Origin of the sequence: Microbacterium sp. NPDC091676 (genome assembly GCF_044756645.1) — a bacterium.
GTDB classification, from domain to species: Bacteria; Actinomycetota; Actinomycetes; order Actinomycetales; family Microbacteriaceae; genus Microbacterium; species Microbacterium paraoxydans_D.
In genome coordinates, this window is the sequence record NZ_JBIVTI010000001.1 from 558,482 (window position 1) to 669,681 (window position 111,200).

The following is a 111,200-nucleotide window of genomic DNA, read 5'->3' on the forward strand; positions in this document are numbered from 1 at the left end:
AACGACGCCGGCGAGGCCGCGACGGGAGCCGTCGGCGCCCTGCAGGCGGCCGGCGGCTACGACCTCGTGCATTCGGTCGATCCGGAGCTCTACTTCGACTACCAGTACACGCGACCGGCGACGCGGCTCGACGCCGAGGGACGTCGTCAGATGACCTGGCCGGAGGCCGGACTGTGGCGCCCGCGCGACCCGGGTTCCGGGCCGGAGTTCTGGCTCCTCACCGGGGCGGAGCCCGCGCGCACCTGGCAGGCGTTCGCGTCCGAGTTCATCGATGTCGCGCTGCGCGACGACATCACCGGCTTCGTCACCCTCGGCGCCATGCTCTCCGATGTCCCGCACACCCGCCCGATCTCGATCTTCGCGTCGAGCCAGAACGAGCAGGTCCGTGAGGCCCACGCCCTGGAGCGGTCGGTGTACGAAGGCCCCGTCGGCATCCTCACCGTGCTGGAGCACTTCGCCGAGAACGCCGGCATCCCCTCCGTGAGCCTGTGGGCGAGCGTCCCGCACTACGTCGCCTCGGCCGCCCCGTCGCCGAAGGTCACGCTCGCGCTCCTCGACCGTCTCGAGGAGCTGACCGGTGTGGATGTGGACCGCCGGCACCTCCGCACGGAGGCCGCGGCCTGGGAGGCGTCGATCGATGCCGCCGCGTCCGAGGACGAGGACATGGCGGAGTACATCCGGCAGCTGGAGCGCACGCGGGACACGTGGGACTCCCCCGACGCATCCGGGGACGCGATCGCCCAGGCCTTCGAGCGCTATCTGCGGCGCCGCGACGACGGCCGCGGCGACCGCAAGCGCTGAGCCGGGCCCGGCTCAGGCCGAGGCCGGGATGACACCCATCGCGAGCAGCACGAGCAGCACGCCGCCGAGCAGGATCCGGTAGATCACGAACGGCAGGAAGCTGCGCTTCGAGATCCAGTTCATGAAGAACGCGATCACGCCGAGTGCGACGACGAAGGCGACGCCCGTCGCGGCCACCGTGTCGCCGAGCGAGAAGAAGGACGGCTCGCCCCAGCTCTTGAACAGCTGGTAGAAACCGCTGCCGAACACCGCGGGGATCGCCAGCAGGAAGGCGTAGCGGGCGGCGGCGGCGCGCTCGTAGCCGAGGAACAGCCCCATGGTGATCGTGCCGCCGGATCGCGAGACGCCGGGGATGAGGGCCAGCGCCTGCGCGAGACCGAAGGCGATGCCGTGCGGGTAGGTCAGGTCGTCGAGCTTGCGGCGCTTGGCACCGACGTGGTCGGCGATGCCCAGGAGGATGCCGAACACGATGAGCATGATCGCCACGATCCAGAGCGACCGGAAGACGGTCTCGATCTGATCCTGGAACAGGAGTCCGAGCAGCACGATCGGGATGCTGCCGATGATGATGAGCCAGCCCATGCGCGCGTCCGGATCGTTCCGCGGCACCGCGCCGGTGAGGGACCGGAACCACTGCGAGACGATGCGGACGATGTCCCGCCAGAAGAACACGACGACCGCGGCCTCGGTGCCGATCTGCGTGATGGCGGTGAACGCCGCGCCCGGGTCCTCCCCGGACGGCAGGAACGTCCCGACGACACGCAGGTGGGCGCTGGAGGAGATCGGCAGGAACTCGGTGAGGCCCTGGACGATTCCCAGGATCAGTGCTTCGAGCAGGTGCATGGAGAGGCCTTCGTCTTTCGGGACGGCACGGAGCGCGTGGAGACCGCTCAGTACGTGCGCAGCAGATCGGCCAGCACCCGCTGACCGAAGACAAGTGAGTCTACGGGCACCCGCTCGTCGACTCCGTGGAACATCCCGGTGAAGTCGAGATCGGCCGGCAGGCGCAGCGGGGCGAAGCCGTAACCGGTGATGCCGAGAGCGGCCAGCGCCTTGTTGTCGGTCCCGGCTCCCAGGAGGTACGGGATGACCGGCACGCCGGGGTCGTGCCGACCCAGGGCTGCGACCATCGCGTCGACGAGCTCCCCCGCGAACGGCGTCTCCATGCCGATGTCGCGCACCACGGTCTCGATCCGGATGTCGTCGCCCACGATGCGCTGGAGCTCGGCGAGCACGTCGTCCTCGGTCCCGGGGATCACCCGGACGTCGATCAGCGCCTCGGCGCGCTCCGGGATGACGTTGTGCTTGTACCCGGCGGTGAGGGCCGTCGGGTTGGTCGTCGTGCGGAACGTCGACCGCAGGAAGGCCTCTGCCGGACCGGCCGCGGCGGCGAGGGCGTCGGGGTCGTCGGCGCTCCGGCCGCTCAACGCGCTCAGACCCTCGAGCAACGCCTCCGTCGTCGGCGTGAGCCGGACCGGCCACCGCGTGCGGCCGATGGCTGCGACGGCCTCGGCGAGCTTCGTGACGGCGTTGTCCTCGTGCAGGCGGCTGCCGTGTCCTGCCCGGCCGGTGGCGACGAGGCGGATCCAGATCAGGGCCTTCTCCCCCACCTGCAGCAGGTACGCCCGACGGTCGTCGACCGAGATCGAGTAGCCGCCGACCTCGCTGATCGCCGCCGTCGCCCCGGCGAACCACTCCGGCCGGTCCTTCACGACGAGCGCGGAGCCCTCGACCCCGCCGTTCTCCTCGTCGGCGAAGAACGCCAGGACGAGGTCGCGCTCCGGCTGCTCCCCCGCGCGCAGGATGTCGGCCACGGCGGTGAGGATCATCGCGTCCATGTTCTTCATGTCCACGGCGCCGCGGCCCCACAGCATGCCGTCCTGCACGGTGCCGGCGAACGGGTCCACCGTCCAGTCCTCGGCGACCGCGGGCACGACGTCCAGATGGCCGTGCACGACGAGGGCCGGCTTGGTGCCATCACGGCCGGGGACCCGCGCCATGACGTTCGTCCGCCGCGGGATGGGCTCGTAGTACTCGACCTCGAGCCCCAGCTTCTCCAGATAGGCACCGACGTACTCGGCGGCCTCCCGCTCCCCCTTCGCGTTGCCGCCGCCGTAGTTGGAGGTGTCGAAGCGGATGAGGTCGCTCGCGACGCGGGCGACCTCCGGGAGCGAGGATTCGGTCATGGACTCAGGCTATCGAAACCGCGTGCCACGCCCGGGCGTCACGCTCGGTTCGAGACGCCTCCGAGAACGTGCTAATCTCATTCTTCGGTCGGCAACGATCAAATCCAACACCTGCGCGGGTGGCGGAATGGTAGACGCGCTAGCTTGAGGTGCTAGTGCCCGATAGGGCGTGGGGGTTCAAGTCCCCCTCCGCGCACAGAGAGCGAAGGCCCCGGATCCACGGATCCGGGGCCTTCGTCGTTCCTGATGCGTTCACCGCGATCCGGTGCGGTCCCGCACGAGGCGGGACCGCAGGACCGTCACACCGCGCCGACGCCGAAGAGCAGACCCAGCGCGTAGGTCACCGCCGCCGCACCGAAGCCGATGGCGAGCTGCCGCAGGGCGCGACGCAGGGGCGGGCCGCCGGAGAGCACGCCGACCATCGCACCGGTGCTGAGCAGCGCGATGCCGACGAGCACGAGCGCGAGCACGATCGCCGCGGTGCCCTCCATGCCGAAGATCCAGGGCAGGACGGGGATGATCGCGCCGGAGGCGAAGAGGAGGAAGCTGGAGATGGCCGCCGTCCAGTCGCTGCCGACGACCTCGTGCGCGTCCCCGCCCTGGACGGCCACCGGCCCCGTAGCGGCCCGGCGGACGCCCTCCTGGGCGGCCTGGACGATGCGGCGGGCCCTGGCCAGGGATTCGCCCTGGTCCATGCCGCGGGCGCGGTACACGAGCGCGAGCTCGTTCTCGTCGATGTCGAGGTCGGCCGCGGCCGCCGCGGCGTCCTCGTTCGCCTCGGTGGCGGTGAGGAGCTCCCGCTGCGATCGCACCGACACGAACTCCCCCGCGCCCATGGACAGCGCGCCCGCGAGGAGACCAGCGATGCCGCTGAACAGCACGAAGCCCGAGCTCACGCCGGTGGCGCCGATCCCGAGGACCAGGGCCAGGTTGCTGACGAGGCCGTCGTTCGCCCCGAAGACGGCCGCGCGGAAGGAGCCCGACAGGCGCCGACGGCCCCGCGCGGCGAGGCCGCGGACGACCTCGTGGTGGACCTTCTCGTCGGCGCGCATGGCCGGGGTGGCCCAGCGCTCAGCGTCGTACGGGGAGCGGGCCTCGGCGCTCTGGGCGAGAGCGAGGACGAAGATCGAGCCGAAGCGCCCGGCCATCCACCCCAGGAGGCGGGAGCGGACCCCCGCCCGCGGCAGGCGCGTCGGTTCGCCGCCCAGCAGATCGAGCCAGTGCTTCTCGTGCCGGCGCTCGGCCTCGGCGAGCCCGAGCAGGATCGCCCGCTCCTCCCCCGACCGGCGAACGGCGAGTCGCTGATAGACGGCGCCCTCCGCTCGTTCCTCGACGAGATAGCGAGCCCAGCGCCGACGGTCGGCGGCCGTGGAATCGGCTGCGGCAGGGGCGGTCATGGAACCTCCAGGTGTCACCGTGCCCGGCGTCCGGGCAACCGTTCCACGCTATCCGCGGGGTGTCGCGCAGGCCGCGTCCTGGCCAGGATTGCCAGCATTTCGGGGATCCGAAGCGGCGTAGAGACCGCCGTCAGGAGCGGACGCGTTTGCGCAGCACCTCGATGCGCGACTGCAGCTGCGTCACGGTCGCCTGCGCCACCGCCGGGCCGCCGCAGATACGACGGAGCTCGGCGTGGACGGCACCGTGCGGCTGGCCCGACTGCCGCGCGTAGAGGCCCACCAGGCTGTTCAGGAGCTGGCGCTGCTCGCGCAGGGTTCGGTGCAGTGGTGCGGGCAGCGTCGTGGTCTGCGTCGGCTCGGCCTGGGCCTCCCGGACCTCGCGATGCCGGGACTGGCGGGCCTGCCGCTGCATGAGGAGCTCGTGCACGTGCTCGGGTTCGAGCAGGCCGGGGAAGCCGATGAACTCCTCCTCCTCGGGCGTGTTCGGCTCGGCGAGCTGACCGAACTCCTTACCGTCGAACACCATGCGGTCGAAGTGCGCGACGGAGGAGATCGCCTGGTAGCTGAACTCCTGGGTCAGTGCGTCGGAGGCCTCGTCTTCGCGGTTCGCGCTCTCCAGCAGCGAGTCGTCGAGGCCGTCGTCGTCCTTGGACTGCCGGTCGAGCGCGTGGTCGCGCTGCTTCTCCATCTCGTTCGCGAGCTTCATCAGCACGGGCACGTGCGGGAGGAAGACGCTCGCCGCCTCTCCGCGACGACGGGCGCGCACGAAGCGGCCGATCGCCTGGGCGAAGAACAGCGGGGTGGACGACGAGGTCGCGTAGACGCCGACCGCGAGCCGCGGCACGTCGACGCCCTCCGACACCATGCGCACCGCGACCATCCACCGGGCGGTGCCCTCGGAGAACTTCTCGATCCGCTCGGACGCGGTGGCGTCATCGGAGAGCACGATCGTCGGCTGCTCGCGCGTGATGCTGTGCAGGATCTTGGCGTAGGCCCTGGCGACGGTCTGATCCGTGGCCAGCACGAGTCCGCCGGCGTCGGGGATGTGGTGCCGGATTTCGGTCAGGCGGCGGTCGGCGGCCGAGAGCACGGCCGGCATCCAGTCGCCCTCGGGGTCGAGGGCCGTGCGCCAGGCCTGCGACGTGACGTCCTTCGTGTTGTCCTGCCCGAGGTGGGTCTCGAGCTCGTCTCCGGCGCTGGTGCGCCAGCGCATCTTCCCCGCGTACATGTGGAAGAGCACCGGACGGACGACGCCGTCCGCGAGAGCGCGACCGTACCCGTAGGCGTAGTCGGTGCTGGAGACCCGGGCCCCGGTCTCGTCCGGGAGGTACTCCACGAACGGGATCGGCGCCGTGTCGCTGCGGAACGGGGTCCCGGAGAGGAGCAGTCGGCGCTTCGCCGGCCCGTAGGCATCGCGGATCGCGTCGCCCCAGCTCAGGGCGTCACCGCCGTGGTGCACCTCATCGAGGATGACCAGGGTCTTCGCGTCCTCGGTGAGGTGGCGATGCACCGACGACTTCGCGGCGACCTGGGCATACGTCACCACGACCCCGTGATAGTGCCGTGCCGGAGCCCAGTCGCTGTTGCGGAAGCGCGGGTCGAGACGGATGTGCACGCGCGCGGCGGCATCGGCCCACTGCGTCTTCAGGTGCTCCGTGGGGGCCACGACGATGACGCGGTTGACCTCCCCCATGCGCATGAGCTCGACCGCGAGGGTGAGCGCGAACGTGGTCTTGCCGGCGCCCGGTGTGGCGGCCACGAGGAAGTCACGCTGGTCGGCCTGGAAGTACGCGTCCAGGGCCTCCTGCTGCCATGCCCGCAGCTTGTTCGCCGTTCCCCACGGGGCGCGCTGAGGGAAGGACGGAGAGAGCATCGACTCCACGATAATCGCTCCCACCGACACCGGGGCATCCGCCGCGACGCCGCGCGCGTCCCCCCTCCCGAGCAGCGGCACGGGTAGGCTCGGTCACTGCGCAGCGGTCACCATCGTGCGCGTACGCGTTCGTGAAGGAGAGCCGGATGAGCGATCAGGAATCGACCAGGACCCCGTACGTCGCGAACGAGACCCCGCACCCCTGGCGCCGGTTCGTCGCGATCGGCGACTCGTTCACCGAGGGCATCGGCGACCCGGACCCGGCGGCCCCCGGGGGCCACCGCGGCTGGGCCGATCGTGTCGCCGAGGTGCTCGCCCAGCAGGTCGACGACTTCGCCTACGCCAACCTCGCCGTCCGAGGGAAGCTCATCGCGCAGATCGTCGCCGACCAGGTGGAGCCCGCCGTCGCGCTGCGCCCCGACCTCATCTCGATCTGCGCCGGCGGCAACGACGTCATCCGGCCCGGCACCGACCCGGACGCCATCGCCGCCCAGCTCGAGGACGCGGTGGCGCGCCTGTCGTCCACCGGGGCCGCGGTGATCCTCTTCACCGGCATCGACACGGGGTTCACGCCGGTCTTCCGTCCCTTCCGCGGCAAGGTCGCGATCTACAACGAGAACGTCCGCGCGATCGCGGAGCGGCACGACTGCATCGTCGCGGACCAGTGGGCGCTGAAGGTCGTGCAGGACGCCCGCTTCTTCGACGACGACCGCCTCCACTACAACGCGCTGGGCCACCACGAGGTCGCGCGGATGGTGCTCCGCGCCCTCAACGTGCCGAACGACCTCGAGGCCATGCAGCCCGAGCCCCTGCCCCTGCGCACGTGGCGCGCAGCCCGCGGCGAGGATCTCGGCTGGGCGAGGGAGCACCTCGTGCCCTGGGTGCTCCGTCGTCTCCGTCACCAGTCCTCCGGTGACCACATCGCGGCGAAGCGTCCCGAGCCCTCCCCCGTCATCTTCCCCGGCAAGGAGTGACGCGCGCCCTCACTCCGCGGGAGCGAGGGCCCACAGTGCCACGGCGGCGGCCGAGGCGACGTTGAGCGAATCCACGCCGCCGGCCATCGGGATCGTCACCACCGTGTCCGCGCTGTCGAGGGCGGTCCGCGTGAGACCGTCTCCCTCCGCGCCGAAGAGCAGCGCCACCTTCTCCGGCCGCCGTGCCGCGTACAGCCGGAGGTCCACGGCCGCGTCGCTGAGCGCGAGGGCGGCGATGTCGAAGCCGTCCCCATGGAGAACGCCCACGGCCGCCTCCCAGTCGTCGATCCGGGTCCACGGCACCTGGAACACCGTGCCCATGCTCACCCGGACGCTGCGACGGTAGAGCGGATCGGCGCAGCGCGGCGACACCAGCACCGCATCCGCCCCCAACCCGGCGGCGGCACGGAAGGCCGCACCGACGTTGGTGTGATCGCCGAGGTCCTCCAGGACCAGCACCAGCCGTGCGTCGCGCACCACGTCCGCGATCGGCGCCAGGGCCGGGCGGTGCATCGCGGCGAGGGCCCCTCGGTGCACCTGGTAGCCGGTGACCTTTTCCGCGACCTCGTCCGGGACCACGAGCACCGGGACGGCGCGCTCGCCCAGAACGCGCCGCAGCTCCTCGACACGCCGGGTCGAGACCAGCACCGACCGGGCTTCGTGTCCGGCGGCCAGCGCGCGCTCGATCACCTTCGCGGTCTCCGCGATGTAGAGCCCCTCCGCGGGCTCTCGGACGGCCCGGAGCGCGCTGTCGGTGAGGCCGCGGTAGTCGTCCAGCCGCGGGTCGTCGATCTCGGTCACATGCTGGAGGTCCACCGCTCCACTCTGCCATCCCGGCTCTCGTTCTCCCCACGCCCCGTAGACTCGATCGAGGAGGTCCTGTGAGCGTGACGAACACCGCTGAGCCGTCGGCCGAGCTCTCCCACGCCGCCACCCTGCTGCGCGGCAAGCGGATCGCCCTCCTCACCGGAGCCGGCATCTCGACCGACTCGGGCATCCCCGCCTACCGCGGCGAGGGGGCGCGCACGCGCAGCAACCCCATGACGATCCAGACCTACCTCGGCGACGAGGCCGCGCGACGTCGCTACTGGGTCGGCGGGCACCTCGGCTGGCGGGCGTTCGCGCAGGCGGCGCCCAATCCCGGCCACCGCGCCCTGGCGGAGATGGAGTCCCGAGGCGTGGTCTCGGGCGTCATCACCCAGAACGTCGACGGCCTGCACCTCCGCGCGGGCAGCTCGCACGTCATCGAGGTGCACGGGACCATGCGCCGCGTGCTCTGCCTGCACTGCGGCCAGGTGTTCGACCGTCGCGACATCGCCGTGCAGATCGAGGAGCGCAATCCCTGGATCACCGTCCCGGAGAACGTGGCGCTGGCCCCGGACGGCGACGTCCTCCCGGAGAGCACCGAGGGCTTCCTCGTCCCGACCTGCACGGTCTGCGACGGCATGCTCAAGCCCGACGTGGTGTTCTTCGGAGAGTACGTGCCGCAGGACCGCTTCCGCGCCGCGGAATCGTTGCTGCGCTCCAGCGAGGCGCTCATCGTGGCCGGATCCTCTCTCGTCGTGAACTCCGGCGTGCGCCTCGTGAACCGTGCGCGTCGACGCGGCATCCCTCTGATCATCGTCAATCGCGAGCCGACCCGCGCGGACGCCTGGGCCGATGTCACCATCGCCGCCGGCACCAGCGACGTGCTCCCCGCCCTGCAGGAGATGCTCTCGTGACCTATCTCACCCTCATCCGCCACGGTCAGACCGACTGGAACCTCGCCCGCCGTATCCAGGGGTCCACCGACATTCCGCTGAACGAGACGGGCCGCGAGGACGCGCGGTGGGCAGCCGAGAAGCTCGCGGGCACGACGCACCATGCCGTCTACACGAGCCCCCTCGTGCGGGCGAGCGAGACCGCCGGGATCATCGCGGAGCGCCTGGGTCTGGAGATCGCCGGCGTGGTCCCCGACATCCGGGAGCGGGAGTTCGGCGACGGGGAGGGCATGCTCGTCCCCGACTACATCTCCACCTACGGCGACTGGCACGCGGAGGTGCCGGGAGCGGAATCGCTGCACGAGGTCGGCGTCCGCGCCATCGCCGCGCTGCACCGCATCGCGCGGGACGCCCGGCGGAGGTCGGCGCCGCAGGCGGAGTCGGTGCTCGTCGTGACCCACGGCGGCGTCATCCGCGCCGTCATCGACCACGTCTCCGGCGGCACGCTCCCCCGGGACGGCGAAGTGCTGCGCAACGGCTCCGCGCACCGGTTCGTCGCGGCGCCCGGCTACCTCCGGCTGCTCGAGGAGACGCCCGTCCTCTGACCGGACCTCAGCGGGCGCGGGAGACCACGGCGCGCGCGTGCCGCAGCACGGGCTCGTCCACCATCCGTCCCCGGAAGCGGAACACACCGCGCTCCTGCGCCGCAGCCGCGAGCACCTCGCGGGCCCACGCCACGGTCTCGGCGTCCGGCGCATACGCCGTCCGGATCACCGAGACCTGACTCGGATGGATGCACGCCGTCGCGCGGAACCCGGAGGCCGCCGCGTCCTTCGCCTCCCGGTCCAGCCCCGCGATGTCGCCGATGTCGACGTGCACGGCGTCGATCGCCGCCTTCCCGTGCGCACCGGCTTCCAGCAGCACCCGGGAACGGGCGTAGCGGGCGATGTCCCTGTAGCCGCCCTCGTCATTCCGGGATGACGTGCCGCCGAGCGAGGCCACCAGATCCTCCGCGCCCCACATCAGTCCGGCGACCGCCGGATGCGCGGCGATGTCGGGAGCCGCATGGATCCCGCGCGCCGTCTCGCACAGCGCCAGCAGGGTGAAGCCCGCGCCGAAGGCGTCCAGGCTCTCCGCGCTCTCCGTCTTCGCGACCATCACGGTCCGGAACGGTGACCGTGCCAGGGCCTCGAGGTCGTCCGCGAACGCCGCGGAGTCCGGGGCGTTCACGCGCACGATGACGCGCGCGGGGTCGAGGTCAGCGGCGACGACGTTCTCGCGGGCCTCGCTCTTCGCCTCCGGCAGCACGGCGTCCTCCAGATCGAGGATCACGGCATCCGCCCGTTCCTGGGCCTTCGCGAAGCGCTCCGGGCGGTCGGCCGGGCAGAACAGCAGAGCAGGGCCGAGGTCGAAGCTCATGCGGCGTCCTCCTCCGGCCGGCAGCGCACCAGCACCGTCCGGACGGCGGTCGCGACCACGGTGCCGTCCTGATTGCGTCCGGTGTGCGCGATCTGCACGACGCCCTGACCGGGGCGGGACGACGAGAGCCGCTTGTCGACGACGACGCTCTCGGTCGTGAGCGTGTCCCCGGCGAACAGCGGATGCGGGAAGGCGATGTCGCCGAGGCCGAGCTGCGCCACCAGCGTCCCCTGTGTCAGCTGGGCGACGGAGGAGCCCACCATCGTCGACAGCGTCCACATGGAGTTCATGAGGCGCGCGTGGAAGGGCTCCTGGGCATCGGCGAACGCGGCGTCCAGGTGCAGCGCCTGGGTGTTCATCGTCAGCGTCGTGAAGAGGACGTTGTCCGCTTCCGTAGCCGTGCGGCCGGGGCGGTGCACATACCGGACGTCGGTCTCGAACTCCTCGTAGTACAGGCCGCGCTGCACGATCTCGCGCATGGTCATGCCTCCACGCTACCGGGCGAGCCCGAGCGCCCTGGCGATCACGAGGAGCTGGACCTCCGTGGTCCCCTCGCCGATCTCGAGGATCTTGGAGTCACGGTAGTGGCGCGCCACCGGGAACTCGTTCATGAACCCGTTGCCGCCGAAGATCTGCGTCGCGTCACGGGCGTTGTCCATCGCCGCCTCGCCCGCGACGAGCTTGGCGATCGCCGCCTGCTCGGCGAACGCCTCTCCCGCGTCGCGGAGGCGCGCGGCATGGTGCCACGCGAGCCGCGCGGTGTGCACGCGCGCCCGCATCCGCGCCAGCGTGAACTGGGCGTTCTGCCGCGTGCTGAGGGCGCTGCCGAAGATGGTGCGGCTCTTGGCGTACTCGACCGCCGCCTCCAGGCATCCCTCCGCCGCGCCGGTCGACAGAGCGGCGATCGCGATGCGGCCCTCGTCAAGGATGCTGAGGAAGTTGCGGAACCCGCTCCCCCGTTCGCCGAGGAGGTTGCCCGCCGGCACCCGCGCTCCGTCGAACGTCAGCGGGTGGGTGTCCGACGCGTTCCACCCCACCTTGTCGTAAGGCGGTTCGACCGTGAATCCCGGGGTTCCGTTCGGGACGATGATCGTCGAGATCTCCTTGCGTCCCTCGTTCTGGCCGGTGACCGCGGTGACCGTCACGAACCGGGTGATCGGAGTGCCCGAGTTGGTGATGAACTGCTTGGAGCCGTCGATCACCCACTCGTCACCGTCGAGCCGCGCCGTCGTCCGCGTCGCCCCCGCATCGCTTCCCGCCTCGGGTTCCGTGAGCCCGAACCCGGCCAGGGCGCGACCGGCCAGGAGATCCGGCAGCAGCTCGCGCTTCTGCTCCTCGGTGCCGAAGCGGAAGACGGGCATGGCCCCGAGGCTCACCCCCGCCTCCAGTGTGATCGCGATCGACTGGTCGACGCGCCCCAGGGCTTCGATCGCGAGGCCCAGCGCCATGTAGTCGCCGCCCTGCCCGCCGTACTCCTCGGGGAAAGGCAGTCCGAAGAGGCCGAGCTCTCCCATCTGCCGCACGACGTCCATGGAGAGCGTGTGCGTGCGATCCGCCTCGTACGCCTGCGGCGCGACGACCGTGTCGGCGAACTCGCGTACCATCGCGGCGAGCTCGCGCTCCTCCTCGGTGAGATCGTGCATCATCGGTCCTCCTCCGTCATCGTCACGCGGGCGACCGGTTGGTCGCGCCGCACCTGGTCGCCGACCGCGACCAGCAGCCGCACCACGCCGTCGTGCGGCGCGAGCACGGGGTGCTCCATCTTCATCGCCTCGATCGCGACGAGAGGCGCTCCCGCCCGGACCGCCGCCCCGTCCTCGACGTGAACGGCCACGACGCCGCCGGGCATGGGCGCACGAGCCTCGGGTTCCGTGGCCCTGGCCTCGCGTTCCGCGGCGGCGAGGCGCCTGCGCATCCGGCCGCGGCGGTCCAGGGGACGCAGTCGGAGCGTCCGTCCTTCCTCGCTGAGCCATACGGCGCCTTCGGCGTCGCGGGCCGCGTGCACCCGGTCGGAGCGCATCAGGGGCGGCGTCGCGCGCACGATCTCGTCGTCGTCGGTGAGCAGGGCGACGGGTTCGGGGGCGTGCGGCGCGGCTCCGAGACGCCATCCCGGGAGGCTCTGCCACAGCGGGCCGGCTCCCGCGCGCGCGGTGACCGCCTCAGGGCCGCTCTGCACCACGCCGGCGGCCGCCGCGAGCTGCGCCGCCGACGGGGGCGTCGGTGCGAGCGGGAGCAGGGTCTCGATGAGGCCGGTGTCGAGGTCGCCCTCGCGCACCCGGCGGTCCTGGAGGAGCCGGCGCAGGAACGCGATGTTGGTCTCCACGCCGAGCACCACGGTGCGCGCGAGAGCGTCGTCCAGGCGCTGCAGCGCCGCCTGCCTGTCTTCCGCCCACGCGATGACCTTCGCGATCATCGGGTCGTAGAACCCGCTCACCACGCTCCCGGACTCGACGGCCGCATCCACCCGGACGCCCGGAGGCGCCTCGAAGAGCAGCACGGTCCCCGTCGAGGGCAGGAACCCGCGTTCCGGGGACTCGGCGTACACCCGCGCCTCCACGGCATGGCCGGTCGTCCGTGGCTCGACGTCGAGCGGCTGTCCATCGGCCATGCGGAGCTGCAGCGCGACGAGGTCGAGTCCGGTGACCTCCTCGGTCACCGGATGCTCCACCTGCAGCCGGGTGTTCATCTCGATGAAGAAGGCATCCTCAGGGGCGTCCGCGTCGACGAGGAACTCCACGGTGCCGGCTCCGACGTAGGCGACGCTCTCCGCGGCGCGCACGGCCGCCGCGAGCAGCCGGTCGCGGGTCGCGGGCGGGATCCCGGCGGACGGCGCCTCCTCGATCACCTTCTGGTGACGACGCTGGAGCGTGCACTCGCGCTCACCGAGCGCCACGACGGTGCCGTGCGCATCGCCGAACACCTGCACCTCGATGTGACGCGGTCGGCGGATGAGACGCTCCAGGATGAGCGCGTCGTCGCCGAAGGCGGATGCCGCGACGCGTCGAGCGGATCCGAGGGCGCCGGGAAGACCGGCGCTGTCGGCGACGACCTCCATGCCCTTCCCGCCCCCGCCTGCGCTCGGCTTCACGAGGAGGGGGAATCCGACCGCCTCCGCCTCCTCACGGATCTCCGCGTCGGACAGCCCGCGCGCGTCGAAGCCCGGCACCACGGGCACGCCGCTGCGGCTCACGTGCTCACGGGCTCGCGCCTTGTCGCCCATGATCTGCAGGGCCTCAACGGTGGGGCCGATGAAGACGATGCCGCTCTCCGCGCACGCCTGTGCGAGCCCGACGCTCTCGGAGAGGAATCCGTACCCGGGGTGGACGGCCTCCGCCCCCGAGGCGCGAGCCGCCGTGATGACGGCGTCGATGTCGAGGTAGGACTCCCCCGCCGGCGCCGGACCGATCCGCACGGCGGCATCCGCCTCGCGGACGTGCGGGGCGTCCGCGTCCGCGTCGCTGTAGACCGCGATGCTGCGGATTCCGAGGTCGCGGAGGGTCCGGATGATCCGGCGCGCGATCTCCCCGCGGTTCGCGACGAGGACCGAGGAGAACGAGAGGGAAGGCGAGTGCGACATGGGGCTCACATCCGGAAGACGCCGAAGCGCGGCTCGGGCAGGGGGCTGCGGGCGACGACGTCGAGAGCGAGGCCCAGGAGGTCGCGGGTCTGCTCCGGGTCGACGATGCCGTCGTCCCACAGCCGCGCGGTCGCGTAGTACGGCTCCCCCTGCTCCTCGTACTGCGCTCGGATCGGCTCCTCGAACGCCGCCCGCTCCTCCGCGGTCCAGGACTCGCCGCGCGCGGAGAGCTGGTCGTCCTTCACGGTGGCGAGCACGGAGGCGGCCTGTGCTCCGCCCATGACCGAGATCCGACTCGCGGGCCAGGTCCAGAGGAACCGCGGAGAGTAGGCACGTCCGCACATCGAGTAGTTGCCCGCTCCGAAGGAGCCGCCGATGATGACCGTCAGCTTCGGGACGCGGGTGGTCGCGACGGCCGTGACCATCTTCGCCCCGTCCTTCGCGATGCCACCGGCTTCCGCGTCGGACCCGACCATGAAGCCGGTGATGTTCTGCAGGAAGAGCAGCGGGATGCCGCGCTGATCGCAGAGTTCGATGAAATGCGCACCCTTGAGCGCCGACTCGCTGAACAGCACGCCGTTGTTCGCGACGATGCCGACGGGGTGGCCGTGCAGCCGCGCGAAACCCGTCACCAGTGTGGTGCCGTACTCGGCCTTGAACTCATGGAACGTGTCGCCGTCGACGAGGCGTGCGATCACCTCACGCACGTCGTACGCGGCGTTGACGTCCACGGGGACCACGTCGTACAGGGAGCCGATGTCCGCCGGGGCGCGGCTCTCCCCGACGTCCCAGGCCGGGGCGAGCGGCGGCGGCAGCGTCGCGACGATGTCGCGGAGGATCTCCAGGGCGTGCTCGTCGTCGTCGGCCAGGTGATCCACGACCCCGCTGCGACGGGCGTGCAGCTCCCCGCCACCGAGCTCCTCCGCCGTGACCACCTCGCCGATCGCCGCCTTCACCAGCGGCGGCCCGCCCAAGAAGATCGTGCCCTGTCCACGGACGATGACGGTCTCGTCGCTCATCGCCGGCACGTAGGCTCCCCCGGCCGTGCATGAGCCGAGGACCGCCGCGAGCTGCGGGATGCCCTGCGCGGACAGGCGGGCCTGGTTGAAGAAGATCCGTCCGAAGTGCTCCCGATCCGGGAACACCTCATCCTGGCGAGGAAGGAAGGCGCCACCCGAGTCGACGAGGTAGAGGCAGGGCAGGCGGTTCTCGAGGGCGATCTCCTGCGCCCGCAGATGCTTCTTCACGGTGAGCGGGTAGTAGGTCCCGCCCTTCACGGTGGCGTCGTTGCAGACCACCATCACGTGCCGGCCGTGGACCAGGCCGATGCCGGCGATGACACCGGCCCCGGGTGCCTCGCCGCCGTACAGGCCGTCGGCCGCGAGCGGCGCGACCTCGAGGAACGGACTGTCCTCGTCGAGGAGGCGCGCCACCCGGTCGCGCGGCAGCAGCTTGCCGCGGGCCACGTGGCGCTCACGGGAGGCGGACGGCCCGCCCTGCGCTGCCGCGGCGAGACGATCGCGGAGTTGCTGGGCGAGCGCTTCCTGGGTTGCCGGCATCGTGACGTCCTCCTCGACCCACGTCGCGCCGGGCGGGAACCTGGCGCGCTGCATGCATTCTCGGTTAGTGTTCACTAACCCGTTGATTCAGGTTAGCGAGGATTAACTGAGATGACAAGCCCCGCCACCGCCCGCGACCGCGCCAAGGCGGAACGCTCCGACGCGCTTCTACACGCCGCGGCACGGCTCTTCGCCGCGCGCGGGTACAGCGGCGTGAGCCTGGAGGACATCGGCGCCGCCGTCGGCGTGTCCGGCCCCGCGGTGTACCGCCACTTCGCCGGGAAGCAGGCCCTTCTCGGCGCGGTCCTGGTCAAGGTCAGTCAGGATCTCGTCGCGGGCGGACGACGCGTGTCCGAGGAGACGACGGCAGCCGACGAGCGGATGCGCGGACTCATCCGCTTCCATGTCGAGTTCGCGCTGGGCAACGCCGAGGTGATCCAGGTGCAGGACCGCGACCTCGCCTTCCTCGACGACGACGACCGCGCCGAGGTCCGCCGGCTGCAGCGCGCCTACATCGAGCTCTGGATGGATGCGCTCGCCGCCCTCGATCGTCCGGAGCCCCTCGACCGCGACGAGCTGCGGCTGCGCGTGCAGGCGTGCTTCGGTCTCATCAACTCGACCCCGCACAGCACCCGCGCCGCGACGAGACGGCACACGGCCACCGCGACCGTGCTGGTCGCGATGGCCGAGGCCGCGCTGCGCGCCGCTAGCTGAGCAGCATCGCCCGCCCCGGATCCTCGAGGATGTCCGCCACGTCCTTGAGGAACGTCGCGCCCTCAGCCCCGTCCACGAGGCGGTGGTCGAAGGACAGGCTCAGCGTCATGAGCTGACGCAGCGCGATCTCCCCGCGGTACTCCCACGGCTGCCGACGCACGGCACCGACCGCGAGGATGCCGGACTGCCCCGGCGGGAGGATCGGTGTGCCGGCGTCCACCCCGAACACCCCGATGTTCGACAGTGAGAACGTACCTCCGGCGAGTTCGGCCGGCGAGGTCTTCCCCGCACGCGCGGTCTCCGCGAGCGCACGGATCGCTGCGGACAGCTCCACCAGATTCATCCGCTCCGCATCCCGGATCATCGGCACGATGAGACCACGGTCGGTCGCGGCGGCGATGCCCAGGTCGACGAAGCCGTACTCGACGATCTCTCCGGACTCCTCATCCCACCGCGCGTTCAGGCCCGGAGCACGGCGCATGGCGAGGCAGACCGCCTTCGCGACGACGGCGAGCGGACCGATCCGGTGCTCCGCGAGCACTCGGTCCTCGCGGAGGCGTGCCAGCATCTCCATGGTCGCGGTCACATCGACCGTGTGGAACACCGTGACGTGCGGGGCGGTGAAGGCGCTCTGCACCATCGCCGCCGCCGTGTGCTTGCGGACCCCGCGGATCGGGATGCGCGTCTCCCGCGGCCTCCCCTCCGCGCGCGGAAGGGTTCCGGATGCCGCGGTGGTCTCGCGCTCAGGCGTGCCCGCGGGCCGTGATGGCTTCGCTCCGACGCGCTCGGCGTAGGCGTCCACATCCGCTCTCGTGATCACACGGTCTCCGACGGCGGCGGCGACGAGGACGAGGTCGACGCCCCGTCGTTTGGCGTAGGCGCGCACCGGAGGGGTGGACCGTGGTCGCTCCAGAACGGGCTCGACCGCGACCGATGGCGTCGCATCGTGCGGCGCCGCCTCGAGAACGGCCGTGTCGGCCACCGAAGCCCCGTCGGAAGCAGCGCCTCGGCGTCGCGCCCGACGCGCGGGGCGCCCGCTCGAGGTCGGGGCGGCGCCGTAGCCCACGAGATTGGGCTGCGCCTTCTCCGCGGGGGCCTCTTGCCCGCCACCGGACGGCGGCAGGGGCGGATCCTCCCCCTCGATGTCGAAGGCGATCAGCGGAGCTCCCACGGCGACGGTCTGCCCGGCGTCCGCGTGCAGGGTCGTGACCGTGCCTTCATAGGGCGACGGCAGCTCGACGACCGCCTTGGCGGTCTCGACCTCCGCGAGGGTCTGGTTCAGCGCGACGCTGTCGCCGGGCGCGACGAGCCAGTGCACGACCTCGGCCTCGGTGAGACCTTCGCCGAGGTCCGGAAGGCGGAATTCGGCGATCATGCGTCTGCTCCCGTCAGGCTGTGCGGGCGATCCATCACGCGGTCGACCGCATCGAGGATCCGGTCGAGGTCGGGCAGATGGTACTTCTCGAGCTTGGCCGGCGGGTACGGCACGTCGTGGCCGGTGACCCGTAGCGGGGCGGACTCCAGGTACTCGAAGCAGCGTTCGGTCACGCTCGCGATGACCTCCGCGGCGAGCCCGGCTTCCCGGGAGGCCTCATGCGCCACGACCACACGCCCGGTCTTCCGCACCGAGGCGGCGACGGAGTCGTAGTCCACCGGCGAGAGGGAACGCAGGTCGATGACCTCCAGGGCGACGCCCTCGTCTTCAGCGGCCTCCGCCGCCTGCAGGGCGGTGCTCACCATGGCCCCGTAGGTGAGGATCGTGACGTCCGTCCCGGAGCGCACGACCCGCGCGAGTCCCATCGGCGGCGCGTCCGCGAGCGGGGCTTCGAGGTCGACCTCGCCCTTGTGGTGATAGAGCCGCTTGGGCTCGAAGAACACGACAGGGTCGTCCGACGCGATCGCCTGCCGGAGGCTCCGATAGGCGTCCTCCGGGTTCGAGACGGCGACGACCCGCAGGCCGGCGGTGTGCGCGAAGTACGCCTCCGGAGACTCGGAGTGATGCTCCGCGGCACCGATGCCACCGGCCCAGGGGATCCGGATGGTGATCGGCATCTTCACGCGCCCCTGGGTGCGGTAGTGGAGCTTCGCGACCTGGGAGACGATCTGGTCGAAGGCCGGGTAGACGAAGCCGTCGAACTGGATCTCGACGACCGGGCGGTAGCCGCGGAAGGCGAGGCCGACGGCCGTGCCGACGATCCCCGACTCCGCGAGGGGCGTGTCGATGACTCTGGCCGCCCCGAACTCGTCGAGGAGGCCGTCCGTGATCCGGAAGACGCCGCCGAGCTTCCCGATGTCCTCCCCCAGGAGCACGACCTTCTCGTCTTCGCGCATCGCCTGGCGGAGACCGGCGCCGAGCGCCTTGCCGAGAGTGAGTTCCGTCATGGTCACGCCTCGCCCTCGAACGACGCGAGATAGGCGGCGTACTCGTCGCGCTGCCGCTCCAGCCCCGTGTGCGGCTCGGCGTAGACGCCGTCGAAGACCGCCAGGGGCGGACGGGTGACCATGCCCAGGCAGGTCGCCCGCATCTCCTTGGCGACGGCGTCCGCAGCCGCCTGCGTCTCGGCGACGTGCTCCGCGGTGAGGTCACCGGTGGCGCGGAGGTACGCCTCGAGGCGCGCGATGGGGTCGCGACGCCGCCACGACTCCAACTCGGCCTCGTCCCGGTACCGGGTGGGGTCGTCCGCGGTGGTGTGCGGACCCATCCGGTACGTCACCGCCTCGATGTACGCCGGACCCTTTCCGGAACGCGCGTGCTCCAGCGCCCAGCGCATCGCAGCCAGGCAGGCGAGGACGTCGTTCCCGTCCACGCGCAGGCTCGGGATCCCGAATCCGGGGGCACGCCCCGCGATCGGATACTGCGACTGCACCGTGACCGGCTCGGAGATGGCCCAGTGGTTGTTCTGACAGACGAACACGACCGGCGCCTGGTAGGACGCGGCGAAGATCATGGCCTCGTTGACGTCGCCCTGACTGGTCGCCCCGTCCCCGAAGTAGGTCACGGCGACCTCCGGCGCGTTCTCGTGCCGGATGCCGAGGGCGTAGCCGACCGCGTGCAGGGTCTGGGCGCCGATGATGATCTGCAGCGGAGCGACCCGCAGGGCTGCGGGATCGTAGGCTGCCCCCTCCTCGCCGCGCCACATGCGCACATAGTCGCCGGGCTCGGCGCCCCGGGCGTAGATCACGCCGGTCTCGCGGTAGCTCGGGAAGACGTAGTCCTGCGGGTCGAGGGCCCGGGCGGTGCCGATCTGCGTGGCCTCCTGGCCCTGGCAGGGCGCCCAGAGCCCGAGCTGGCCCTGGCGCTGCAGCGCGACGCCCTCGGCGTCGATGCGGCGGAGGATGACCATGTCGCGATGGAGGGCGCGCAGCTGCGCGGCGTCGACACCGGCGACGAACGGGTCGAGGCGGCCGTTCGAGACACGCGTCCCGTCCGGGGTGAGGATCCGCTCCGAGAGCTCCAGATCCTGGGCGGTGTCCGCGATGGGGGTGGTCTGCGGCGACATCATCGTCCTCCTCGTCCCTGGCGGCCCTCGTGGGGCGACGCGCAATGGAGCCGGCGTCATCACCGGCATGGTCTGAGGGTACGTCTGGTCAACACCTCGCTCAAGCAACTCCATACCGATTGAGCATGTTGCTCATTTTTCTCGGGTGCCGTGCTGCTAGGGTTTGGCACTATGCCTGGACTGGACCGGATCGACCTGGAGCTTCTCGCCGCCCTCGCCGACGACCCGCGCGTGACGATCGTCGCTCTCGCCGAGCGCATGAGCCTGTCGCGCAACACCATCCAGGCGCGGATGGCCCGGCTGGAGCAGAGCGGCGTCTTCCTCTCCTACGAGCGCGCCTTCTCCCCCGATGTCCTGGGGTTCCCGCTGCAGGCGTTCGTCAGCATCGGCGTCCGCCAGACCGAGCTCCCCCGCATCATCAACGAGCTGGCGCGCATCCCGGAGGTCGTCCAGGCGCACGGCCTGAGCGGATCCATCGACCTGCTGGCGCGCGTGGCGTGCCGCGACGCCCGTCATCTGTTCGACACGGACGCCCGGATCCTCTCCATCGAGGGTGTGGAGCGGACCGAGACCTCGCTCGCCATGGGTGAGGTGATCCCGTTCCGGGTGGCCGGGCTCATCGGCCTCGCGCGACGGGAATCCTGAGGAACCGACGGATCGCCCCGGCCGCTTCCGCCGGGGTCTCGTAGTGGATCAGGTGGCCCACCTGGGCGATCTCGACGAGAGACGCGTCAGGGAAGAGCGTCACCAGCTTCCGCTCCGCCTCGATCGGGGTGATGTCGTCCCGCTGGGCGGCGATGAGGAGTGTGGGCACGTCGATCGCGGAGGCGAACTCCCTGACGTCGTGCGAGACGCTCGCGACGAAGGCGTCGTGCAGCACGTCACGATCGGAGAATCGCGAGAAGTAGGTGTCGTGCTGGTCGTGGATGAAGCGGCGCAGCTCCGGATCCCGCGTCTTCGCCATGGTCATGCTCATCACGCGGACGATCACCCGGTTCCGCAGCAGCGCGGTCCCGATCCGCGGCGGAAGCTGGGCGCCGAGCGCGTAGTAGAGCACCGCCAGCCGGGTCATGATGCCCTTCGGCCCCTCGAGCGCCGGTGCGCCGATGGGGTTCACGAGGATCAGCCGCGGCGTCTCCAGTCCTCCGGCGACGGCGGCCGCGCTCACGATGGAGCCGAAGGAATGGCCGAGGATGACGGCACCCGGCGCGGTGGCCGCGGCGAAGTCGGTCAACCACCCCGCGTACTCCTGCAGGTCGTGGCGCCGACCGGGCAGCGGCGCGGACTCCCCGAATCCGGGCAGATCGGGCGCGAGCACGCGGAGCTCCGGAAGGAAGGCGAGGACCGACTCGAGTCCGTGATGCTCACCCCGGAAGCCGTGAACCGCGATGACGGTCGTCTCGGCGTCGTCCGGACCGTAGACCCAGTACGCCGTCGTTCCGCCGCGCACCTCCACCTCCTGGCGCTGCACCGGAATCCGGCTCAATCGCTCCGCATAGGGGGAAGGCACGCTCATGGTCCGAGTCTACGAGGCCTCGGCGCTCCCGCTTGCTCGGCGGATACCCCCGGGGCGTCCCCACCGTCTTGTCAGCGGCGTGGGTTACTGTCCAAGAAGCCCCGGCCGCCCGGACGAGGCGCAGCAAGGAGTGTCGGTGCAGTTCACATCCACGGACATCGAGCAGGTGGAGTCCACCTGGCAGCAGTTCGTGCCCTCGGCGACCCTCCAGGATGTGGACCCCCGCCGGTTCCGCTTCGACTGGCGTTCGGTGGAGGCGGCGTCCATGTCGCTCGTCCGCTATCAGCTCGCGGCCCAGGTGCACTCCCGCGCCGAGCCGGAGGATCAGTTGCTGGTGTGTCGCGTCGATGCCGCCGATGCCCGGATCTGGTCGGGCCGGCAAGGACTCGACGCCGGTCAGCCGTGGCTCACGGACGGCGTCCGGGTCGAGGCGAAGTGGAACCAGGTCGCCCGCGTCCGTGCTCTCGTGTTCGATCGCGCGGCGGCGCGCGACTCGGTCAGGCAGATCACCGGTGACGACCGCCTCGAGCTCCGCGCCACCGGGCTCGCTCCGCACACTCGCGAGGACGGGGCGCGGTGGGAGCGGATGTTCTCCTACATCGACGGCTCGTTCGGAGCGGACGGGACCGATCCGCTCATCGCCGCCGAGCTCGAACGCCATGCGCTCCTGCTGACGATGTCGGCGTTCCCCACCACCTTCAGCGAGTCGCTGCACCGTCCGGCTCAACGCTCCGCGGCGCCGGCCTCGGTGCGCCGCGCCCTCGCGTTCATCGAGGACAACGCACACCTGCCCATCACGGTGGACGACGTCGCGGCGGCGGCCTACATGTCCACCCGCGGCCTGCAGTATGCCTTCCGCCGCGCGCTCGACATGACCCCGAACGAGGCTCTGCGGCGCGCCCGGCTCGACGGCGCGCATCGGGATCTGCGACACGGCAAGGGCACCTCGGTGTCCGCGATCGCGCGCCGGTGGGGGTTCAGCAACGTCTCCCGCTTCGCCGTGGCCTATCGCGAGGCGTACGGGAATCCGCCCGTCCTGACCGCTCGATGACGGCCGACTGACACCGCGCGCATACTCTGTTCGCAGCAGACGGCGCGTCGCCCTGATGCGCACGATGTCGTGCGCAAATTGGCTAGAGTCCAAGTATCCCCGGGAGCGGTCTGCCGTCTTCCCCCCCAACGTTCCCAAGGAGCGCCATGAACATTCCCGCCGCCCCCGCCGCGAAGGTCGGCTGACGATGGGCAGCCTGTACTACGGCGACACCCAGACGCCGATCCAGATCGAAGACCGTGCGCTCGCGCACCTCAAGGTCGTCATCGCCACGAAGCTGCGGCGGAACGAGAGCTTCACGCTCTCCTGGCGTCACCCGGAGGGCGATGCTCCCGGCCGGTCCACGCTGTGGCTGCACCCGTCGATCCCGCTCCGGTTCGTCTTCGAGGAGACCGAGCCGCCCGAGCTGAGCCGACGCTGGATCGAGGAGCTCGCGCACTCCGCGAACTCGAGCGGGGGCATCACCCTCGTCGAGGAACATCTCGAAGGCGCGGACGTCGTCTGACGAGAAGGGCCGCGGGTTCTCCCGCGGCCCTTCTCCTTTCCGTCTGCGTCCGTTCAGAGCCCTTCGTCGGAACTCGAGCTGACGGACCGCCGCGTCGTGGGCTCCCCGGTCGCCGGGTCGACGTACGTCCGCGACACCGTCTCCGTGCGGCGCCGGCGGGCGAGCAGCACGATGCCGATGAGGAAGATGATCACGCCGGCACCCATGAGGATGTAGCCGACCATGTCCAGGTCGACCCACGGCACGTCGACGTTGATCGCGAACACGAGGATCGCTCCGATGACGAAGAGCGCGATTCCGCTGCCGATGCTCATAGTCTCTCCCGTTCCCGCGGCGCGGTGCCGCTCTCGGGGAGCATGCCAGTTCGCCGCAGCCTCGAGGAGGGGCTTGACACGGCCGCGCTCAGGCCTTTCGGCGCACGCTCACGCCGCGCCGGACTTCGGCTGACGAGCCCAGAGATCCGGACCGAAGACCTCGTACTCGATGCGCTCCGGCGCGATGCCGCGTGCCGTCAGAGCGCTTCGGATCGCCTGCATGAACGGCAGCGGCCCGCACAGGAACACGCGGGGCGCCTGCGGGAGGTCGATGTCGGCGAGATCCATCCGGCCGGAGCGCACCGCCGGTCCCTCCGTCCCGCCCGCGGTGTACCAGGTCAGGCTGCGGAGGTCGCTCATCCGCTGCGCACGGTCGCGAACGTCCGAGACGAGGGCGTGGGTGTCGGGCTCCCGGTCCACGTGGAACAGCCGCACCGGCCGGTCGGGACGCCGTCGCGCGAGGTCGTCCACCATCGCCGCGACGGGAGTGATGCCGATTCCCGCCGAGATCAGCACCAGCGCGTCGTCGGAGTCGTCGAGGAGCAGGTCACCGGCAGGCTGGGAGACGTCGAGCACCGTTCCGACGTGGGCGTTCTCGTGCAGCCAGGTCGACACCTGTCCGTCCGGGGCGCCATCCGCGCCGCGCACCCGCTTCACGGTGACGCGCAGTGCCGCCTCGGGCGTCGACGAGGAGATCGTGTACTGGCGGGGCTGGCGCGTGCCGTCAGGCAGGTCGACGGCGACGGCCACGTATTGCCCGGTGCGATGGGGTGCTCGGCGCCCGTCCGCCGGCTCCAGGATGAGGGAGATGACGTCGCGGGCTTCCTCCACGCGCTCGACGACCCGGTGCGGTCGCCACGGGTGGTCCGGGTCGGTGCCGGCGTCCGCGTAGAGCCGCGCCTCCTCGGCGATGAGGGAGCAGCCGAAGAGCCAGTACACCTCGTCCCATGCCGCATGCACTGCCGGAGTGACCGCGTCGCCGAGCACGTCATCGACCGCGGCCAGGAGATAGCGGCCGACGATCGTGTACTGGCGCGCCGAGATACCGAGGGAGACGTGACGGTGGGCGATGCGCCGCATCACCGGGGAGAAGTCCGGCGCGTCCGGATCGATGAGGTGCACCGCGAACGCCACGACGGACGCCGCCAGCGCCTTGGGCTGATCCCCCTGGACCTGATGCGCGCGGTTGAAGACGTTCAACAACTCGGGATGCGCCTCGAACATGCGCCGGTAGAACAGGGTGGTGATCTCGTCGGCGTGTGCGGCGACGACGCAGGCGGTGGCGCGGACGATGGCTTCGGAGTCCGTGGAGAGCTGCATGGCTGCCTTTCGGTCGGTGTCCGTTCAGCCTCTCGACGACGAGCGCGCCACGTCGCCGCGGATACCGTGGAAAACGGGGCCGCGGCACGCGACCGCACCTCACCTCACGTAGCCGTACGACTCGACCCGCGGGAACGCGAGCCCATCGCCGTCGCCGGTCCACACGCCGGTGAAGCGCAGCACGACATCCTCTCCGGCACCGAGAGGGCCGTTCCATGTGACGGCGTTCCCCGCCGCCGAGGGGCGGCCGGAGGTCGCTTCCAGGGTCGACGCCGCCCATGTCGAGTCGTCGAGGAGGCCGTCCAGGCGGAAAGTGAGCGCGCTCTTCGTGGAGTCGACCTCGCCGTTGTTGAGGAACTGCATGGTGTACGTCACGGTGTCCCCCACCTGGGGATCGGTCGGACTCATGTTGAACGTGTACTGGAAGAAGAGACAGGCGGCCCCGACGCGCTGCGCGAGAACCCCCGTGCTCTGCGTGCTCGACGCGGTCGGATCCACGGGCGTCGCCTCGGCGTGGGCGGCGGGAGCGAGCACCGCGCCGCCGAGCGAGAGAGCGGCGGCCACGGCGACGGCGGCCGAGGTACGGGCGAGGAGCGTCTTGTTCATGAGAAGTGCCTTTCTCCGACGCGCTGCAGCGTCGACGTCGTCGTCGAGGGAGAGCCCCTCGACGACGACAGGACGCCGAACGGCGCGATCGATCACGCGACGACGGTGAAGTCGTCGCGTGATCGATCTGCGTGGCCTCTCCCCGCCCTCAGTCGCCGGTGCGCGAACCCGCGACCCGCTGGCGGATGCCGAGTGCCGCCACTCCGGCGAGCAGCAGCAGCGCTCCCAGGAGGATCGGGCCGGTGGGCCCCTCGGATCCGGTCAGGGCGAGCTCACCGCCCGGAGGGGGCGGAGGAGTGACGCCGGTCCCGTTGGTGAGCGCCACCCCGACCGTCGCGTCTTCGGAGATCGTGAGCGTCGCGCCGCCGTCGCCGACGTCGACTCCTGCGCCGGTGAAGCGCGGGCTCTTCCATGTGACGCCCTCCACGGCCCTCGGCGCCTTCTCGCGGAGCGTGACGACAGTACCCACCGGCAGATCCGCGAGCCCCTCGCTCTCCCCGGCGCGGAGCGTGAGTTCACCGCGGACGGGCTGCCCCGCGAGCTCGTACGAGTACGCCACGGTGAAGGTCTGCTGCGCGGGGACGAGGGAGGCCCCCGCCCCCGTGACCTTCTTGGTCACCGTGAAGCCCCCGACCGGCGGCGGCGTGACCGTCGTCGGGTTGGTGAGCGTCACCGCGACCGTCGCGCCCCGCGCGATGGTGAGGGTGGCGCCGCCATCGGTGATCGCGACACCGGTGCCGGAGAAGACCGGCGCCTGCCAGGTCACGCCGTCGACGTCCGCCGGCGTGATCTCAGACAGGGTGACGACCGTGCCCGCCGGCAGATCCTTCAGGCCATCGGTCTGTCCGGACCGCAGGGCGAGCTCGCCCTCCACCGTCTGTCCTGCGCGCTGATACGTGTAGGCCACCCGGAACTCGCGGTCGTCGGGCACCAGAGCGGCGCCGGAACCGCTGACCTCCTTGGTCACGGTGAACCCGCCGACCGGGAGCACCCCTTCACCGTCTCCCCCGCCCTGGGAGTAGATGACCGGTGTGCTCTCGGTGACCCACCGGGAGCCGGTCACGGTGTTGTGGAACGCATCACCGGGACGGACGTCGGCGGGCAGAGCCGTCTTGTAGCGGAGCACGTAGATCGCGTCGGCGACGATCGGCGCGTCCACCGTCACCGTGAACGACTCGGAGTTGACCTCCGTGACGGTGAAGTCGCTGCCCGACTGCAGCGCCGTCGACACGGTGTACTTGCCTCCCGCCCAGTCCTTCGCGAGCACGTACGCCACGGTGACGGACGCGGGATCGAGCACGAGGCCGGCCGTGAACGTGTCGGTGAGCGTCGGAGCCTCCCCGGCCAGGGCGGAGGACGGGATGTTCACGCCCCACGCGATGTTCCGACCGTCGAGAGTCACGTCGCCCCACTTGGTCGGGGTCGTCGGCGCCGGGAACTCGGGGACCGGTCCGATCCCGCCCGGGACGTCGACAGGGACGACGGTTCCGCCGCCCGTGGTGAACGGGATCTCCGTCAGTGTGGTCTCCTCGTCGGCCCTGGCACGGAAGTGCAGTGTGCCGCTGACGTCGGTGTGGCTGTCGACATAGTCCGTGAGCGTGCACACGAGCTCACCGGTCGACACCTCGCACGTTCCGACGGTCTGGCCATCCGGCGCCGTCAGGGCGAAGGAATCCCGCACCCCGGTCAGGCTCGGGCTCGTCGGGAAGGCGAGGCGGAACGTGTCCCCCGCGGTCGCCGTGTCCGGCACTGCCCAGGTCGCTTCGAACGCGATCCGGTCCCAGACCTTGATCTGGTCGGTGGGTTCGGTGATGGTCAACGAGGTGATCCCCGCCACCTCCGCAGCGCGGGCCGTGGCCGGCGTCGCGATGACGGCCGCAAGGGCCGCCAGACAGATCGCGAGCAGAGCACCCACGAACGTCGTCAGGCGCGTTCCCCGCGCGCCCGATCTGATTGCATGCTGAATGACTGGCACTTTCGACTCCCCAGATGATCGATGAACTCGCGCATGTGGCTTCTTCCGCGCGAGTGATGTCCCCAGGAAGGGATGCAGAACGGCACGTTCTGTTACGCGGTTCGGCCGAACGGGTTTCTCGCGGCACACGCAATATGCCGTGATCCTGCGGAAAGCGGCGTCATGAAACGGTCCCCTCGTCATCTCTCCTGTGACGGATCGCTTCCCCTTCCGACGCGTCCGTCCGTCTGTAGAGGCATTCGCCGTCTACCTGGTGCCGGGGGCATCGTTGTCTCTCCCCGCTCCCGGCACCTCCTTTCGCAGCGCATCGATGCTCCACCGGTAGCGCTTCAGCCCCGCGAGCAGGATCGCGGCGGCCGTGAAGACGAAGACCGGGTACCGGAACGGCGCAAGCGGTCCGAGGAAGACGAGCATCGTCACACCGAACGTCGCCGTGAGCAGGGCAGCGACTCCCGCCGCGATCCGGGTCCACAGCCCGACGGCCAGCAGCAGGGCGAGGACGGTCTCCAGAGTCGTCGCCAGCACCGCCGCCGTGTCCACCACCGCGTCGACGGGGACAGGGACGAGCTGCGCGGTGTACGCACGGAAGATCGTCCACGAGCCCCACGACACACCATCTGCCCCCGGGCCGCCGAGGACGCCGAAACGGTCGGCGACGGCGAGGGCGAAACTCGCCGCGATCGCGAGACGCAACGCGAACTGCCCCACATCCTCGATCCGACGACGCGTCTCCGCGTTCGGCGCACTCGTGGTCGTCATGGCTCCTGCTCCGATCCGGAGGCTGACGGGCGTCGAGACCTCCAGAGGAGAGACACGAGAGCGCGTCGACGATTACGACAGACGAGGCCAGGGAGTAGGGCGGGTCGGACTTGAACCGACGATCGTTGGGTTATGAGCCCACTGCCTTAACCAGCTTGGCCACCGCCCCGTACCGCCCCAGCCTAGCGGGGCGTGGTCTCACGCCTCGCTCGCCTGCGTGTGCGTGGCCACGTGCTCCCGGTAGATCGCGGCATTCGCCAGCAGCGCGGCGCGTTCGTCGTCGGAGAGCGCCCTGCGCACCTTCGCCGGCACCCCTGCCACCAGGGAACCCGGCGGCACCTCGGTCCCCCCGAGCACGACGGCACCGCCGGCGATCAGGCAGCCCTCTCCGATCACGGCGCCGCTGAGGACGACGGCGCCCATCCCGATGAGAGAGCCGTCACCGATCGTGCAGCCGTGCACGACAGCGTTGTGCCCGATCGACACCCGTGACCCGACGAGGACGGGATGCCCGGCGTCGACGTGGATCGACACGTTGTCCTGCACGTTGCTGCCCGGTCCGATGACGATCGGCGAGGAGTCACCGCGGAGCACCGCGTTGTACCAGACGCTGGCACCGGCTCCGAGAGACACCGCACCGACGATGCGGGCGCCGTCCGCGACGAAGGCGGTGTCGTCGAGCTCGGGGGTGCGATCCGGGAGGGCGAGGACGGAGGCTCCGGCAGCGATGCTCATGAGGCGAGACTACCCTCACTCCCCCGGAATCACGCGGAAGTGAGTGGAGCCTCAGCTTCCTTGCGGAATGCCTGAGCCTGAGTAACGTTGTACTCGTCAGACAGAGAACTTCATTCGGAGGAGCAAGAAGATGAGCAAGGCCCAGACCGTTTCCACCACCGCCATCGACCCGACTGTGGCCGCCGGTGCGGCGCAGTTCCTCTCCCCCGTCGTCCTCGGCCTCCAGGCGCTGACCGTCAACGGCAAGCAGGCGCACTGGCACGTCCGCGGCGCCAACTTCGTCGGCGTGCACGAGCTGCTCGACACGATCGTCGCCCACGCCGGTGACTTCGCCGACACCGCCGCCGAGCGCATCGTCGCTCTGGGCCTTCCGATCGACGCGCGCGTGAACGCGGTCGCCGAGAAGGCCGGCGCCACCGGCATTCCGGCCGGCTTCGCGCAGTCCGACGAGCTGATCCGCGCCGTGATCGCCGACATCGACGCGATCCTCGTCGATGTGAAGGCGGCCGTGGAAGGCCTCGACGAGGTCGACCTCACGAGCCAGGACGTGGCGATCGAGATCCAGCGCGGGCTGGAGAAGGACCGCTGGTTCCTCGTGTCGCACATCGCGGCCTGACACCACGCTCACGAAGAAGGGCGGCTCCGATCCGGGGCCGCCCTTCGTCGTCTGCGCGCCGCCTCAGACGACGTGCGTGAGGCGGCCTCCGAGCAGCGTCGTGGCGACCGGCATCGTCCGGAGCCCCGCGGCGTCAGCGGTGCGAGGATCACTCCCGAGGATCACGATGTCCGCGCTCTGACCGGGACGGAGCGACGTGCGGACACTCGCTTCGAGGGCCTGATCCAGCGTCAGCCGCTCCTCCGGATGCCAGGCGGCCCGGTCGTCGTCGGTGCGCCAGACCGCCGCGGAGATCGCGTGCCAGGGGTCGAGCGGCGCGACCGGCGCATCGGAGCCGAAGCGCACCTCCGCGCCCGCCGACAGCAGCGAGGCGAGGGGGTAGCCGATCGCGGTCTGCTCCGCCCAGTGGTGCTCGACGAGGTCGCGGTCGTCCACCGCATGCTGGGGCTGGACGCTCGCGCGCACCCCGAGCCGGGCGAATCGGGCGAGGTCGGCGTGCCGCACCAGCTGCGCGTGCTCCATCGACCCCGTGGCACCGGAAGCGCCGAACGCGTCGAGGGCCGCCGTCACGGCGCGATCGCCGATCGCGTGCACGGCGACCTCGATCCCCGCTCCCGCCGCCGTGGTCAGCAGCGCCGTGAGCTCCTCCGGAGGCACCGTCAGCACGCCGTAGTTCGCGGGGTCGCCGGGGTAGGAGTGTGAGCACGCCGCGGTACGGGTGCCGAGCGAGCCGTCGCTGATGACCTTCAACGACCCGACCCGCACGAGGGATCCGACCAGCCCGGTCGGATCCGAAACCGCAAGGCGCTCCCCCGTGCGGAGGCCCGCGGTGATCGCCCGATCGAGATCCACCGGATAGAACGCGAACTCGACACGGTGCGCGGCGAAGCCCGCGAGGATCCGTCGCGGCCAGGCATCGGCGTTCCACGCCATGTCGAAGTCGACCAGACCGGTCACGCCCCGTGCCGCGGCCGCCGCCCCCGCACGGATAACCGCCTCATCGCTGTGGGCAGGGTCGACGGCATTGAGCCGGCGGGAGATCTCGAACGCGTCCTCCTCGCGGAGCAGACCGTCGTCCCCGCGGAAGCCCTCGCGCGCCAGGGCCGCCGAGTTCAGCCAGACGCTGTGCACGTCCGCATTGATCAGGTAGGTGGGTACGACGCCGGTCTCGGCATCGAGCGCGCCCACGGATGGCCGATCCGGCCACAGCGCGTCCCGGAACCCCGTGCCGATCCGCCGTCCGTCCGGCAGCACGGGCGCGTCGCGCATCAGCCTCGCGGCCCCGGCGGCCGAGTCCGCGGCCCCGAGCGGCACGCGCTCCACGGCGAGGGCCCACTGCACGGTGTGCACATGGTTGTCCCAGAGCCCGGGCACCGCCCAGGCACCGTCGGCCTCGATGACCTCGCCGCGCGCCGGCAGGGCCCCGGTCGGCGCGATGTCGACGATGCGTCCGTCGGCGAGATGGAGATCGACCGGCTCATCGTCCAGCAGGAACTCCCGCCCCGGACCCACGGGGCGGACGGCGCGGACCGTTCCGACCTCGACGCCGAGGGCGCTCACGCCCCACCACCCGTCCGAGCGTCCTGCGCACGACGCATCTCCGCGGCGAGGGCGGCGTTCTCGTAGGGCCCCTCGACGTGCAGCGCCGCGATCACCACTTCGATGGTCTCCGCCGGCTTGTTCTGGCTCAGCTTCCGCGTGGCGACGACCTTCGTCGGGGTGAGGCGGAAGCCGACCGTTCCGGATTCGAGTCTCTCGATGAAGCCCGCGTCGTTCGGACGCTCCCACATCAGGCGCGGGTCGGGCAGGCGCGACTCGAACCGCGCGACCAGCGCATCGAGCACACGGAGGTTCTCCGCGGTGCTGAGGATCTCGGGAACACCAGACAGGTGCACCGCGGTGTAGTTCCAGGTCGGCACCGCGGGGACGTCGCCGTACCAGCCCGGGGAGACATACCCGTGCGGACCCTGGAACGCGAGAAGGATCTCCCGCTGCCCGAGACCGTGGATGGCGTCGTCCGGGCGACCCACGTGCCCCACGACGGTCAGATCATCGCGGTCGTCGTCGAGGAGCACGGCATAGTGCGAGGCGACCAGACCGTCCTCGGGCGCACTCACCACCGTCGCCCACGGGTTGGCGTCGATGACGCGGCGGATCTCGGCCACATCGGCGAGCGTGAAGCGCGGATTCTGTCGCATGGATCCCAGCCTAGAGCGGCGGGAGCCCCGGTGATCCCGCCCTCACGCCTGACAGCGCGGGCACCAGTACAGCTTGCGGGCGCCGATCTCCTCCAGCGCGATCTCGGTCCCGCACACCCGACACGGCAGGCCGGCACGGTGGTAGACCCAGTGCCGGTCGTCGCGGCTCGCCATCGCGGCGCGGTACTGCTCGGGAGACAGCCCGTCCATGGTCATCATCTGACCGGTCTCCACGCCGATGGCCAGCAGTCGCACCCAGTCATGCCAGAGCGCCCTGACGACATCCTCCGGGACGTCGCGGCCCGGCGTGTGCGGGTTCAGCCGCTGCCGGTAGAGCATCTCAGCGCGGTACACGTTGCCGATGCCGCTGACGACCGCCTGGTCCATCAGCAGCAGCGCGATCGGGGTCGGCTTCTTGCGCACGGCGCGGACGAACCGCTCCTCGTTCTCCGCCGGATCGCCGACGAGCGGATCGGGGCCGAGCTTGGCCACCGTCGCCAGCATCTCCTCGGGCGTCTGCAGGACGCACGCGGTGGGACCGCGCAGGTCGGCCACCGTGATGTCGGTCATGAGGCGCAGCCGCACCTGACCCACCACGGGCGGCGGCCATTCGTCGATCTCGTCGGTCAGGCCCTTGGTCTGCTCGGACATCCGCACGTGGACCCTGGCGCGCCGCGGGGCCCCGATCGAGGCGAGCGAGTTCTCCCCCGCGTCGTCGAGGATCGCCTCGTCGAGAGTGGTGCCGCGCTGATTGGTCTGGCCCATCCGGCCGTTGGCCGACGCGATGGTGGGGTCGACGAGGATCTCCCCCGCGAAGTCCCAGGCACCGTAGAGACCGAGGTGCACGCGCAGCCAGAGGTCGCCCTCCGCTTCGAGGAACATCTGCTTGCCCACGGCCTGCACGCTCACGGCCTGGCGTCCGTCGAGCACGGCGGCGCCCTCGGCGAATCGTCCCTGCGGGCTGGAGGCGCTCATCGTCTTGCCGACGAAGTTGCGATCGAACTGCCGCGCGATGCGGTGGACGGAATGTCCCTCGGGCATGTCAGGCCCGGGGGTCCGGGAGGAGCGAGCCGTCGCGCTCGAAGTCGGCGATCTGTCCGATGCGCCGGACGTGCCGCTCGTCGCCGGAGAACGGCGTGGCGATGAACCGGTCGATGAACGCCGTGACCTCGTCGTAGGTGTGCTGACGCGCGCCGATGGAGATGACGTTCGCGTCGTTGTGCTCCCGCGCGAGCTCGGCCGTGGACAGGTTCCAGACGAGCGCCGCCCGGACCCCGGCGACCTTGTTCGCGGCGATCTGCTCGCCGTTGCCCGAGCCACCGAAGACGATACCGAGCGCCGGCACCCCGGTCGCCTGATCGACGACGACGGCCTGCGCCGCCCGGATGCAGAAGGCCGGGTAGTCGTCGAGCGCGTCGTACTCCACCGGGCCGTGGTCGATCACCTCGTGCCCCGCGGCGCGGAGATGCTCCTGCAGCCGGGTCGAGAACTCGAGTCCGGCGTGATCGGTGGCGATGTGGATGCGCATGGTCTCCATCCTAGGATCCGGTGTCCGCGACTCAGGGGGCGATGCCGGCAGCCGCGGGCTTGAACCCCGCGCGCACGTTCTCGCAGCACCCGGGACGGCAGACGTCGAACGCACCGGGCAGATCGGTGACGTGCGGACGCTCCGCGTTCGGGCGACCCTGCAGGCGCTCCTCGATGAGGTCGACGATGCCCTCCACGAACGCCTCGCGGACGCCGGGCGTCGGCGTGCGGACGAAGGCGAGGCCCGCCTCCTCCGCGGCCTCGGCGGCCTCGGTGTCGAGATCCCAGAGGACCTCCATGTGATCGCTCATGAAGCCGACGGGGACGACGATGACCGCCTTGCGACCGCGCGCCGGGAGCTCGGCGATGACGTCGCAGACGTCGGGCTCCAGCCAGGGCTGCGACGCGGGGCCGGAACGCGACTGGTAGACGAGCTCCCAGGGCACGTCGGCGGCTCCCGGGACGGCGGCCCGCACCTGCTCCATCGTCCACTCCGACACGGCGAGGTGCTGCGCGGCGTAGGCCCCGCCCTCCCCCCAGTCGATGTCGCGGGCGCCGGAGCGTTCGGCGTCGGCGGTCGGGATGCTGTGCGTGGAGAAGAGGACCTGGATCTCGGTCGGCGCGAAGCCCTGGTCGAGGTAGCCCTGCACCGACTCCCGCACGCCCGCCTCGAAGGCCTCGACGAAGCCGGGGTGGTCGTAGAAGGGACGGATCTTGTCGATGGTGACCGACTCGCCGAGGCCGGTGTCGGTCAGCACGCGGGCGAAGTCCTCGCGGTACTGGCGGCAGCTCGAGAACGAGCTGTACGCGCTCGTGGCGAAGGCGAGGAGGGTGGTGTGGCCGTTGGCGGACGCCTCGGGCAGCACGTCCTCGAGGTACGGACCCCAGTTGCGGTTGCCCCAGTACACGGGGAGGTCGATCCCCCGGGCCACGAGCGCCTTCTCCAGCGCCTCCTTGAGCACGCGGTTCTGGCCGTTGATCGGGCTCACGCCGCCGAAGTGACGGTAGTGGTGCGCGACCTCCTCCAGCCGCTCGTCCGGGATGCCCCGACCACGCGTCACGTTCCGGAGGAAGGGGATCACGTCCTCCTGGCCCTCCGGGCCGCCGAAGCTCGCCAAGAGGATGGCGTCGTAGGCGACGGGCGTGGTCACATAGGGGTCGCCGCCGGCAGCGGCGGGCGAGGCAAAGGGAACGACATTCGGCTCGATCGCGGTCACCCCTCCATCTTCCCACCTCCGCGGGCGACGAGCGTCCGCACGACCGTGACTATCCCCGGTCCGCGAGGATCGACGGCGCGCGCGTCGCTCTGGCGTAGGCTGTCATGGTTGCCGTCGGCGCCAACTGCGCCGACCCCCGGTTACATCCCCTCACCCCTGGGAGTACAGCTTTGCCTGGAGAGAACCTCACCCGAATCGAAGCGCAGGAGCGCCGCGACGTCGTCGACACGCACTCCTATGAGGTCGCCCTCGATCTGACCAAGGGCGCCGAGGTCTTCGGCTCCCGGAGCGTCGTGCGCTTCTCCGCGTCCCCCGACAGCTTCACCTTCATCGACCTCATCGCCCGCGACGTGCGCGAGATCTCGCTCAACGGAGAGCAGCTCGACCCGCGCGAGGTCTTCGCCGACTCCCGGATCGCGCTCGCCGGACTGCAGGAGGAGAACGTCCTCGTCGTCGACGCCGACTGCCTCTACACCAACACCGGCGAGGGCCTGCACCGCTTCGTCGACCCGGTGGACGGCGAGGTGTACCTCTACTCGCAGTTCGAGGTGCCCGACTCCCGTCGCGTGTTCGCCGTCTTCGAGCAGCCCGACCTCAAGGCCACCTTCCAGTTCACGGTGACCGCCCCCGCGGAGTGGAAGGTCGTCTCCAACTCCCCCACCCCCGAGCCCATCGTCCACGACGACGGCGTCTCGGCCACCTGGGGCTTCGAGCCCACGCCCCGGATCTCCTCCTACATCACGGCTCTCGTCGCCGGACCGTACGAGGCGACCTTCTCGGAGCTCACCAGCGCCTCGGGACGGGTGATCCCGCTCGGGGTCTACGGACGCAAGAGCCTCTGGCAGCACCTGGACGCCGACTACATCTTCGACAAGACCCGTGAGGGCTTCGCCTACTTCGAGTCCAAGTTCGGCGTGCCGTACCCGTTCGCCAAGTACGACCAGCTCTTCGTCCCCGAGTTCAACGCCGGCGCGATGGAGAACGCGGGAGCGGTGACGTTCACCGAGACCTACGTCTTCCGCAGCAAGGTCACCGACGCCGTCAAGGAGCGTCGCGTCGTGACGATCCTCCACGAGCTCGCCCACATGTGGTTCGGCGACCTCGTCACCATGAAGTGGTGGAACGACCTCTGGCTCAACGAGTCGTTCGCGGAGTGGGCATCCACCATCGCGACGGCCGAGGCGACCGAGTGGACCGAAGCCTGGACGACCTTCAACGCGATGGAGAAGACCTGGGCCTACCGCCAGGACCAGCTCCCGTCGACCCACCCGATCGTCGCCGAGATCAACGACCTCGAAGACGTGCAGGTCAACTTCGACGGCATCACCTACGCCAAGGGCGGCTCGGTCCTCAAGCAGCTCGCCGCGTGGGTCGGCATCGAGGCGTTCTTCGCCGGTGTCTCGCAGTACTTCCAGAAGCACTCCTGGGGCAACACCGAGCTCAGCGACCTGCTGACGGAGCTGGAGGCCACGAGCGGCCGCGATCTCGGAACGTGGTCGAAGAAGTGGCTGGAGACGGCCGGTGTGAACACCCTCGAGCCCGTCGTGGCCGAGGACGACAACGGCAAGATCTCGCGCTTCGCCATCACCCAGACGGCTCCGGCCGACTACCCGACCATCCGTCCGCACCGTCTCGGCATCGGCTTCTACTCGCTGCAGGACGGCGCGCTCACGCGCATCCACCACATCGAGGTCGACGTGGACGGCGACCGCACCGAGGTCCCCGAGCTCCAGGGCCTGGACCGCCCCGACCTCATCCTCCTCAACGACGACGACCTCGCCTATGCGAAGATCCGGCTCGACGAGAAGTCGCTCGCGACGGCGATCGCCCACCTCGCCGACATCCACGACCCCCTCGCGCGCTCGCTCGTCTGGGGAGCCGCCTGGGACCAGACCCGCGACGCGGAGACGGCGGCGTCGGACTACATCGACCTCGTTCTCGGCAACATCGGCCGGGAGACCGAGTCCACCACGGTCCGGACCACGCTCGCGCAGCTGCGCACGGCCGCGACGCTCTACGTCGCTCCGGCGGACCGCGAAGCCGCACGGCTGAAGGTGGCCGACGGTCTCTGGGCGCTCGCCGAGTCGGCGGAGGCCGGCAGCGACAGCCAGCTCCAGTTCGTCACCGCCTTCGCGAACAACCTGGTGACGCCGGAGCACGCCGGCATCGTCGGGCGTCTGCGCTCGGGCGAGGAGACGCTCCCCGGACTCGACGTGGACGCCGACCTCAGCTGGCAGCTCCTCGTCGGCCTCGCGACCATCGGTGCGACCGACGCCGGTGCCATCGACGCCGCGCTCGCCGCCGACAACACCGCCAAGGGCGCGGAGTTCGCCGCGCAGGCGCGCGCCGCTCTTCCGGACGCCGCCGCGAAGCAGGAGGCCTGGGACGCGCTGATCGCGCGCGACGACGCCCCGAACACGATCGTCCGCTCGGCGGCCCTCGGCTTCGTCCACCCGGCGGGTGTGGAGGTGCTGGGCGCCTTCGTGCCGCAGTACTTCGACATGCTCCTGCCGGTATGGGAGTCGCGGACCTACCAGATCGCGCAGTACCTGATCGTCGGGCTCTTCCCCACCGCTCTCGCCGACGTCGCGCTGCGCGATGCGACGCGGGGCTGGCTCTCCGAGCACCAGGACGCGCCGCCCGCCCTGCGCCGGCTCGTGCTGGAGAACCTTGCGGACGTGGAGCGCGCCCTCGCCGCGCAGTCCCGCGACGCCGAGGACTGACCCTCCGCCGCCGACGCCGACACCGACACGGGCCTCTGCCGCCGCTCTTCCAGCCGGCGCAGAGGCCCTCTCGGTACCATCGACACGATGCTGATTTCCGCTGAGACGACCCCCGCGCCGACGCCCGCCGAGCTCCCCCCGTGGGTGGAGGACATGCTCGGTGTGCTCACCACGGTCGGCGGCAAGCTCCTTCAGATCGCCCTGATCATCGGTGCCTGCGTCCTCATCGCGCTCGTGCTGCGCCGGGTGATCAGGCGTGTCGTGCACCGCATCGTCGACACCGCCAAGAACAAGGCCGCCGTCGACGACACGCAGGCACTCGAACGCTCCCCGCTGGCCGATATGCGACTGGTCCAGCGCACGCGCACGCTCGGCACAATCCTGCAGAACATCGTCAACGTGATGCTCGTGATCATCGCGATCATCCTCATCGTCAATGCGATCGACAACGCTCTCCTCGGGTCGCTCACCCTCCTCACGGCGGCGGTCGGTGCCGGCCTCGGTTTCGGTGCGCAGAACATCGTCAAGGACGTGCTGAACGGCATCTTCCTCGTCGCCGAAGACCAGATCGGCATCGGCGACGTGGTCGACCTCGGACTGGCGAGCGGCGTCGTCGAGTACGTCAGTGTGCGCGTGACCCAGGTGCGGGACGTGAACGGGACCCTCTGGTACGTGCGCAACGGCGAGGTGACCCGGATCGGGAACATGTCGCAGGGCTGGGCGCGTGCCATCGTCGACATCGGTGTGGCGCCGGACTCCGACCTCGAACAGGTCGAGCACATCCTGCTGGAGACGGCGCAGGGCCTGGCGAAGGACCCGAAGTGGCGCACCCGCATCGTGGAGAAGCCGGAGCTGTGGGGCCTGGAGTCGGTGGACGGCGACGCCCTCGTGGTGCGAGCCGTCATCAAGACCAGGGCGAACGCGCGCGACGACGTCGCACAGGAGCTCCGACGCCGCCTCCGGGCCGCTCTGCTGGAGAAGGAGATCGACGTGCCGCGTCTCGCGGACGTCGTGCCCACCGGATTGGAGGGGGCGCGCCGTGTCCGGGGCGCCAACCCGCCGAAGACGCGCCCGAATGCGGTCACCGGGGTGCCGGTGATCCCGGATCGCGGCATCTGGCGGCGCAAGAAGAACACCGGCGGCGACGGGAGTGCAGACAAGTGACGTTCTACGACGAGGTCGGCGGGCGCGAGACGTTCGCGAAGATCGTCTCGGTGTTCTATCGCGAGGTGGCCCTCGACCCCGTGCTCAAGCCGATGTATCCGGAGGAGGACCTCGGTCCGGCCGAAGAGCGCCTCCTGCTGTTCCTCGAGCAGTACTGGGGCGGTCCGAGCACCTACGGCGAGACCCGCGGCCATCCCCGCCTGCGGATGCGTCACATGCCCTTCCGGGTCGACCCCGACGCCCGCGATCGTTGGCTTCGTCATATGCGCACGGCCGTGGATGAGGCGCAGTTGTCCCCGTTGCACGAAACCACCCTCTGGGACTACCTGGAGCGCGCCGCCTATGCCATGGTGAACACATTCGAGCCGTCCGGCATCGGCACGGCACCCCAGGGCCGCACGACCCTGGAGACCCGCTCCCGTCAGGAATCAACGGAGACCCCATGACGACCACACCCCCGACCGCAGACGTCCTGGTGATCGGTTGGGGGTTGGCAGGTCTCGTCGCCGCCGCGGAAGCCCTCGAGGCCGGACGACGGGTCGTCCTCGTGGACCAGGAACCCCGGACGAACCTGGGTGGGCAGGCGTGGTGGTCCTTCGGCGGGCTGTTCCTCGTGGACTCCCCGGAACAGCGCCGCCTCGGCATCACCGACTCGCTCGAGCTCGCGACCCAGGACTGGTTCGGCACCGCCGGATTCGACCGACCCGAGGACGAGTGGCCCCGGCGCTGGGCCGAGGCCTACCTGCAGTTCGCGGCCGGCGAGAAGCGCTCGTGGCTCCGCGCCCGCGGTGTCGGCTTCTTCCCGGTGGTCGGCTGGGCCGAGCGCGGCGGCTATGGTGCCCTCGGTCCGGGGAACTCGGTTCCTCGCTTCCACATCACGTGGGGCACCGGACCGGGGATCGTCGCCCCGTTCGCGGCCGCCGTCGAGCAGGGAGAGCGCGAGGGACGGCTCACCGTTCTCGCCCGACACCGCGTCGAGGAGCTCGTCCTCACCGACGGACGCGTGACGGGTGCGCGCGGGAGCGTGCTGGCGTCGGACGGCGCCGCCCGTGGCGTCCCCTCCTCGCGCGAGGTCATCGGCGGGTTCGAGATCGACGCGACGGCGACGATCGTGGCCTCGGGGGGCATCGGCGGAAACCATGATCTCGTCCGCGCGGCCTGGCCCTCGCGCCTCGGCACGCCCCCGGCGCACATGCTCTCCGGCGTGCCGGCCTATGTCGACGGCTCGATGCAGACCGTGAGCGCCGCCGCCGGGGCCCGCCTCATCAACGGCGACCGGATGTGGCACTACGTGGAGGGCATCACGAACTGGGACCCGGTGTGGCCGCAGCACGGCATCCGCATCCTGCCCGGGCCCTCGTCGCTGTGGCTCGACGCGACCGGACACCGGCTCCCCGTTCCGCTCTTCCCCGGCTTCGACACCCTCGGCACGCTCGAGCACCTGCGGCGGACGGGCCACGACCACTCCTGGTTCGTGACCTCGCGGCAGATCGTGGAGAAGGAGTTCGCGCTGTCCGGCAGCGAGCAGAACCCGGACCTCACGGGCAAGGACGTGGCCCTGCTGCTCAAGTCCCGCCTCGCGAAGGGACCGACCGGACCCGTGCAGTCGTTCCTCGACGAGGGCGAGGACTTCATCGTCGAGAACGACCTCGAGTCGCTGCTGGAGCAGATGGCGGCCCACCCCGGGGGCGAGATCCTGGACATCGACGCCGTACGCCGCGAGGTGGTCGCCCGCGACCGCGAGATGGTCAACGACTTCAGCAAGGACGCGCAGATCGGCATGCTGCGCTCGATGCGGGCCTATCGCGGGGACAAGCTCATCCGCACCGCGGCCCCGCATCGGCTCCAGGGCCCCTCCGCCGGGCCGCTGATCGCGGTCAAGCTGCACGTGCTCACCAGGAAGTCCCTCGGGGGGATCAACACGGATCTCGACGGTCGCGCCCTGGATGGAAGCGGCGCGCCGATTCCGGGTCTCTTCGCCGCGGGCGAGGCCAGCGGCTTCGGCGGCGGAGGCGCGCACGGCTACCGAGCCCTGGAGGGCACGTTCCTCGGCGGGTGCCTGTTCTCCGGCCGTCAGGCCGGACGCGCAGCGGCTGCCCTCGGCTGAGTACGAGCAGTCCTCCGGGCTTGTCCCCTGATCGCGTCAGGCGCGGGTGCCGGTGGCTCGTACGCCGGTCAGTCCGGTGGCCACGGGACCGCGCGCGAGCACATGGCCGCGGCGGAACGCGAGCCGCGTCCAACGACCGGAACGCGTGACGGGCACATCCTCTTCGCCGGAGATGAAGCCGAGCGCGTCTGCGGCGAAGGCGACGCCTCGCGGCAGGCCGCCGAGGTCGTCGTCCGGCTCGCCCCAGATCGCCGCACGGAGCGCGCGCACGGCCTCTTCGCCGGATCCCGGTCCCGCGCCGTGCGCGACCGCGGAGATGCCCCACTGCGCGCGCTGCGCGACGACGGAGGCGGGAAGCGTCGACTCCAGCGCCCATCCCTGTCGTGGCGGCGCGACACCGGCCCACGCGGGCGAGAGAGCGGTCTCCGGCAGTCCGAGGCGCTGCGGGTCGTCCGTCGGGCTCAGGGCGTCGATCACGAGGTCGCACTCGAGCTCCGGATCGGCACGGACGATGCGCATGGCGAGGATCGTCGGCGTCTGGTCGAAGAGCCCCTGGGGTGCGAGGACCGCCGTCGTGAGCGCCAGGACGCCGTGATGGGCCTGCAGACGCACACCCTCGTCGGACACCCGGGCCGCGCGGCCCGTGAACGTGAGGACATCCTTCGCCGTGTCCGGATCGGCGAGCAGGAGCTGAGGGGTCACGCGTTCTAAACTACCAACGAGCGGCGACCCGGGGCCGCGGAGGGGAACACATGAGCGCCGACGAGCACGCCATCCAGACCGTGGAGCGTCTTCTCGACGTCCTCGACCTCGACGCCACCCAGGCGCGGACTACCGAGGACATCTTCACCGGCTCCTCGCACCCGATGCCGAGCGGCCGCATCTACGGCGGACAGGTGCTCGCGCAGACCCTCGTGGCCGCGGAGCGCACGCTGCCGGAGGACCGCGCCGTCCACTCGATGCACGGGTACTTCCTCCGTCCGGGCGATGCGAGCCAGGGCATCACCATCGCCGTCGACCGGATCCACGACGGACGTTCGTTCTCCACCCGCCGCACCCAGGCGTACCAGAACGGCGTCCCGATCTTCTCGATGATCGCCTCATTCCAGGATGCCGACCCCGGGGTGGAACACGCCGAGCCCATGCCCGCCGGTGTGCCCGTCCCGGAAGACCTCGCCCCCGATGAGGATCGTGTGCCCGGCCTCGCCGGCGGCGCACGGCGCATGCTGAGCGAGCGTGCCGCGGACATCCGACACGTCGACTCCCCGCTCTATCTGCCGAACGAAGACGAGAGGGTTCCGCGGCAGGCGGTGTGGATGCGCCTTCGGGCCCCGCTCCCCGACGACCAGCGGCTGCATCGGGCCGCACTCGCCTATCTCAGCGACATGACGATCCAGGAGTCGATCCTGCGCGCCCACGGAGTGTCCTGGTCGCTCCCCGGGCTGAAGGTCGCGAGTCTGGACCACGCGATGTGGTGGCATCGCCCGGCGCGCGTGGACGAGTGGCTCCTCTACGTCCAGGAGTCGCCGAGCGCCCGCGGCGGCCGCGGTCTGGCGACCGGCCGGGTCTACACCCGAGAGGGCACGCTGGTGGCGAGTGTCGCGCAGGAGATCATGATCCGCGTCCCCGAGGATCGCGGAGAAGCGTCGAACCGGAGGACGCCCTCAGAAACGCTCTGAGGGCGTCCTCCCGGTATCGATGCCGGTCACGGCGTCGTGTATTCGCCCTGGTACTGAGAGACGATCCATCCCGTACCCTTGGTCGACCGTTCGGCGACGCCGGTGAAGTCCGCCTCGTTGATCAGCAGGTACTTCGTGATGTCATCGGAGTCGTTCCAGGTGGTGTCGACGGACTTCCACTCGCCGTCCACTCGGACGCGGTTCCACGCATGGCCAGATCCCGAGTCTGCGATGACGCCACTGACGTAGATGGACTCGAGGCCGGCCTTGCGAGCCAGAAGATTGAAGGTGTCGGCGTACCCGCCGCAGATCACCCGCTTGTCGATGAGCCCGCCGCGCGCATCGGAGTACCGCTGGTTGTCCTCGATGGAGCGGCCGAAGGTGCCTTCGAGTCCCGCGAGCGCCTCGTAGTCGTACTCCATGTTGTCGACGATCCACTTGTTGATCGCGGTCACCTTCTCGGTGTCGTTCATCCCCTCCGTGAGCGCTGCGGAGATCGCCTCGTCTGCAAGCTTGTCGACCTGCGTCTGATCCTCCTTCGCAGTGGAGCGGTAGTTCACGTAGAGCTTGTTCCCGGAGAGCCGGTAGTCCTCCACCGAGACCCGCGCCATCGGGTTCTGACGGATCGCCTCGTAGGCGGCTTCGTCCGGAGAGGGGTATCCAGGGGTCTCCATGAACTTCGTCACATCGATGAGACGGGTGCCCGCGACCATGTGACCGGCGAGGAAGGTGCTGAACTCGTTGCTCCCGTACACCTCGTACTCGGAGTCCGGAACCTCGACGACCGGCTGCATGTCGGCGAAGGCGTCGAGGGACATCGTGGGATCCTGCGCGATGGTGTCGTCGCCGGTGGGGAGGACTTCCGTCTCCGCACGGTCGTTGTAGGCCGTGGCGTTCGCGATGGACTGCGCGAGCCAATCCGCCTCAGAGACGCCGTCCGGCATGACCGCCGTGATGCTGTCGCTCATCTTGGTGCCGAGGACGGTGAAGGGCATTTTGGCGTAGAAGGCGCCTCGGCCATCGAGGTACCAGAAGTCCTCGTACTTGACCTCGATCGCCTCGATGTCGATGCGCACGCCCATCTTGGCCGTGTCGCCGTCGAGCGTGGTGATCGGGTACCAGGTCGGCAGCTTCGTGAGGTCCCCGGCATCGACCGGGAAGAGGTCGCGAGCCTGCCAGGACGCCTTCTCGTACGGGAACCCCCCGATCTCATCCTTGACCTCCTTGAGAGACATCGAGGTCCGCTCCGTGCGGTCATCGGAGAGGGCGATCACGGCGAGGTCGGACTTGGAGCGTGTGACATCGAGCCCGGAAGCAGAACCGAAGTTCAGCTGATCCGCTGAGTCCAGCGAGTACAGGGCCAGCTCCCGGTTCGCGACCGAGTTCTCCTCGTTGTCCAGCACTGCCTCGGACTCCCAGGTGGTTTCCGTCGTTTCAGCGATGACCTCGGGCCAGACCTTCCGCTCCCCGCTGAACTCGCCCTTGTCGAGAAGGTCCGTGGGGCGCGTCTTGATGATGTAGTAGGTGAAGTCTCCGCTCATCCCCTCGGGCTCGTCCCAGGACAGCTTGACGGAACCGGGTGCCTCGCCGATGGAGGTTGTCAGCTCGATGGGCTCGTGGATGACGTTCTCTTCGTCTGCGGCCTCCACGGTATGGACGATCGGGACGTCGAGTTTCTTCCCGCTCGCGTCGAAACTCTGGACGATGTAGTACCGATCCATCTCGGTCCACATGCTCCCCACTCCGGCATCCCCACCGCCCGAGGCCACCGCGAGATCTTCGGGGATGCCGTAGTCGCTGGATACCGCCTTCTCGGAGTCGGCGGACCAGCTGTACGTGGAGGAATCCCGAACGCTGATCTCTGCGTTGCGATCTCCGTCGAACCAGAACACCAAGTAGGACTGGGGCACGATGGTGAACCCGTCGTTGAGGTACACATCGATGACGCCGCGAGCAGGCTGACCCTCATCCCCGGTGGTGCCGAGGGTCGCCGGATCGACCTCGAAGGGGATCTCCAGCGGTTCGTCGGGCCGGAGATAGGTCACCGGTTCCCAGAGATATCCTCCCGCCTCGACCGGTCCGCTCGATCCTCCGGAGAGGTTGTTGACCACGACGATGCCACCGACCACGAGAGCCACGGCAGCCACCCCGCCGAGAACGGAGAGGAGGACCGTCTTGCCTCTCCCCCTCTTTCTCCGTGCCGGAAGGTCGCCCGGCGTGGACTCCGCCATGGCGGCCTGCTCTGGGCCCCTCTGCTCGTGGTGCCCCTGGGGCTCCGGGTCCGGTGCCTCAGGGCGATTGGTGTGCGGGGTCCACCGATACCCATCCCACCACCGGTGATACCGCGAGTCCTCCGGGTCGGGATACCATCCCGGCGTCACATTGCTCAAGCTGCTGCCCTCCGATGCGCACGTCGACCGACGTCTCCTCCGAGACTATTCGACGCGCGCAGGAGCCCCCGGCGACACCCAGGACGGTTTCGAGGCGTTCGCTCAGCGGTGCGCGTACTCGATGGAGGGGCCGACGTACGGCTCCCACGCCTCGCGCATCTCCGCCGTCAGGCGTGTCGGCCGTCCCGTGCTCGCGTCGACGAGCACGATGATGGCCGTGGATCGCGCGTAGAGCTCGCGCGGCTCGGCGGCGGGGTCGTTGTGCACCTCGTAGCAGACCTCGACGCTGGAGCCGCCGAGCTTCCCGAACCACATCTGCACCTCGAGCGGGCGCCGCTGGTACGGAACCGGAGCGAGGTACTCGATCTCCTGCCGCGCGATGAGCGTCAGGATCCCCTCCTCGATCCCGGAGTCGAGGACGGCCGTGGACGGCGCCTCCTCGCCGGGTCCCGCACGCCAGAACGCGCGCACGCGCGCCTCCTCGAGCAGCTTGAGCATCGAGGTGTTGTTGACGTGGTTGAACGCATCCAGATCGCCCCAGCGGAGGTGGATCGGGATGTGCAGGCGGGAACCCGGCGAGTCGGTGCTCATGGCCGCCTCAGTCGCGGGTGAGCTTGCGGTGCGTCGACCGGTGGGGCTTCGCCGCATCCGGACCGAGACGCTCGATCTTATTCTGCTCGTAGGCCTCGAAGTTGCCCTCGAACCAGTACCACTGGTCGGGCTTCTCGTCGGTGCCCTCATAGGCGAGGATGTGCGTGGCGATCCGGTCGAGGAACCACCGGTCGTGGGTGATGACCACCGCACAGCCGGGGAACTCGAGCAGCGCGTTCTCCAGGGAACTCAGGGTCTCGACGTCGAGGTCGTTGGTCGGCTCGTCGAGGAGGAGCAGGTTGCCGCCCTCCTTGAGGGTGAGCGCGAGGTTCAGGCGGTTGCGCTCACCACCGGAGAGCACGCCGGCCTTCTTCTGCTGGTCCGGGCCCTTGAACCCGAACTTCGAGACATAGGCACGGGACGGGATCTCGGTCTTGCCGACCGTGATGAAGTCCAGGCCGTCGGAGACGACCTCCCACAGGGTCTTGTTCGGGTCGATCGACGAACGCGACTGGTCGACGTAGCTGATCTTGACGGTCTCGCCGATCTTCAGATCGCCGCCGTCCAGGGGCTCCAGCCCGACGATGGTCTTGAAGAGGGTCGTCTTTCCGACGCCGTTCGGACCGATGACGCCGACGATGCCGTTCGGCGGAAGGCTGAAGCTCAGGCCGTCGATGAGCGAGCGGCCGTCGAAGCCCTTCTTGAGGTTCTTGGCCTCGATGACCACGTTGCCGAGTCGCGGACCGGCGGGGATCTGGATCTCCTCGAAGTCCAGCTTCCTCGTGCGCTCCGCCTCAGCCGCCATCTCCTCGTACCGTGCCAGACGCGCCTTCGACTTCGTCTGGCGCCCCTTCGCGCTGGAGCGGACCCAGTCCAGCTCGTCCTTCAGGCGCTTGGCGAGCTTGGCGTCCTTCTTGCCCTGGATCTCGAGGCGCTCGGCCTTCTTCTCCAGGTACGTGGAGTAGTTGCCCTCGTAGCCGATGAGCCGTCCGCGGTCGACCTCGGCGATCCACTCGGCCACGTGGTCGAGGAAGTACCGGTCGTGGGTGATGGCGATCACGGCGCCCTTGTACGACTGGAGGTGCTGCTCGAGCCAGAGCACGCTCTCCGCGTCGAGGTGGTTGGTGGGCTCGTCGAGGAGCAGCAGGTCGGGCTTCTGCAGCAGCAGCTTGGCCAGCGCCACACGGCGCTTCTCGCCACCGGAGAGCGGAGCGATGGCCGCGTCGCCGGGCGGGGTGCGGAGGGCGTCCATCGCCTGCTCGAGCTGGGAATCGAGGTCCCAGCCGTCCGCCGCGTCGATCTCCTCCTGCAGCGTCCCCATCTCCGCGAGGAGCGCGTCGAAGTCGGCGTCCGGATCGGCCATCAGCGCGGAGATCTCGTTGAACCGATCGACCTTGGCCTTGATGGCGATGCCGTCCTGGATGTTCTCGAGGACCGTCTTCGACTCGTCGAGCTCCGGCTCCTGCATGAGGATGCCGACGGAGTACCCCGGCGAGAGCTTGGCCTCACCGTTGGACGGGGTGTCGAGCCCGGCCATGATCTTGAGGATCGTCGACTTCCCGGCGCCGTTGGGGCCGACCATGCCGATCTTCGCGCCCGGCAGGAACGCCATCGTGACGTCGTCCAGGATGAGCTTCTCACCCACTGCCTTGCGGGCACGAACCATGGAGTAGATGTACTCAGCCACCGAAAACCGCTCCTTCTGTTGGCGTCGAAGATCGACACTCCAGCCTACCGGCCGCGAGTGGGCTTATCTGTGTACGCGAGTCACCAGTCGATCGGCCGCGTCGCACCCACCAGGCACCGCCCGCCGGCGAGCTGGGGCATGACCGTGGTCACCACGGCACCGGTGGATGGACCGACCTGTCCGATCAGGCACTCGTCCTCGCCCCAGCGGACCGAGAACTGGATGCTCTCCGCAGGGTTCCCGACGGTGGACTGGTCCGGCGTGAGCTGCATGGCCTCCCGATCGAATCCCGCCGCGACGAGACCGTCGACGTACGCGCGCCCCTCCCCGCGTTGCTCCGTCCCCCAGACCTGCTCCGCCACCGCCGTGAAGACGGGGAGGTTGTCCTCGGCGCTCCCGTCCGGCACCAGGGCAGGAGCGGCGGACGGCGTCGGATCAGCGGTGGCCGTCGCCGTGGGAGTCGGCGTCGCCGTCGGCTCCGGCGCGCAACCGGCGAGGACGGCTGCCGAGACACCGATGACGAGCACGAGCGCCGCAGCGCGGGACGGGAGGACCGATCGGAGCACGAGCAGAGTCTAGGCCGCCTCGGTCTCCGCAGGCTGATCCCACGCGTCGCGCGCCTCGTCATCCGCCGTCGAGAGATCGCCGCCCTCCCCCGCCTCCGCGGGCGAGGGCCGAGCGCTCGGACGATATGCCGTGGTCCCCCACCGGAGGTCGTGCCCGATCGTGTCCGCGTCGATGTCGACGCTCGTCCCCTGCTTCCCGTTGCTCTCCCACGGTCGCACCCGGAGCCGTCCGGAGACGATGACGCTGTCCCCCACCCGCAGCGAGGCCCGCGCGTGTTCGGCGAGCTGACGGAAGGCCGCGATCGAGAACCAGTTGGTCCCTGCGTCCACCCACGAGCCGCTCGCCGCGTCGAAGCGCCGGTGCGTGCTCGCGAGCCGGAAGTTCGTGACGGGCACTCCTGCGCTCGTCCGCCCGGGTGTGGGCTCCGTCGCGACTCTCCCGACGACGGTCACGGTGTCGATCATCTGTTCGTCCTCTCGCTGCCGGCTCGGCGGCCGGATGCCCTCCAGCGTGCACCCCGCCGAGCAGGTGGCGGGGACGCGATCCCGTGATCCGTGGACGAGCTCGGGTGGCGGGGCTTTGTGCAGAAGAAGCCAGGTCACCGCCGGATACCGGAGCACGAGCGAATGTCCGTGGTCGGTCGTACGTTCGAACCATGGAAGGAGAGACCATGACCGCCACCACCGCTTCGATCCCCGCTCCCGGAGTGCCCCTCGCCGCGCCGCCGCTCGCGTCGCGCCGCGAACGTCTCGTCCGTGCCGCCGATCACCTGTGGCGCGTCCAGGACAGCCGCGACCACGTCCTCGGCCATCTGCGGGTGGTGGCCGACCCTCTGGGCCTCCGTTACCGCGCGGAACGGCTTCACCTGGCGACGGGCGGCTTCCGGCTGATCGGCGAATTCTGGCGCGCGGACGACGCGGTCGACGCGCTGCGGCACTGCTGACAGCGGCCGTCTCGACCGGATTTCCCTGCGCCCCCGGCAGGATTCGAACCTGCGACCAAGAGATTAGAAGGCTCCTGCTCTATCCCCTGAGCTACGGAGGCGGACGTCTCTACCGTACCGCGCTCCCCCGGCGGATGTCGGGGCCGTCGATAGGATGGCGACATGGTGACTGCTTCGGAGAACGACCGCCTCGTCTGGATCGACTGCGAGATGACGGGTCTCGATCTCGCGGTCGACGAACTCGTCGAGATCGCCGTCGTGGTGACCGACTTCGAGCTCCGCCCGCTCGACCCCGGCTTCCAGGTGGTCATCCGTCCGAGCGCGGACGCGCTCACGCACATGAACGACTTCGTCACCGCCATGCACGAGACCTCGGGACTCATCGACGAGATCCCGCACGGAGTCACCCTCGAGGAGGCGGAGGAGCAGACGCTGGCCTACATCCGCCGCTTCGTCCCGCTCGAGCGCCGCGCGCCTCTCGCCGGCAACACGATCGGCACCGACCGGATGTTCCTCGCGAAATACATGCCGCAGGTCGACCAGTGGCTGCACTACCGCAACGTCGACGTCTCCAGCATCAAGGAGCTCTCCCGCCGCTGGTACCCCCGAGTCTTCTTCCAGGCTCCGGCCAAGGACGGCGGCCACCGTGCGCTGGCCGACATCCTGGAGTCCATCCGTGAGCTCCGCTACTACCGGGAGGCCGTCTTCGTGGACGAGCCGGGCCCCTCCAGTGACGATGCCAAGGAGATCGCCGCGCGCACCGTGTCGGAGTTCGCCTCCAACATGTAATAGACTCGTGGGGTTGCCTGTTTCGGCGGGCGCATGGTGGGTATAGCTCAGTTGGTAGAGCGCCTGGTTGTGGTCCAGGAGGTCGCGGGTTCAAGCCCCGTTACTCACCCCAGCTCGAAGAGGCTCGGACCGGTTCGGTCCGGGCCTCTTCTTCTCTCCCGCGGCCCTAGACTGTCCTGGTGTCACTGGCGGTCTGGTTCTCTCTTCTCACCGCATCCGTGGTGATCAGCTTCACGCCGGGGGCCGGCGCGATCAACACGATGTCCAACTCCCTCACGCAGGGCTGGAAACGATCGATCTGGGGCATCATCGGCCAGCAGATCGCGCTCATCGTGCATGTCGTGATCGTCGCCGCGGGCGTCGGGCTCCTCGTCTCGCGCTCGGACGTGCTGTTCAACCTCATCCGATACGCCGGAGCCGCCTACCTCGTGTACCTCGGCATCCGGTTGATCCTGACCCGCCCCGCCCCGGCGCTCGACGACGCCCCGGATCCGGTGGATGCCCGGGAGAGCCACTGGTCGATGATGCGTCGCGGGTTCTGGGTGAACCTGCTCAACCCCAAGGCAATCGTCTTCTTCCTCGCCTTCATCCCGCAGTTCATCCGGCTCGATCAGCCTCCGCTCCCCCAGTATCTGGCTCTCGTCGCCACCGTCGTGGTCGTCGACGTCCTGGTGATGTGGGGGTTCTTCGCCACGGCGGCGCGCCCCTTCCGGCGCCTCACTCGCTCCCCGCGCGGCCAGCGGATCCTCAACACCGTGTTCGGAAGCCTCTTCATCGGCGTCGCGGCGCTCCTCGTCCTCCTGCACTGAGGATCCCGCCGCACCCCCCGTAGGCTGGAGGAGATGGAAATGGACGCCGCGGCCTTCGAGGCCCTCGTGATCGACGAGCTCGACCAGCTGCCCGATGAGATGGTCGAGCAGCTCGAGAACGTCGTGTTCGTCGTGGAGGACCGTCCTGAGGACGGGAGCCTGGATCTCCTCGGCCTGTACGACGGTCTCGCGCTGACCGAGCGCACACAGTACGGGCTGGGCGAGCTGCCCGACCGCATCATCGTCTACCGCGAACCGCATCTCGCCCAGTGCGACGACATCGAACAGCTCCGCGACGAGATCCATACGACCCTCGTCCATGAGATCGCGCACTTCCACGGCATCGACGACGCGCAGCTGCACGAGCTCGGGTGGGCGTGATCATGTCGACCGTCCATCCCGAGATCGAGGAGACCACGGACCTGTTCGCTGCTCCTCTGGAGCCGTGGGAGGTGGTGGTGTGGAATGACCCCGTGAATCTGATGAGCTACGTCGTCCGCGTCTTCCGCACCTACTTCGGGTACACACGCGAGCATGCCACCCGCCTCATGCTCGCCGTTCATCACGACGGACACGCGATCGTCGCCACCGGCCCCCGCGAGACGATGGAGGTGCACGCTCAGGCGATGCACGACTACGGACTCTGGGCCACCGTCAGGAAGGCCGCATGAACACCCCACCGATCACCCTCTCCGTCGCCACGATCGAGGGGATGCATCTGGCCCGGCTCGTCGATGACTTCATGGACCTGCTCCGGGACACCGAACAGGATGACCCCGGGGTGGCCCGGCTGACCCCGAACGCCTACCCGGACGACGACGATGCTTCGGCTGCCTTCGCGTCGGCCACCCGCGCGGATCTCCTCGACCGCCGCCTGCACGACGCCCGCACGATGCGCGCGTCGCTGCAGGTGTTCGATCCGGACGCCGAGGTGACCGATGAGGACGCCCGCGTCTCCCGCGACGTCCTGGTGCGCCGCGAGGACGTGGACGCCTGGCTGCGCACCCTCACCGCCATCCGCCTCGTGATCGCGACGCGCCTCGGCATCACCGACGACGAGCCCGACGTCGGCGGCGACGGTCAGGCGGTCTATGACTGGCTGGGTTACCGCCTCGAACTCCTCATCGAAGCCGTGGATGAGAGCGACGCCGACGCCCTCCGCTGAGCGCGCTCAGGGAACCTCGACCACTCGCGTGGCGAGTTCGCGGGGGCTGTCCCGCTCGACGTGACGGCGCTCCTGCGCCGCCCACCGGTCCCAGTGCGGGCGATAGGTGTCTCCGTCCCGCGCGAGAGCGCGTGACTTGCGCGAGTGTTCCCCGGACTCCACCCAGACGCGGACGTCGGCCAGCCGTGCGGTCGACGGGCGCAGGATCCCGCTGCCCTCGACGATGACTCCGAGTGCGGGATCGACCGCGTGCGTCTCCGCCTCCTCGCCGCGCTCCCAATCCCAGCGACGCCAGGCCCCGAGAAGGCCGCGCCCGTGCGGGCGGAGGATCCCCTCCAGGGCCCGCTCCGCACCGCCGTCCAGCCCGTCCCATCCGGGGTACAGGGAATCCAGCGCGATCACCTGCACACGACCGGCGACCGGCCAGGCGCGTGCCACGCGCGCAGCCAGGGATGTTTTGCCGGCGCCGCTTCCGCCGTCGATGATCACGACTGGATTGGACGCCGCGAGTGCGCGGACGTCCTCGACGATCAGTGTCGCGGCCTGCGAGAGGGCGGCTGCGACCGCGTCGTCACTTCTTGAGGGCACGGATGATGCGCGTGAGTGCCCGACCGGTGACCCAGACGAAGGGCACGGCCACGACCAGCAGCGTCACGATGTTGGGCTCGAAGCGCAGCCCCTCCTCCCGGCGCACGTAGACGCCGACGGGGACCGACACACCTCCGCCGCCGCCGCCTTCGCCGCCTTCACCGCTCCCGCCGCCGAAGCCCGCGTACGTGAACGCGACCGGAGTGACGGTGACGCCGTCGATCTCCTGCGGTTCCCCGTATGCGCTCTTCACGCCGAAGGACGCGACCTGATTCCCGAGTTCCAGTGCAATGTTCGGCATGCTCCCACGGTAGCCGACAGCGGCCGCCCGCGGGCGCTCAATCGACGCCGTGATCCTTCGGATGCCGAGCGGCGCCCCGTCCCTCGCCCCGTCCGATGTGGCGCGCCCTGCTGATCGTCGCCGAGCCGAACCGCGCCATGGCCTCGTCGACGGCCCCTTCGACCTTGCGCCAGTCCTCGTCCTCGTCCCACAGCGCCAGTGCGCTGCCTCCCGCGGGCCGGAGGTTCTCGGCGCGGACGCCCACGAGGCGGATCGGATCACGACGCTCGATGAGCGCGAACAGGCCCTGCGCGGCCTCGCCGATGCGCTGGCCGACGGCGGTGGGCTCCGCCAGGGTCTGCGAGCGGTTGACGGTGCGGAAATCGTCGAAACGGATCTTGATCGCGACCGTGGAGGTCTCCCACCCTGCGCGGCGCAGGCGGGCGCCCACGCGATCGGCGAGCCGGAGCAGCTCGGCGCGGAGGAACCCCCGGTCTGCGATGTCGTGGTCGAAGGTCTCCTCGTGGCCGATGCTCTTCTCCACGCGCTCCGTGTCGACCGCCCGGGCGTCCTCACCGCGCGCCAGCTGCGCGAGCCTCGCGCTCAGCGCCGGCCCCACGGCGCGGTCCAGCATCTCGGGCGATGCCGTGCGGAGGTCGCCGATCGTGCGGAGGCCGCGGGCCTCCAGACCTTCCGCCGCCTTCGGGCCCACTCCCCACAGCGCGCGCACCGGACGCGGTGCGAGGAACGACAGCGTGTCGCGCTCGGCGACCACGAGCATCCCGTCCGGCTTCGCGAGCGTCGACGCCATCTTCGCCACGTGCTTGGTCGCCGCCACACCGACGCTGCACGTGATGCCGACCTCGGCGAGGACACGCTCACGGATCTGCGCGGCGATCCGGGCAGGACTCCCCCACAGCCGGCGCACACCCTGCACGTCGAGGAAGGCCTCGTCCACCGACAGCGGCTCCACGAGCGGAGTGAACGACTCGAAGATCGCCATCACCTGCCGCGACACCTCTTGATACCGGGGGAAGTGCGGCGGCACGATGCGTGCCGTGGGGCACAGTCGCAGGGCCTGTGACACGGGCATCGCCGAACGGACGCCGTAACGCCGCGCCTCGTACGAGGCGCTGGAGACCACGGAGCGCCCGTCCGGAGAACCGATGATCAGCGGCAGTCCGCGGAGACTCGGATCGTCCAGCACCTCGACGGCCGCATAGAACGCGTCCATGTCGACGTGGAGGATGCGCGTGCCCGTGTCGTCGGCGTCGGCCGAGGACACCATGCGGCCTCTGCCATCACCGTGTCCCATGAACCCATTGTCCCCTGGGCCTCCGACATCGAGGCCCAGGGGGACGAATCACTGCGCGGCGCGCTCGAGGATGAGTTCGCGGACGCGGGCGGCGTCGGCCTGGCCCTTCATGGCCTTCATGACCGCACCGATGATGGCACCCGCGGCCTGGACCTTGCCGTCCTGGATCTTGGCCATCACATCGGGCTGCGCGGCGAGAGCCTCGTCGATCGCCGCGATGAGCGCACCGTCGTCCGAGACCACGGCGAGACCGCGCGCGTCGACGACCTCCTGCGGCGTGCCCTCACCGGCGATCACGCCCTCCAGCACCTGGCGCGCGAGCTTGTCGGTCAGCGTCCCGGCGTCGACGAGCTGCTGCAGCGCCGCGACGTTCTCCGGGCTGACGAGGTCGACCGCATCCTTCTCCTGCGCGTTGGCGAGGCGGGTGATCTCTCCCGTCCACCACTTCCGCGCCGCGGCCGGCGTGGCCCCGGCGGCGATGGTGGCCTCGACGACGTCGAGCAGACCGCCGTTGCGCACGTCCTGGAACTCCAGCGGGGTGAAGCCCCACTCGTCCATGAGCCGGCGCCGACGGGCGACGGGCTGCTCGGGCAGGGCCGCACGCAGCTCCTCGATCAGCGCGCGCGGCGGCTGCACCGGAAGCAGGTCGGGCTCGGGGAAGTACCGGTAGTCGTCGGCGTCCGACTTCGGACGGCCGGGAGAGGTGGTCCCGGTGTCCTCATGCCAGTGCCGCGTCTCCTGGATGATGGTGCCGCCGTCGGCGAGGATCTGCGCCTGCCGCTGGATCTCGTAGCGCACCGCACGCTCGACCGACCGCATCGAGTTGACGTTCTTCGTCTCGGTGCGCGTGCCGAGCTTCTCGGCACCGCGAGGGCGCAGCGAGACGTTCGCGTCGCAGCGCAGGTTGCCGCGCTCGAGGCGAGCCTCGGAGATCCCGAGTCCGCGGACGATGTCGCGGATCGCGGCGACATAGGCCTTGGCGACCTCGGGGGCCCGGTGCTCGGTGCCGAAGATCGTCTTCGTCACGATCTCGACGAGCGGGACGCCGGCGCGGTTGTAGTCGACGAGCGAGTACTCCGCCCCCTGGATGCGACCGGTCGAGCCGCCCATGTGCGTGAGCTTGCCGGCGTCCTCCTCCATGTGCGCGCGCTCGATCGGGATCGTCACCATCGTGCCGTCCTCGAGCTCCACCTCGACCGAGCCCTCGAAGGCGATCGGCTCGTCGTACTGGGAGATCTGGTAGTTCTTGCCGAGGTCCGGGTAGAAGTAGTTCTTCCGCGCGAATCGGCTGGACTCGGCGATCGAGCAGCCGAGCGCCAGACCCAGGCTGATCGACGACCGGATGGCGGTCTCGTTGACGACGGGCAGCGAACCGGGGAGGCCCAGGTCCACCGGCGCGATCAGGGTGTTCGGCTCCGCCGCGTGGTACGCCTCGTTCGCAGGGTTGGGCGCGTCGGAGAACATCTTCGTGTTCGTGTTGAGCTCGACGTGCACCTCGAATCCGAGGACCGGCTCGAACAGCTCGAGCGCCTTGTCGAAGTCCATGAGCTTGGCGGCGGCCATCAGCGCGCGCCTCCTTCCAGCTGGGGGGCACGGGACAGCAGCGGCGCGCCCCAGGAGTCGACGAGCAGCGTCTCGAGGGCGGCGCCCACCCGGTAGAGGCGGGCGTCCTCTCGCGCCGGCGCGAGGAACTGGATGCCGACGGGCAGGCCGTCGTCGTCCGCCAGACCGCTCGGGATCGAGATGCCGGGGACACCGGCGAGGTTCGCCGGGATCGTGGTGATGTCGTTCAGGTACATCTGCAGCGGGTCGTCGATCTTCTCGCCGAGCTTGAAGGCCGTGGTCGGGGCCGACGGCGTGGCGATGACGTCGACCTCGGCGAAGGCCGCGGCGAAGTCCTGCTGGATCAGCGTGCGGACCTTCTGCGCGCTGCCGTAGTACGCGTCGTAGTATCCCGCCGACAGCGCGTAGGTGCCGAGGATGATGCGGCGCTTGACCTCGTCACCGAAACCCGCGTCGCGCGTGGCGGACATCACGTCCTCCACCGTGGGGTTGCCCGCCGGGGTGACCCGGAGACCGAAGCGGACCGAGTCGAACTTGGCCAGGTTGCTCGAGGCCTCGGCCGGCAGGATCAGATAGTAGGCGGCGACGCCGTACTCGAAGTGCGGTGCACCGATCTCGACGATCTCGGCGCCCTGCGCCTCGAGCAGCGCCAGCGCGCTGCGGAACGAAGCCGCGACGCCCGGCTGGAAACCGCTGTCGGGAAGCTCGCGGATGACGCCGACGCGGAGGCCCTTGAGGCCGTCCCCGCGCGCACCCTCGCGTGCGGCCGCCGCGAAGGACGGCCACTGCTCGTCGAGCGACGTGGAGTCCTTCGGGTCGTGGCCGCCGATCGCGTCGTGCAGCAGCCCGGCATCGAGCACCGTGCGGGTGACCGGGCCGACCTGGTCGAGGCTCGACGCCAACGCGATGGCGCCGTAGCGGCTGACGCCGCCGTAGGTCGGCTTCACGCCGACCGTGCCGGTCACGTGCGCAGGCTGGCGGATCGATCCGCCGGTGTCGGAGCCGAGGGCGAGCGGGGCCTCGAAGGCGGCGACCGCGGCGGCAGAGCCCCCACCCGAGCCGCCGGGGATCCGGTCGAGGTCCCAGGGGTTGCGGGTCGGGCCGTAGGCGGAGTGCTCCGTCGAGGAGCCCATCGCGAACTCGTCCATGTTCGTCTTGCCGAGCGGGATGAGTCCGGCGGCGCGGGAGCGGGCCACGACGGTCGCATCGTAGGGCGAGCGGTAGCCCTCGAGGATCCGCGAGCCGCTCGTGGTCGGCTGATCGGTCGTGACGAGCACGTCCTTGATCGCGAGCGGGACACCGGCGATCGGCCCGAGGTCCTCCCCCGCGGCGCGACGGGCGTCGATGTCGGCCGCCGCGTCGAGCGCGTGCTCGTTGACGTGCAGGAACGCATGGACGTCGCCGTCGACCTGGGCGATCCGGTCGAGGTGCGCCTGCGTGGCCTCGACGCTGGAGACCTCCCGCGCCGCGAGCTTGTCGGCGAGCTCCGCCGCCGTCAGTCGGATGATGTCGCTCACTGCTCTTCTCCCAGGATCGCGGTGACGCGGAACCGGCCGTCGGCCTGGTCCGGGGCGTTCTGCAGCACCTGCTCGTGCGTGAGCGTCTCGCCGACCACGTCGGGACGGAACACGTTGCTCAGCGGGATCGGGTGGCTGGTCGCGGCGACATCGGCGGTCGCGACCTCGGACACCTTGGCGATGTTGTCGACGATGGCGTCGAGCTGGCCCGTGAGCCGCGTCACCTCGTCGTCGTTCAGCTGGATGCGCGCGAGCACGCCGAGATGGCGCACAAGATCAGGGGTGATTTCAGACACGCCCTCAGTCTAGTTGGCGAGCCGCCCGCCGCTCGGCGCGGCGCGGCCCGCCTAAGCTGGGCGCGTGAGCACGTTCCAGCCCCCTCGCCCGTGGATCGCCAGCTACGCCGACGGCGTTCCGGAGGACCTCGCCCCCGTCAGCGGCTCCCTCGTGGACATCGTCGCCGCGTCGGCGCGGGACTACCCGGATGCCCCGGCCCTCCAGTTCTTCGGCAGGGAGACCACCTACGCACAGCTGCAGGAGGCGATCGATCGCGCCGCGGCGGGGCTCCGGGATCTCGGCGTCCGCGCCGGCGACCCGGTCGCCATCGTCCTGCCGAACTGCCCGCAGCACATCATCGCGTTCTACGCCGTGCTGCGGCTCGGTGCCGTGGTGGTCGAGCACAACCCGCTCTACACCCCTCGCGAGCTGCGCAAGCAGTTCGAGGACCACGGGGCCAAGCACGCGATCGTGTGGAACAAGGTCGTCGCGACGGTGCAGGGGTTCCCGAGCGACCTCGCCGTCTCCACGCTCGTGTCCGTGGACGTCACGCGCGCCATGCCGGCCCTCACCCGCTTCGCCCTCCGGCTGCCGGTCGCGAAGGCGAGGGAGTCGCGGGCTGCACTGACCGAGCGTGTCCGCGGCACCGTCCTCTGGGAGTCGGTGCTCGCCGGTGACCCGATCCCCGCCTCGCATCCGCAGCCGGGCACGGACGACCTGGCGATCATCCAGTACACGTCCGGGACCACCGGCACGCCGAAGGGCGCCGCCCTCACGCACCGCAACCTCCTCGCCAACGCGGCACAGTCCCAGGCATGGGTCCCGTCCATCCAGCGCGGCAAGGGCTGCGTCGTGTACGCCGTGCTGCCCATGTTCCATGCCTACGGCCTGACGCTCTGCCTCACCTTCGCCATGTCGATGGGGGCACGTCTGGTGCTGTTCCCGAAGTTCGATCCCGATCTCGTGCTGGACGTGGTCAAGAAGCACCCGGCGACGTTCCTGCCGCTCGTGCCGCCCATCGCCGACCGGCTGCTCGCGGCCGCCAACGCCAAGGGCGTCTCCCTCGAGGGCATCGAAGTGGCGATCTCCGGCGCGATGGCGCTGCCGCACGAGCTCGTCGTCCCGTTCGAAGCCGCCACGCACGGCTATCTCGTCGAGGGCTACGGTCTGAGCGAGTGCTCGCCCGTGCTCATGGCGAACCCGGTGGCCGACAACCGCGTCCCCGGCACGGTGGGGCTCCCGCTCCCCGGGACGGAGTGCCGCGTCGTCGATCCGGAGAATCCCACCGAGGACGTCCCGGCCGGTTCCGCCGGGGAGCTCGTCGTGCGCGGCCCCCAGGTGTTCTCCGGCTACTACGGCAAGCCCGAGGAGACCGAGGCCGTTTTCGTCGACGGCTGGTACCGGACGGGCGACATCGTCACGATCGACGACGGAGGCTTCGTGCGCATCGTCGACCGCATCAAGGAGCTCATCATCACCGGTGGCTTCAACGTCGCCCCGACCGAGGTGGAGAACGCGCTGCGCCAGCACCCGTCGGTCGCCGACGCCGCGGTGGTCGGGCTGCCCAGCGAGCACTCGGGCGAAGAGGTCGTCGCGGCGATCGTCGTCGACCCGGGCGCCGACGTCGACGTGGAGGCGATCCGCGAGTACGCGCGCAGCATCCTCACGCCGTACAAGGTGCCGCGCCGCGTGTTCATCGTCGAGGAGCTGCCGACGTCGCTGATCGGCAAGGTGCTCCGCCGGCAGGTGAAGGAGAAGCTGCTCGCCCTCACCGCGGGCGGCTGAACGGGGCCGCACAGGTACCGGGTGGGCGGGCGCGCTACCCTTGGGAAGTGACCCCTGAAGAAGTGACCCCCGCCGACGCCCCTGACGAGTCCCCTGCAACCCCCGGATTCGAGGACCTCGGCATCACCGGGCCCGTCCTCAAGGCCATCAAGGACCTCGGCTACGAGACGCCGTCCCCCATCCAGGCCGAGACCATCCCGACGCTGCTCGCCGGCCGCGATGTGGTCGGCATGGCGCAGACCGGAACCGGCAAGACCGCCGCCTTCGCGCTCCCCGTGCTGGAGCGGCTCGACGTGACGCAGAAGACGCCGCAGGCCCTCGTCCTCGCTCCGACCCGCGAGCTCGCGCTCCAGGTCTGCGAGGCGTTCGAGTCGTACGCCTCCCGGATGAAGGGCGTGCACGTGCTCCCCGTCTACGGCGGCCAGGGCTATGGGGTGCAGCTCTCCGCGCTCCGCCGTGGCGTGCACGTCGTCGTCGGCACCCCCGGCCGCATCATGGACCACCTGGCCAAGGGCACGCTCGACCTCTCCGAGCTGAAGTACCTCGTGCTGGACGAGGCCGACGAGATGCTGAAGATGGGCTTCGCGGAAGACGTCGAGCAGATCCTGGCCCAGACGCCGGAGGAGAAGCAGGTCGCCCTGTTCTCGGCGACGATGCCCGCGCAGATCCGCCGCCTCGCGCAGCAGTACCTCCGCGACCCCGAGGAGATCACGGTCAAGTCCAAGACCGCGACCAACACGAACATCACCCAGCGCTACCTCGTCGTCTCCTACGCGCAGAAGGTGGACGCCCTGACCCGCATCCTCGAGGTGGAGAACTTCGACGGGATGATCGTCTTCGTCCGCACGAAGAACGAGACCGAGACCCTGGCCGAGAAGCTCCGTGCCCGCGGGTACTCCGCCGCCGCGATCAACGGCGACGTGCCGCAGGTGCAGCGCGAGCGGAGCGTCAACCAGCTCAAGGACGGCAAGCTCGACATCCTCGTCGCCACGGACGTCGCCGCCCGCGGCCTCGACGTCGAGCGCATCAGCCACGTCGTCAACTTCGACATCCCCACCGACACCGAGTCGTACGTCCACCGAATCGGACGGACCGGGCGCGCCGGCCGCACGGGGGACGCGATCAGCTTCATCACCCCGCGCGAGCGCTACCTGCTCAAGCACATCGAGAAGGCGACGCGTCAGCAGCCCACGCAGATGCAGCTCCCGAGCACGGAGGACGTGAACACGACGCGGCTCGCCCGCTTCGACGACGCCATCACGACGGCACTCTCGGAGACGTCGCGCATCGACGCGTTCCGCGACATCATCGCCCACTACGTCCGGCACCACGACGTGCCGGAGGGCGACGTCGCGGCCGCTCTCGCCGTGGTCGCCCAGGGGGCGACGCCGCTGCTCCTCGACCCCGCCCAGGACGCCCTGTCGCAGGCGGTGGCCGCCGACAACCGTCCCCCGCGCGAGCGGCAGACCCGGGAGCCCCGCGAGCCCCGGGAGCCCCGGGAGCGTCGCGGGCGCGGCGACTACACCCCATACCGGATCGAGGTGGGGCGACGGCACCGCGTCGAGCCGCGACAGATCGTGGGCGCGCTGGCGAACGAGGGCGGCCTGGGCCGCGACGACTTCGGCGCGATCAACATCCGTCCCGACTTCTCGATCGTCGAGCTCCCGGCGAACCTCGACCCCGCCGTCCTCGACAAGCTCCGCGACACGCGCATCTCGGGACGCCTGATCGAGATCGCCCCCGACCGTGGACCCGGGGCGCGCCGCGGGTCGTCCTCGCGCGACGGCGACGGCCGTGGCCGACCGCCCCGCTACGACCGGACCGATCGGCGCGACCGCGACGATCGCCCGGCGCCCCGCGACCGCGAGGAAAAGCCCTTCCGGAAGCCCCGCCACAAGGGCTGAGCGGACCGACGATGCGCATCGACCGCGCCGGCAGGGAGGATCTCCCCGCGCTCGCCCAGCTCAAATGGCAGGACGTGCCCGCGGACCTGACGGCCGGTCGATCGCTCGACACGTTCACCAGCGAACTCGGCGACTGGTGGCGCGCGCAGGAGCGCACCCATGTGGCCTTCGTCGCGCGGGCCGAGGACGACGATCGTGTCGTCGGAGCCGCGTGGGTCGCCCTCCTGCCCCGCGTCCCGCGGCCGGGGGCGCTGGACCGCCTCTCCGCGGACATCCAGAGCGTCTTCGTCCTGCCGGAGCACCGAGGACGTGGCGCGGGCCGCGGCCTCGTCGCCGCCGCCTGTGCGCACGCGGTGTCCGTCGGCGCCGAGCGGATCACCGTGCACTCGAGCGAGGCGGCCGTGGGTCTCTATCGGGAGCTGGGGTTCGCGGACTCGCCGCGGCTGCGGCAGTTCCTCGCGCCCACCACGGCAGCGCCGGAGAGCGCCTGAGTCGTCATTCCAGCGCCGCGGGCCCCTCGGTGACCAGGACGTGGAACTGCGCGGCGTCGAGGATGCGGATGCCGAGTTCCTCCGCCTTCGCGAGCTTGGAGCCGGCCCCCGGCCCCGCGGCCACGAAGTCGGTCTTCTTGGAGACGCTCGAGGCCGCCTTGCCGCCGGCCTTGAGGATCGCCTCCTGCGCGCCTTCACGGGTGTAGCCGTCGAGAGAGCCGGTGGCGACGACGGTGAGGCCCTCCAGCACTCCCCCGGCGGCGACCGCTGCTCCCGGACCGGGGTGGCCCGGCGTCGCCCACTGCACGCCCGCATCCGTCCACTGCCGGACGATGTCCTGGTGCCAGTCGACGTCGAACCACGCGAGCAAGGAGTCGGCGATGATGCCGCCCACGCCCTCGACCGCGGCGAGCTCTTCCCGCGATGCCTCCCGGATCGCGTCGAGCGACCCGAACCACTGCGCGAGCGCCCGCGCGGCGACCGGCCCCACGTGCCGGATGTTGAGGGCGACCAGCAGCCTCCAGAGATCTTTGGTCTTCGCCTTCTCCAGCTCTGCGAGCAGGGTCAGCGCCTGGGAAGACGGCTGCGGACCATCCAGGCCCGACTTCTTCTCGGCCGCGGTCGGGTTGCGTCGGAACGGCGCGCGGGTCTTCACGAGGCCGTCCTCGTCCTCGCGCGGCAAGCCCGTCTCCGCATCGCGCACGACGACCTCGATCGGCACGAGCTGCTCCAGAGTCAGGGCGAACAGCCCCGCTTCCGTGATCAGGGGAGGCTCAGCCGGGGTCGTGGGCTGGGTCAGGGCCGCCGCCGTCACCTCGCCCAGGGCCTCGACATCGAGGGCGCCGCGCGAGCCGATGTGCTCGACGCGTCCGCGCACCTGCGCGGGGCACGACCGGGCGTTCGGGCAGCGGAGATCGATGTCGCCCTCCTTCATGGGGCGCAGCGGCGTGCCGCACTCGGGGCAGTCGGCGGGCATGACGAACTCGCGTTCGCTCCCGTCCCGCTTCTCGACCACGGGGCCGAGCACCTCGGGGATCACGTCGCCCGCCTTGCGCAGCACCACGGTGTCGCCGATGAGGACGCCCTTGGCCTTGACCACGTCCTTGTTGTGGAGCGTCGCCTGACGGACCACGGACCCGGCGACGTGAGCCGGAGCCATCACCGCGAAGGGCGTCGCACGACCGGTGCGACCGACGGAGACGACGATGTCGAGGAGCTTCGTCTGCACCTCTTCCGGCGGGTACTTGTACGCGATCGCCCAGCGGGGCGCCCGGCTCGTCGCGCCCAGCTCGTCATGCAGGTCGAGCTCGTCGACCTTGACCACGATGCCGTCGAGCTCGTGCTCGATGTCATGTCGGTGCTCGCCGTAGTGCTCGACGAAGGCGACGACGTCGTCGATGCTGCGGCACACCTTCGTATGCGGGCTCGTCGGCAGCCCCCAGGCGGACAGCAGCTCGTAGACCTGGCTCTGGGCCGCGACCGGCGGGTTCGTCCAGGCGCCGATGCCGTGCACGTACAGGGCGAGCGACTCGATGCGCAGCAGCCCCGCTTCCAGCTCCAGGCCGTCCTTCTTGTCGATCTGCTGGCGCAGGCCGCCGCTGGCCGCGTTGCGGGGATTGGCGAAGGCCGGGAAGCGCCGCGCGGCCGCGGTGCGCGCCTTCTCCTCGTCGAACGGTCTCTTCGCCCCGCCCCTGGCCTCCCAGCGCGCGAGGGCGTCCGCATACGCGCGCTCCCGGAAAGCCGCCTGTGCCGCATTCAGCCGCTCGAACGCGGCGACGGGGATGAAGACCTCCCCGCGGACCTCGACGATCGGCGGGTGTCCCTCGCCGGAGAGCCGATCAGGGATCTCCGGGAGCCGGAGCGCGTTCTCGGTGACGATCTCGCCCACCCGGCCGTCGCCACGGGTCGCGGCCGATGTCAGCACGCCGTTCTCATACCGCAGGTTGATCGCGAGGCCGTCGATCTTGAGCTCGGTCAGCCAGTCGACGTCGCGCCCGGCGGCCGCTCGTGTCTTCTGCGCCCACTCGCGCAGCTCGTCGATCGAGAAGACGTTGTCGAGGCTGAGCATCCGCTCGGCGTGCTCGATCGTCGCGAGTCCGGTCGCATCCGCGGCGCCGACCATCTGCGTCGGCGAGTCCTGCCCCTGCAGCTCGGGGTGCAGGCGTTCGAGTTCTTCCAGGCGCCGCATCCAGCCGTCGTACGTGGCATCGTCGACGAGCGACGTGTCACGCCCGTAGTACGCGTCCTTCGCCTCGAGGATGCGGGTCGTCAGCTCCTCGGCCTCGCGGCGGGCGTCTTCCAGTGAGATGTTCTCCGGCACTCCGCCAGTCTAGGAGCGGGGACGGACATGCGTCCGGATCAGACGCCGACCGGGACCGCGGAGACGGTCGCATCGATCGTGAACTGCCCGAGCACGCGCGTGCCGACGTAGAGCACGGCGGTCTGCCCCGGGGCGACGCCGTCGAGCGGCGTGTCCGGAACCACGCGGACGCCCTCCGACGTCACGGTGGCCGTGGCGGGAACCGGCTCGGCATGCGCGCGGATCTGCACGTCGCACGCGAACACCGACGCGGTCGGCGCGGCGCCGGCCCAGCTGAACCGCTCCCCCGCGATCTCGGCGATCGCCAGGGCCTCCTTCGGGCCGACGACCACCGTGTTCGACACGGGGCGCACCTCGAGCACGAAGCGCGGCTTGCCGTCCGCCGCCGGGACGCCGAGCTTGAGTCCGCGCCGCTGACCGACCGTGAACGCATGAGCACCCTCGTGCGCACCGACGACGGCACCGGAGCGGTCGACGATCTCGCCGGTGGCCGTGCCGGCCTTCTCGGCCAGCCAGCCCCGGGTGTCCCCATCCGGGATGAAGCAGATGTCGTGGCTGTCGGGCTTCTGCGCGACGCTGAGACCACGCTCCTCGGCCTCCGCCCGCACGAGCGCCTTCGACGGCGTGGTCCCCAGTGGGAAGTAGGTGTGCGCGAGCTGGTCGGCCGTCAGGACGCCGAGCACGTAGGACTGGTCCTTCGCGTTGTCCGATGCCCGGTGCAGTTCGAGGCCCTCCGCGCCGTCGACGAGGGTCGCGTAGTGTCCCGTGCACACGGCGTCGAAGCCGAGTTCCAGGGCGCGCTCCAGCAGGGCGGCGAACTTGATCTTCTCGTTGCACCGCATGCAGGGGTTGGGAGTGCGACCGGCACGGTACTCGGCGACGAAGTCGTCGATCACGTCATCGCGGAAACGCTCGGAGAAGTCCCAGACGTAGAAGGGGATGCCCAGGAGGTCGGCGGCCCGGCGTGCGTCGAGGGCGTCCTCGATGGTGCAGCAGCCGCGGCTGCCGGTTCGGAGCGTTCCCCCGGCGCGGGAGAGCGCCAGGTGCACACCGACCACGTCGTGCCCCGCCTCGACGGCACGCGCGGCCGCGACGGCGGAGTCGACACCACCGCTCATGGCCGCAAGGATTCGCATGGGACCAGTCTACGAGCGCCTGGCTGCGCGGGACCCGGATGCGCGTTCGTAGGCCTCGCCGATCGCGGCGAGCACCGCATCCACATCCTCGGCGGTGGAGGTGCGCCCGAGGGAGAAGCGCAGCACGCTCCGGGCGTCCGTCTCGCTGCGCCCCATCGCCATCACGACGTGCGAGGGCTCGGCGACCCCTGCCTGACAGGCGGATCCCGTCGAGGCCGACACCCCGGCCACGTCGAGGAGGAACAACAGGCTCTCCCCCACCGCGCCGGGGAAGAGGAGGTGAGCCGTGCCGGGGAGGCGGTGCTCGGGGTCGCCCAGAAGCTCGGCGGCCGGCACCCGCGCGCGGATGCCCTCGACCAGGCGGTCGCGCAGGTCGCCCACCCGGACGCTCTCGGCGGCCCGCTCACGCTCGGCGAGCTCGATCGCTGTCGCCAGCGCGGCCGCTCCCGGCACGTCCTGGGTGCCCGCCCGCAGACCCCGCTGCTGGCCGCCGCCCCGCAGGAGCGGTGTCAGTCGGGCCGACCGCGCCGCCACCAGCGCCCCGACGCCGACCGGCGCTCCGACCTTGTGGCCGGCGATGCTGAGCGCCACGAGGCCCACGCCGTCATCCGCACGGCCCCGCAACTCGCGGAACGACAGCGGGACGTGTCCGAGCGCGGCGACCGCATCGAGGTGCAGCGGCACTCCGGCGCCGGCGGCCGCAGCGGCCAGGGCGGGGGCGTCGTTGATCGTCCCCGTCTCGTTGTTGGCCACGAGCGCTGTCGCGAACGCGGCATCGGGGAGAGCCGCCGCGAAGCGGCGCTCATCAATCCGCGCCCGCGGAGACAGCGGAACAGCGCGGGCCTCGGCGCCGTCGGCCACCAGGGCCGCGACCGTGTCCATCGTCGCGTGATGCTCGCCGTCCGGCACCACGACAGCCGTCGTCCCCGGACGACGCGAGTGCCACAGCCCCTGGAGGGCGAGATTGATCGACTCCGTCCCACCGGAGGTCAGCACCACCTCGATCGGGTCGGCCCCGAGCACCGCGGCCACGCGCTCCCGGGATTCCTCGAGCACGCGGCGCGCGTCCTGCCCGGATCCATGCGTCGACGACGCGTTGCCGACGAGGACGGACGCCTCCAGCCACGCGTCCCTGGCCTCCGGGCGCAGCGGGGTGGTCGCCGCGTGGTCGAGATAGTGCCGCATGCTTCGATTCTCCCCGATCCGCGCCCCGGACGGTCCGTCTGCGCGTGAGACCGGGTGCGTCCTGTCATGAGACTGAAATGCAACACGTTTAGGGTGTATCCATGTCCTCGTCCCCCGACTCCGTCGTGCCCGGTGGGGCGATCCTCGACAATCTCGGCGTCCGGCTGCACGACGGTGTCGGCACGCTGCGGGTCTGGTCGCAGAACGCCTCCGCTGTCGAGCTCGTCGTCTTCGACGCGACGGACCTCGACTGGGTCGTCGACCAGGCTCCGCTCGAACGGCGGCCCGGGGGCGTCTGGGAGGTCACGACGCCGTTGCTGCAGCCCGGAGTCCGCTACGCGCTCCGCGTCGAGGGCCCGCACGGGCCCGGCAACACGTTCAACCCGGAGACGCTGCTCCTCGACCCCTACGCGCGGGGCCTCGCCCAGGGACACGGCTACCAGGAATGGCGGGCCGTGGTCATCGAGGACGGCTTCGACTGGGGCGGCTCCACGAAGCCGCGCATCCCCGCCGACCGGACGCTGATCTACGAGGGCCACCTCAAGGGACTGACCAAGCGGCACCCCGACATCCCGCCTGCGCTGCACGGCACCTACGCGGGCCTCGCGCATCCGGCCATGATCGCGTACCTCCGCACGCTCGGGGTGACGTCGGTGGAGCTGCTCCCCGTCCACGCCTTCGTCCCGGAACCGCGACTGCTGGAGCGGGGGCTGACGAACTACTGGGGCTACAACACGCTCAACTTCTTCACCCCGCACGCCGCCTATGCGACGGAGGACGCGCGGAAGCGGGGACCAGAGGCGATCATCGCCGAGTTCAAGGGCATGGTCCGGCTGCTGCACGAGGCCGGTCTCGAGGTGATCCTCGACGTGGTCTACAACCACACGTCGGAGGAGGGAATCGGCGGACCGCGCTCCAGCCTCCGCGGGATCGACAACGCCCGGTACTACCGGCAGGACGACACCGGCGTGTACGTCGACACCACCGGATGCGGCAACACCCTCAACACCGCGACCGATGCCGGAGCCCGACTGGTGCTGGACTCGCTCCGGTACTGGGCGGAGGAGATGCAGATCGACGGCTTCCGCTTCGATCTGGCGACGGCGATCGCTCGCGACGGCGCACACACCTACACCCCGGATCATCCGCTTCTGCAGGCGATCGCCGCCGACCCCGTCCTCGCGGAGACCAAGCTCATCGCGGAACCCTGGGACGTCGGTCTGGGCGGCTGGCAGACGGGCAACTTCCCCGCCGGGTGGCACGAGTGGAACGACCGGTACCGCGACCGGGTGCGCAACTTCTGGCTGAGCGACATCGACTACGCGCGACGGGCCTCGGCACCGGTCGGGATCGGCGGTTTCGCCACCCGCCTCGCCGGCTCGTCGAACACCTTCAGCGAGGAGCGCGGACCGCTCGCGAGCATCAACTTCGTCACGGCGCACGACGGGTTCACGCTGCACGACCTCGTCTCCTACGACGTCAAGCACAACGAGGCCAACGGCGAGCACAACCGCGACGGCGCCGACCTCAACCGCTCCTTCAACCACGGCGTCGAGGGGCCGACCGACGATCCCGCGATCCTCACCGCGCGGCGGAAGGCCATGCGCAACCTGCTCGGCACCCTGCTGCTCTCGGCCGGCATCCCGATGCTCACCGCCGGCGACGAGGTGGGGCGATCCCAACGGGGCAACAACAACGCCTACGCGCAGGACTCGCCGCTCTCCTGGCTGTCCTGGGAGCTCGAGCCCTGGCAGGACGACCTCCGGGCGCACGTCGCGCACCTCGCCCGTCTGCGCGAGGAGAACCCCGCGCTGCGGCCGAGCCGGTACGCGCGCCTCGGCGAGCACATCCCGAACGCCTCGGTCATGGACTGGTACGACCAGGACGGCGCGACCATGGAACCGGCGCAGTGGGCCGACCCCGGCAACCGCACGCTGCAGTACGTCGCCGCCTCCACGCCGGACAAGGAGGCCGCCAACCGCATCCTGCTGATCGTGCATGGCACGGAGGCGCCGATCGACGTGCGGCTCCCGGAGGAGATCGACGGCGCCACCCGGTTCGTCTCGCTCTGGTCGAGTGCGGAGGAACGCCCGTCGGAGGCCGAGGAGACGTTCGCGCCGGGCGATGTGCTGCCCATCCCCGGCACCTCGATGCGCTTGTTCCGCGTGGACTGATAGCACGCTTCGGCGCCGGGGTCGAGCGGTAGGTTCCGGAAGGCCCGAGCGGTAGATTCGGCATGTGACTGCACGTGCTGGAACCCGACCCACGGCTCTGCGGAGCCCCGTCCAGATCCCGGCGCGCGCCGCCGACGTCGACCTGCCCGGAGCGCTGCGGACCACCCGGATCCCGCTGTTCGACGGTACCCCCGCGGTACCAGGAGGCTTCCCCGCCAAGGCGTTCGCCGGCGAGGTCGTCCCCTTCCGTGTCGTCGCCTTCCGCGAAGGGCACGATCTCATCGGCGTGCATCTGCGCCTGACCTCTCCGACCGGCGAGGAGAGCCTGCACCGGCTGACGGCCCTCGCCGACGGCACCGACCGCTGGCAGGCCGAGATCGCCCTCGATGCGGAGGGCCTGTGGTGGTACCGCTTCGAGGCGTTCTCCGACGACTTCGCGACCTGGGCGCACGCCGCGCACGTGAAGGTCGCCGCCGACATCGACGTGCCCGTGATGGCGGCGCTCGGCGCCGAGCTCCTCCGCAGAGCGGCCGCCGAGAAGGATCGTCCCGCCGCGCAGCGCACGCGCCTGAAGGCTCGCGCCGAGGCACTCGATGCCGGCGACGCCGCGACCACGGCGGCGGCGGCCGTGGATCCCGACCTCGCCGCGATCTTCCGTGACCGCCCGATCGCCACGCTCCGTTCCGCCTCCGCAGAGCAGGCTCTCCGCGTGGAGCGCACCCGCGCGGGGGTCGGCGCCTGGTACGAGTTCTTCCCCCGGTCCGAGGGCGCGCGTCGACTCAAGGACGGCACCGTGCGCAGCGGGACGTTCCGCACGGCCGCGAAGCGTCTGCCCGAGGTCGCCCGGATGGGGTTCGACGTGATCTACCTCGTCCCTGTGCACCCCATCGGCACGACCAACCGCAAGGGTCGCAACAACACCCTCGTCGCCGAAGCGGGCGATCCGGGCTCGCCGTACGCGATCGGAGCGGCGGAGGGCGGACACGACGCGATCCATCCGGACCTCGGCACCCCCCAGGACTTCCGTGCCTTCGTGCGCGCGGCGCGGAAGGAGGGCCTGGAGGTCGCCCTCGATCTCGCGCTGCAGGCCTCGCCCGACCACCCCTGGGTGCGCGAGCACCCGGAGTGGTTCACCACGCTCCCGGACGGCACGATCGCCTACGCCGAGAACCCGCCCAAGAAGTACCAGGACATCTACCCGCTGAACTTCGACAACGATCCGGAGGGCATCGCGGGCGAGATGCTGCGGATCGTCCGGCATTGGGTGGCCGAGGGGGTCCGGATCTTCCGCGTGGACAACCCGCACACCAAGCCGCTGCAGTTCTGGGAATGGCTGATCGCGACGGTCAACGAGACGGACCCCGACGTGATCTTCCTCGCCGAGGCGTTCACCCGACCTGCCGTGATGCGCGCGCTCGCCGCGGTGGGCTTCCAGCAGAGCTACAGCTACTTCACCTGGCGCAACACCAAGGCCGAGCTGGAGGAGTTCCTCACGACGATCTCCCGCGAGACGGCCGACTACATGCGCCCGAACCTCTTCGTGAACACCCACGACATCCTCACCGAGTACCTGCAGTTCGGCGGGCGTGCCGCCTACCGCATCCGCGCGTGCATCGCCGCCACCGCGGGCCCCGTGTACGGCGTGTACGCCGGATACGAACTCATCGAGAACGTGGCCCGTCCCGGTTCCGAGGAGAACATCGACAACGAGAAGTACGAGTACAAGTTCCGTGACTGGGCGGGGGCCGAGGAGCGCGGCGAGTCGCTGGCGCCGCTCCTGCGGCGCCTGAACGAGATCAGGGCCGCCCACCCCGCGCTGCGCCAGCTCCGCAACCTCGATCTCCATTGGAGCGACGACGACGCGATCCTCGTGTACAGCAAGCACCTCGATGCGGCGTTCACGGACAGCGGCCGCCCGGACACCCTGATCATCGTCGCGAACGTCGACCCGCACTCGGTGCGCGAGACGACCGTCCACCTCGACACCACGCGCTGGGGCGTCCCCCTGGGCGAGAGCTTCGAGGTGGAGGACCTGCTCACCGGCAGCGTCTGGACCTGGAGCGATCACAACTACGTCCGGCTCGACGCCTTCGCCGAGCCGGTCCACATCCTGAAGGTGAGGGGGCGCGCATGAGCAGCATCGACGACACCGCGAACATCGACCGGGAGGCCGTGGCGGAGGGCCGGCACCACGACCCTCACGCCCTGCTCGGCGCTCACCCCGTCCAGGACGCGGCTGGGCGGACCGTCACCGTGATCCGGGCTCGTCGTCCGCTCGCGGAGGCGGTGGAGGCGGTGTTCGGCGACGGGAGCCGCCTGACGCTCCTCCATGCCGCGCACGGCGTGTGGGAGGGCACGCACCCCGGACCGCCGCTCCCCTACCGCCTCGCGACCCGCTACCGCGGCGAGGAGGAGAGCATCGTGGGCGACCCCTACCGCCACGCGCCGACGCTCGGCGACCTCGACCTGCACCTGATCGCCGAGGGCCGTCACGAGCGCCTCTGGGAGGCGCTCGGAGCACATCCCCGCATGCAGGGCGACGAGCGGGGCGTGTCGTTCGCCGTCTGGGCGCCCGATGCCACGGCCGTCCGGGTGGTGGGCGACCACAACGGCTGGAACGGCGAGGGGCACGCCATGCGCTCCCTCGGCGCCAGCGGCGTCTGGGAGCTCTTCATCCCCGACCTCCCCGTCGGCACCCGCTACAAGTTCCAGATCCGGACGCGGAGCGGCACCTGGATCCTCAAGGCCGACCCGATGGCGCTGGCGGCGCAGGTTCCGCCGGAGACCGCGTCGGTCGTCACCGCCTCGTCGTACGTCTGGCAGGACGGCGCGTGGATGACCCGGCGCGCCGCCACGCATGCGGTCGCGCAGCCTCTGGCGGTGTACGAGGTGCACGTCGGCTCCTGGCGCGGCGGCCTGAGCTACCGCGAGATGGCGGATCCGCTGATCGCGCACGTGCAGGAGACGGGGTTCACGCACGTCGAGTTCATGCCCCTCGCCGAGCATCCGTTCGGCGGGTCGTGGGGATATCAGGTCAGCGGCTACTACGCGCCGACGAGCCGGTACGGCTCCCCCGACGACCTGCGATACCTCATCGACCGCCTGCACCAGGCCGGCATCGGCGTGATCATGGACTGGGTGCCGGGACACTTCCCCAAGGACGACTTCGCGCTGGCCCGCTTCGACGGTCAGCCCCTCTACGAGCACCCCGACCCCCGCCGCGGCGAGCATCAGGACTGGGGCACGCTCATCTTCGACTACGGCCGCCCCGAGGTCCGCGGGTTCCTCGTCGCGAACGCGCTCTACTGGTTCGAGGAGTTCCACGTCGACGGTCTGCGCGTCGACGCCGTGGCGTCGATGCTCTACCTCGACTACTCGCGTCGCGAGGGCGAATGGGAGCCGAACATCCACGGCGGACGCGAGAACCTGGAGGCGATCCGCTTCCTCCAGGAGGTCAACGCCACCGCCTACCGGCTGCACCCCGGGATCCTCATGATCGCCGAGGAGTCCACGAGCTTCCCCGGCGTCACCGCGCCGACGGACCACGCGGGTCTCGGGTTCGGATTCAAGTGGAACATGGGGTGGATGAACGACTCGCTCCAGTACATCGGCAGAGACCCGATGTACCGGGCGCACCACGAGGGCGAGATGACGTTCTCGTTCGTCTACGCGTTCGGCGAGAACTACGTCCTGCCGATCAGTCACGACGAGGTCGTGCACGGCAAGGGCAGCCTGCTCTCGAAGATGCCCGGCGACCACTGGCACAAGCTGGCGAACGTCCGTGCGTACCTCGCCTACATGTGGGGGCACCCCGGCAAGAAGCTGCTGTTCATGGGCCAGGAGTTCGGCCAGCTCGCCGAGTGGTCGGAGGGGCGCGAGCTGGACTGGTGGCTCCGCGACCAGCCCTCGCATGCCCAGCTCCAGGACTTCGTCGCCGCGATGAACGGCGTGTACCGGGCGCAGGCGCCGCTCTGGGAACGGGACAGCGACGGCTCCGGTTTCACACGGCTCGGGGCGCCGAGCTGGGATCCGTCCGTCATCGCGTTCGAACGGCGGGACGCGCACGGCGGACGTCTCGTCGTCATCAGCAACTTCGCCGGGGTGGAGCGCACCGGGTACCGCCTGGGCCTGCCGCGCCCCGGCGTCTGGCAGGAGATCCTGAACTCCGATGCCGCCGTCTACGGCGGACGCGGTTCCGGCAACCTCGGGATGGTGATCGCGGAGCCCGGGGACGGAGGCGCCCCGACGGCCTCGATCACGCTGCCGGCTCTGTCGACGCTGTGGCTCCGTCATCAGCCGGAGCCCCACGTCCCCACCGTGAACAACGGCTGACGCGCGACCGCGGACGATCGATCCGCGCGGGACGCTTCCCGCGCGGATCGATCAGAAGAGCAGCGAGGAGAGCCGGTTGCGGGCGGCGATCACGCGGGGGTCGCCGGCTCCGATGAGACCGAAGAGCTCGACCAGGCGCTCGCGAACGGGTGCGCGCTGATCGGACGGCAGCTCCGCGAACAGGTCCAGCAGACGTCCGAAGGCGTCGTCGACGTGCCCGCCCGCGAGGTCCAGGTCGGCGACGTCGAACTGCGCCTGCAAATCCTGCGGTGCGGCGGCGGCGGCAGCGCGCGCGGCCTGGAGGTCGAGTCCCTGCACGCGGTCGAGCAGGCGGACCTGACCGAGACCGGCGATGGCGTCCTCGTCGCGCGGGTTCTCGGCGAGGGCCTTCTCATAGGCGGTGATGGCGGCACGGTAGTCCCCGCGCTCGATCGCGGCGAAAGCCTCCGCGTGCAGCGGCGGCAGCTCGGGCTCGGCAGGGGCGGTGGCCTCGGTCGCCTCGACCTCTCCGACGGGCAGCGAACCGGACACGCCGTTCTGCGCAGCCACCTGCAGCAGCTGCGCGAACACCTCGCGGACCTGCTGCTCCGGAACCGCGCCCGTGAACATGGGGACCGGCTGACCGGCGATGAGGGCGACGACCATCGGGATCGACTGCGCCCGGAAGCTCTGCGCGAGCTGCGGGTTGGCGTCGACGTCGACCTTGGCGAGGAGGACGCGACCGCCGAGCTCGCGGGTGACCTTCTCGATGATCGGGCTCAGCTGCTTGCACGGCCCGCACCACTCGGCCCAGAGGTCGACGACGACCGGCACCGTACGGGAGAGCTCGAGCACCTGGCCGAAGTTCTCATCGGTGGCGTCGACGACGACATCCGCGACCAGAGGCCCGGCAGGGGTGCCGGACGAGCCGGCGGCCGGCCCGGACGGGCGGTTGCGCAGACTGGACAGGTCGACGGCACCGCGCAGGGCGGCGGGAGAGATCTCGCTCACTTGATCACCTTCACGGACACGAGGTCCTGGCGCGACGCCAGGAGCCGGATCGGGTCGCTCGATCCCTGGGAGGGGACGGCGAAGAACAGCTGGAACGCATAGGTCGTCTCGGCGCCCTTGGCGGACTCGTTGGCGCCGGTGAGGGCCTTGGCCTCCTCGTTGTCGCCGAAGCGGATGACGACGTCGGAGGAGGTGGGGGTGATCGTCTCGACGTCGAGCACCGAGACGGCGACGATGGCGCCGCTGTCCAGGGTCGTCAGGGAGACCGGATCCTCCTCGGTCGGCGTCATGTCGAAGGCCGCCGTCGAGGTCTCCGCGGCACCCGCGTCGGCCAGCCCCTGCACCAGGCTCTGGCGGCTGTCGGTGATCGACTTCGCGAGGTTGAGAGCCAGCTCGTCGAACTGCCCGTACGACTCGCTCTTCTCCCCGTTGTCGACGACGTCCGCGAAGGCGGCGGCGACCTCGTCCGGGGGCACCGACAGGAACGCGGAGTCCGCGGGGACGAGGGAGGTGCCGAGCCAGCTCGCCGCCACCTCGGGGAAGGCGGCGTCGGCCGACATCTCGGCCATGTTCGTGACCTTGTAGTTGGACCAGGGGTCCGCCTGCGTCATGGTGAGGACGACGGGCGGAACGGTGTCGTCGCCGGTGCTCTTCGAGAGCATCAGGACGGTGCGGGGCCAGCGGTCGGTCGCCTCCGGGAGGACGACCTCGACGTCGTCGGTCGGGATCGCCGCCGGGGCGGGGCGGTCGGGCAGCTTGTCCCGCAGGGCGTAGTCCGTGGTGCGGGTCGCCAGCGCGGTCCCGTCCAGGCGGGTCGCCGCGAGATCGAGATCCTTCTCCTCGTCCGCCTTCACCAGGGTCTCGGAGATCTCCCCGAGGATGCGGTCGGCCTGCGTCTCGGTGACCGCCGGGGGCTTCTGGTTGTCGGGGGCGATCACGGTGGGGCTGGGCGACGGCGACGCGGACGCGTCCCCGAACTCCGGCCACGACTCCGCGCTGCAGCCGGCGGCCAGCACAGCCGTCAGGCCGAGCGCGGGCACGACGAGCAGACGCCGACGACGTCGCGGACGCACACCCTGCATGGCGTTCTTCCCCTCCGTGGGCTTCTCGTCGACGACCTCCGCGTCCTCCACGTCATCCTTCCGCTCCGGAGCCTGGGGCTCTGCGCCGTCCGCAGCCTCGAGCGCCTCCCGCTCGGACGGCGGGAGCGCGGCCACGTCGATCGGCTGCGTCGTGGGCAGGGGGCCCGGGCCCTTCCGGCGCGGACCACGGCCACGACGCTGGTGACGGATCGCGAGCACGTAGAGCACGAGCCCCACCAGCAGCACGATTCCCCCCGCGACCATCAGAGGACCCGCCAGCGGGGTCCGCGTGTCCAGCGGCCAGGAGACGACGATGTCGTCCGGGGCATCCTTGGTGCCGTCGTAGGCGATGAGCACGCTCGTCCCCTCGGGGAGCTGCATGGTGTCGGTGGAGAGGAAGTTCTTCTCGCTGAACGAGTCGAGCCAGAGGTCGGATCCCGCAGGGTTGCGCCCGGCGGGCTCCGCGGAGTCCTCATCCTCCGGCGCGGACGTCTCGGAGTCGTCCGGCGCGGGCGTCTCGTTCGAGTCCTCGGGGTCCGGTGCTACGACGTGCTCGACGAGGAGCTCGTCCTCGTCGCCGACGGTGACGTGGTTGTACTCGGCGTCGGAGAGCCAGGCCTCCATGTCGGCCGTACGGCCGTAGCTCGCGAAGATCTCCCCCTCGCCGCGGATCAGCACCTTCTGCGCGCCGGGGTTCACCCGGAGCACATCGCCGTCCATCAGCACGTAGGGAGCCGGCTCCTCGATGTCGACGCGGGCCTCTTGGGAGGAAGGCCCGACGAAGACGGTGCGTTGGGCGATCCCCGCACCGATCAGCACGGCAGCCAGCACGAAGGCCACGACGGCCCATACGAAACGCACGAATAGTCTCCTCACGCACCACGGCTTCCCGCCCGTGACGCCACACTCGACATTTCAGACTAGCGAAGTCACCTGTGTGTTGACCACGAGGCCCCTCCCCTGATCCCGGTCCGGCACGTCGGCGACGTCCCGTGCCCGGTCATGGGTAGCCTTGCTGCAGCCGTTCCGAGGAGTCTGCATGAAGATCCACAACCCGTTCCGCACCGCCCTCGTGGCGACACTGGGCGTGGGCCTCGGCATCGTGCTGATCAGCAGCGTGCAGACACTGTCGACGGTGCTGCTGTACATCGGCACCGCCCTCTTCCTCAGCCTCGGCCTCGACCCGCTCGTCACCTTCCTCGAACGACGGCGCCTGCCCCGCTGGCTCGCGGTCCTGGTCACGATCGTCGCCGTGCTGGCGGTCTTCAGCGGCATCGTGCTCATCGTCCTCCCGGTGCTGGTCGACCAGATCTCGCAGCTCATCGCGCAGATCACGACCATCGTGCAGCGCGGAACGGCGATCGAGGATCTGAGGTCGTGGATCCAGGAGACGTTCCCGAACCTCCGCGTCGACGACGTGTTCGCCTACGTCGAGGACTGGCTGGCGACGAACCTCGCCGAGATCGGCGGATCGATCGGACAAGGCGTGCTCGTCGCCAGCGGGGCCGTGCTGAGCGGCGTGTTCGGCGCCTTCATCGTCCTCATCCTGACCATCTACCTCACGGCGTCCACGCCCTCGCTCAAGCGCGCGGTGTACCAGCTCGTCCCGGCGTCCAAGCGCGACCGCTTCATCGACCTCTCCGAGCAGATCACCGACTCCGTGGGCTACTACGTCATGGGACAGGTCAGCCAGGGCGTCATCAACGGCATCCTCAGCGCCGTCTACCTGACGATCATCGACGCGCCGTTCCCTGCCGTGCTCGCCGTCGTCGCCTTCTTCTTCTCGCTCATCCCCCTGGTCGGCACGCTGACGGGCTCGACGATCATCGTCCTCGTCTGCCTGATCCCGGGGCTCGGCTCCCCCGGCACAGCTCTGGCCGCCGCGATCTACTACCTCATCTACATGCAGATCGAGGCGTACGTGATCTCGCCGCGGATCATGAGCCGCGCCGTGTCGGTGCCCGGCGCCGTGGTCGTCGTGGCAGCCCTCGCCGGAGGAAGCCTGCTCGGACTGCTCGGCGCGCTCATCGCGATCCCCGTGGCGGCCAGCATCCTCATCATCTACCGGCAGGTGCTGATCCCGCGCATGAACGAGCGGTGACCGCGAACGTCGCGGGGCGTCAGTCCTCCGTCGGCCAGTGCGTCGGCAACGGCAGCGCGGACGGGTTGACCGCGGCGACGATCTCGGTGAGCACGCGCCGCGTCTGCGTCTCCCCCACCCACAGGTGCTTCCCGCCCTCGACCGCGATGAGGTGCGCGTGCGGGATGCTCGCGAACCGCTCCCGGGCCTCCTCCGGGCGCAGGTAGTCGTCCAACTCGGGCACGAGGATGACCACCCGATGATCCGTCCCCGCCCAGGCCGCGACCTCCTCGGCCGTCGCGCGATGCAGCGGCGGCGAGAGCAGGATGATGCCCTCGATGTCGTGATCGGCACCGTACTTCAGGGCGAGCTCCGTTCCGAAGGACCACCCGACGAGCCAGGGACGCGGCAGTCCGCGATCCCGCACGAAGTCCATCGCGGCGGCGACGTCGAACTGTTCCGCACCCCCGCCGTCGAACGACCCCTCGCTCGTGCCGCGGGGGGACGTCGTGCCGCGGGTGTTGAACCGCAGGACGGCGAGGTCGGCCAGGGCGGGAAGGCGCGCGGACGCCTTACGGATGATGTGCGAGTCCATGAAGCCGCCGGCCGTCGGCAGCGGATGCAGCGTGACGAGCGTCGCCAGCGGTGCGGCCGTCTCCGGCTGTGCCAGCTCACCCACCAGCGTGAGCCCGTCGGCGGTGTGCAGCTCGATGTCCTCGCGCCGCGCCGGGAGCTCGAGCGGTCCGCGGATCTCCATGGTCATGCGATCCTCCAACAGTGGTTGTGCCAATGCCTGCGGTCGGCCAGCGCCGCCGCCTCCCCCAGGACACCGTCGGCGCGCCAGGCGACGAGATGCGCCGTCCCGGGGTCGACGGAGCGCCCGCAGCCAGGGCAGACGTACGCCTTCTGCGCCTGGACGGCGGAGACGGGCTGCACCGTCCACTCGACACCGCGGCGGACCTCGGTGCGCTTCCACCCGGCCAGAAGGCGGTCGAAGGAGTCTTCGCCCTCAGGGCGCGCGGAAGGACGTCGGCGGGACCGGGGCATGGTGCCGGCTCACCACCAGTGGTTGGTGACCCAGAAGTTGTAGGCGCCCGCCCAGCTCCCGTACCGTCCGGTCGCATAGCCGGTGGCCCAGCGGAGGTTGTCGACGGGGTTGTAGCCGTTGCCGGGCACCTTGCTGCAGGGCAGAGCCTGGACCAGGCCGCAGGCGCCGGACGAGGAGTTGGTGGCGTTCGGGTTCCACCCGCTCTCCCGCGACACGATGTAGTCGACGTACTGCCAGTCGCCCTGAGCGATGCCGGCCGCGGCCATCCACTCCGCCGGCGCGCCGCCGCCGCTGTACGGCGGAAGACCGCCGCCGGAGGAGCCGCCCTGCGAATCGGACGACGGCGTGCTCGCGGGCGCCGCCGGCTTCGGCTTGGGCTTGGGCTTCGGCTTGACGTACACCTCGAACGAACCGCGCTCGACGGGGGTGATCGCTGCGCCTTCCACCGTGACGGTGAGGTTCTGCGTGTCCGCGAGAGCCGCGGCGTAGACGGAGTCCGGGGCTTCCGTGGCGACCGGCTGCGCGAGGGCGACGCCGGTCGGCGCGACCATCGCGGCGGCGAATCCGACGACCGCGAGAGAGCTGAAGACGCCGACGACGCCCCGACGGCGCGACCAGCGTCGCGTGCCTCGGGAGGCGGACGTGGCCGTCGCTGCGGGTACCAGCGCGGCGTCGCTTCGTTCGGGAATCATGTCGTTTCGGGAGTTCACGATGGAGGACAGTTTACGCATACCTGCCTGAACAGGCCATCAGGCAGGCTCAGCGGACCGCCAGGATGACGTCGATCGTGGCGTCGAGGAGCGCGTCGACCTGCTCCTCGCGGTAGCCGCCGCGCTGCATGCGGAACGCCGCCGACCGCAGCTGCTCGGCGGTCAGCGGGTCGCCGTCGCGCAGGTACCGGACGATGCGGGACGTCACGTGATCGACCTCGTCGACCCGGTATCCGAAGGTGAGGAATCCGGTGCGGGCGAAACGATGCCGTCGCGGACGGGCCAGGTGATCCAGGATCACCTGCGCATCGGCTCTGGCCTGTTCCACCCAGGCCCCTGCGCCGCGGGCGCGCACGGCGCGCTCGCGCTCTCGGGCCGCGAACGCATCCTCGACCCGGCCGAGCGCGGCATCGACCTCACCCACCACGTAGCCCTCCTTGACGAGGGGGAACGAGGCGGTGCGCACGTCCTCTGCGGTGAGATCGTCGCCGCCGCTCTCGAACGCCTGACGGGCCGAGGCGAGGAAGCCGTCCACCGCCGCGCGGTGATAGCCCTTGGTGCGACCGCTCGTGAGCGCGAACGCGGGCTTCACCGTGCTGCGCGCGGAGGTGTCGACTCCATCGTCGTTGATCACAGCACCGCTGTCGTTCATCAGAGCACCAACCAGGGAGAGAGAAGGAAGTACAGGCACAGGGCCGGGATGGTCGACAGCAGGATGCTGTCCAGGCGGTCGAGGAGCCCACCGTGGCCCGGAAGCCAGGAACTCATGTCCTTGATGCCCAGGTCCCGCTTCAGCATCGACTCGCCGAGATCGCCGAGCGTCGCGGACAGCAGGATCGCCGCGCCGAAGATCACGCCGCCCCACCAGGGCAGATCGAGCAGGAACATGGCCAGGAGAACGCCGGCCGCCAGAGAGGCGACAACGGCGCCGCCGAAGCCCTCCCACGTCTTCTTCGGGCTGATGCGGGGCGCCATCGGGTGCCGCCCGAACGCCAGACCGGCCGCATACGCCCCGGTGTCGGCGGCCACCGCGATCGCGATGAAGCTCAGCACCCACCACTGGCCGCCCTCCTGCTCGAGCAGGATGAGGGCGACGCCGGCGAGGAACGGCACGTACACCTGGACGAAGCCGCCGATCACGGCGTCGGTGAGCACGTCGCCGTAGGTGCGACCGTCCTTGGCGACCATCTGGGCGAGCAGCCGCCACACGATGACGAAAGCCACGGACACGAAGAGCATGACCCAGCTGAGCCATGGCTCGGCGAAGTACGCAGACAGCACCAGGAAGGTGGCCGCGACGAGCTGCGGGATCACGTCGACACGACGCCCGGCGGCCCGCAACGCGCGCGACAGCTCGTAGACGCCCAGGAGGGCTGCAGCCAGCGCGAACGGCACGAACAGCGCCTTGATGAACAGCAACGAGCCGAGGAGGGCCGCGCCGAAGGCGAGGCCGATCACGATCGCGAGCACGAGGTCCCGACCGGTGCGCTGCTTGATGCGCTCGTTCGCCTGATCGAACTGATCACGGGCGTGGGAGACATGCGTCCCGAACTCGTCCCGCGCCTGACGCCACTGCTCGCGGATCGCGTTGTGGTCCGCGGTGTCCAGGCGCTCCGCCGTCGCGGACGGAGCGGGAGGCGTCCCGGGGAGAGGCGGACGCGGCGGCACGTTCCCGGCGTCGAAGCCCGGGAAGGAAGCGTCCCCGAGCGGGGCTCCCCCGTCGGAGGCCCCGTCCGGCTGTGCCTCCCGGCGGGTCACCGGAGTGCCCTCCTCGGCGCCGCGCGATTCATCGGACATACGAGCTACACCTCGAGGAGTTCGGCCTCTTTGCGCTTGAGCGCGTCGTCGATGAGGTCGACGTGCTGACGGGTCAGCGCGTCCAGCTCCTTCTCGCCGCGGGCGATCTCGTCCTCGCCGAGCTCGCTCTTCAGGCCGTCCAGCTCGTCCTTCGCCTTCCGGCGGATGCCGCGGACGTGGACCTTCGCGTCCTCGGCCTTGGACTTCACGAGCTTCACGTACTCCTTGCGGCGCTCCGCCGTGAGCTCCGGCATCGTGACGCGCACGAGGTTGCCGTCGTTCGTGGGGTTCGCCCCGAGGTTCGGCATGTCGCGGATGGCCTGCTCGATCGCCTTGAGCGCGGACTTGTCGTACGGCGTGATGATGAGCGTGCGCGCTTCCTGGTTCGCGAGCGAGGCGAGCTGCGCGAGCGGGGTCGGCGTGCCGTAGTAGTCGACCAGCACCTTCTGGAAGAGCTGCGGGTTCGCACGACCGGTGCGCACCGTGGAGAAGTCCTCCTTGGCAGCCTCGACGGCCCGGGACATGCGGGTGGTGGTTTCAGCGAGGACGTCCGCGATCACGGTGGCTCCTATCGTCGGGGTGTTCTGGAAATTCTATCGGGAGCGGGCTCCCGTCCCGTGCAGGCGCTCAGGCGGTGACGAGCGTGCCGATGGGCTCGCCCAGGAGCGCGCGGGTGACATTGCCCGCCGGCTCCATGCCGAAGACGCGCATGTCCATGTTGTTGTCCATGCACAGGCTGAACGCCGTCGAGTCGACGACCTTGAGCCCCTGCTGCAGCGCATCGCGATAGGTCACCCGGTCGATGCGCTCCGCGTCGGCGTGCTTGTTCGGGTCGGCGGTGTAGATCGCGTCGACGCCGTTCTTGGCGACGAGCACCTCCTGCGCCCCGATCTCCAGCGCGCGCTGCGCGGCGACCGTGTCGGTGGAGAAGTACGGCAGACCTGCCCCGGCGCCGAAGATCACGACGCGGCCCTTCTCCATGTGGCGCTCCGCGCGCCGCGGGATGTAGGGCTCGGCGACCTGGGTCATCGAGATCGCCGACTGCACGCGCGTCGCGGCGCCCGCCTGCTCCAGGAAGTCCTGCAGCGCGAGCGCGTTCATCACGGTGCCGAGCATGCCCATGTAGTCGGCGCGCCCGCGGTCCATACCCCGCTGGCTGAGCTCCGCCCCGCGGAAGAAGTTGCCGCCGCCGACGACGACGGCCACTTCGACCCGGTCGACCGCAGCGGCGATCTCACGCGCCATCTGGCTGACCACGTCGGGGTTGACGCCGAGCTGCCCGGCGCCGAACGCCTCTCCGGAGAGCTTGAGGAGGACGCGGCGGCGTCCGGTGCGTTCAGTCATGGGGGATGTCCTCTCGTCCCGATTCAAGATAGTGCCTGGTGGGCATGAAGAAGGGGTTCGGATCGAGCGATCCGAACCCCTTCGACAGTGCTACGCGCCGACCTTGAAGCGCGCGAAGTCCGTCACGGTGATACCGGCGTCCTTCGCCACCTGGGCGACGGAGAGCTTGTTGTCCTTCGCGTAGTCCTGCTCGAGCAGGGCGACCTGCTTGATGAACGCGGCGACACGGCCCTCGACGATCTTCGGCAGGGCGGCCTCGGGCTTGCCCTCGTTGCGGGAGATCTCAGTGACGATCTCGCGCTCCTTCTCGACCGCGTCCGCCGGCACGTCCTCGCGGGACAGGTACGACGGGTTGGCGAACGAGATGTGCTGGGCGATGCTGCGCGCGGTCGCGGCGTCGTCACCCGTGTAGGCGACGACGACGCCGATCTGCGGCGGCAGGTCCTTGCTCGTGCGGTGCAGGTAGACCTCGACGCTGTCACCGGTGACGGTGCGCACGCGACGGAGCTCGACCTTCTCGCCGATGATGGCGGCCTCTTCCGAGATGAGCTGCTCGACGGTCTTGTCGCCCGCCGGGGCGGCCAGGGCGGCCTCGACCGAGTCGGCCTTCACGGCGGCGACGGCGTCGGCGACCTTGTCGGCCAGCGCGATGAAGCGCTCGTTCTTGGCGACGAAGTCGGTCTCGCAGGCGAGCTCGACGAGCGTCACGGCGCCGTCCTGCTCGCGAGCGACGACGAGGCCCTCGCTGGTCGAACGGTCGGCGCGCTTGGCGTTGCCCTTCGCACCCTTCAGGCGCAGGATCTCGGTGGCCTTCTCGACGTCGCCGTCAGCCTCCTCGAGCGCCTTCTTGGTGTCGACCATTCCCGTGCCGAGCTGCTCACGCAGCGCCTTGAGGTCGGCGATGGTGAAGTTGGCCATGTGTGGTGGCTCCTTGCTTCGTTGTGTGGGTGTACGAGGGATTACTTGGCGTCTGCGGCCTCGGCGGCGGCGACCTCGGCGGTCTCCTCACCGGAAGCGGCGGCGATCGCCTCGTCGTGCGCCTGGGCACCCGCCTCGTCGGCGGCGGTGGCGTCGGCGGCCGGGGTCTCGACGACAGCGGCCTCGTCGTCCGCGGTCACGACCTCGGCGGCGTCAGCGGACTCCTGCACGGGAGCCTCGAGAAGCTCCTTCTCCCACTCGGCCAGCGGCTCGGCGTCGCCCGACTCCGGGTTGTGCTTCTGCTGCAGGCCCTCGGCGGCGGCGTCGGCGATGATGCGCGTCAGCAGCGACACCGAACGGATGGCGTCGTCGTTGCCGGGGATCGGGTACTGGAAGTCGTCCGGGTCGGCGTTGGTGTCGAGGATGCCGATCACCGGGATGCCGAGCTTCTTGGCCTCGTCGATGGCGAGGTGCTCACGCTTGGCGTCGACCACCCAGAGGGCGGACGGCGTCTTCGTGAGGTTGCGGATACCGCCCAGCGACTTGTGGAGCTTGTCCAGCTCGCGCTTCTTGAGCAGCAGCTCCTTCTTCGTGAAGCCGGAGGCGGACGGGTTCTCGTAGTCGAGCTCCTCGAGCTCCTTCATGCGGGCGAGACGCTTCGCGATGGTGGAGAAGTTGGTGAGGAGGCCGCCGAGCCAGCGCTGGTTCACGTAGGGCTGGCCGACACGCGTGGCCTGCTCCGCGAGGATCTCCTGCGCCTGCTTCTTGGTGCCGACGAAGAGGATCGTGCCGCCGTGCGCCACGGTCTCCTTGACGAAGTCGTACGCCTTGTCGATGTAGCCGAGCGACTGCTGGAGGTCGATGATGTGGATGCCGCTGCGCTCGGTGAGGATGAAGCGCTTCACCTTCGGGTTCCACCGACGGGTCTGGTGTCCGAAGTGCACGCCGCTGTCGAGCAGCTGGCGGATGGTGACCACAGCCATGGTCGTCTCCTGATTCTGGCGCGGGGCGCCGTTGAGGTTGTCATGCCGACCGGACGGTCGGACATCCTGGTGCCCGGCCCACCCCCACCCGTCCAAGACGGGACCTGCGGGAGCGGATGCCACGACGGAGTCGCTCTGGGCACGCGTAGTCACCCCGAGATCGAGGTGCTCGTCCAGCATACAGGAACATGCGACGCCAGCTCTTCCTCCACAGCGGCGCGATCCTCGGCCTTCTCCCCTGGCACCGACCTCGGCGGAGAGAGCCCACGCCGCCGCCCCGCACCCGTCGCGCACACTCGCGAGATGACTCCTCCGTCCCGTCCTCAGCCTCGCTCTCGCCGGCACCGCTCTCCGGCCTTCCGGGTGGCGATCACCGCCGTGCTCGCCGCAGTCGTCCTGCTGTGCGGGGGCGCTCCGTTCGCGCCGTCTCCCCTCGCGCGAGCGGCGTCGGCTGCACACGGCCTCGCGCCCGTGCCCTCGGAGTTCGTCTCCGACGTCCCCTGGCAGTGGCCCGTCGACGGGCCGCGCCGTGTGAGCGTCGCCTACCGTGCGCCGGCGCACGCCTACGGCCCCGGACACCGCGGGATGGACGTCGCCGCGGGTGCGAGCGGCTCCGTGGTCGCCCCGGCGGAGGGAGTCGTCGCGTTCCAGGGCGTCGTCGTCGATCGTCCGCTGCTCACGATCCGACACGCGGATGGCCTCGTGAGCACGTTCGAGCCGGTGGAGTCTCCCTTGCATCCGGGAGACGTGGTCCACCGTGGCCAGAACATCGGCCGGATCGCCACGGGCGGTCACGCTTTCCCCGACTCGCTGCATGTCGGCGTGCGACGCGACGGCGAGTACATCAACCCGATGCTCCTGTTCGGCGGTCTCCTGCGTGCGCGCCTCCTGCCCTGCTGCGACGGATGACCCGGCAGGCGGGCTCCGCGCTCAGGCCCGGGGGTGCGCGAGGCGATACGTCGCCGTCAGCCGCTCCGCCGACACGTGCGTGTAGATCTGCGTGGTCCCCAGGCTCGCGTGCCCGAGGATCTCCTGCACCGCACGGAGATCCGCACCGCCGTCCAGCAGATGGGTCGCCGCCGTGTGGCGGAGGGCGTGCGGCCCGACGGTCTCCGCGCCGACGACGGGTGCGAGCGCACGGGCGACCACCTCATAGACCGTCCGCGGACCGACGCGCCCACCGCGACTGCCGAGGAAGACGGCGGGCGAGGCGGCGCCGGACCGTGCGAGGAGAGCTGGTCGAGCGCGACGCAGGTACGCGGTGAGCGCGTCCCGCGCCGGAGCGCCGAACGGGACGACGCGCTCCTTGTCGCCCTTGCCCCGCACGCGGGCCGTCCCCCGATCGAGATCCAGGTCGTCGATGTCGAGGCCGCAGAGTTCGGAGACGCGCACCGCGGCGCCGTAGAGGAGCTCCAGCACCGCGTGATCGCGGAGGGCCGCGGGATCGCCCGAGGCCGCCGCCTGCCGATGTCGCTCCAGCAGCTCCGACATCGCGTCCTTCGATGCCACCGTCGGCAGCGTCCTCGCGCGCTTCGGCGCCACGAGCCGCAGGCTGGGGTCGACGGGGACGATGTCCTGCTCGCGCGCCCACCCGAAGAACGCCCGCGCCGTGGCTGCGCGTCGGGCCAGCGTCGCCCGGGCGTCGCCGCGCTGGGTCGCCTGCCAGAGCCATTCGCGCAGCATCTCGAGGTCGATCAGGTCGACCGGGCCGCCCCCGACGCTCGCCCCGAGGTCTCGCAGATCGGAGCGGTACGCCTTCACGGTCGCCGGAGAGAGCCGACGCACCTTCTCGAGGTGGTCGGCGAACGCCTCGACAGCGACCGCGAAGTCCATGACCCCCAGCCTGCCGCTCCCCCGCCTTCAGAGCGACGCGCCCCGCCGGGAGCCTGCCTACGACGTGCGTGCCGCGCCCACGCCACGCCAGCCGTCGCCGTCGCGCCGCGCGAGCCCATCGAGATCGAGAAGGCCGAGTACGGCGCGGGTCCGCTCGACGGTGAGATCAGCGCGCTGTGCGAGCTCCGCCTCCGTGCGAGCGGTTCGGGTGCCGAGCGCACGGAGGAGCACGACCCGCGCCTCGTCCGTCGCATCGCGTCCCCGCTGCGACCGTGCGCCGGCCGGGAGCATCTCGGCCACCTCCGACGCGGAGGTGACGCACACCGCGTCGTATTCGCGCAGCAGCCGGTGACAGCCGGCCGAGGACGCGGACGTCACCGGACCGGGCACCGCGCCGAGCGGCCTGCCCAGAGTCGCCGCATGCCCCGCCGTGTTGAGGGAGCCGCTGCGCCAGCCCGCCTCCACGACCACGGTGGCCTGCCCCAGCGCCGCGATCAGTCGATTGCGCGCGAGGAAGCGCCACCGCGTCGGGGCCGTCCCGCACGGCACCTCGCTGACGACGACCCCGTCGACCGCGATCCGGGCCAGGAGGTTACGGTGACCGGCGGGGTACGGGCGGTCGACTCCTCCGGCGAGGACCGCGATCGTCCCCCCGCCGACCGTCAACGCGGCGCGGTGCGCTGCGCCGTCGATGCCGTACGCGCCGCCGGACACGACCGCCGTCTCCCCGACAGCGAGGTCTCCGGCGATGTCGGCGGCGACCCGCTCGCCGTAGGCGGTGGCCGCCCTCGCCCCGACGATGGCGACACGCGCGGCGCTCGTCAGGAGTTCGGCGCGTCCTCGCACCCACAGAACCATCGGCGCCTCCGCATCGAGGTCGTCGACGGACAGCGGCCAGTCGGGGTCTCCGGGAAGCAGCAGATTCGCACACGCCTTCTGCGCGCCGCGGAGGGCGCCGATCACCGCCCCCGGATCGGCCCGCTGCCGCCAGCGGGCGCGCGCGTCATCGAGGGCGCGCCGTGCCCCCACCGCTCGGACCAGCGGCCACGACCGTCCCGCCCCGTCCAGCGCGAAGCGCAGCCCGTCGGCCGGTCCGAACTCGCGCACGAGGGTCGCGGCGACGGCGTCCCCGGGGTCGGCGATGACGGACCAGGCGACCCGCGCCAGCGCCTCCGTCACCTCCTCTGTTCCGCGCACGCCCCGCGCCGCGTCGAGCGCATCCTTCTGGGAGAGGAGTCCGTCGATCACCGCGCCACCCCCGTCCGCAGGAGGAGCGCCCGTCCGACCTCGTCCGTGCCGGGGCTGTCCCGTGCGGCCAGGTCGGCCATGGTCCACGCCACCCGGAGGACGCGGTCGTAACCACGGAGTGTCAACGCGCCGCGTTCCAAGGCCCGATCGAGCCCCGCCCGCACGTCCGGCGGGAGACGGTAGCCGCCGTGGCGAAGCACGGTGCCGGGGATCTCCGCGTTCCGACGCCACGGCGTACCGCGCCAGCGACGCTCCGCCCGTGTGCGCGCAGCGCCGACGCGGTTCCGGGCCTCGGCGGTCGTCACACCGGACCGTTCCCCCGTCAGCGAGCGCGACGCCGCGACGCGGGTGACCGGAAGATCGATGTCGAGCCGATCGCGCAACGGTCCGGAGAGCCGCGTGGCATAGCGTCGCAGCGCATGAGGAGGGCAGATGCAATCGCCATCACGGACGCCCCGGTTGCCGCAGGGACACGGATTCATCGCCAGGAGCAGCTGGAAGCGCGCCGGGAACCGCACCACGAAGCCCGAGCGATGCACATCGACGAACCCCGTCTCGAGCGGCTGACGGAGCGCGTCCAGGGCCACCCGCGGGAACTCCGCCGCCTCGTCCAGGAAGAGGACGCCCCGATGCGCCCGGGCGACCGCGCCGGGACGCGCGGTCCGCGATCCGCCTCCCACCATCGCCGCCACCGACGCGCTGTGGTGCGGGCTCACGAGCGGAGGCTGGTGGTCGAGTCCGGTCACGGCCTCGCCGCAGAGCGAGCGGACCGAGGCCACCTCGATCGCCTCCTGCGCGGTCAGCGGCGGCATGATGCCGGGCAGGCGCCCCGCGAGCATGGTCTTCCCTGCTCCCGGCGGACCGCTCAAGAGCATGTTGTGGCCACCGGCGGCCGCGACGATGAGCGCCTCGACGGCCTCCTCCTGCCCGACGACGTCGCTCAGGTCGCGCTCGTCCGCCTTCTCCTCCGGCGGCTGCGGCCCCGGAACCGGCTCGACATCGGGCACCTCGACCTCCGCGCCGTGCCAGGCGGCGACCTCCGCGAGGGACGCGGCGGCACGCACCTCCACGCCGGCGACGAGAACCGCCTCGGCCGCATTGCCGTGCGGCACGATGACGCGGTCGAAGCCGGCACGAGCGGCGGCGAAGACGGCCGGCAGCACGCCCCGCACGGGACGCAGCCGCCCGTCCAGCCCGAGTTCTCCCAGATGCACGGTCTGCCGGACAGCACGACGGGCGATCACGTCGCCAGCGGCGAGGCAGGCCACCGCGATCGCCAGGTCGAAAGCGGCTCCGTGCTTCGGCAGACTCGCGGGCGAGAGGTTGACGGTCAGCCGTCGCCGCGGCAGCGGGAGGCCGGAGTTCTCGCAGGCGTTGTGCACGCGCTGCACGGCCTCACCCAGGGACTTGTCCGGGAGCCCGATGATCCGGAACTCCGGCGTCTGCGCGGAGAGGTCGGCCTCGACCTCGACGACATGCCCCTCGGCTCCGGTGAGCGCCACGGACCAGGTTCGCGCCGTGCTCATGCGATGTCCTCGAGGTGCTCGATCGAAGCCGTCGCCGGGGAGGCGCCGATGATGCCGACCGCTTCCACCCGGAGGGTCCGCCCGCGGGCCAGCTCGGGATGTGCCGCACGCCAGGCGTAGGCGAGTCGCCACAGCCGGCGCCGCTTGCGGTCGTCGATCGCATCGAACGGGTGCCCGAACGCCGCTGACCGCCGTGTCTTGACCTCGACCGCCGCGACATGGGGGCCGATGATCGCGACGATGTCCAGCTCCCCCTGGGGACACCGCCAGTTGCGGTCGACGATCCGATACCCGCGCTTCGTCAGATAGTCCGCTGCCTGCTGCTCCCCGGCTCGCCCGAGGTCGTCTTTCGCTGCCATCCCGACAGGATGGACGTCAGCTCCCGGTCACCGCCGCGGTCCCGCGCGAACGGTCCAGAGGCTATGGAAACGACGAAGAATGTCACCGCTGTGCAGGAACCGCGCGCCGCGTCACTCTCCGTCGAGGGAGAGCTCCTGCGGCAGTTCGAACTCGCGGCGCTGCAGCTCCTCGACGTTCACGTCCTTGAACGTGAGCACCCGGACGGCCTTCACGAAGCGGTCGGCCCGGTAGATGTCCCACACCCAGACGTCGCTCATGGAGATCTCGAAGTAGAAGTCGTGCTCGGTGTCCCGCCGCACGACGTTGACCTCGTTGGCCAGGTAGAAGCGACGCTCGGTCTCCACGACGTACTGGAACTGAGAGACGACGTCGCGGTACTCGCGGAACAGCGCGAGCTCGAGCTCGCGGTCGTAGTCGTCGAAGGCTTCCTCATCCATGATGAGTCCATCCTATGGTCGGCGGGCGCCGGTCGCGGCATCCCGGGCGTGACGGCTCAGAAGAGCGTCGGCGCGTCGGCGATCGCCCACGACGACCGGTGGAACGGCGAGAGGCCGAACGAGCGGATCGCCTCCCGGTGCTCCGGACTCGCGTACCCCTTGTTGCGATCCCACTGGTAGTCGCGATGGTCCTCGTGCAGCTCCGCCATGAGACCGTCTCTCGCGACCTTCGCGATCACCGACGCCGCGGACACCGAGGCGCAGTCTCGGTCGGCCTTGATGACGGGGTGCACCCGCAGCGGCACCGGATGCACACGCGAGACGTAGTCGTGATTGCCGTCGAGCAGGACCAGGGCGTTCTCCACCGTCGCGCCCTGTGCGACCACCGCCTCCACGGCTCGCGAGGCGGCGAGACCCAGGGCCCGCATGATCCCGACCTCGTCGACCTCCGCCGCGGTCGCCCAGCCGACGGCCGAGGCCTGCACCCAGGCGGCGGCGCGGGCGGCCACATCCGGGCGCCGGCGCTCGGGGACCAGCTTCGAGTCGCGCAGGCCGTCCGGAACCCGGCGGCGGGCACCCTGGGCGTCCATGACCGCTGCTCCGACGGCCACCGGTCCCGCCAGTGCGCCGCGACCGACCTCATCGAGGGCGATGATGAGGTCGCACTCCCCCAGGAGCTTCCGCTCCAGGGTCAGTCGTGGCGTGATGACGGTCATTCGGGATCCGGCACTCCGGTGAAGATGTCGTGGTGGCTGTCGATCGGTCCGAACCGGTCGAGCGGCCAGGTCGTCAGGAACGCCCTGCCCACGATGTTGGAGACGGGGACGAAACCGCCGCTGGGCAGCTCCTGGTGTGCGCGGGCGTCGCGGGAGCGGTCCCGGTTGTCGCCGAGGAGCCACACCGAGTCCTCCGGCACCACGACGTCGAACGGCTCGTTGGAGGCCGCGGTGTCCCCCTCGGGAAGGTTCAGGTAGCTCAGCTCGTCGATCGGGGCGCCGTTGATCGTGATCTGTCCGAGCGCGTTGCAGCATACCACATGGTCGCCCTCGACGCCGATCACGCGCTTGACGAGGTGATCCTGGGTGTCGGTGGCCGAGATGCCCACGAAGGTGAGCACCCAGTCGACGGCCTTGATCAGCGGCGGCTGCGCCGGCGCCTGCGGCATGGGGTCGAGCCACCCGCCCGGATCCTTGAAGACGACGATGTCGCCGCGCTCGTAGCCGGTCCATCGCGGGGTCAGCTCGTCGACGAGGATGCGGTCGTCGATCAGCAGCGTCCGCTCCATCGAGGCCGACGGGATGTAGAACGAGCGCACGACGAACGTCTTGATGACGAAGGACACCAGCGCGGCGATGACGACGATGACCAGCACGTCGCGGAGGAAGACCAGGAACCCGCGCCGCCGTCGTGTCGGGCGTGCGGACGGAGAGTCAGTCATCTGGTTCCTTCTCGAAGAATGCACCGCGAGCGCACGGCAGTATCAAGGTTCGCACACCGGGGGGAGAACGAAAGCACCCCGGGACATCGTGTCCCGGGGTGCTGTGAAGAAGCTTCGCGTCAGTTGTTGACGCGCTTCTCCTTGATCTTCGCCTTCTTGCCGCGGAGCTCGCGCAGGTAGTAGAGCTTGGCGCGACGCACGTCACCGCGGGTGACGACCTCGATGTGGTCGATCACCGGGGAGTGCACGGGGAAGGTACGCTCGACACCCACCTGGAAGCTGATCTTCCGGACGGTGAAGGTCTCGCGGACGCTGTCGCCCTGGCGGCCGATGACGACGCCCTGGAAGACCTGGATACGGGAGCGGTTGCCCTCGGTGATGTTGACGTGCACCTTGACGGTGTCACCGGGGAAGAACTCGGGGATGTCGGAACGGAGCGAAGCCGCGTCGACGGCGTCGAGGATCTGCATGATCGTCTCTCTCTGCACTCGCCTCAGGTCGGATGCACGGATTAGGAAGGAACAAGAATGGGAGTGTGCCGAACGGCGCTGACGCGTCCGCGGGCTCCCCTGGGGCAGAGCCGGTCACGGCACAAACAACCATTCTGCCACGGATGACAGGCCCGACCAAAACGACAGGTCAGAGCCGGTCGTCGGTCTCCCGCACCACGATCACCTCGTGCACGCTCGTCTGCGGGGCCTCGGTGCGCGGCGGCGTCATCGTCGACCAGGAGATGGTCTCGCGGATCCGCGTCCCGCTCCCCCGCGCCTCGTTCCAGAGCTGCCACAGCTGCAGCCAGACCAGGGCGATGCCGACGACGATGGCGGCCGCGAGCAGCCAGCCGAAGACCCCGTCGATGAAGAAGCCGACCGCGATCGTGAGCGCGTGCCAGAGCCCGAACCCGGCGACGTCCCACCACGACACGGCGCGTTCGGCGCGGACGGACGGGCGGGAGCGGGTCAGCAGCGTGAGCAGGAGCTGTCCCACGAAGACCGAGGGCATCGCGATGAGCAGCACCCAGAGGATCGACCAGCCGCCCTGGAAGACGGCCCAGCCGATGAGAAGCCACAGCGGTAGGAGGAACGCCGACGGCAGCAGCCAGCGGAAGAAGGCCTGTCGGATCCACATGCTCCGATGCTACGGCGACCGCGCCGGCGCGTCACGGGTGTTCGCTGAGAGCGGCAGGCGCCGGGCACCTGTGCGATCAGGGAGAATGGAGGACGACGAGAGGACACTGATGATCGAACTGCGCACCCCTGCCGAGATCGATGAGATGCGCGCGGCAGGCCGGTTCGTCGCCGAGACGCTGGCGACCCTGCGCGACGAGACGAAGGTCGGCACCAACCTCCTGGCGATCGACCGCCGGGCCCACGACATGATCCGCAAGGCCGGCGCCGAGTCCTGCTACATCGACTACCACCCCTCCTTCGGGGCGAGCCCCTTCGGCAAGGTCATCTGCACCTCGGTGAACGACGCCGTGCTGCACGGCCTCCCGCACGACTACACGCTCCGGGACGGCGACCTCGTCACCCTCGACTTCGCCGTGTCCGTCGACGGCTGGGTCGCGGACTCCGCGGTCTCCTTCGTCGTGGGCACGCCGAAGGAGGAGGACCTGCGCCTCATCGACACCACGGAGCGCGCGCTGGCCGCCGCGATCGAGACCTCGGTGGTCGGCAAGCGCATCGGCGACATCTCCGCCGCCATCGCCGACGTCGCGCACGGCGAGGGGTACTCCATCAACACCGACTTCGGCGGTCACGGCGTGGGCCGCACGATGCACGGCGACCCTCATGTGGCGAACGACGGCCGCGCAGGACGCGGTTTCCCGCTCCGAGCCGGCCTCGTGCTCGCCCTGGAGCCGTGGTTCCTCGCGACGACGGACGAGCTGATCACCGACCCCGACGGGTGGACGCTGCGCAGCGCGGACGGCTCCCGCGGCGCGCACTCCGAGCACACCATCGCCATCACCGAGGACGGACCGATCATCCTGACGGATCGCTCGTTCCTCGGCGTCGACTGACTCCGGCAGCGGGGCCGGCGCGCTCCCAGGGCGCGACCGGCCCCGGCACGACGACGAACAGCGGGTGCGCCGTCGGGAGTTGCACAGACCCGTGACGGGTGAGCACCTCCGGACTGCGCTCGGCGAGCTTCGCCCGCAGATGCTCCCACTCCCGCGCGAGCTGACCCGTGGTGACCGGGATCGTCGGCACCGCCGACTCCGCCCGCTGGATCCGCGTCCGGTCGAAACGATAGCCGCGGGCGTCCGCCTCGTCGGCGACGCCCCTCAGGTACGCACCCACGGCGGCCACCGGATCGGCCGACGCCCGGAAGCGCTCGAGCTGCGGGTGCCGCTGATACCCCTTCGTGGCGTCGACGAGCACCGCCTGGGCGAGGAGCGTCTCCCGCCAGCAGGCGACGAGCCCCTGACGGTCGAGGTACTCGGGGTGCAGCGACCAGATCCTCATGCCCGGCGGTAGCGGAACACGTCGGTGAGGTGGGGCAGATCGAACTCCGCCTCTCCCCGCGTCTCGTCGGCGCCGTCCAGCACCGCCTCCAGGCTCGCCGCCATCGCCTCGCGCTCGGCATCGTCCGCTACGAGGAAGCTGCTCACCGTGCCCCACCGTCGGAGGTAGTCCTCGCGGGTGATCCGCTCCGTCCAGCGCACCTCCTCGTGGACCTCCAGCACAAAGCCGGGGAGCTCCGCGGCCGATGCGGAGGTATCGTCGTCGGCGCCGACCGCGGGATGGGCCACCCGGTGACACGCGAGATCCCACGCACAGGCGGGGTCGGCGCGATTCCACAGCAGCCCGAGCGTGCCGTGAGGGACGAGCGTGCGGGCGATCGCAGCCGCAGCCGCGTCCCGATCGAACCAGTGGAACGCCTGAGCGACGCTGACGGCATCGACGGAGCCGTCCGGCACGGGGATGCTCTCCGCGGTCCCCGGCCGCGCGTCGACCGTCGGCAACGTCCGCACGAGCACGGCGAGCATCGGCGCGGAAGGCTCGACCGCGATCACCCGCGCCGCGCGCGCGACGAGCAGACCCGTGAACTTCCCGGTGCCGGCGCCGAGGTCGAGCGCCGTGGCCACCCGGTCCGGAACGATGATGTCGGCCGCACGCTCCGGGAACCCCGGTCGGTAGCGGTCGTACTCCTCGCCGATGCCCTCGAACGATCGCGCGCGTGTCACATCCACCATGACTCGACGCTAACAGCCGTCGTCGCGGCGGATGGCCGCGGTCGGGTCAGCCGTCGGTCGACGCGTCCGGGAGCAGGTCAGGGCGTCGCAGGCGGGTGCGGACGAGCTGCTGCTCGCGACGCCATGCCGCGATCGCACCGTGGTTGCCGCTGAGGAGCACATCGGGGACCGCGCGCTCCCGCCACACCGAGGGCTTCGTATACGACGGGTACTCGAGGAGGCCGTCCTCGTGCGACTCCTCGACCAGGCTCTCCGGATTGCCGACGACACCCGGGATCAGACGGCCGATGGCCTCGATCATCGCCATCGTCGCCACCTCGCCGCCGTTGAGGACGTAGTCGCCGAGGCTCAGCAACCGCACCTCGCCACGCTCGGCGGCGTACTCGAAGACGCGCTCGTCGATGCCCTCGTAGCGGCCGCAGCCGAACACGAGATGGTCGCGCCCCGCGAGCTCCCGCGCGGTCGCCTGGGTGAACACCTCGCCCGCCGGCGAGGGGAAGATGATGGTCGGCGCAGGGGTGGCGTCCGCCGTGAGCTCATCGAGCGCGAGACCCCACGGCTCCGGCTTCATGACCATGCCCGCTCCCCCGCCGTACGGGGTGTCGTCGACGGTGCGATGCCGGTCGTGCGTCCAGTCGCGGAGATCGTGCACCTGGAGGTCGAGCAGGCCCGAGCCCCGGGCCTTGCCGAGCAGGGAGAGCGTCAGTCCGTCGAAGTACGAGGGGAAGATGGAGACGACGTCGATGCGCACGGGGGAACCGTATCAGCGGTCACTCGGCGGTGTCGGAGGGAGTGGTCTCGTCCTCCGACTCGGGAAGCTCCTCGAAGAGCCCGGCCGGCGGGGTGACGATGATGCGCCCGGCGCCCACCTCGACGGCGGGGACGATGGCCTCGACGAACGGGACCATCACCTCGTCCGTGCTGCCGGTCGACGTGGGCTTGACGATCAGGAGGTCCTGCGCGGGCAGGTGCTCGACCCGGACCACGCGGCCGATGACCACCTCGTCGCGGACGACGTCCAGACCGACGAGCTGGTGGTCGAACCAGGCGTTGTCCTCGGTCTCGTCCTCGTCCTGGTCCATCCAGAGGATGGCGCGGACGAGGCTCTCGGCGGCGTTCCGGTCGTCCACGTCCTCGAAGAAGACGACGGGGTTCCCGTTCATCACGCGGTACTCGCGGACGACGATCTCCTTGCCGTGCCACGGAGATGCCTCGGGCACCTGCAACGTGAACGCGGCCCCGGGGACGAAGCGCCGCTCCGGGTTGTCGGTGTAGAGCTCGAGCTTCAGGGCGCCCTTGAGCCCGTGGGCCTTGACCAGGCGCCCGACGCGCAGCTGGTTACGGCCCTGGGTGCGGTCCTGCGACACCACGTCAGTCGTCCGCGACATCGACGCGGACGCGACGCCCGTCGGCGAGAGCGCTGACGAGGGTGCGCAGGGCCTTGGCCGTGCGGCCGCCGCGCCCGATCACGCGACCACGGTCGTCGGGGTGCACACGCACCTCGAGCAGGTCGCCTCGCGGCGACGACGATTCGTGGATGCGCACATCTTCGGGGTGATCGACGATCCCCTTGACGATGTGTTCGAGCGCGGCGGCGAGCACGATGGATTACTCGGCGTCGGCGGCGGGAGCCTCAGCGGCCTCCGCGTCGGCGTCGGCGGCGGGGGCCTCCGCAGCGGGGGCCTCCTCCTTCTTCTCCGCCTTGGGCTTCACGACGGACTTCTTGGAACCGTCGACCTCGAAGGCGGCCTTCGGCTCGGCGACCTTGAGGGTGGACTTGGCGTCCTTGTCTCCCTTGAAGGTGCCCCAGTCGCCCGTGATCTTGAGGATCGCGGTGACCTGCTCGGTCGGCTGCGCGCCGACGGAGAGCCAGTACTGCGCACGCTCGGAGTCGACCTCGATGAACGAGGGCTCCTCGGTGGGGTGGTACTTGCCGATCTCCTCGATCACACGACCGTCGCGCTTGGTGCGCGAGTCGGCGACGACGATGCGGTAGTACGGCGCGCGGATCTTGCCCATGCGCTTGAGACGAATCTTGACAGCCACGATTCTCCTGAATGGTGTGGAAGGAAACGAACCGGTCGCCTGGAGCGTGGGGTGCACACCCGGCGGAAGCTCAAATGAGGAGGACGAGTGCTGGATAGAGGGTCGAGCACGTCGTCCGACCCTCTATTCTGCCAGATGCGCGGGCCGGGTGCGAAACCCGGCGACACGGCGTTGCGGAGCAGGCCCGGCCCCGTGTCAGACTGTCCCCGTGCAGCTCGACTTCGCCGCTTCGGCCCGCTCCACCGTCGGTCTCGAGTGGGAGATCATGCTCGCCGATCCCGAGACCGGTGATCTCGTCGGCCGCGCGCCGGAACTCCTCGCCGCACTGGAGGCGGCGAGCGAGGACGAACGCCACACCGTCACCGGCGAGCTCCTCACCAACACCATCGAGGTGACCAGCGGGATCGGCGACTCCGTGGCCCACGCCGTCGACGACATCGCCAACGCGATCGCGGCGGTGCGGTCAGCCACCGACCCTGCAGGGATCGAGCTGCTCTCCGCCGGAAGCCATCCGTTCGCCCAGTGGTACGACCAGTCGGTGACCGACAAGACGCGCTATCACAGCCTCATCGAGCGCACCCAGTGGTGGGGGCGCAACATGATGATCTGGGGCATCCACGTGCACGTGGGCGTCGACGAGCAGCGCAAGGTCTTCCCCATCATCAACGCGCTGTCGGCCTATCTCCCCCACCTGCAGGCGCTGTCGGCGTCCAGCCCGTTCTGGGCCGGGGAGCGCACGGGGTACGCCTCGAATCGCGCTCTCGTCTTCCAGCAGCTGCCGACCGCGGGCCTGCCCTGGCCGCTGCGCGACTGGTCGGAGTTCGAGCGCTACCTGGACGACATGGTCCGCACTGGAGTCATGGCCGACGCCACGGAGGTGCGCTGGGACATCCGTCCCGCTCCGCGCTGGGGCACGATCGAGGTCCGGGCGTGCGACGGCCTGTCCACCCTCTCCGAGATGGCCGCAGTGGCCGCGCTGGTGCAGGTCCTCGTCGAGCACTTCTCCCGGCTCCTGGACGACGGGGCAGCCCTCCCCGACCTTCCCGCGTGGTTCCACCGCGAGAACAAGTGGCGCGCGGCCCGGTACGGCCTCGACGCCCGCGTCATCACCGACACGATCGGCACGCAGCGGCCCGTCCGCGAGCACCTCACCGAGAAGATCGAGGAGCTCGCCCCGGTGGCCGTCGAACTCGGGTGCGTGCGGGAGCTCGGCAGCATCGCGTCGATCCTCGACGGCGGGGCGAGCTACGCCCGTCAGCTCGCGGTCGCCGACGCCACGGACGGCGATCTCCGCGCGGTCGTCCAGCACCTCATCCGCGAGTTCCGGACCGGGCCGCAGTCGTCCATCGAAGGCGAGTGATCCCCGCGCCGCTCAGTCCTCGACGAGGCGGCGTGCGAGGCCTTCGTCCAGCACGACGTCGGTGATGAGCTCGGCGGCGATCGCCGCGCGCAGGCTCGCGAGCTTGGGGACTCCGGAGACGACGCACACGCGTCGGGGCACGCGGCGCAGCCGGTCGAGCCCCGGACCCGTCGCCCGCGCGTTGAGCCGGATGTCCCTCCAGGATCCGTCGGCACGGAAGAAGACCGTGGCCACGTCGCCGATCGCGTGGTCCTCCCGCAGGCTGCGGTAGTCCTCGCGGCCGAGGTACCCACCGACGTAGACGCGGCTGGGCACCTCCGCCGCCGGCGAGCCGAGACTGAACACGGCGATGTCCATCTTCGCCTGCAGGTCGAGCACGCGGCGGGTGCTGCGCTCGCGCCACATCGCCTCCCGGGTGGCGGGGTCGTCGAAGAACGCCGGGACGGGGAACTGCTGCACCTGCGCCCCGAACGCGCTGCCGAAGCGCTGCAGGATGTCGCTGGAGTACTCCACGCCGCTGGTCTGGGTGTTGCCCGCACCGTTGAGCTGCACGAACGTCGTGTTGTGGGTCTCCTTCTGCGTGAGACCGCGACTGACGGCACTGATGGTCGATCCCCAGGCCACGCCGACGATCATGTTCGAGTCCACGAACTGGGAGAGGAGCCGACCCGCGGTCAACGCCACACGCTCCAGGCGCTCGACCTCGCTCACGATCTCGGCCATCGGCACCACGTGCGCCACCACCCGATGCCGGTCCCTGATGCGCTGCTCGAGCATGCCGAGACGCTCCAACGGCGAGTTGATGCGGATGTCGACGAGGCCGCTCTCCCGCGCGAAGCTGAGCAGTCGCGACACGGAGGATCGCGAGGTGCCGAGCTCCTGTGCGATGACCTCCATGGTCTTGTCCTGCATGTAGTAGAGCTGTGCGGCGGTGAGCGCGGCGATCAGCTTCCCGTCGCGCGACGGCGCTGCGGATCCGGACACGTTGACCTCCTCTCCCTCGATCCTTGCACATATGTGCAGCGAGCTTGCGCGCGACGTCACGGAGGTCGATGCTGGTGGCAAGCAAGGAAGAGAGGGTCGACGATGATCGATTCCACCCACACGTCCCCGGAGCGGGACGCGGTCCGCGCGCTCCGTGAATCCGGACGCACCAGTGTCCTCGTCATCGGCGGCGGCATCAACGGCATCTCCACGTTCCGCGACCTGGCGTTGCAGGGCGTCGACGTCGTCCTCGTCGAGCGCGGCGACTTCGCCTCCGGCGCCTCCGCCGCGTCGAGCCACATGATCCACGGCGGCATCCGCTACCTGGAGAACGGCGAGTTCCGCCTCGTCCGTGAATCGGTGGAGGAGCGCAACGGTCTGCTCAAGATCGCGCCGCACTACGTCAAGCCGCTGCAGACCACGATCCCGATCTACTCCACGTTCTCGGGCATCCTCTCCGCTCCCCTCCGCTTCCTCACGCACAAGAGCGGGAAGCCGAAGGAGCGCGGCGCCTTCCTCATCAAGGTCGGCCTCACCATCTACGACACGTTCTCGCGCGACGGCGGCACCGTCCCCCGGCACCGCTTCCTCGGCCGCAAGAAGTCCCTGGCCGAGTTGCCGTCGATGGACCCGAAGATCAAGTACACCGCGACGTACTACGACGCGTCGATGCACGACCCCGAGCGCCTCGCACTCGATGTGCTGCAGGACGGCCGCGCGAGCCACCCCGGTGCCGTCGCACTGAACTACGTCGAGGCGATCGGCCGCGATGGCGAGCAGATCACCCTCCGCGACCGGGAGAGCGGCACCGAGTTCACCGTGACCGCGGATGTCGTCGTGAACGCCTCCGGCCCGTGGACCGACCTCACGAACGACGCCCTCGGCACCGACACCCACTTCATGGGCGGCACCAAGGGCTCGCACATCGTGCTCGACCACCCCGAGCTGCTGGAGGCCACGCGGGGACGCGAGATCTTCTTCGAGCACTCCGACGGTCGCATCGTGCTGATCTACCCGCTCAAGGGGCGCGTCCTCGTGGGCACGACGGACATCGACGCCGACCCGCGCGAGGTGCCGGTGTGCACGGAGGAGGAGATCGACTACTTCTTCGACCTCATCCACCACGTGTTCCCGTCGATCTCGGTGACCCGTGAGCAGATCGTCTACAATTTCTCCGGCATCCGTCCGCTCCCCCGCCACGAGGACACCGCTCCCGGCTTCGTCTCCCGCGACTACCGCGTCGAGGTCGACCGCCAGGGCGCCGTCCCGCTGGTGAGCCTCGTGGGCGGCAAGTGGACCACGTTCCGCGCTCTGGGCGAATCGCTCTCCGACACCGTCCTCGGACTCCTCGGCCGCACGCGTACCGTGTCGACCGCAGGCCGCGCGATCGGCGGCGGACGCGAGTTCCCGCGTACCGAGAAGGCCAAGCGGATCTGGATCCAGGAGAACCTCGCCGGCGCGGGTCCCCGGGCCGACCAGCTCCTCGCCCGCTACGGCACCAGGGCGGCAGCCGTCTGGGCGTACGTCGAGCAGGGGGACGACGCGCCCCTCGCCGGCGGCGACCTTTCCACCCGCGAGCTGGAGTGGATGGTGAACGAGGAGATGGTGACTCGTCTGGAGGACGTCATCCTCCGCCGCACGAGCATCGCCTTCACCGGCGGCGCCCGAGCGGAGGTGCTCGACGAGATCGCCGACGCCCTCGCTCCGCTCCTCGGCTGGGACCGCGAGCGTCACGATGCCGAGGTGGAGCAGACGCGGGTGCTGCTCAACGAGCGACACGGACTCCACATCCCGTCCCGCGCCCGCGGCTGACGGGGCCCCGACCACCGCGCCCTCCTCGCGGTGCTACCCCATAAGGGGTCGGGGCAGAGGGGCCCCGACCCGCAAGAAAGGTCAACGAAGACATGACTGACGTCAATCTCGGTCTCTACTTCCTCTCCGAGCTCGTCGGCACAGCGATGCTGGTCCTGCTCGGCTGCGGTGTCGTGGCGAACGTCGCCCTCGCGAAGAACAAGGGCTTCGGCGGCGGCTTCCTGATGGTCAACTGGGGATGGGGCCTCGCGGTGTTCGCGGGTGTCCTCGTCTCGGCATACTCCGGCGCCATCCTGAACCCGGCCGTCGGCATCGGCCTCCTCGTCGCCGGCAAGATCACCTTCGCGATGTTCCTCACCGCGACCGCCGCGGAGCTCCTCGGCGCGATCATCGGCGCGATCGTCGTCTGGCTCGCCTACAAGCAGCACTTCGACCAGGAGCCGGAGGCCGCCAACAAGCTCGGCGTCTTCTCCACCGGCCCCGCCATCCGCTCGTACGGCTGGAACCTCGTCACCGAGATCATCGGCACATTCGTCCTCGTGTTCGTCATCTTCGCGTTCGCAGACTACGGCGACATCGAGGTCGGCACGCCCGGTGGCCTCGGCCCGCTCACCGCCCTTCCGGTGGCCCTCCTGGTGGTCGCGATCGGTGCGTCGCTCGGTGGCCCCACCGGCTACGCGATCAACCCGGCTCGTGACCTCGGTCCCCGCATCGCCCACGCGATCCTGCCGATCCAGGGCAAGGGTTCCAGCGACTGGTCCTACTCGTGGGTGCCCGTCGTCGGTCCGCTCATCGGTGGTGTCATCGCCGCCCTCGCCGCCCCCGGCCTGCTCAGCCTCGCCGGCTGATCCCCCTCAACCGCTCGGGAATTCAAAGGAGAACACATGGCTGACTACATCATCGCGATCGACCAGGGCACCACGTCGAGCCGCGCGATCATCTTCGACAAGAAGGGCAGCATCGTCGCCACCGGTCAGAAGGAGCACGAGCAGATCCTTCCCAAGGCCGGCTGGGTCGAGCACGACGCCGCCGAGATCTGGCGCAACGTCCAGGAGGTGATCGGTCTGGCCCTCGGTCGCGCCGATCTCACCCGCCACGACATCGCCGCCGTGGGCATCACGAACCAGCGCGAGACCGCCGTCGTGTGGGACAAGACCACGGGCAAGCCGGTCTACAACGCCATCGTCTGGCAGGACACCCGTACGCAGGAGATCGTCAACCGCCTCGCGGGCGACGAGGGCGTCGACCGGTTCAAGTCGATCGTCGGCCTCCCGCTGGCGACCTACTTCTCCGGCACCAAGATCACCTGGATCCTGGAGAACGTCGACGGCGCCCGCGAGAAGGCCGAGGCCGGAGACCTGCTCTTCGGCACGACCGACTCCTGGGTCCTGTGGAACCTCACGGGCGGCATCGACGGCGGCGTGCACGCGACCGACGTCACCAACGCCTCGCGCACGATGTTCATGGACCTCGAGACGCTGGAGTGGCGCGACGACATCCTCGAGGCGTTCGGCGTGCCGCGCTCGATGATGCCGGAGATCCGCTCCTCCTCCGAGGTCTACGGTGCGGCCGAGAGCTCGTCGCTGCTCCGCGAGACGCCGATCGCCGGCATCCTCGGCGACCAGCAGGCGGCGACGTTCGGTCAGGCCGCCTTCCAGAAGGGCGAGAGCAAGAACACCTACGGCACGGGCTGCTTCCTCATCTTCAACACGGGCGAGGAGATCGTCCGCTCGAAGAACGGGCTGCTCACCACCGTCGGCTACAAGCTCGGCGACCAGCCCACGCACTACGCGCTGGAGGGATCGATCGCCGTCACCGGATCGCTCATCCAGTGGCTGCGCGACCAGCTCGGCATCATCTCCTCCGCCCCCGAGGTCGAGGAGCTGGCCGAGAAGGTCGAGGACAACGGCGGCGTGTACATCGTCCCCGCGTTCTCGGGTCTCTTCGCCCCGTACTGGCGTCCGGACGCCCGTGGCGCGATCGTCGGTCTCACCCGCTACGCGAATAAGAACCACATCGCGCGCGCCGCCCTGGAGGCCGTGGCCTTCCAGACCCGCGATGTGCTCGACGCGGTCAACGCGGACGCCGGAGTGGACCTCAGCGAGCTCAAGGTCGACGGCGGCATGGTCGCCAACGACGCGCTCATGCAGTTCCAGGCCGACATCCTCGGGGTCCCGGTCGTGCGGCCGGTCGTGGCGGAGACCACCGCGCTCGGTGCGGCCTACGCCGCAGGCCTCGCGGTCGGCTTCTGGAGCGGCCTCGACGACCTGTCCGCGAACTGGCAGGAGGACCGCCGCTGGGAGCCCTCGCTCGACGAGGCCGAGCGCGACCGCCAGCTGCGCCTGTGGCGCAAGGCCGTCACGAAGTCGATGGACTGGGTCGACGACGACGTGCGCTGATCACCACACGACGAGGCGGGTCCGGGTTCTTCCCGGGCCCGCTTCGTCGTCTCCGGGTCGATCTCCGCCCGTGCACCCGGAACAGGGTCTCAGGAGGCTGCCGCGACGATGTCGAGGAAGGCGCGCGCGGCGCTGCGCGGTGCCGCGGCGTCCCAGGCCAGGTGCTCGACACGGACCGGGCCGTCCTGGACCGCCACCGTGTCGACGACGTCCCGATACCCCCGCACCACGCCGGGTGCGAGCAGCGTGACGGCGAGGCCCGCAGCGACCAGGCCGATCAGGCTCGCAGCCGTGTCGGATTCGAAGGCCACGTCCCGCCCGACCTGCGCGGCCAGGAACGCCGCGTCGCTCTGCGCGCGTCCCGATGTTCCGGCGGGGAAGTCGGCGAACGCGGAATCCGTGAGATCGCTCAGCCGCACCCTCCGCCTCGCAGCGAGGACATGCCCGCGAGGCAGCACCGCCACGAGCGGCTCACGGGTCAACGGGCGGGAGGCCACCCCCTCAGGGTCCGCTCCCTCCCGAAGCCCGAGGAATGCGACGTCGAGATCGCCCCGACGGATCGCCGCCATGAGGCTGTCGCTGTTCCCCTCGCGGAGCTCCACGCGAGCGACCGGATGCGCGGTGCGATAGGCCACGAGGAGCGCGGGGACGTCGACAGCGGTCACCGTGGGGATGATGCCCAGTCGCAGGGTCCCCACCACCTCCCCGCTCGCCGCCGCCGCGTCCTCCCGCGCCTGATCCGCGGCGCGCACGGCGAGCCGCGCGGACCGGAGGAACGCCTCTCCGGACTCGGTCGCGCGGACGCTGCGACTCGTGCGCGCGAACAGCCGTACGCCCAGCTCGCGTTCGAGAGCGGCGACCTGATGGCTGAGGGCCGATTGCGTGACGTGACAGCGCTCCGCCGCGCGGGTGAACGACCCGGTGTCCGCCACAGCGACGACATATCGCAGATGCTGGAGTTCCATACATTCATGATCTCTCTTCATGAATAGCGTGACAACAATGCGTTGGACTCATCTGGACACGGCGCGCAGGCTGGGAGCATGAACCGCTTCACCCTCACCCTCGTCACGGCACTCGCCCCTGCGGCGTGGGGTACGACCTACCTGGTCACGACGGAGCTGCTCCCCGCCGGGCACCCGCTCCTCGCCGGCCTCCTCCGCTCGCTGCCCGCCGGCCTCCTCGCGGTGCTGCTCGCCCGCCGCCTGCCGCACGGCGCCTGGTGGGGCAGGGTCGTCGTGCTCGGCGCCCTCAACATCGGCGCGTTCTTCCCGCTGCTGTTCCTCGCGGCCGAACGCCTCCCCGGCGGGGTGGCAGCCGCCGTCGCGGGTGCGCAGCCGCTGATAGTCCTGGGGCTCGGGGCGCTCGTGCTCGGAGAACGTGTCCGACCGGTATCCGCGGCCGCCGCCGTCGCGGGAGCGGCAGGGGTCGCCCTCGTCGTCCTCGGTCCGGCCGCCGCGCTGGACCTCTGGGGCCTCATCGCGGCTCTGGGCGGCGTGACCGCCACCGGCCTCGGGATGATCCTCACCAAGCGCTGGGGACGCCCCTCCGGCGTCGGCCCGGTGGCGTACGCAGGCTGGCAGCTCAGCGCGGGCGGACTGCTGCTCCTCCCCCTCACCTTCGCGGTCGAGGGCCCGCCTCCCGCCCTCGACGCGGGGGCACTCCTCGGCTACCTCTGGCTCGCGACGGCGGGAGGGATCATCGCCTACACGCTCTGGTTCCGCGGCATCCAGCGCCTGCCCGTGATCGTGCCCGGCCTGCTCGCCCTGCTCTCACCGATCGTCGCGACGGTGCTCGGAGCGCTCATCGCCGGCGAGAGCTTCACCGTGGTCCAGGTGACGGGCATCCTGATCACGCTCGCCGCCCTCGTCGGCGGGCAGTTCGCGGCGCGGCCGCGAGGCACGCCGGCGACCACGGTCGATCCCTCGGCCGCGGCCGTCGCCGTGCGCTGAGGTCCCGGCCGCTCAGCCCTTGCCGAACAGCTTCTGGATCTCGGCGAGGTCGGCCTCCGACGGCGCCTCCGCGCCCCCGCCGAGGCCGAAGCCCGAGCCGGTGGGTGCCGTGGAAGCCGCGAGGCCGGCGTTCTCCGCCGCGCGCTTCGCCGGGTTGCCGGAGCGGGACCGGTTGCCTCCGCCGCCCTTGCCCTTCTTGCCGCGCTTGGACGAGGCGCCGGGCTTGCCCATGCCGGGGACCGGCCCCATGCCCGGGATGTTCGGCGTGCCACCGCGAGCGACGGTCTTCATCATCTTCGCGGCCTGCTCGAAGCGCTGCACGAGCTGATTGACGTCGGTGACGGTCATGCCGGAGCCGCGCGCGATGCGCAGACGGCGGGAGCCGTTGAGGATCTTGGGGTTGCGACGCTCGACCGGCGTCATGGAACGGATGATGGCCTCGGTGCGGTCGATCTCGCGCTCGTCGAAGTCCTCGAGCTGCTGCTTCATCTGGCCCATGCCCGGGAGCATCCCGAGCATCTTCTTCATCGAGCCCATCTTCTTCATCTGCTGAAGCTGCTCGAGGAAGTCCTCGAGGGTGAAGGCCTCGTTCGCGAGCTTCTCGGCGACCTTGCGCGCTTCATCCTCGTCGAACGCCTGCTGCGCCTGCTCGATGAGGGTGAGGATGTCACCGAGGTCGAGGATGCGGCTGGCCATGCGATCGGGGTGGAACGGCTCGAGGTCTTCCAGCCGCTCGCCCGTGGAGGCGAAGATGATCGGCCGGCCCGTGACCGAGGCGACCGACAGCGCCGCTCCGCCTCGGGCGTCGCCGTCGAGCTTCGAGAGGACGACGCCGGTGAAGTCGACGCCCTCCTGGAACGCCTTGGCCGTGTTGACGGCGTCCTGACCGATCATCGCGTCGATGACGAACAGCACCTCGTCCGGATCGACGGCCTTGCGGATGTCGGCGGCCTGCTTCATGAGCTCGGCGTCGACGCCGAGCCGGCCCGCGGTGTCGATGATGACCACGTCGTGCTGCTGACGGCGGGCGTGCTCGACGCCGTCGCGCGAGACCTTGACCGGATCGCCGACGCCGTTGCCGGGCTCGGGCGCGTACACCGTGGCACCGGCCTGCTCGGCGACGACCTGGAGCTGGTTCACCGCGTTCGGGCGCTGGAGGTCGGCGGCGACGAGCAGAGGCGTGTGCCCCTCGCTCTCGAGCTGCTTGGCGAGCTTGCCGGCGAACGTCGTCTTCCCCGAACCCTGGAGGCCCGCGAGCATGATCACGGTCGGGGCGGTCTTGGCGAACCGCAGGCGCCGCTGCTCACCGCCGAGGATCTGCACGAGCTCCTCGTTGACGATCTGCACCACCTGCTGCGCGGGGTTGAGCGCCTTGTTGACCTCGTCGCCGAGAGCGCGCTCGCGCACCTTGGCGGTGAAGTCCTTGACGACCGCGAGCGCGACGTCGGCGTCGAGCAGGGCGCGACGGATCTCGCGCACCGTGCCGTCGACGTCGGCGGCGGTGAGCTTTCCCTTCGTGCGCAGGTTGCGGAAGGTGTCGGTGAGCCGATCGGAGAGCGTGCCAAAGGTAGCCATGGTGCCTACGATTCTACGCGAGCGGAGCCTCCACGCTCAGCGCGGCACGGAGCAGCGTCGCCGAAGCCCCGCTGTGTCGTCGAGACCCCGCCCCGCATGCGTGAGCACGCCGGGGCCTCGGCGCGGAACCGGGGTCTCGCGAGGCCGCGTCACTCCCCCCAGGGCAGATCGTGCACGCGGGCGAGCGCCTCGCGGAGGACGGACTCCGGCGTGTCGCGGCCCGCCCCCTCCTCGGCCCAGACGCGCAGGGCCGACAGGACGGCGGCGGCCTGCGCCGCTCCCAGCACGTCCGCACGCATCACATCGATACCCGCCGCACGCGCCGCACGGGAGACCGCGGCGGCGAGGCGGGCCAGACGGACACCCGTCTCCCGCACCAGCTCCTCCTCGAGCGCCATCGCCTCCGCGTTCCGCAGCGCCAGCGCCAACGGATCCGGGGCGAAGTCGTCCACGATCCCCTGCAGGACCCCGCGCACCCGCTCCCCCGTGGCGTTGCGACCGAGGTCGTCCAGAGCGCCGACCGCGACCCCGATGCGCTCGTCGATCCCGGACCACAGCACGTCGCTCTTGGACGTGAAGTAGTTGAAGAAGCTGGAACGACTGACGCCCGCCCGCTGCGTGATGTCGGCGATGGAGGTGGCCTCGTACCCGCGCTCCAGGAAGAGCTCGCAGGCGGCCTCGGCGAGGGTCTCGCGCGAGGAGGCCCTCGGGCGGCCGGCGCGACCAGTCCGGTTCATGACTTCACGGTACCGCGCGCCGCGCCGCACCCCGGACGAGGCTGTATTGTTGGACGCAATCCATGTATTAGAGGGAAGCGACGACGCATGCTCGACATCCTCACCCCCGGCTTCATGCCGACCCCTGTCCCCTATCCCGACGGCTGGGCCCTGCAGCGTCGTGTGCACGCGGACGTCGTGTCCGGTGCCCGCCCTGACACGCTCATCCTGCTCGAGCACGCGGCCGTCTACACCGCGGGCAAGCGCACGGAGGACCATGAGCGCCCCCAGGACGGGACCCCGGTGATCGACGTCGACCGCGGCGGGAAGATCACCTGGCACGGACCGGGGCAGCTCGTCGGCTATCCGATCTTCCGCCTGCCGGAGCCGATGGACGTGGTCGCACACGTCCGGCGTCTGGAGCGGATCCTCATCGAGGTGCTGCGTCCGTTCGGGGTCGACGGGTACCAGGTCGAGGGACGCAGCGGTGTGTGGGTGCGCCGGCCGCTCTCGGAGGACAAGGTGGCCGCCATCGGCGTGCGCGTGCAGCAGGGCGTGACCATGCACGGCTTCGCTATCAACTGCGACAACAGCCTCGCCCCCTTCCGCGACATCATCCCCTGCGGCATCACCGACGCCGGTGTGACGACGGTGAGCGAGGCGTCCGGCCGCGTGGTCGGTCCGCTCGACCTCGTCGACGCCGTGCAGGACGCCTTCCGCACCGCCCACGCACCCGACCTGACAGGAGTCCCGGCATGACCGCCGCACCCGAGGGGCGCAAGCTCCTCCGTCTCGAGATCCGCAACGCGGAGACCCCGATCGAGCGCAAGCCCGAGTGGATCAAGACCAAGGCCAAGATGGGGCCGGAGTACTCGGCGCTGCACTCGCTCGTGAAGAGCGAGGACCTGCACACGGTGTGTCAGGAGGCCGGCTGCCCGAACATCTTCGAGTGCTGGGAGGACCGCGAGGCGACCTTCCTCATCGGAGGCTCGCAGTGCACGCGTCGCTGCGACTTCTGCCAGATCGACACCGGCAAGCCCGCCGACTACGACACCGACGAGCCGCGACGCGTCGCCGAGAGCGTGCAGCGGATGAACCTCCGCTACGCGACCGTGACGAGCGTGGCCCGCGACGACCTGCCCGACACGGGGGCCTGGCTCAACGCTGAGACGGTGCGCAGGATCCACGAGCTCAACCCGAACACCGGGGTGGAGCTGCTGGCCAACGAGCACAACGCCGACCCCGCGTTCCTCGGCCAGATCTTCGATGCCCGCCCCGAGGTGTTCGCGCACAACGTGGAGACCGTGCCCCGCATCTTCAAGCGCATCCGCCCCGCGTTCCGCTACGAGCGCTCGCTGAACGTGCTCACGCAGGCTCGCGATGCCGGACTCATCACGAAGTCCAACCTCATCCTCGGCATGGGAGAGGAGCCGGAGGAGGTCGTCCAGGCGCTGCAGGACCTCCACGACGCGGGCTGCGACATCATCACGATCACCCAGTACCTCCGCCCGACGCCGCGGCATCTTCCCGTCTCGCGGTGGGTGAAGCCGGCCGAGTTCGTCGAATTCAAGGAGGAGGCGGAGCGGATCGGCTTCCTCGGGGTGCTCGCCGGTCCGCTGGTGCGCTCCTCGTACCGCGCCGGGCGGCTCTGGGCGCAGTCCATGACCTCGAAGGGACGGGAGATCCCCGCGCACCTCGCGCACATCGCGGAGAGCGCCGACCTCGGCTTCGCGCAGGCGGTCTGACGAGCGGCGGTCAGTCGGCGCTCATGACCGACTGCACGCTGCCGTCGGAGCCCAGGTTCACCAGCAGCACGTCGTCGGTGGCGCTGTCGTCGAGCGCGTACTCCAGCACCGCGAACGGCTCGGACCCGCCGTGCTCGTCGGCGAGGATCGTCATGCTCATCAGGCGCAGCGATCGGATGATGTCGACGGCCGCGTCTCCGGACACGTCGATGAGGACGTCCGGGAGGTCGTCGCCGAACACCTCCTGCTGCTGCAGGATGTACTCGGTCACCTCGCTCGTCCGGTCGTCCACCTCGGCGAGCATCCCCCGTCGTGCCGTCGCGTCCACGTTCTCCAGGCCGGCGATGAGTCCGGCGGCGATGTCGAGGGCGTCGGCGGACACATCGTCCTGGTCCGGGGCCGTCAGGTCCACCGTGACGCTCTGGTCGCCGAGCTCGACCGTCTCCGACCAGAAGATCGAGCCGTCGGGGCCCGACGACAGCAGTCCGAAGTAGTCGTGTTCGATCGCCATAACGCTATGAAACCAGCCTGGTGCTCGGGGCGGAAGCCCTGTGTCAGCCGACCAGCGCCTGCACGAAGACGTGCGGCGTGAAACCGGTCAGATCATCGATGCCCTCGCCCTGGCCGAGGAGTTTCACCGGGATGCCCGTGCGCTCCTGCACCGCGAGCACGAAGCCGCCCTTGGCCGAGCCGTCGAGCTTGGTGAGCACGAGTCCGGTGACACCGGCGTGCTGCAGGAAGGTCTCCGCCTGCATGACGCCGTTCTGCCCCGTCGTGGCGTCGAGGACGAGGAGCACCTCGCTGATCGGGGCCTGCTTCTCGACGACGCGGCGGATCTTGCCCAGCTCGTCCATGAGCCCGCCCTTGGTGTGCAGCCGTCCCGCCGTGTCGATGATGGCGATCTCGATGCCCTCGCGCTTCGCGTACTCCACGGTCTGGAAGGCGACGGAGGCCGGGTCCTGGCCCTCCTGCTGCGGTCGGACGATGGCCGCTCCCCCGCGCTGCGCCCAGGTGGCGAGCTGGTCCACGGCCGCGGCACGGAAGGTGTCGGCGGCTCCCACGACCACACTCCGCTGGTAACCGCGGAGGAACTTCGTGAACTTGCCGATCGTCGTCGTCTTGCCCACGCCGTTCACGCCGACGACGAGGACCACGGCGGGCCGCTCGGTGAGCTTCAGAGTGGTGTCGAACTTCGCGAAGTGCTCCTCCAGGGTCTCCCGCAGCATGCGCTGGAGGTCCTTGGGGTCGGTGGTGCGGTACTTCGCGACCTTGTCGCGCAGCTCGTCGACGATGCGCTCGCTGATGTCGGGGCCGAAGTCCGCCGTGATCAGCGCCGTCTCCAGGTCTTCCCACGTCGTCTCGTCGATGGTGGGCTTCACGAACATGCCGCGCAGCGCGCGACCGAGAGACCAGGACTTCTCTGCCATGCGTCCAGCCTACGGGTAGCATCCAGGGATGCACCGCGCGCCGCTCCCGCACCGGGTGTTCCTCCACGGCGCCGGGAGACGCGGCACCGCCGCGTGGCCCTCGCAGGATCCGGAGTCCGGGACCTTCCTCGGCTTCCCTGCGGGCTCCTCCATCAGGTCCCAGGCCGACGCCCTCGCCGAGAGCGCGCGTGACCGGGAGCCGATCCTGTTCGCCCATTCCATCGGAGCGGTCACCGCCGTCCGCGCGGTGGCGGGTGGGCTCCGGGTGTCCGGACTGGTCCTCGTCGAGCCCGCCCTGTACGACGTCGCCCGGGGAGCGGCGCCGATCGAGCGGCATATCGCCGTGGTCACGGAGGCACGATCACGCGCGACCGAGAACGACCTCTACGGCTTCTGGGCGCTGTTCCGTCCGCTCATGTTCGGCGGCCCGCTGAACCACGAGTCCTGGCCGGACGAACGCGCGGTCGCGGAGCACTGGGCGACTGCGAATCTCCCCTGGGGACACGGCATCCGGGAGCGTTCCCTCGCCGGGGTGCCGACCCTCGTGGTCACCGGCGGCTGGAACGAGGAGTACGAGATCATCGCCGGGCGGCTCGTCGACGTCGGAGCCTCCCACCTGGTGCTCCCCGGCTTCGCCCACCGCCCGCAGGACCATCCCGACTTCCCCGCCGCCGTCACGGCATTCGAACAGTCCCTCACGATCTGACCCGCCCCGGCCTCGCCGACGGGTGAGTCAGACGGCGGCGGCGGCGCGGTCGCCGACGCGCTGCCCGACCACCGCGGAGACGCCGTCCTGACGCATCGACACGCCGTACAGCGCGTCGGCGATCTCCATCGTCCGCTTCTGGTGCGTGATGACGAGGAGCTGGGAGCTCTCGCGCAGCTGCTCGAAGACCGTGAGCAGCCGGCCGAGGTTCGCGTCGTCCAGCGCGGCCTCGACCTCGTCGAGGATGTAGAACGGGCTGGGACGCGCCTTGAAGATCGCCACCAGGAGCGCCACCGCGGCCAGAGACCGCTCACCGCCGGACAGCAGCGACAGCCGCTCGATCTTCTTCCCGACGGGACGGACCGAGACCTCGATCCCCGTCGTCAGCATGTTCTCCGGATCGGTCAGCGAGATGCTGCCGGTGCCGCCGGGGAACAGCAGCGGGAAGACCTGGCCGAACGCCTCCTTGGTGTCCTCGAACGCGCTGGCGAAGATCGTCTGCATGCGCTCGTCGAGGTCGGCGATGATCGTCAGGAGATCCTGCCGGGTCTGCGTCAGGTCCGCGAGCTGCGTGGTGAGGAACGCGTGGCGCTGCTCCAGGGCGGCGAACTCCTCCAGCGCGAGCGGATTGACCCGACCGAGCTGGGCGAGCTTCCGCTCCGCGTCCGCGAGACGCCGCTGCTGAATGCGCCGGTCGAACGGGATCGCGGTGTCGTCGAGCATCTCGCCATCGGCCGGCTCCGCCCCGGGATCCCGCGGCACGAGCTGGTCAGGACCGTACTCGGCGACCAGCACGTCCTCGTCGAGGGCGAGCTCCGAGGACACGCGCTCCAACAGGCTGTTCAGGTGGAGCTTCTTCTCGTGGATCTGCAGCTCCAGGCCGTGCACGCTCTCCGTGAGCCCGGCCAGACGCTCCCGCAGCGACGACTCCTGGGCGCGCAGGGCGACGAGCTCCTCGTTCTGCGCCGACCGCGCGGCTTCCGCCTCCGCCAGCGCGACGCGGGCCTCGGTGACCGAGCGGTCGAGGGAGTCGAGGATGCGCGGCAGCTCGTCCACGACTCCGGACGCCGCCTCGCGCTGCGCCCGGCGGATGACAGCGCGACGGGCGGCCTCGGCGGCGGCGTCCCGCTCCTGCTCGCGCTGCCGCTCCAACGCGGTCACCCGTGACTGCGCGGCACGGACGCGCTCGCGCAGCGTCTCGACCTCCAGGCGGGCACGGACCTCGCCCTCGCGGGCCCGCTCCAGGGCCTCCAGCAGACCGTCGCGCGCCGAGGCGTCGAGCACCGGACGCGGCGCGGCGACCGCGGCGTCGAGCTCCGCCTTCGCGGCCTCCGCCTTCGCCTCCGCGTCGGCCACGGCGGCCTGCGCCTGAGCGAGCCCGGTCTCCAGGCGATCGCATTCGGCGACGGCCGCCTCGTGACGCACCGTGACCTTGTTGAGCTGCTCAGCATGCGTCGCGAGAGCGGCGTCGTGCTCGCGAAGGGCACGCAGGGCGTCCTTGGCCTGACGCCGTGTCTCCTCCACCGCCTCATCGGCGTCGATGCGGGCCTCGCGGAGCGAGTCGACGACGATCTGGATCTCGGTGAGCCGCTCGGTCGCGGCGTCCCGCTCCGCCGCGAGCTCGAGGCGGGAACGCTCCCCGCCGGAACCCGTGCGCAGGGTCTGGGCGGTGATGACGTCGCCGCCGGTGGTCACGATCGTCGTCCACGCATCACCCCCCGCATCGAGTGCGCGCCGGGCGGATCGCGCCGCATCGAGGTCGTCGGCGATGAGCACGTGCGCCAGGACCCCGAGGATCCCGTCCGGCGCGGTCACCGTCTCGGTCGCGGCGACCACACCCTCGACATCCGGAGGTGTCGGCTTCTCCCTCGGGGCGTCGGCGACCACGAAGTCGACCACGCCCCGGCGGCGCTCTGCGGCCTCCGCCGCGAGGGCGAACGCATCGTCAGCGGAACCGACGAGCACGCCC

At 70.4% G+C, this 111,200-nt stretch carries 110 protein-coding genes, 4 tRNA genes and 2 pseudogenes (2 of these 116 running past the window's edge); 39 read left to right on the forward strand and 77 right to left on the reverse strand.

Features of this window, described 5'->3' with window-relative positions; translation table 11 throughout:
* On the forward strand, positions 1 to 801 hold the 3' portion of the coding sequence (locus tag ACIQID_RS02875; protein WP_312672548.1) for a PAC2 family protein. It extends 48 nt beyond the left edge of the window; the window shows 801 of its 849 coding nt (coding positions 49-849); its start codon lies off the left edge, out of view; the stop codon is at positions 799 to 801.
* A gap of 12 nt (positions 802 to 813) precedes the next feature.
* Here ACIQID_RS02875 and ACIQID_RS02880 read toward each other — a convergent pair whose 3' ends face one another.
* Together ACIQID_RS02880 and ACIQID_RS02885 are read right to left on the reverse strand one after the other, a co-directional pair.
* Positions 814 to 1,644, reverse strand: coding sequence for an undecaprenyl-diphosphate phosphatase (locus tag ACIQID_RS02880; RefSeq protein WP_312672550.1), 831 nt, complete (start codon positions 1,642 to 1,644; stop codon positions 814 to 816).
* A 47-nt stretch (positions 1,645 to 1,691) separates the two neighbouring features.
* The gene (locus tag ACIQID_RS02885) at positions 1,692 to 2,987 is read right to left on the reverse strand and encodes a M20/M25/M40 family metallo-hydrolase (RefSeq protein WP_400281844.1); all 1,296 of its coding nucleotides are present in this window, start codon (positions 2,985 to 2,987) and stop codon (positions 1,692 to 1,694) included.
* A 113-nt stretch (positions 2,988 to 3,100) separates the two neighbouring features.
* On the opposite strand from ACIQID_RS02885, the gene ACIQID_RS02890 reads away from it, so the two are divergent.
* A tRNA-Leu gene (locus tag ACIQID_RS02890) sits at positions 3,101 to 3,183 on the forward strand.
* Between the two features lie 103 nt (positions 3,184 to 3,286).
* Here the strand turns inward: ACIQID_RS02890 and ACIQID_RS02895 are convergent.
* Both ACIQID_RS02895 and ACIQID_RS02900 read right to left on the reverse strand, forming a co-directional pair.
* Positions 3,287 to 4,384, reverse strand: a complete 1,098-nt coding sequence (locus ACIQID_RS02895) for a VIT1/CCC1 family protein (protein WP_312672554.1) — start codon at positions 4,382 to 4,384, stop codon at positions 3,287 to 3,289.
* A gap of 130 nt (positions 4,385 to 4,514) precedes the next feature.
* A complete protein-coding gene (locus tag ACIQID_RS02900; protein ID WP_136052804.1) occupies positions 4,515 to 6,257 on the reverse strand; it encodes a DEAD/DEAH box helicase in 1,743 nt (580 codons plus the stop codon).
* Between the two features lie 146 nt (positions 6,258 to 6,403).
* Here ACIQID_RS02900 and ACIQID_RS02905 point away from each other — a divergent pair, with 146 nt between their 5' ends.
* Positions 6,404 to 7,231 (forward strand): SGNH/GDSL hydrolase family protein, encoded by an 828-nt coding sequence (locus ACIQID_RS02905; protein WP_312672558.1) that lies wholly within the window; start codon positions 6,404 to 6,406, stop codon positions 7,229 to 7,231.
* 9 nt (positions 7,232 to 7,240) lie between these two features.
* Here ACIQID_RS02905 and ACIQID_RS02910 read toward each other — a convergent pair whose 3' ends face one another.
* Positions 7,241 to 8,047, reverse strand: a complete 807-nt coding sequence (locus tag ACIQID_RS02910; RefSeq protein ID WP_400281849.1) for a TrmH family RNA methyltransferase — start codon at positions 8,045 to 8,047, stop codon at positions 7,241 to 7,243.
* Positions 8,048 to 8,112: 65 nt separating this feature from the next.
* Between ACIQID_RS02910 and ACIQID_RS02915 the strand changes: the two genes are divergently transcribed.
* Together ACIQID_RS02915 and ACIQID_RS02920 are read left to right on the forward strand one after the other, a co-directional pair.
* Positions 8,113 to 8,952 (forward strand): Sir2 family NAD-dependent protein deacetylase, encoded by an 840-nt coding sequence (locus ACIQID_RS02915; protein ID WP_331202835.1) that lies wholly within the window; start codon positions 8,113 to 8,115, stop codon positions 8,950 to 8,952.
* Positions 8,949 to 9,536 (forward strand): histidine phosphatase family protein, encoded by a 588-nt coding sequence (locus ACIQID_RS02920; protein ID WP_060922608.1) that lies wholly within the window; start codon positions 8,949 to 8,951, stop codon positions 9,534 to 9,536. The genes ACIQID_RS02915 and ACIQID_RS02920 overlap by 4 nt, the downstream gene beginning before the upstream one ends.
* Before the next feature lie 7 nt (positions 9,537 to 9,543).
* On the opposite strand, the gene ACIQID_RS02925 is transcribed toward ACIQID_RS02920, so the two are convergent.
* Genes ACIQID_RS02925 through ACIQID_RS02945 form a run of 5 tightly spaced genes read right to left on the reverse strand, consistent with a single transcriptional unit; the run spans position 9,544 to position 15,486 of the window.
* Positions 9,544 to 10,350 (reverse strand): HpcH/HpaI aldolase/citrate lyase family protein, encoded by an 807-nt coding sequence (locus ACIQID_RS02925; protein ID WP_400281854.1) that lies wholly within the window; start codon positions 10,348 to 10,350, stop codon positions 9,544 to 9,546.
* A complete protein-coding gene (locus ACIQID_RS02930; RefSeq protein ID WP_312672565.1) occupies positions 10,347 to 10,835 on the reverse strand; it encodes a MaoC family dehydratase in 489 nt (162 codons plus the stop codon). Before ACIQID_RS02930 ends, ACIQID_RS02925 begins: the two co-directional genes overlap by 4 nt.
* Positions 10,836 to 10,844: 9 nt before the next feature.
* Positions 10,845 to 11,993, reverse strand: a complete 1,149-nt coding sequence (locus tag ACIQID_RS02935; protein ID WP_400285630.1) for an acyl-CoA dehydrogenase family protein — start codon at positions 11,991 to 11,993, stop codon at positions 10,845 to 10,847.
* Complete coding sequence (locus ACIQID_RS02940; RefSeq protein ID WP_400281857.1) at positions 11,993 to 13,927, reverse strand: acetyl/propionyl/methylcrotonyl-CoA carboxylase subunit alpha; 1,935 nt, start codon at positions 13,925 to 13,927, stop codon at positions 11,993 to 11,995. The genes ACIQID_RS02935 and ACIQID_RS02940 overlap by 1 nt, the downstream gene beginning before the upstream one ends.
* Before the next feature lie 5 nt (positions 13,928 to 13,932).
* Entirely contained in the window at positions 13,933 to 15,486 is a 1,554-nt protein-coding gene (locus ACIQID_RS02945; RefSeq protein WP_312672567.1) for a carboxyl transferase domain-containing protein, read from the reverse strand.
* 111 nt (positions 15,487 to 15,597) lie between these two features.
* Here ACIQID_RS02945 and ACIQID_RS02950 point away from each other — a divergent pair, with 111 nt between their 5' ends.
* The gene (locus tag ACIQID_RS02950; protein WP_331202831.1) at positions 15,598 to 16,200 is read left to right on the forward strand and encodes a TetR/AcrR family transcriptional regulator; all 603 of its coding nucleotides are present in this window, start codon (positions 15,598 to 15,600) and stop codon (positions 16,198 to 16,200) included.
* On the opposite strand, the gene ACIQID_RS02955 is transcribed toward ACIQID_RS02950, so the two are convergent.
* The 3 genes from ACIQID_RS02955 to pdhA are packed head-to-tail and all read right to left on the reverse strand — an operon-like array spanning position 16,193 to position 19,700.
* On the reverse strand, positions 16,193 to 17,575 hold the full coding sequence (locus ACIQID_RS02955; protein WP_400281860.1) for a dihydrolipoamide acetyltransferase family protein: 1,383 nt from the start codon (positions 17,573 to 17,575) through the stop codon (positions 16,193 to 16,195). The genes ACIQID_RS02950 and ACIQID_RS02955 overlap by 8 nt on opposite strands.
* Positions 17,572 to 18,582, reverse strand: a complete 1,011-nt coding sequence (locus ACIQID_RS02960) for an alpha-ketoacid dehydrogenase subunit beta (RefSeq protein ID WP_312672570.1) — start codon at positions 18,580 to 18,582, stop codon at positions 17,572 to 17,574. The genes ACIQID_RS02955 and ACIQID_RS02960 overlap by 4 nt, the downstream gene beginning before the upstream one ends.
* Positions 18,583 to 18,584: 2 nt before the next feature.
* A complete protein-coding gene (pdhA, locus tag ACIQID_RS02965) occupies positions 18,585 to 19,700 on the reverse strand; it encodes a pyruvate dehydrogenase (acetyl-transferring) E1 component subunit alpha (RefSeq protein ID WP_400285634.1) in 1,116 nt (371 codons plus the stop codon).
* A gap of 171 nt (positions 19,701 to 19,871) precedes the next feature.
* On the opposite strand from pdhA, the gene ACIQID_RS02970 reads away from it, so the two are divergent.
* The gene (locus ACIQID_RS02970) at positions 19,872 to 20,345 is read left to right on the forward strand and encodes an Lrp/AsnC family transcriptional regulator (protein ID WP_025103414.1); all 474 of its coding nucleotides are present in this window, start codon (positions 19,872 to 19,874) and stop codon (positions 20,343 to 20,345) included.
* Here ACIQID_RS02970 and ACIQID_RS02975 read toward each other — a convergent pair.
* On the reverse strand, positions 20,317 to 21,216 hold the full coding sequence (locus ACIQID_RS02975; RefSeq protein WP_400281864.1) for an alpha/beta fold hydrolase: 900 nt from the start codon (positions 21,214 to 21,216) through the stop codon (positions 20,317 to 20,319). The genes ACIQID_RS02970 and ACIQID_RS02975 overlap by 29 nt on opposite strands.
* Positions 21,217 to 21,352: 136 nt before the next feature.
* Between ACIQID_RS02975 and ACIQID_RS02980 the strand changes: the two genes are divergently transcribed.
* Both ACIQID_RS02980 and ACIQID_RS02985 read left to right on the forward strand, forming a co-directional pair.
* Positions 21,353 to 22,267, forward strand: a complete 915-nt coding sequence (locus tag ACIQID_RS02980) for an AraC family transcriptional regulator (protein ID WP_400281867.1) — start codon at positions 21,353 to 21,355, stop codon at positions 22,265 to 22,267.
* 187 nt (positions 22,268 to 22,454) lie between these two features.
* The gene (locus ACIQID_RS02985) at positions 22,455 to 22,772 is read left to right on the forward strand and encodes a hypothetical protein (protein WP_331202826.1); all 318 of its coding nucleotides are present in this window, start codon (positions 22,455 to 22,457) and stop codon (positions 22,770 to 22,772) included.
* Between the two features lie 53 nt (positions 22,773 to 22,825).
* On the opposite strand, the gene ACIQID_RS02990 is transcribed toward ACIQID_RS02985, so the two are convergent.
* The 8 genes and pseudogenes from ACIQID_RS02990 to ACIQID_RS03025 form a co-directional block, all read right to left on the reverse strand.
* Positions 22,826 to 23,086 (reverse strand): DUF6458 family protein, encoded by a 261-nt coding sequence (locus tag ACIQID_RS02990; RefSeq protein WP_071328575.1) that lies wholly within the window; start codon positions 23,084 to 23,086, stop codon positions 22,826 to 22,828.
* Between the two features lie 108 nt (positions 23,087 to 23,194).
* The gene (locus ACIQID_RS02995) at positions 23,195 to 24,046 is read right to left on the reverse strand and encodes an FAD-binding oxidoreductase (RefSeq protein WP_400285637.1); all 852 of its coding nucleotides are present in this window, start codon (positions 24,044 to 24,046) and stop codon (positions 23,195 to 23,197) included.
* Positions 24,032 to 24,409: pseudogene (locus ACIQID_RS03000) on the reverse strand (globin domain-containing protein); the annotation flags it as partial. The pseudogene ACIQID_RS03000 and the gene ACIQID_RS02995, both read right to left, overlap by 15 nt.
* Before the next feature lie 96 nt (positions 24,410 to 24,505).
* Positions 24,506 to 25,012 carry a hypothetical protein gene (locus ACIQID_RS03005; RefSeq protein WP_400281871.1) on the reverse strand — a complete coding sequence of 169 codons (507 nt, stop codon included), beginning with the start codon at positions 25,010 to 25,012 and terminating at the stop codon, positions 24,506 to 24,508.
* A 148-nt stretch (positions 25,013 to 25,160) separates the two neighbouring features.
* On the reverse strand, positions 25,161 to 26,927 hold the full coding sequence (locus tag ACIQID_RS03010) for a DUF5979 domain-containing protein (RefSeq protein WP_400281874.1): 1,767 nt from the start codon (positions 26,925 to 26,927) through the stop codon (positions 25,161 to 25,163).
* 306 nt (positions 26,928 to 27,233) lie between these two features.
* Positions 27,234 to 27,746: a hypothetical protein gene (locus tag ACIQID_RS03015; RefSeq protein ID WP_400281877.1), complete on the reverse strand. Its 513-nt coding sequence runs from the start codon at positions 27,744 to 27,746 to the stop codon at positions 27,234 to 27,236.
* Between the two features lie 95 nt (positions 27,747 to 27,841).
* Positions 27,842 to 27,915, reverse strand: a tRNA-Ile gene (locus tag ACIQID_RS03020).
* A 29-nt stretch (positions 27,916 to 27,944) separates the two neighbouring features.
* Positions 27,945 to 28,481: a gamma carbonic anhydrase family protein gene (locus ACIQID_RS03025; protein WP_312672577.1), complete on the reverse strand. Its 537-nt coding sequence runs from the start codon at positions 28,479 to 28,481 to the stop codon at positions 27,945 to 27,947.
* A 130-nt stretch (positions 28,482 to 28,611) separates the two neighbouring features.
* Here ACIQID_RS03025 and ACIQID_RS03030 point away from each other — a divergent pair, with 130 nt between their 5' ends.
* Complete coding sequence (locus ACIQID_RS03030; RefSeq protein WP_400281880.1) at positions 28,612 to 29,097, forward strand: Dps family protein; 486 nt, start codon at positions 28,612 to 28,614, stop codon at positions 29,095 to 29,097.
* Positions 29,098 to 29,160: 63 nt separating this feature from the next.
* On the opposite strand, the gene ACIQID_RS03035 is transcribed toward ACIQID_RS03030, so the two are convergent.
* From ACIQID_RS03035 to ACIQID_RS03055, 5 genes are read right to left on the reverse strand one after another with little or no spacing between them, the layout of a single operon-like run.
* Positions 29,161 to 30,657, reverse strand: coding sequence for an amidohydrolase (locus ACIQID_RS03035; RefSeq protein ID WP_400281883.1), 1,497 nt, complete (start codon positions 30,655 to 30,657; stop codon positions 29,161 to 29,163).
* Positions 30,654 to 31,295, reverse strand: a complete 642-nt coding sequence (locus ACIQID_RS03040) for an FMN-binding negative transcriptional regulator (RefSeq protein WP_400281886.1) — start codon at positions 31,293 to 31,295, stop codon at positions 30,654 to 30,656. The genes ACIQID_RS03035 and ACIQID_RS03040 overlap by 4 nt, the downstream gene beginning before the upstream one ends.
* A 42-nt stretch (positions 31,296 to 31,337) precedes the next feature.
* Positions 31,338 to 32,336, reverse strand: a complete 999-nt coding sequence (locus tag ACIQID_RS03045) for an Fpg/Nei family DNA glycosylase (protein WP_136052821.1) — start codon at positions 32,334 to 32,336, stop codon at positions 31,338 to 31,340.
* Position 32,337: 1 nt separating this feature from the next.
* Positions 32,338 to 32,823: a ribose-5-phosphate isomerase gene (locus tag ACIQID_RS03050; protein ID WP_136052822.1), complete on the reverse strand. Its 486-nt coding sequence runs from the start codon at positions 32,821 to 32,823 to the stop codon at positions 32,338 to 32,340.
* 31 nt (positions 32,824 to 32,854) lie between these two features.
* Positions 32,855 to 34,039, reverse strand: coding sequence for a ferrochelatase (locus tag ACIQID_RS03055; protein ID WP_312672579.1), 1,185 nt, complete (start codon positions 34,037 to 34,039; stop codon positions 32,855 to 32,857).
* 170 nt (positions 34,040 to 34,209) lie between these two features.
* Between ACIQID_RS03055 and pepN the strand changes: the two genes are divergently transcribed.
* The 4 genes from pepN to ACIQID_RS03075 all read left to right on the forward strand — a co-directional run bounded on the left by pepN (position 34,210) and on the right by ACIQID_RS03075 (position 40,033).
* Positions 34,210 to 36,762 carry an aminopeptidase N gene (pepN, locus tag ACIQID_RS03060; RefSeq protein WP_312672581.1) on the forward strand — a complete coding sequence of 851 codons (2,553 nt, stop codon included), beginning with the start codon at positions 34,210 to 34,212 and terminating at the stop codon, positions 36,760 to 36,762.
* 87 nt (positions 36,763 to 36,849) lie between these two features.
* A complete protein-coding gene (locus ACIQID_RS03065) occupies positions 36,850 to 37,926 on the forward strand; it encodes a mechanosensitive ion channel family protein (protein WP_400281892.1) in 1,077 nt (358 codons plus the stop codon).
* On the forward strand, positions 37,923 to 38,372 hold the full coding sequence (locus ACIQID_RS03070) for a globin (protein ID WP_025103396.1): 450 nt from the start codon (positions 37,923 to 37,925) through the stop codon (positions 38,370 to 38,372). Before ACIQID_RS03065 ends, ACIQID_RS03070 begins: the two co-directional genes overlap by 4 nt.
* Entirely contained in the window at positions 38,369 to 40,033 is a 1,665-nt protein-coding gene (locus ACIQID_RS03075; RefSeq protein WP_400281896.1) for an FAD-binding dehydrogenase, read from the forward strand. The genes ACIQID_RS03070 and ACIQID_RS03075 overlap by 4 nt, the downstream gene beginning before the upstream one ends.
* A gap of 36 nt (positions 40,034 to 40,069) precedes the next feature.
* Here the strand turns inward: ACIQID_RS03075 and ACIQID_RS03080 are convergent, their stop codons facing one another.
* A complete protein-coding gene (locus tag ACIQID_RS03080; RefSeq protein WP_312672587.1) occupies positions 40,070 to 40,735 on the reverse strand; it encodes a hypothetical protein in 666 nt (221 codons plus the stop codon).
* Between the two features lie 50 nt (positions 40,736 to 40,785).
* Between ACIQID_RS03080 and ACIQID_RS03085 the strand changes: the two genes are divergently transcribed.
* The gene (locus ACIQID_RS03085) at positions 40,786 to 41,712 is read left to right on the forward strand and encodes an acyl-CoA thioesterase II (RefSeq protein WP_312672589.1); all 927 of its coding nucleotides are present in this window, start codon (positions 40,786 to 40,788) and stop codon (positions 41,710 to 41,712) included.
* Positions 41,713 to 41,738: 26 nt separating this feature from the next.
* Here the strand turns inward: ACIQID_RS03085 and ACIQID_RS03090 are convergent, their stop codons facing one another.
* The 6 genes and pseudogenes from ACIQID_RS03090 to ACIQID_RS03115 form a co-directional block, all read right to left on the reverse strand.
* Positions 41,739 to 43,850: a transglutaminase domain-containing protein gene (locus ACIQID_RS03090; RefSeq protein ID WP_400285640.1), complete on the reverse strand. Its 2,112-nt coding sequence runs from the start codon at positions 43,848 to 43,850 to the stop codon at positions 41,739 to 41,741.
* Positions 43,851 to 44,000: 150 nt separating this feature from the next.
* Positions 44,001 to 44,093: pseudogene (locus ACIQID_RS03095) on the reverse strand (DUF2510 domain-containing protein); the annotation flags it as partial.
* Positions 44,094 to 44,204: 111 nt separating this feature from the next.
* Positions 44,205 to 44,693, reverse strand: coding sequence for a thioesterase family protein (locus ACIQID_RS03100; RefSeq protein WP_331202819.1), 489 nt, complete (start codon positions 44,691 to 44,693; stop codon positions 44,205 to 44,207).
* A gap of 7 nt (positions 44,694 to 44,700) precedes the next feature.
* Positions 44,701 to 46,380 (reverse strand): energy-dependent translational throttle protein EttA, encoded by a 1,680-nt coding sequence (gene ettA / locus ACIQID_RS03105; RefSeq protein WP_312672592.1) that lies wholly within the window; start codon positions 46,378 to 46,380, stop codon positions 44,701 to 44,703.
* Positions 46,381 to 46,460: 80 nt separating this feature from the next.
* Positions 46,461 to 46,946: a DUF6993 domain-containing protein gene (locus ACIQID_RS03110; protein ID WP_400281902.1), complete on the reverse strand. Its 486-nt coding sequence runs from the start codon at positions 46,944 to 46,946 to the stop codon at positions 46,461 to 46,463.
* Positions 46,947 to 46,955: 9 nt separating this feature from the next.
* Complete coding sequence (locus tag ACIQID_RS03115) at positions 46,956 to 47,411, reverse strand: single-stranded DNA-binding protein (RefSeq protein WP_400281905.1); 456 nt, start codon at positions 47,409 to 47,411, stop codon at positions 46,956 to 46,958.
* 206 nt (positions 47,412 to 47,617) lie between these two features.
* Between ACIQID_RS03115 and ACIQID_RS03120 the strand changes: the two genes are divergently transcribed.
* A complete protein-coding gene (locus tag ACIQID_RS03120; protein ID WP_400281907.1) occupies positions 47,618 to 47,890 on the forward strand; it encodes a hypothetical protein in 273 nt (90 codons plus the stop codon).
* Between the two features lie 28 nt (positions 47,891 to 47,918).
* On the opposite strand, the gene ACIQID_RS03125 is transcribed toward ACIQID_RS03120, so the two are convergent.
* A tRNA-Arg gene (locus tag ACIQID_RS03125) sits at positions 47,919 to 47,991 on the reverse strand.
* A 61-nt stretch (positions 47,992 to 48,052) separates the two neighbouring features.
* On the opposite strand from ACIQID_RS03125, the gene orn reads away from it, so the two are divergent.
* The 6 genes from orn to ACIQID_RS03155 all read left to right on the forward strand — a co-directional run bounded on the left by orn (position 48,053) and on the right by ACIQID_RS03155 (position 50,653).
* Positions 48,053 to 48,679, forward strand: a complete 627-nt coding sequence (orn, locus tag ACIQID_RS03130; RefSeq protein WP_331202817.1) for an oligoribonuclease — start codon at positions 48,053 to 48,055, stop codon at positions 48,677 to 48,679.
* A 36-nt stretch (positions 48,680 to 48,715) separates the two neighbouring features.
* Positions 48,716 to 48,791: transfer RNA gene (locus ACIQID_RS03135), tRNA-His, on the forward strand.
* Between the two features lie 67 nt (positions 48,792 to 48,858).
* Positions 48,859 to 49,488 carry a LysE family transporter gene (locus tag ACIQID_RS03140; protein ID WP_060922772.1) on the forward strand — a complete coding sequence of 210 codons (630 nt, stop codon included), beginning with the start codon at positions 48,859 to 48,861 and terminating at the stop codon, positions 49,486 to 49,488.
* Between the two features lie 33 nt (positions 49,489 to 49,521).
* The gene (locus ACIQID_RS03145; protein ID WP_312672601.1) at positions 49,522 to 49,869 is read left to right on the forward strand and encodes a metallopeptidase family protein; all 348 of its coding nucleotides are present in this window, start codon (positions 49,522 to 49,524) and stop codon (positions 49,867 to 49,869) included.
* 2 nt (positions 49,870 to 49,871) lie between these two features.
* Positions 49,872 to 50,159 (forward strand): ATP-dependent Clp protease adapter ClpS, encoded by a 288-nt coding sequence (gene clpS, locus ACIQID_RS03150; protein ID WP_312672603.1) that lies wholly within the window; start codon positions 49,872 to 49,874, stop codon positions 50,157 to 50,159.
* A complete protein-coding gene (locus ACIQID_RS03155) occupies positions 50,156 to 50,653 on the forward strand; it encodes a DUF2017 family protein (protein WP_312672605.1) in 498 nt (165 codons plus the stop codon). Before clpS ends, ACIQID_RS03155 begins: the two co-directional genes overlap by 4 nt.
* A gap of 6 nt (positions 50,654 to 50,659) precedes the next feature.
* On the opposite strand, the gene ACIQID_RS03160 is transcribed toward ACIQID_RS03155, so the two are convergent.
* The 6 genes from ACIQID_RS03160 to gatC are packed head-to-tail and all read right to left on the reverse strand — an operon-like array spanning position 50,660 to position 56,212.
* Positions 50,660 to 51,241: a hypothetical protein gene (locus ACIQID_RS03160; protein WP_312672606.1), complete on the reverse strand. Its 582-nt coding sequence runs from the start codon at positions 51,239 to 51,241 to the stop codon at positions 50,660 to 50,662.
* Positions 51,225 to 51,542 (reverse strand): hypothetical protein, encoded by a 318-nt coding sequence (locus ACIQID_RS03165; RefSeq protein WP_312672608.1) that lies wholly within the window; start codon positions 51,540 to 51,542, stop codon positions 51,225 to 51,227. Before ACIQID_RS03165 ends, ACIQID_RS03160 begins: the two co-directional genes overlap by 17 nt.
* 37 nt (positions 51,543 to 51,579) lie before the next feature.
* Positions 51,580 to 52,836 carry a DNA polymerase IV gene (locus tag ACIQID_RS03170; RefSeq protein WP_400281915.1) on the reverse strand — a complete coding sequence of 419 codons (1,257 nt, stop codon included), beginning with the start codon at positions 52,834 to 52,836 and terminating at the stop codon, positions 51,580 to 51,582.
* Between the two features lie 48 nt (positions 52,837 to 52,884).
* A complete protein-coding gene (gene gatB / locus ACIQID_RS03175) occupies positions 52,885 to 54,399 on the reverse strand; it encodes an Asp-tRNA(Asn)/Glu-tRNA(Gln) amidotransferase subunit GatB (protein ID WP_312672610.1) in 1,515 nt (504 codons plus the stop codon).
* Entirely contained in the window at positions 54,399 to 55,916 is a 1,518-nt protein-coding gene (gene gatA / locus ACIQID_RS03180; protein ID WP_400281918.1) for an Asp-tRNA(Asn)/Glu-tRNA(Gln) amidotransferase subunit GatA, read from the reverse strand. The genes gatB and gatA overlap by 1 nt, the downstream gene beginning before the upstream one ends.
* Complete coding sequence (gene gatC / locus ACIQID_RS03185) at positions 55,913 to 56,212, reverse strand: Asp-tRNA(Asn)/Glu-tRNA(Gln) amidotransferase subunit GatC (RefSeq protein WP_025103377.1); 300 nt, start codon at positions 56,210 to 56,212, stop codon at positions 55,913 to 55,915. Before gatC ends, gatA begins: the two co-directional genes overlap by 4 nt.
* 64 nt (positions 56,213 to 56,276) lie before the next feature.
* On the opposite strand from gatC, the gene ACIQID_RS03190 reads away from it, so the two are divergent.
* The 3 genes from ACIQID_RS03190 to ACIQID_RS03200 are packed head-to-tail and all read left to right on the forward strand — an operon-like array spanning position 56,277 to position 60,372.
* Positions 56,277 to 57,977, forward strand: a complete 1,701-nt coding sequence (locus ACIQID_RS03190) for a long-chain-fatty-acid--CoA ligase (RefSeq protein WP_400281921.1) — start codon at positions 56,277 to 56,279, stop codon at positions 57,975 to 57,977.
* A 47-nt stretch (positions 57,978 to 58,024) separates the two neighbouring features.
* On the forward strand, positions 58,025 to 59,881 hold the full coding sequence (locus ACIQID_RS03195; RefSeq protein WP_396654609.1) for a DEAD/DEAH box helicase: 1,857 nt from the start codon (positions 58,025 to 58,027) through the stop codon (positions 59,879 to 59,881).
* Between the two features lie 11 nt (positions 59,882 to 59,892).
* Complete coding sequence (locus ACIQID_RS03200; protein WP_331202809.1) at positions 59,893 to 60,372, forward strand: GNAT family N-acetyltransferase; 480 nt, start codon at positions 59,893 to 59,895, stop codon at positions 60,370 to 60,372.
* Between the two features lie 4 nt (positions 60,373 to 60,376).
* Here the strand turns inward: ACIQID_RS03200 and ligA are convergent, their stop codons facing one another.
* The 3 genes from ligA to ACIQID_RS03215 are packed head-to-tail and all read right to left on the reverse strand — an operon-like array spanning position 60,377 to position 65,013.
* The gene (gene ligA / locus ACIQID_RS03205) at positions 60,377 to 62,692 is read right to left on the reverse strand and encodes an NAD-dependent DNA ligase LigA (RefSeq protein ID WP_400281926.1); all 2,316 of its coding nucleotides are present in this window, start codon (positions 62,690 to 62,692) and stop codon (positions 60,377 to 60,379) included.
* A gap of 38 nt (positions 62,693 to 62,730) precedes the next feature.
* Complete coding sequence (mnmA, locus tag ACIQID_RS03210; RefSeq protein ID WP_400281929.1) at positions 62,731 to 63,828, reverse strand: tRNA 2-thiouridine(34) synthase MnmA; 1,098 nt, start codon at positions 63,826 to 63,828, stop codon at positions 62,731 to 62,733.
* 9 nt (positions 63,829 to 63,837) lie between these two features.
* Complete coding sequence (locus ACIQID_RS03215; RefSeq protein WP_312672618.1) at positions 63,838 to 65,013, reverse strand: cysteine desulfurase family protein; 1,176 nt, start codon at positions 65,011 to 65,013, stop codon at positions 63,838 to 63,840.
* Between the two features lie 101 nt (positions 65,014 to 65,114).
* On the opposite strand from ACIQID_RS03215, the gene glgX reads away from it, so the two are divergent.
* The 3 genes from glgX to glgB all read left to right on the forward strand — a co-directional run bounded on the left by glgX (position 65,115) and on the right by glgB (position 71,519).
* Positions 65,115 to 67,187, forward strand: coding sequence for a glycogen debranching protein GlgX (glgX, locus tag ACIQID_RS03220; RefSeq protein WP_312672619.1), 2,073 nt, complete (start codon positions 65,115 to 65,117; stop codon positions 67,185 to 67,187).
* A gap of 64 nt (positions 67,188 to 67,251) precedes the next feature.
* The gene (locus ACIQID_RS03225) at positions 67,252 to 69,321 is read left to right on the forward strand and encodes a maltotransferase domain-containing protein (protein WP_312672620.1); all 2,070 of its coding nucleotides are present in this window, start codon (positions 67,252 to 67,254) and stop codon (positions 69,319 to 69,321) included.
* Positions 69,318 to 71,519, forward strand: coding sequence for a 1,4-alpha-glucan branching protein GlgB (gene glgB / locus ACIQID_RS03230; protein WP_312672621.1), 2,202 nt, complete (start codon positions 69,318 to 69,320; stop codon positions 71,517 to 71,519). Before ACIQID_RS03225 ends, glgB begins: the two co-directional genes overlap by 4 nt.
* Positions 71,520 to 71,570: 51 nt before the next feature.
* Here the strand turns inward: glgB and ACIQID_RS03235 are convergent, their stop codons facing one another.
* Together ACIQID_RS03235 and ACIQID_RS03240 are read right to left on the reverse strand one after the other, a co-directional pair.
* Positions 71,571 to 72,509 carry a tetratricopeptide repeat protein gene (locus tag ACIQID_RS03235; RefSeq protein WP_312672622.1) on the reverse strand — a complete coding sequence of 313 codons (939 nt, stop codon included), beginning with the start codon at positions 72,507 to 72,509 and terminating at the stop codon, positions 71,571 to 71,573.
* Complete coding sequence (locus ACIQID_RS03240) at positions 72,506 to 74,452, reverse strand: glycosyl transferase (protein WP_312672624.1); 1,947 nt, start codon at positions 74,450 to 74,452, stop codon at positions 72,506 to 72,508. The genes ACIQID_RS03235 and ACIQID_RS03240 overlap by 4 nt, the downstream gene beginning before the upstream one ends.
* Positions 74,453 to 74,630: 178 nt before the next feature.
* Here ACIQID_RS03240 and ACIQID_RS03245 point away from each other — a divergent pair, with 178 nt between their 5' ends.
* Positions 74,631 to 75,692, forward strand: coding sequence for an AI-2E family transporter (locus ACIQID_RS03245; protein ID WP_312672625.1), 1,062 nt, complete (start codon positions 74,631 to 74,633; stop codon positions 75,690 to 75,692).
* Positions 75,693 to 75,711: 19 nt separating this feature from the next.
* Here ACIQID_RS03245 and ACIQID_RS03250 read toward each other — a convergent pair whose 3' ends face one another.
* From ACIQID_RS03250 to rpsB, 9 genes are all read right to left on the reverse strand, one after another.
* Positions 75,712 to 76,428, reverse strand: coding sequence for an alpha/beta hydrolase (locus ACIQID_RS03250; RefSeq protein ID WP_312675021.1), 717 nt, complete (start codon positions 76,426 to 76,428; stop codon positions 75,712 to 75,714).
* A 2-nt stretch (positions 76,429 to 76,430) separates the two neighbouring features.
* Positions 76,431 to 76,718: a hypothetical protein gene (locus tag ACIQID_RS03255; RefSeq protein ID WP_312672627.1), complete on the reverse strand. Its 288-nt coding sequence runs from the start codon at positions 76,716 to 76,718 to the stop codon at positions 76,431 to 76,433.
* A 9-nt stretch (positions 76,719 to 76,727) separates the two neighbouring features.
* Positions 76,728 to 77,411: a transglycosylase SLT domain-containing protein gene (locus tag ACIQID_RS03260; RefSeq protein WP_312672629.1), complete on the reverse strand. Its 684-nt coding sequence runs from the start codon at positions 77,409 to 77,411 to the stop codon at positions 76,728 to 76,730.
* A gap of 67 nt (positions 77,412 to 77,478) precedes the next feature.
* Positions 77,479 to 78,060: a DivIVA domain-containing protein gene (locus ACIQID_RS03265; protein ID WP_396654651.1), complete on the reverse strand. Its 582-nt coding sequence runs from the start codon at positions 78,058 to 78,060 to the stop codon at positions 77,479 to 77,481.
* 20 nt (positions 78,061 to 78,080) lie between these two features.
* The gene (locus tag ACIQID_RS03270; RefSeq protein ID WP_400281938.1) at positions 78,081 to 79,226 is read right to left on the reverse strand and encodes a phosphatidate cytidylyltransferase; all 1,146 of its coding nucleotides are present in this window, start codon (positions 79,224 to 79,226) and stop codon (positions 78,081 to 78,083) included.
* 5 nt (positions 79,227 to 79,231) lie between these two features.
* Positions 79,232 to 79,786, reverse strand: a complete 555-nt coding sequence (gene frr, locus ACIQID_RS03275; RefSeq protein WP_060922801.1) for a ribosome recycling factor — start codon at positions 79,784 to 79,786, stop codon at positions 79,232 to 79,234.
* A 67-nt stretch (positions 79,787 to 79,853) separates the two neighbouring features.
* Positions 79,854 to 80,570 carry a UMP kinase gene (pyrH, locus tag ACIQID_RS03280; protein WP_060922802.1) on the reverse strand — a complete coding sequence of 239 codons (717 nt, stop codon included), beginning with the start codon at positions 80,568 to 80,570 and terminating at the stop codon, positions 79,854 to 79,856.
* Positions 80,571 to 80,660: 90 nt separating this feature from the next.
* Entirely contained in the window at positions 80,661 to 81,488 is an 828-nt protein-coding gene (tsf, locus tag ACIQID_RS03285; RefSeq protein WP_025103357.1) for a translation elongation factor Ts, read from the reverse strand.
* Between the two features lie 41 nt (positions 81,489 to 81,529).
* A complete protein-coding gene (rpsB, locus tag ACIQID_RS03290) occupies positions 81,530 to 82,471 on the reverse strand; it encodes a 30S ribosomal protein S2 (protein WP_025103356.1) in 942 nt (313 codons plus the stop codon).
* A gap of 303 nt (positions 82,472 to 82,774) precedes the next feature.
* Between rpsB and ACIQID_RS03295 the strand changes: the two genes are divergently transcribed.
* Positions 82,775 to 83,380 carry a murein hydrolase activator EnvC family protein gene (locus tag ACIQID_RS03295; RefSeq protein WP_400281943.1) on the forward strand — a complete coding sequence of 202 codons (606 nt, stop codon included), beginning with the start codon at positions 82,775 to 82,777 and terminating at the stop codon, positions 83,378 to 83,380.
* A gap of 21 nt (positions 83,381 to 83,401) precedes the next feature.
* Here the strand turns inward: ACIQID_RS03295 and ACIQID_RS03300 are convergent, their stop codons facing one another.
* The 9 genes from ACIQID_RS03300 to ACIQID_RS03340 form a co-directional block, all read right to left on the reverse strand.
* Positions 83,402 to 84,304 (reverse strand): tyrosine-type recombinase/integrase, encoded by a 903-nt coding sequence (locus tag ACIQID_RS03300; protein ID WP_400281946.1) that lies wholly within the window; start codon positions 84,302 to 84,304, stop codon positions 83,402 to 83,404.
* A 57-nt stretch (positions 84,305 to 84,361) separates the two neighbouring features.
* Positions 84,362 to 85,552, reverse strand: coding sequence for a DNA-processing protein DprA (gene dprA, locus ACIQID_RS03305; RefSeq protein ID WP_400281949.1), 1,191 nt, complete (start codon positions 85,550 to 85,552; stop codon positions 84,362 to 84,364).
* Positions 85,549 to 87,078: a YifB family Mg chelatase-like AAA ATPase gene (locus ACIQID_RS03310; protein ID WP_400281952.1), complete on the reverse strand. Its 1,530-nt coding sequence runs from the start codon at positions 87,076 to 87,078 to the stop codon at positions 85,549 to 85,551. The genes dprA and ACIQID_RS03310 overlap by 4 nt, the downstream gene beginning before the upstream one ends.
* A complete protein-coding gene (locus ACIQID_RS03315; protein WP_312672637.1) occupies positions 87,075 to 87,437 on the reverse strand; it encodes a YraN family protein in 363 nt (120 codons plus the stop codon). Before ACIQID_RS03315 ends, ACIQID_RS03310 begins: the two co-directional genes overlap by 4 nt.
* A gap of 111 nt (positions 87,438 to 87,548) precedes the next feature.
* The gene (locus ACIQID_RS03320; protein ID WP_017204525.1) at positions 87,549 to 87,875 is read right to left on the reverse strand and encodes a DUF2469 family protein; all 327 of its coding nucleotides are present in this window, start codon (positions 87,873 to 87,875) and stop codon (positions 87,549 to 87,551) included.
* Positions 87,876 to 87,931: 56 nt separating this feature from the next.
* Positions 87,932 to 88,591, reverse strand: a complete 660-nt coding sequence (locus tag ACIQID_RS03325; RefSeq protein WP_400281957.1) for a ribonuclease HII — start codon at positions 88,589 to 88,591, stop codon at positions 87,932 to 87,934.
* Positions 88,588 to 89,313, reverse strand: a complete 726-nt coding sequence (lepB, locus tag ACIQID_RS03330; protein WP_312672649.1) for a signal peptidase I — start codon at positions 89,311 to 89,313, stop codon at positions 88,588 to 88,590. Before lepB ends, ACIQID_RS03325 begins: the two co-directional genes overlap by 4 nt.
* Positions 89,314 to 89,432: 119 nt before the next feature.
* On the reverse strand, positions 89,433 to 89,783 hold the full coding sequence (gene rplS, locus ACIQID_RS03335; RefSeq protein ID WP_025103348.1) for a 50S ribosomal protein L19: 351 nt from the start codon (positions 89,781 to 89,783) through the stop codon (positions 89,433 to 89,435).
* Positions 89,784 to 89,952: 169 nt separating this feature from the next.
* A complete protein-coding gene (locus ACIQID_RS03340; protein WP_400281962.1) occupies positions 89,953 to 90,441 on the reverse strand; it encodes an MFS transporter permease in 489 nt (162 codons plus the stop codon).
* Positions 90,442 to 90,550: 109 nt separating this feature from the next.
* Between ACIQID_RS03340 and map the strand changes: the two genes are divergently transcribed.
* Positions 90,551 to 91,333, forward strand: a complete 783-nt coding sequence (map, locus tag ACIQID_RS03345) for a type I methionyl aminopeptidase (protein ID WP_312672651.1) — start codon at positions 90,551 to 90,553, stop codon at positions 91,331 to 91,333.
* On the opposite strand, the gene ACIQID_RS03350 is transcribed toward map, so the two are convergent.
* From ACIQID_RS03350 to rpsP, 6 genes are read right to left on the reverse strand one after another with little or no spacing between them, the layout of a single operon-like run.
* The gene (locus tag ACIQID_RS03350) at positions 91,296 to 91,778 is read right to left on the reverse strand and encodes a pyrimidine dimer DNA glycosylase/endonuclease V (protein ID WP_400281965.1); all 483 of its coding nucleotides are present in this window, start codon (positions 91,776 to 91,778) and stop codon (positions 91,296 to 91,298) included. The two genes, map and ACIQID_RS03350, sit on opposite strands and share 38 nt — an antisense overlap.
* Positions 91,775 to 92,509 carry a class I SAM-dependent methyltransferase gene (locus ACIQID_RS03355; protein ID WP_400281968.1) on the reverse strand — a complete coding sequence of 245 codons (735 nt, stop codon included), beginning with the start codon at positions 92,507 to 92,509 and terminating at the stop codon, positions 91,775 to 91,777. The genes ACIQID_RS03350 and ACIQID_RS03355 overlap by 4 nt, the downstream gene beginning before the upstream one ends.
* Positions 92,510 to 92,555: 46 nt before the next feature.
* Positions 92,556 to 93,260: a tRNA (guanosine(37)-N1)-methyltransferase TrmD gene (trmD, locus tag ACIQID_RS03360; RefSeq protein ID WP_400281971.1), complete on the reverse strand. Its 705-nt coding sequence runs from the start codon at positions 93,258 to 93,260 to the stop codon at positions 92,556 to 92,558.
* Between the two features lie 19 nt (positions 93,261 to 93,279).
* Positions 93,280 to 93,897, reverse strand: coding sequence for a ribosome maturation factor RimM (rimM, locus tag ACIQID_RS03365; protein ID WP_400281974.1), 618 nt, complete (start codon positions 93,895 to 93,897; stop codon positions 93,280 to 93,282).
* Entirely contained in the window at positions 93,881 to 94,111 is a 231-nt protein-coding gene (locus tag ACIQID_RS03370) for an RNA-binding protein (protein ID WP_025103341.1), read from the reverse strand. The genes rimM and ACIQID_RS03370 overlap by 17 nt, the downstream gene beginning before the upstream one ends.
* A gap of 6 nt (positions 94,112 to 94,117) precedes the next feature.
* On the reverse strand, positions 94,118 to 94,555 hold the full coding sequence (rpsP, locus tag ACIQID_RS03375) for a 30S ribosomal protein S16 (RefSeq protein ID WP_331202792.1): 438 nt from the start codon (positions 94,553 to 94,555) through the stop codon (positions 94,118 to 94,120).
* Between the two features lie 208 nt (positions 94,556 to 94,763).
* On the opposite strand from rpsP, the gene ACIQID_RS03380 reads away from it, so the two are divergent.
* Complete coding sequence (locus ACIQID_RS03380) at positions 94,764 to 95,915, forward strand: glutamate--cysteine ligase (protein WP_400281978.1); 1,152 nt, start codon at positions 94,764 to 94,766, stop codon at positions 95,913 to 95,915.
* A 12-nt stretch (positions 95,916 to 95,927) separates the two neighbouring features.
* Here ACIQID_RS03380 and ACIQID_RS03385 read toward each other — a convergent pair whose 3' ends face one another.
* Positions 95,928 to 96,827, reverse strand: coding sequence for a sugar-binding domain-containing protein (locus tag ACIQID_RS03385; RefSeq protein ID WP_312675024.1), 900 nt, complete (start codon positions 96,825 to 96,827; stop codon positions 95,928 to 95,930).
* A 174-nt stretch (positions 96,828 to 97,001) separates the two neighbouring features.
* On the opposite strand from ACIQID_RS03385, the gene ACIQID_RS03390 reads away from it, so the two are divergent.
* The 3 genes from ACIQID_RS03390 to glpK all read left to right on the forward strand — a co-directional run bounded on the left by ACIQID_RS03390 (position 97,002) and on the right by glpK (position 101,110).
* Positions 97,002 to 98,711: an FAD-dependent oxidoreductase gene (locus ACIQID_RS03390; protein WP_400281981.1), complete on the forward strand. Its 1,710-nt coding sequence runs from the start codon at positions 97,002 to 97,004 to the stop codon at positions 98,709 to 98,711.
* Between the two features lie 92 nt (positions 98,712 to 98,803).
* Entirely contained in the window at positions 98,804 to 99,559 is a 756-nt protein-coding gene (locus ACIQID_RS03395; protein WP_071328522.1) for an MIP/aquaporin family protein, read from the forward strand.
* A 36-nt stretch (positions 99,560 to 99,595) separates the two neighbouring features.
* Positions 99,596 to 101,110 carry a glycerol kinase GlpK gene (glpK, locus tag ACIQID_RS03400; RefSeq protein WP_312672663.1) on the forward strand — a complete coding sequence of 505 codons (1,515 nt, stop codon included), beginning with the start codon at positions 99,596 to 99,598 and terminating at the stop codon, positions 101,108 to 101,110.
* Positions 101,111 to 101,199: 89 nt separating this feature from the next.
* Here glpK and ACIQID_RS03405 read toward each other — a convergent pair whose 3' ends face one another.
* Positions 101,200 to 102,075, reverse strand: coding sequence for a LysR family transcriptional regulator (locus ACIQID_RS03405; protein ID WP_400281985.1), 876 nt, complete (start codon positions 102,073 to 102,075; stop codon positions 101,200 to 101,202).
* Between the two features lie 78 nt (positions 102,076 to 102,153).
* On the opposite strand from ACIQID_RS03405, the gene ACIQID_RS03410 reads away from it, so the two are divergent.
* Positions 102,154 to 103,062, forward strand: coding sequence for an EamA family transporter (locus tag ACIQID_RS03410; RefSeq protein WP_400281988.1), 909 nt, complete (start codon positions 102,154 to 102,156; stop codon positions 103,060 to 103,062).
* 12 nt (positions 103,063 to 103,074) lie between these two features.
* Here the strand turns inward: ACIQID_RS03410 and ffh are convergent, their stop codons facing one another.
* Both ffh and ACIQID_RS03420 read right to left on the reverse strand, forming a co-directional pair.
* Positions 103,075 to 104,637 (reverse strand): signal recognition particle protein, encoded by a 1,563-nt coding sequence (gene ffh / locus ACIQID_RS03415; RefSeq protein ID WP_312672667.1) that lies wholly within the window; start codon positions 104,635 to 104,637, stop codon positions 103,075 to 103,077.
* A 149-nt stretch (positions 104,638 to 104,786) separates the two neighbouring features.
* Positions 104,787 to 105,374: a TetR/AcrR family transcriptional regulator gene (locus ACIQID_RS03420; RefSeq protein ID WP_400281991.1), complete on the reverse strand. Its 588-nt coding sequence runs from the start codon at positions 105,372 to 105,374 to the stop codon at positions 104,787 to 104,789.
* A gap of 87 nt (positions 105,375 to 105,461) precedes the next feature.
* Here ACIQID_RS03420 and lipB point away from each other — a divergent pair, with 87 nt between their 5' ends.
* Together lipB and lipA are read left to right on the forward strand one after the other, a co-directional pair.
* Positions 105,462 to 106,112, forward strand: a complete 651-nt coding sequence (gene lipB, locus ACIQID_RS03425) for a lipoyl(octanoyl) transferase LipB (protein WP_331202786.1) — start codon at positions 105,462 to 105,464, stop codon at positions 106,110 to 106,112.
* The gene (gene lipA, locus ACIQID_RS03430) at positions 106,109 to 107,098 is read left to right on the forward strand and encodes a lipoyl synthase (protein WP_060922215.1); all 990 of its coding nucleotides are present in this window, start codon (positions 106,109 to 106,111) and stop codon (positions 107,096 to 107,098) included. Before lipB ends, lipA begins: the two co-directional genes overlap by 4 nt.
* Before the next feature lie 10 nt (positions 107,099 to 107,108).
* On the opposite strand, the gene ACIQID_RS03435 is transcribed toward lipA, so the two are convergent.
* Positions 107,109 to 107,609 carry a DUF2004 domain-containing protein gene (locus tag ACIQID_RS03435; RefSeq protein WP_060922216.1) on the reverse strand — a complete coding sequence of 167 codons (501 nt, stop codon included), beginning with the start codon at positions 107,607 to 107,609 and terminating at the stop codon, positions 107,109 to 107,111.
* 43 nt (positions 107,610 to 107,652) lie between these two features.
* On the reverse strand, positions 107,653 to 108,525 hold the full coding sequence (gene ftsY / locus ACIQID_RS03440; protein ID WP_071328516.1) for a signal recognition particle-docking protein FtsY: 873 nt from the start codon (positions 108,523 to 108,525) through the stop codon (positions 107,653 to 107,655).
* Between the two features lie 28 nt (positions 108,526 to 108,553).
* On the opposite strand from ftsY, the gene ACIQID_RS03445 reads away from it, so the two are divergent.
* Positions 108,554 to 109,231, forward strand: coding sequence for an alpha/beta hydrolase (locus ACIQID_RS03445; protein ID WP_400281997.1), 678 nt, complete (start codon positions 108,554 to 108,556; stop codon positions 109,229 to 109,231).
* Positions 109,232 to 109,258: 27 nt separating this feature from the next.
* Here ACIQID_RS03445 and smc read toward each other — a convergent pair whose 3' ends face one another.
* Positions 109,259 to 111,200, reverse strand: partial view of a chromosome segregation protein SMC gene (smc, locus tag ACIQID_RS03450; protein ID WP_400282000.1) — the 3' portion only. It continues 1,604 nt past the right edge of the window; 1,942 of the gene's 3,546 nt are visible here — the last part of the coding sequence; its start codon lies off the right edge, out of view — the gene reads right to left on this strand; the stop codon is at positions 109,259 to 109,261.

Coding starts and splice junctions, on each gene's coding strand:
- ACIQID_RS03295 (WP_400281943.1), top strand. CDS start 82,775: ATGACTCCTCCGTCCCGTCCTCAGCCTCGCTCTCGCCGGCACCGCTCT.
- ACIQID_RS03410 (WP_400281988.1), top strand. CDS start 102,154: ATGAACCGCTTCACCCTCACCCTCGTCACGGCACTCGCCCCTGCGGCG.
- ACIQID_RS03405 (WP_400281985.1), bottom strand. CDS start 102,075: ATGGAACTCCAGCATCTGCGATATGTCGTCGCTGTGGCGGACACCGGG.
- ACIQID_RS03075 (WP_400281896.1), top strand. CDS start 38,369: ATGACGACCACACCCCCGACCGCAGACGTCCTGGTGATCGGTTGGGGG.
- ftsY (WP_071328516.1), bottom strand. CDS start 108,525: ATGGCAGAGAAGTCCTGGTCTCTCGGTCGCGCGCTGCGCGGCATGTTC.
- pyrH (WP_060922802.1), bottom strand. CDS start 80,570: ATGACTGAACGCACCGGACGCCGCCGCGTCCTCCTCAAGCTCTCCGGA.
- ACIQID_RS02905 (WP_312672558.1), top strand. CDS start 6,404: ATGAGCGATCAGGAATCGACCAGGACCCCGTACGTCGCGAACGAGACC.
- ACIQID_RS03085 (WP_312672589.1), top strand. CDS start 40,786: ATGAGCGCCGACGAGCACGCCATCCAGACCGTGGAGCGTCTTCTCGAC.
- ACIQID_RS03100 (WP_331202819.1), bottom strand. CDS start 44,693: ATGAGCACCGACTCGCCGGGTTCCCGCCTGCACATCCCGATCCACCTC.
- ACIQID_RS02935 (WP_400285630.1), bottom strand. CDS start 11,993: ATGCACGATCTCACCGAGGAGGAGCGCGAGCTCGCCGCGATGGTACGC.
- mnmA (WP_400281929.1), bottom strand. CDS start 63,828: ATGCGAATCCTTGCGGCCATGAGCGGTGGTGTCGACTCCGCCGTCGCG.
- ACIQID_RS03390 (WP_400281981.1), top strand. CDS start 97,002: ATGATCGATTCCACCCACACGTCCCCGGAGCGGGACGCGGTCCGCGCG.
- ACIQID_RS03250 (WP_312675021.1), bottom strand. CDS start 76,428: ATGGAGATCCGCGGACCGCTCGAGCTCCCGGCGCGGCGCGAGGACATC.
- ACIQID_RS03165 (WP_312672608.1), bottom strand. CDS start 51,542: ATGCCGAACATTGCACTGGAACTCGGGAATCAGGTCGCGTCCTTCGGC.
- ACIQID_RS03025 (WP_312672577.1), bottom strand. CDS start 28,481: ATGAGCATCGCTGCCGGAGCCTCCGTCCTCGCCCTCCCGGATCGCACC.
- ACIQID_RS03040 (WP_400281886.1), bottom strand. CDS start 31,295: ATGCGACAGAATCCGCGCTTCACGCTCGCCGATGTGGCCGAGATCCGC.
- glpK (WP_312672663.1), top strand. CDS start 99,596: ATGGCTGACTACATCATCGCGATCGACCAGGGCACCACGTCGAGCCGC.
- ACIQID_RS02880 (WP_312672550.1), bottom strand. CDS start 1,644: ATGCACCTGCTCGAAGCACTGATCCTGGGAATCGTCCAGGGCCTCACC.
- ACIQID_RS02955 (WP_400281860.1), bottom strand. CDS start 17,575: ATGATCGCCGAATTCCGCCTTCCGGACCTCGGCGAAGGTCTCACCGAG.
- ACIQID_RS03115 (WP_400281905.1), bottom strand. CDS start 47,411: ATGATCGACACCGTGACCGTCGTCGGGAGAGTCGCGACGGAGCCCACA.
- gatB (WP_312672610.1), bottom strand. CDS start 54,399: ATGGCCGCCGCCAAGCTCATGGACTTCGACAAGGCGCTCGAGCTGTTC.
- orn (WP_331202817.1), top strand. CDS start 48,053: ATGGTGACTGCTTCGGAGAACGACCGCCTCGTCTGGATCGACTGCGAG.
- ACIQID_RS03385 (WP_312675024.1), bottom strand. CDS start 96,827: ATGCAGGACAAGACCATGGAGGTCATCGCACAGGAGCTCGGCACCTCG.
- ACIQID_RS03155 (WP_312672605.1), top strand. CDS start 50,156: ATGAACACCCCACCGATCACCCTCTCCGTCGCCACGATCGAGGGGATG.
- ACIQID_RS03320 (WP_017204525.1), bottom strand. CDS start 87,875: ATGGATGAGGAAGCCTTCGACGACTACGACCGCGAGCTCGAGCTCGCG.
- ACIQID_RS03050 (WP_136052822.1), bottom strand. CDS start 32,823: ATGCGCATCCACATCGCCACCGATCACGCCGGACTCGAGTTCTCGACC.
- ACIQID_RS03325 (WP_400281957.1), bottom strand. CDS start 88,591: ATGACCGTCATCACGCCACGACTGACCCTGGAGCGGAAGCTCCTGGGG.
- ACIQID_RS02950 (WP_331202831.1), top strand. CDS start 15,598: ATGACAAGCCCCGCCACCGCCCGCGACCGCGCCAAGGCGGAACGCTCC.
- ACIQID_RS02930 (WP_312672565.1), bottom strand. CDS start 10,835: ATGACCATGCGCGAGATCGTGCAGCGCGGCCTGTACTACGAGGAGTTC.
- ACIQID_RS03395 (WP_071328522.1), top strand. CDS start 98,804: ATGACTGACGTCAATCTCGGTCTCTACTTCCTCTCCGAGCTCGTCGGC.
- ACIQID_RS03005 (WP_400281871.1), bottom strand. CDS start 25,012: ATGAACAAGACGCTCCTCGCCCGTACCTCGGCCGCCGTCGCCGTGGCC.
- ACIQID_RS02895 (WP_312672554.1), bottom strand. CDS start 4,384: ATGACCGCCCCTGCCGCAGCCGATTCCACGGCCGCCGACCGTCGGCGC.
- ACIQID_RS03435 (WP_060922216.1), bottom strand. CDS start 107,609: ATGGCGATCGAACACGACTACTTCGGACTGCTGTCGTCGGGCCCCGAC.
- rpsB (WP_025103356.1), bottom strand. CDS start 82,471: ATGGCTGTGGTCACCATCCGCCAGCTGCTCGACAGCGGCGTGCACTTC.
- ACIQID_RS02900 (WP_136052804.1), bottom strand. CDS start 6,257: ATGCTCTCTCCGTCCTTCCCTCAGCGCGCCCCGTGGGGAACGGCGAAC.
- ACIQID_RS02970 (WP_025103414.1), top strand. CDS start 19,872: ATGCCTGGACTGGACCGGATCGACCTGGAGCTTCTCGCCGCCCTCGCC.
- ACIQID_RS02925 (WP_400281854.1), bottom strand. CDS start 10,350: ATGAGCTTCGACCTCGGCCCTGCTCTGCTGTTCTGCCCGGCCGACCGC.
- lipB (WP_331202786.1), top strand. CDS start 105,462: ATGCTCGACATCCTCACCCCCGGCTTCATGCCGACCCCTGTCCCCTAT.
- ACIQID_RS03270 (WP_400281938.1), bottom strand. CDS start 79,226: ATGTCCGATGAATCGCGCGGCGCCGAGGAGGGCACTCCGGTGACCCGC.
- ACIQID_RS02885 (WP_400281844.1), bottom strand. CDS start 2,987: ATGACCGAATCCTCGCTCCCGGAGGTCGCCCGCGTCGCGAGCGACCTC.
- ACIQID_RS03340 (WP_400281962.1), bottom strand. CDS start 90,441: ATGTGGATCCGACAGGCCTTCTTCCGCTGGCTGCTGCCGTCGGCGTTC.
- ACIQID_RS03420 (WP_400281991.1), bottom strand. CDS start 105,374: ATGAACCGGACTGGTCGCGCCGGCCGCCCGAGGGCCTCCTCGCGCGAG.
- lepB (WP_312672649.1), bottom strand. CDS start 89,313: ATGACTGACTCTCCGTCCGCACGCCCGACACGACGGCGGCGCGGGTTC.
- ACIQID_RS03350 (WP_400281965.1), bottom strand. CDS start 91,778: ATGAGGATCTGGTCGCTGCACCCCGAGTACCTCGACCGTCAGGGGCTC.
- ACIQID_RS03310 (WP_400281952.1), bottom strand. CDS start 87,078: ATGAGCACGGCGCGAACCTGGTCCGTGGCGCTCACCGGAGCCGAGGGG.
- ACIQID_RS03065 (WP_400281892.1), top strand. CDS start 36,850: ATGCTGATTTCCGCTGAGACGACCCCCGCGCCGACGCCCGCCGAGCTC.
- ACIQID_RS03170 (WP_400281915.1), bottom strand. CDS start 52,836: ATGGGACACGGTGATGGCAGAGGCCGCATGGTGTCCTCGGCCGACGCC.
- glgB (WP_312672621.1), top strand. CDS start 69,318: ATGAGCAGCATCGACGACACCGCGAACATCGACCGGGAGGCCGTGGCG.
- map (WP_312672651.1), top strand. CDS start 90,551: ATGATCGAACTGCGCACCCCTGCCGAGATCGATGAGATGCGCGCGGCA.
- rplS (WP_025103348.1), bottom strand. CDS start 89,783: ATGCAGATCCTCGACGCCGTCGACGCGGCTTCGCTCCGTTCCGACATC.
- pdhA (WP_400285634.1), bottom strand. CDS start 19,700: ATGTCGCCGCAGACCACCCCCATCGCGGACACCGCCCAGGATCTGGAG.
- clpS (WP_312672603.1), top strand. CDS start 49,872: ATGTCGACCGTCCATCCCGAGATCGAGGAGACCACGGACCTGTTCGCT.
- ACIQID_RS02985 (WP_331202826.1), top strand. CDS start 22,455: ATGGGCAGCCTGTACTACGGCGACACCCAGACGCCGATCCAGATCGAA.
- ACIQID_RS02975 (WP_400281864.1), bottom strand. CDS start 21,216: ATGAGCGTGCCTTCCCCCTATGCGGAGCGATTGAGCCGGATTCCGGTG.
- ACIQID_RS03300 (WP_400281946.1), bottom strand. CDS start 84,304: ATGGACTTCGCGGTCGCTGTCGAGGCGTTCGCCGACCACCTCGAGAAG.
- tsf (WP_025103357.1), bottom strand. CDS start 81,488: ATGGCCAACTTCACCATCGCCGACCTCAAGGCGCTGCGTGAGCAGCTC.
- ACIQID_RS03245 (WP_312672625.1), top strand. CDS start 74,631: ATGAAGATCCACAACCCGTTCCGCACCGCCCTCGTGGCGACACTGGGC.
- ACIQID_RS03200 (WP_331202809.1), top strand. CDS start 59,893: ATGCGCATCGACCGCGCCGGCAGGGAGGATCTCCCCGCGCTCGCCCAG.
- ACIQID_RS03045 (WP_136052821.1), bottom strand. CDS start 32,336: ATGCCCGAGGGACATTCCGTCCACCGCATCGCGCGGCAGTTCGATCGC.
- ACIQID_RS02990 (WP_071328575.1), bottom strand. CDS start 23,086: ATGAGCATCGGCAGCGGAATCGCGCTCTTCGTCATCGGAGCGATCCTC.
- ACIQID_RS03015 (WP_400281877.1), bottom strand. CDS start 27,746: ATGACGACCACGAGTGCGCCGAACGCGGAGACGCGTCGTCGGATCGAG.
- ACIQID_RS02940 (WP_400281857.1), bottom strand. CDS start 13,927: ATGTCGCACTCGCCTTCCCTCTCGTTCTCCTCGGTCCTCGTCGCGAAC.
- ACIQID_RS03030 (WP_400281880.1), top strand. CDS start 28,612: ATGAGCAAGGCCCAGACCGTTTCCACCACCGCCATCGACCCGACTGTG.
- ffh (WP_312672667.1), bottom strand. CDS start 104,637: ATGGCTACCTTTGGCACGCTCTCCGATCGGCTCACCGACACCTTCCGC.
- ACIQID_RS03255 (WP_312672627.1), bottom strand. CDS start 76,718: ATGCCCCGGTCCCGCCGACGTCCTTCCGCGCGCCCTGAGGGCGAAGAC.
- rimM (WP_400281974.1), bottom strand. CDS start 93,897: ATGTCGCGGACGACTGACGTGGTGTCGCAGGACCGCACCCAGGGCCGT.
- glgX (WP_312672619.1), top strand. CDS start 65,115: ATGTCCTCGTCCCCCGACTCCGTCGTGCCCGGTGGGGCGATCCTCGAC.
- ACIQID_RS02960 (WP_312672570.1), bottom strand. CDS start 18,582: ATGACGGAACTCACTCTCGGCAAGGCGCTCGGCGCCGGTCTCCGCCAG.
- ACIQID_RS03355 (WP_400281968.1), bottom strand. CDS start 92,509: ATGGTGGATGTGACACGCGCGCGATCGTTCGAGGGCATCGGCGAGGAG.
- ACIQID_RS03145 (WP_312672601.1), top strand. CDS start 49,522: ATGGAAATGGACGCCGCGGCCTTCGAGGCCCTCGTGATCGACGAGCTC.
- ACIQID_RS03120 (WP_400281907.1), top strand. CDS start 47,618: ATGACCGCCACCACCGCTTCGATCCCCGCTCCCGGAGTGCCCCTCGCC.
- ACIQID_RS03445 (WP_400281997.1), top strand. CDS start 108,554: ATGCACCGCGCGCCGCTCCCGCACCGGGTGTTCCTCCACGGCGCCGGG.
- ACIQID_RS03315 (WP_312672637.1), bottom strand. CDS start 87,437: ATGGCAGCGAAAGACGACCTCGGGCGAGCCGGGGAGCAGCAGGCAGCG.
- ACIQID_RS03260 (WP_312672629.1), bottom strand. CDS start 77,411: ATGATTCCCGAACGAAGCGACGCCGCGCTGGTACCCGCAGCGACGGCC.
- ACIQID_RS03215 (WP_312672618.1), bottom strand. CDS start 65,013: ATGCGGCACTATCTCGACCACGCGGCGACCACCCCGCTGCGCCCGGAG.
- lipA (WP_060922215.1), top strand. CDS start 106,109: ATGACCGCCGCACCCGAGGGGCGCAAGCTCCTCCGTCTCGAGATCCGC.
- ACIQID_RS02945 (WP_312672567.1), bottom strand. CDS start 15,486: ATGCCGGCAACCCAGGAAGCGCTCGCCCAGCAACTCCGCGATCGTCTC.